This window comes from Streptomyces sp. NBRC 109706, from assembly GCF_000974485.1.
Lineage (GTDB): Bacteria > Actinomycetota > Actinomycetes > Streptomycetales > Streptomycetaceae > Streptomyces.
Genome location: NZ_BBOM01000007.1, coordinates 226,533 through 339,549, shown reverse-complemented (window position 1 = coordinate 339,549; position 113,017 = coordinate 226,533). Strand labels below are relative to the sequence as shown.

Here is a 113,017-nt window from a genome sequence, read left to right as displayed (position 1 = left end):
TGCCCGTTCACGGTTGGCCGTTGGCCGTTGTCCGTGCGCGGCACGCCTCCCCGCCGGGCCGAGCGTTCCCGCGACTGCCGCCTGGGTGTCCGGCCGCAGCGCGGCCGGACACCCAGGCGGCGAGCGGGTGGCTCAGCGACGCGCAGCGTACAGCGCTTCGATTTCGGGGGCGTAGTCGCGGGCCACGGCGTTGCGTTTGAGTTTGAGGGAGGGCGTGAGGTGGCCGGACTCCTCCGTGAAGTGGCCGGGGAGGACGCGGAAGGCGCGGACGGATTCGGCGCGGGAGACGGCCTCGTTGCCCTGGGCGACCGCCTCGTCGAGGGCGGCCTGGAGGCGGGGATGCGCCAGCAGCTCCGCGCGGTCCAGGTCGCCGAGGCCCTGCTGGTCGGCCCAGCGGGGCAGGAAGTCGTCGTCGACGGTGAGCAGCGCGCCGACGAAGGGGCGGCCCTCGCCGACCACCATGCACTCGGCGACCAGGGCGTGTGCCCTGATCCGGTCCTCCAGCACGGCGGGGGCGACGTTCTTCCCGCCGGCGGTGACCAGGATCTCCTTCTTGCGGCCGGTGACCCGGAGGTAGCCGTCCTGGTCGAGGGTGCCCAGGTCCCCGGTGTGGAACCAGCCGTCGATCAGCACCTCGTCGGTGGCCGCCTGGTTGTTCCAGTAGCCGGTGAAGAGGTGGTCGCCCTGGAGCAGCACCTCGCCGTCGTCGGCGATCCTGATGGTGGTGCCGGGCACCGGGCGGCCGACCGTGCCGATCCGGGGCGCGTCCCAGGGGTTGAACGAGGTGGGCGCGCAGGACTCGGTGAGCCCGTAGCCCTCCAGCACGGTGAAGCCGATGCCCCGGAAGAAGTGGCCGAGGCGTTCGCCCAGCGGGGCGCCGCCGGAGATGGCGTGGGTGGCCCGGCCGCCGAGGACCGCGCGGAGCTTGCGGTAGACCAGCCGGTCGAAGACGCGGTGCCGCAGGCGCAGCGCCAGGCCCGGGCCGCCCGGGGTGTCCAGGGCGCGGCTGTAGGCGATCGCGGTGTCGGCGGCGCGGTCGAAGATCGCGCCCTTGCCGCTCTGCGCGGCGGTGGCGCGGGCGCCGTTGTAGACCTTCTCGAAGACGCGGGGGACGCCGAGCATGATCGTGGGCCGGAACGAGGCGAGATCGTCCGTCAGTTGGGCGACGCTGGGGACCAGGCCGAGCCTGATGGGCGCCAGCAGCGCGCCGACCTGCACGATCCGCGCGAGGACATGGGCCAGCGGCAGGAACAGCAGCACGGAGCTCTCGCCGGTGCGGAAGAGCGGGCCGAGGGCGCCGACCACGTTGCCGCAGTCGGCGAGGAAGGCGCGGTGGCTGAGCACACAGCCCTTGGGCCGGCCCGTGGTGCCCGAGGTGTAGACGATGGTGGCGGGGGAGTCGGGGGAGACCGTGGCGGTGGCCTGGGCCAGCCGTTCGTCGCTGATCGCGGCGCCGGCGGCGGTGAGCAGCTCGATGGCACCGGGCCCGGAGGCGGGCTCAAGGCACCAGCGTCGGGTCAGCTCGGGCAGCTGGTCGACCAGGGACTCCACCTCGGCCAGCTGCTCCGCCGTCTCGACCAGCACGGCGACGGCGCCCGAGTCGCCGAGGTTCCAGGCGATCTGCTCGGCCGAACTGCTCTCGTAGATCGGGACGGTGACCGCGCCGGCCGTCCAGATGGCGAAGTCGAAGAGGGTCCACTCGTACCGGGTGCGGGAGAGGAGGCCCACCCGGTCGCCCGGCTGGACACCGGACCTGACCAGGCCCTTGGCGACGGCCTGGACCTCGGCGAGGAATTCGGTGGCGGTCAGATCGTGCCAGCCGCCGTCCCGCTGGCGGGCGATCACCGCCGTGTCCGGATGGCGTTCCGCGTTGGACCGCAGCAGATCCGGCAGACCGCCGTCCGTAGGCACCGTGTACAGGGCCGGCAGGCTGAACTCCCTCACCGCTCCTCCTCTTCTCCCCCGATACTTATTCTTATATGTATCCGTAAGCGCCCCCGGTACACGCAGCCTACTCCCCAGTAGGAACGAGGGGCGGGCCGGCGTCCTCCGGTGCGGTGTCAGGCGGTCCTGGGGCGGCCTGTCAGGCGCGATAGCCTTCCCCGGGACGGCACCGGGAGATAAGCGCGAGGAGCCAGATCCGATGGCCGAACACACCAGGTCGAGCATCACCATCGAGGCCACTCCGGCCGAGGTCATGGCGGTGATCTCCGACTTCGACCGCTACCCGGAGTGGACCGGGGAGGTCAAGGAGGCCGAGGTGCTGGCCAGGGACGAGCGCGGCAGGGCCGAGCAGGTGCGGCTGCTGCTCGACGCGGGAGCGATCAAGGACGAGCACACCCTGGCCTACCGGTGGGAGGACGCCGACGCGGTCAGCTGGTCGCTGGTGAGGTCGCGGATGCTGCGGTCCCTGGACGGCTCGTACCGGCTGGCGCCGGTCGCCGGCGGGAAGCACACCGAGGTCACCTACCAGCTCACGGTCGACGTGAAGATCCCCATGCTGGGCAGCATCAAGCGCAAGGCGGAGAAGGTCATCATCGACCGCGCGCTCGCCGGGTTGAAGACCCGGGTCGAGGGCGGCGCGGGCGCCCCGTGACGGATGCGTCCCGCACGCTGCTGGTCACCGGTCCCGGCGGCGACGGCGTCAGCGCTGTGGCCGCCGCGACGGCGCTGGCCGGGGCGCGTTCCGGCCGGTTGACGCTGCTGCTGAGCCGGGAGCCGGCGGACCGGCTCGCCGCGCTGTTCGGCGGCGTCCGACCGCGGCCCGGCGGGGCGCCGACCGAGGCGGCGCCCGGGCTCTGGGTGGCGCGGATCGATCCGGCCGCCGACTTCCGCGCGGCGGTGCTCGGCGCCCAGCGCGCGGCCCGTTCCACGCTGGCCACGCTGGGCTCGGCCACCCTGGAGGACGACGAGCTGACCGAGCTGCCGGGCGCCGAACCCCTCGCCGTGCTGGCCGCGTTGCGCGCGGCGCACGCCGCCGGGCGCTGGCCGCTGGTCGTGGTGGATCTGCCGCCGGCGCTGGACGCCGTCAGGCTGCTGGCGCTGCCCGAGCAGCTGCGCCGCTATCTGCGGCGGCTGCTGCCCAGGGAGCGCCGCACCGCCAGGGCGCTGCGCCCGCTGCTGGCGCAGCTGGCCAGCATCCCGATGCCGGCGGACGGCCTGTTCACGGCGTCGGAGGGCTGGGACGAGGCGCTTGCCGACGGGCAGCGGCTGATCGAGGCGCCGGGCACGTCGGCGCGGCTGGTGTTCGAGCCGAATGAACGGTCGGCCGCCACGCTGCGCACCGCACTCGCCGGGCTGGCGCTGCACGGCGTCGGCGTGGAGGAGATCATCGCCAACCGCCTGGTGCCCGGCGGTTCCGATCCCTGGCTGGCCGGCGTCGCCGCCCGACAGGCGGCCGTGCTGGCCGGGTTCACCGAGGCCGTGCGGCTGGCCCAGCCGCCCCGGCGGCTGCGCACGCTGGTCGCCGAGCCGGACGCGGCGACGCTGGCCGAGCTGCTGCCGCCCCCGCCCACGGCGGACCTGCCCCGTCCGATGCCGGTCTGGGAGGACCGGCTGGCGGACGAGGGGCTGCTGGTGTGGAGGCTGCCGCTGCCCGGCGCCGCCAAGGACGCCCTGGACCTGGTGCGCCAGGGCGACGAACTCGTGGTGACCGTCGGCCCGTTCCGCCGGGTGCTGGCGCTGCCGTCGGCGCCGCGTCGCTGCACGATAGCCGGCGCGGCCTTTACCGCGGGCGAACTGACCGTGCGGTTCGCCCCCGACCCGGCCCGCTGGCCGGCCCGGTCGCCCGGGTAGGGGGCGGGACCCGGTCGTCCGGGCGGCCGCCCCGGGGACGGCGTTCCGGTAACGTCGAAGGGGACGCTCACCCTTCAGGAGGCCGCGATGAGCGACGCACCCGAGCACCCCGAGCATCCCGAGCGCCCCGTCGACGAGCCGACCGACCGGCCGGCGGCCGGGGCGTCGGACGACGGCGATCCATGGGCGGCGGCCTGTGCCGAGGATCTGGCCGCCGAGCAGGCCAGGCGGCGCGCCCGCTACGGGCCGCAGCCCGGGGACGCAGCCGAGGAGTTGCGCAAGCTGGCGGACACGCTGGCCGACCGGCTGGGCGATCTCGGCGCCCGTCTCGGGCCCCAGGTCGGCCTGTTCGCCAAGCCGTTGGCGCGCCAGGCGCGGTCCGCGGTGGAGCCGGTGATCGAGCGCAACGCGCAGGCGTTCGAGCATCTGGCGTCCGCCGGGCAGGAGTTGCTGGCCGCGTACCGGGCCGCGGTGTTGGATCAGGAGGGCCGTTGGGCCCGCCCGTCGGCGAGCGCGGACGAGCCGGCCGAGCCGCCCCGGCCGGAGTCGGCCGCGGATCCCGGCAATCGTGACGACCCGGATGATTCGGCCGGAGCCGGCGGCGCCCACCGTATCGACCTCGACTGACTGTCGGGGGACGCCCCCGGCCACCTCCGGTAACGTGGACAGGAGGCGGGTACCACTGACATTCACTTGAGGGACAAATGGGACTGACGATCGGCGTCGACATCGGCGGTACGAAGATCGCGGCCGGTGTGGTCGACGAGGATGGTTCGATCCTCGACACTTCTCAGGTTCCGACCCCGCCCACCCCCGAGGGCGTGATCGAGGCCATCGCGGCCGCCATCAAGTCGGTGGGGGAGGGGACTTCGGCCGACGCGGTGGGCATCGGCGCCGCCGGCTATGTCGACGACAAGCGGGCCACCGTGCTCTTCGCCCCCAACATCCGCTGGCGGCACGAAGCCCTCAAGGACAAGATCGAGCAGCGGGTCGGCCTCTCCGTCGTGGTGGAGAACGACGCCAACGCCGCCGCCTGGGGCGAGTACCGCTTCGGCGCCGGCGCCGGCCATGACGATGTGGTGTGCATCACTTTGGGCACCGGCCTCGGCGGCGGCATCATCATCGGCGGCAAGCTGCACCGTGGACGCTTCGGCGTCGCCGGCGAGTTCGGCCATCTCCGGGTGGTGCCGGACGGCCTGCTGTGCGGCTGCGGCAGCCAGGGCTGCTGGGAGCAGTACGCGTCCGGGCGGGCCCTGGTCCGCTATGCCAGGCAGCGCGCCTCGGCCACCCCGGAGAACGCCGAACTGCTGCTGGGCATGGGCGACGGCACCCCGGAGGGCATCGAGGGCCGGCATGTCAGCGACGCCGCCCGGCAGGGCGACCGGGTCGCCGTGGACTCCTTCCGGGAGCTGGCCCGTTGGGCCGGCGCCGGGCTCGCCGATCTGGCGTCCCTCTTCGACCCGTCCGCCTTTATCGTCGGCGGCGGCGTCTCCGACGAGGGGGATCTCGTCCTCGATCCGATCCGTAAGTCGTTCCGCCGCTGGCTGGTCGGGGGTCGGCACCGTCCGCACGCCCAGGTGCTGGCCGCCCAACTCGGCGGCCGCGCAGGGCTGGTGGGCGCCGCCGACCTGGCCAGGCAGGGCTGACGAAGGCGGGCGCGGCGTTGTCCGTCACGGTCAGGGTGCTCAGCTACAACGTCAGGTCGCTGCGTGACGACCGGCACGCCGTGGCCCGGGTGATCCGGGCCACGGCGCCCGATGTGGTCTGCCTCCAGGAGGTGCCGCGCTTCTTCCGCTGGCGCAAGCACGCCGCCCGACTGGCCAGGGAGAGCGGCCTGGTCACGGTCACCGGCGGGGCGCCGTCCTGCGGCACCATGATCCTCTCCGGGCTGCGGGTCGCCGTCGAGCGCGCCGAGGACATCACCTTCCCGCTCACCAGGGGAGCCCACCGACGCGGGCTCGCCACGGCGGTGCTGCGCTTCGGCCGGGACACCAGGCTGGCGGTGATCAGCTGCCATCTGAGCCTGCTGAACGCCGAACGCCGGGCCCAGGGCGAGCTGTTGCTGCGCCGGCTGGCCGCGATGGGCGTCCCCGCCGGGGTGGTGGCCGGCGATATCAACGAGCCGGCCGGCGGTCCCACCTTCCGCCGGCTGGCGGGCACGCTCAAGGACGGCTGGGAACGGGCGCCCGCCGGCGGCGAGTTCACCTATCCGGCCGGGGCGGCGCGGCGCCGGATCGACGCCGTGCTCTGCACCGAGCCGGTCTCCGTGCGCTCCTGCGGGGTGCCGACGGAGCCGGCCGCCGGGGATCTCGTCCGCGCCTCCGACCATCTCCCGGTGCTGGCCGAGCTGACCGTCTGAACGCGCCCGGCGTCAGACCACCGCGCCGTTGCCCGGGTCCTGCCAGTCGTCCTCGCCGTCGCGCAGCCGGGAGACCAGGGTCGCGAAGCCGCCGAGAAAGCCGCCCACGCCCAGCGTGACGACCCACCAGGACATCCGCTGCTGCAGCAGCACCGTGACGATCAGCAGCAGCGGGCCGCCGAGCACCGCGATCCAGGCGACCTTGGTGGTCAGATCGGTCTCCGGCAGCGGTGGCGGCTCGGGCGGCTCGAAATGGCCCTCGTCCTCCTCGTCGGCCACCCAGTCGCGCGGCCCCGGATCGCGCGGGCCCGCCTCGCGCGGCGTGAGATCCTGCGGCAGCTCGTTCAACACCTCTTCCGGCAGGCGGTCCGAGCGTTCGATCGGCTCGACATCCTCCGCGCGGGGCCAGACGCCCGGCGGATCGGCGGGCTCCTCGCCGTAGCCGGCGACGATCTCCGCCCAGGCGGCTTCCTCGTCGATCGGATCGCGGCCGTCACCGCGCTCCTGGTCACGTTCCGTCACGGGCAGTCTTCCTTGTCACGAGGCGAGTGATGAAGGCGTCCGTCTCCTGCAAGATACGCTCCGCGTCGTGGTCCAGGGTGGCCACATGGAAACTGTCCGTCAGCAGCACCTCCCGGATATCGACGGAGGAGACCGAGGACAGCAGCAGCGCCGAGTCCGACGGCGGCACCACATGATCCACCGCGCTGTGCGTCAGCAGCAGGGGCTGGGTCACTTGCGCGAGTTCGGCGCGCACCAGGGAGAACAGCTCGCGCAGCGAGTACGCGGCGTGCGAAGGCACCCGGTCGTAGCCCACCTCACGCACCCCCGGCCTGGCGATATCGCCCACCAGCCCCGGCGTGCTGGGCAACAGATGCCGCAACACCCCCAAAGCCGCGCCCTTGACGGCGGGAAAGGTGAGCGCCGGGTTAACCAACGCGAGGCCGTGGACATTCCCCGGCTGGCGCGCGGCCAGCCGCAGCGCCAGCGCGCCGCCCATCGAGAGACCGCAGACCACCACGCGGGCACAGAGGTCGTTCAGCGCCAGCAGCTCCCGGTGCACGGCCGCGTACCAGTCCGGCCAGCCGGTGTGCCGCATGTCCTGCCAGCGCGTCCCGTGCCCGGGCAGCAGCGGCAGCGAGACGGCGAACCCCTGGGCGGCGAGATGCTCGGCCCAGGGCCGCAGCGACTGCGGGCTGCCGGTGAAGCCGTGGCACAGCAGCACCCCCACCTCGGCCCCTTCGTCGGGGATGTGGCGATACGGCTCGGCGCCGGGCAGAAGGCGCATCGGCGACGGCTCCCTTCGACTGGGTACCCGTCAGGGGTACAGGCGGGCCTGGCCAGCCTACGTGGGCCGTTCCGGGGCGCGCCACGGATGGGAAAGCCCAGTAGGGTCAGCACCGGTCAACACGGGAGGTACGTCTTGTTGTACGGAGCGATGAAGATGTCCGTGGGAGCGGGGCTGAAGGCGGCCTTCCGACCCTGGGTGGAGGGCAAGGAGCACGTGCCCGCGTCGGGGCCCGCGATCCTGGCCAGCAACCACCTCTCGTTCTCCGACTCCTTCTTCCTGCCCGCGGTGCTCGACCGGCGGGTCACCTTCATCGCCAAGGCGGAGTACTTCAACGCCCCCGGGGTCAAGGGGAAGTTGACGGCGGCCTTCTTCAAGGGCGTGGGTCAGCTGCCGGTGGACAGGTCCGGGGCGCGGGGCGCGGGGGAGGCCGCGATCAACAGCGCGATAGCGGTGCTGGAGCGCGGCGAGCTGTTCGGCATCTACCCGGAGGGCACCCGCTCGCCCGACGGCCGCCTCTACCGGGGCAAGCCCGGCGGTCTCGCCAGGGTGGCGCTGGCCACCGGGGCCCCCGTGCTGCCGGTCGCCATGATCGACACGGAGAAGATCCAGCCGCCGGGGAAGGTGGTCCCCAAGCTGATGCGGCCCGGCATCCGGATCGGCGCCCCGCTGGACTTCACCCGCTACCAGGGCATGGAGGGCGACCGTTTCATCCTGCGCTCGCTCACCGACGAGGTGATGTACGCGATCATGAAGCTCTCAGGCCAGGAGTACGTCGACATCTACGCCACCGTCGCCAAACGGGAGTTGGCCGACGCCGCCAAGGGCGGCGCCGGCACCGAGGAGGGCTGAGCCCCGCCCCGGGGTCAGCCCACCGGGCTGGGGTTGGCCGTCGCGTCGAGCAGGTCGGCGACGATCTCCGGGCCCCGCAGGGTCAGCACCGACTCCGGGTGGAACTGCACGCCGGCGAAGCCGGGGCCGCGCAGCGCGTGCACCTCGCCGCTGGCCGCGTCCACGCTCAGCCGCACCCCGCGCGCGGCCAGCCGCTCGGCCGCCGCCGCGTCGCAGCGGGCGGTATAGGAGTTGTAGAAGCCGACCACCCGTTCGGTGCCGAAGAGGTCGATCCGCTCCTGCGCCCCCTGGTACGGCACCCGCTTGCGGACCACCGGCAGGCCCAGCTCGGCGGCGATCAGCTCATGGCCCAGGCAGACCCCGACCAGACCGTGTCGATGGTGCGCCAGCAGATCGGCGGTGAGCGCCCGCAGCGTCCGCATCCTCGGGTCGTCCGCGTCCCCCGGATCGCCGGGCCCCGGGCCCAGCACCACCCGGCCCCGATGCGCCAGCGCGCGCTCCCGCACGCCCGGCTCGTCATAGCGCACCAGGGCCACCTCGGCGCCGGTCGAGCGCAGCAGATGGGCCAGCATCGAGGTGAACGTGTCCTCGCCGTCCACCACCAACACCCGGGCGTCCGCGGCCGGTTGACGGGCGGCCGGCTCCGCCTCCCGGAGGCGCAGCCAGAACGGGGAGAGCTGGGCGCGGCGACCGGCCAGGGCCGCCAGCACCTCGGGGTGCTCGGCCAGCCCGGGGCGCGCGCCGCTGGCGCGCGCCGGCGCGGGAGCCGCGGGGCGCACGCCCAGCGCGGCCAGCACCCCGGCGGCCTTGGCATGGGTCTCCGCGATCTCGCCCCCGGGGTCGGAGCCGCGCACCAGGGTGGCCCCGACCGGGACCCGCAGCCGGCCGCTCGCCGGATCGATGTCCGCGGTGCGGATCAGGATGGGGGAGTCCAGGGTCTGCGCGCCCCCCGCGTCCCGGCCCAGCAGCGCCAGCGCCCCCGCGTAGTAGCCGCGCCCGCCCGCCTCGTGCCGGGCGATCACCCGGCAGGCGTTCTCCACCGGGCTGCCGGTGACGGTGGGCGCGAACATCGTCTCCCGCAGCACCTCGTGCACCCCCCGGGAGCTGCGCCCGCGCAACTCGTACTCGGTGTGCGCCAGATGGGCCATCTCGCGCAGCCGGGGCCCGACCACCGTGCCGCCCTGGTCGCAGACCGCGCACATCATCTTCAGCTCCTCGTCCACCACCATGGACAGCTCCTCGATCTCCTTGCGGTCGCCGAGGAACGTCAGCAGGCCGGCCAGGGAGGGGCCTTCGGCGGGATAGCGGTAGGTGCCGCTGATCGGGTTCATCACCACCGTGCCGCCGGTCATCCGGACATGCGCCTCGGGGCTCGCGCCCACCAGCACCCGGTCCCCGGTGTGCACCAGGAAGGTCCAGTAGGCGCCGCGTTCGGCCGCCAGCAGGCGGCGGAAGAGCGCCAGCGCGTCGCCCCGGTCGAACCCTTCGAGCACCCCGGTGAAGGTCCGCCTGATCACGAAGTTGGCGCCCTGCCCGGAGCCGATCTCCTCGGCCAGCACCGCGCGCACGGTCGCGCCGTACTCCTCGTCCGAGACATCGAAGGCGCCGTCGCGCACCGTCACCCGGTGCGTCGGCAGCGCGGCCAGCGCCTCGGCCAGCGGCAGCTCACGCACCCGCTCGGGGCGCAGCACCGTCAACGGGGTGCCGTCGTCGGTCACCTCGAACCCGCGCTCGGCCAGCTGGCGGAAGGGCAGCAGCGCCAGGGCGGCCGGGCCCCTGACGTCCGCCGGCAGCGGGATCTCGTCGATCCGCCCGACGGTCGTCACCGGGCCGGTCAGCACCTCGACGAGGTCGGTGTCACGCCCGGGCGTGCGGCGCCTGAGCAGGGCGAACGGGCCGTCGCCGGCGCGGAGTTCGGCCAGCACTGCGGACGCTTCTGGGGTGTCCTGCGAACGGTTCACGATGGGCCTCTTCCAGGGTGGGACGAGGCGAGGACCCTCCTCGGGAGGGCCGGGTGTCCGCCGCCGCGAACGCCGAAGGCCGCCCCTCGGGCGGCCTTCGCGTCGGTTGCTGGGAACGCGCGGTCAGTGGGCCGCCGGAAGTGCGGTCCACCACCAGGTGGTGATCAGTCGCGCGTTCATGCCCCGCACTGTAGGGCACGGGCGCCGGCGTGCGCCAGGCCCGGGCGCCCTCTGTGGCTCCCGTCTCACAGGGCGAGCGGAGGGAAACTCCGCCGACCTCACCCCGTAATCTGGAGGGGTGACCGTGAACGCTGACAGCAGCTCCATCGAGTCCTGGCGAGACCTGCCCGCAGCACAACAGCCGGAGTATCCGGACCCGGCCGCTCTGCGCGCCGTGACGGAGGAGCTGGCCGGCTATCCGCCGTTGGTCTTCGCCGGCGAGTGCGACCAGCTGAGGGACCGGATAGCCGAGGTCGCCCAGGGCCGTGCGTTCGTCCTCCAGGGCGGGGACTGCGCGGAGGCGTTCGACCAGGTGGGCGCGGACCAGATCCGGGCCAAGCTCAAGACGCTGCTGCAGATGAGCGCGGTGCTCACGTACGCGGCCGCGGTGCCCGTGGTCAAGATCGGCCGTATCGCGGGACAGTACTCCAAGCCCAGGTCCAAGCCCACCGAGACCAGGGACGGCGTCACGCTGCCCACCTACCGGGGCGACTCGGTGAACGGCGCCGAGTTCTCCGAGGAGGCCCGCGTCCCCGATCCGCGCCGGCTGCTGCGGATGTACAACAGCTCGGCCGCCACCCTCAACCTGGTGCGCGGCTTCACCACCGGCGGTTACGCGGACCTGCACCAGGTGCACTCGTGGAACCAGGACTTCGTCCGCAACAGCGCCGCCGGCCAGCGCTACGAGGCGCTGGCCCGGGAGATCGACAACGCGCTGAACTTCATGAAGGCGTGCGGCGCCGAGCCGGCCGAGTTCCAGTCCGTGGAGTTCTACGCCTCCCACGAGGCGCTGCTCCTCGACTACGAGGCCGCGCTGACCAGGACGGACTCGCGCAGCGGCCGGCTGTACGACGTCTCGGGCCATATGGTGTGGATCGGCGAGCGCACCCGGCAGTTGGATGGCGCGCATCTGGAGTTCGCCTCCCGGATCGAGAACCCGATCGGCGTCAAGCTCGGGCCGACGACCACTCCGGAGGACGCGCTGACGCTGATCGACCGCCTCGACCCGGACCGCCGTCCCGGCCGACTCACCTTCATCACCCGGATGGGGGCCGACAAGATCCGTGACCGGCTGCCGGCCCTGGTCGAGAAGGTCACCTCCTCGGGCGCCCAGGTGGCGTGGATCTGCGATCCGATGCACGGCAACACCTTCGAGGCGGCCTCCGGGCACAAGACCCGCAGGTTCGACGACGTGCTGGACGAGGTGAAGGGCTTCTTCGAGGTCCACAAGGCGCTCGGCACCCACCCGGGCGGCATCCATGTGGAGCTGACCGGCGACGATGTCACCGAGTGCGTGGGCGGCGGCGACGAGATCTTCGTCGACGATCTCCACCAGCGGTACGAGACGGCCTGCGACCCCAGACTCAACCGCAGCCAGTCGTTGGACCTGGCCTTCCTGGTGGCGGAGATGTACCGCTCCTGATACGGCCGACCGGCGTGTGAAACCGCCCCGGGACGTGGTGCTGACCACATCCCGGGGCGCTTTTCCGCTCACCGGAAGGGAGAGTAAGGTTAGGTTTACCTCACTGATCCTGTTCGTCCGGCCGATCCGCTCCAGGGAGTAACGCGTGTACGTCTGCTCGTGCTTCGGCGTCACCGAGGAACAGGTGCGGAACCATGCGGCGGCCGGTGCCTGTACGCCCCGGCGGCTGGCGGCCGAGTGCCGGGCGGGCACGGACTGCGGCTCCTGCGTCCGCCGTATCCAGGGGCTGCTGGCCCGGAACTGCCCGCCGGCGGAGGCCACCGCCTCGACGGTCGCCCCGACGGCCGCTTCGACGGGCGCGGTGCCCCGGGCTCCCGTGGTGCCGGCCGTGCCGGCAGCGCCCGAGGTCGGGCCGATGAGGGTGCCGGCGGCGCTGGGCGTCTGACGGGCCGCCGGGCGGGGCGTGAGGGGGCGTCAGGCCTCGCTGGGCTGCTCGATCTGCTGGGCCAGATAAAGCGCCTCGCCAAGCTTCTCCACCAACTCCAACTGGGTGTCCAGATAGTCGATGTGGTGCTCCTCGTCCTTCAGGATCGACTCGAAGATCTTGGCCGAGGTGATGTCGCCCTTGGCCCGCATGACCTCCACCCCGCGCCGGAGCCGGTCGATCGCCTCGACCTCGATCTGCCGGTCGGCCTGGAACATCTCGGTGACGGACTGGCCCACCCGAACGTGGAAGAGACGCTGGTAGTTGGGGAGCCCTTCCAGGAAGATGATGCGGTCGGTGAGCACCTCCGCGTGGCGCATCTCGTCGAAGGACTCGGCCCTGGTGTACGCGGCGAGCTTGGTCCAGCCGTAGTTCTCCTGGAGTTTGGCGTGCAGGAAGTACTGGTTGATCGCCGTGAGTTCGGCGGTGAGCTGCTCGTTCAGAAACTCGATGACCTCGGGATCACCCTGCATGCTGGGCATACTCCTTCCTGGGGCCGCGCCTGGTTTCGCGGCTGTGTGTCGCCGCATCGTGGCATTGGTACGGCAGTTCGTCCAGTAAGCGAAGGCTTACCGAATTGACCTGATTCGGGCCGTCGGGGGTGGCGGTGCGAGCCCGTCGACGGGGTCTGTCACCATGGAGGCATGGGTCAGCCGGAGAACCGCGGGGACCGGCTGCCGCCGGGGCAGCGGCTGCAACGCGGCTGGCCCGTGACGCACTACGGCCCGGTGCCCCGGTTCCGCCCGGAACGCTGGGAGTTCCGCGTCTTCGGCGCCACCGCTGACGGGGACAAGCACTGCTGGAACCACGAGGACTTCTCGGCGCTTCCGTACCATACGGTGGTCGCCGATCTGCACTGTGTCACCAAGTTCAGCATGATGGACGTGGAGTGGGGCGGGGTGCCGGCGGCGGAGATCCTGCGGTTGGCGCCGCCGGCCGATGGGGTGACCCATGTGATGATCTGGGCCGAGTACGGCTACAGCGCCAACGTCCGGATGGCCGATTTCGCCGCCGACACCACGCTCTTCGCCACCCACAGGGACGGCGAACTGCTCACCGCCGAACACGGCTTCCCGGTGCGTCTGGTGGTGCCGGGGCTGTACGCCTGGAAGGGCCCCAAGTGGGTGCGCGGCGTGGAGTACATGACCGCCGACCGCCGGGGCTTCTGGGAGGAACGCGGCTACCACAACGTGGGCGACCCCTGGCAGGAACAGCGCTACTCCTACCAGGAGTCCCCCCAGGACGGCCCCGAGCCGTAACCGCTGCCGCTGGGGTCAGCCGTGATCGCGCAGGGCGATCAGGCGGGTGATGTCGGCGGTGTGGCCGTCCGGGCCGCCCGGGGTCTCGATGACCAGGGGCACGCCGGCGGTGCTCGGGTGGGCGAGCAGTTCGGCGAAGGCGGCCGCGCCGATCGCGCCGGCGCCGATGTTCTCGTGACGGTCCAGGCGGCTGCCGACGCCGGCCTTGGAATCGTTGGCGTGGATCAGTCCCAGCCGCCCGGGCCCTGCGACCCGCTCCAACTCGTCCAGCAGCGCGGTGGCCCCGCCGGGTGCCGCCAGATCGTGTCCGGCGGCGAACGCGTGGCAGGTGTCCAGGCAGATCCCCACCCGGGGATGGTGGTCGACGGCGGCCAGATAGGGGCCCAGATCGGCGGCCAGCGAGCAGAGCGAGAAGCCCTGACCGGCCGTCGGCTCCAACAGCAGCCGGGGGCCGGTCTCGGACAGTTCCTCCAGCAGCGGCGCCAACAGGCGGCGTATCTGGGCCAGGGCCGTCTCCCGGGTCCTGCCGCCGGTGGCCGACCCGGTGTGCACCACCACGCCCGAAGCGCCGATGGCCGCGGCCCGGCGCAGGGAGTGCCGCAGCGAGACCACCGAACGTTCGGCCGTGGTCTCGTTGTGCGAGCCCAGGTTGATCAGATACGGCGCGTGGACATAGGCGGGCAGCCCGTCGGTGGCACAGGCGGCGGCGAACCGTTCGTCCTGGGCCGGATCGCCCGGCGGGGTGGCCCAGCCGCGGGGGTTGGCGACGAACACCTGAAGCGCCTCGGCCCCGATGGACCGGGCGTAACGCACCCCGACGGCGGCCAGGCCCCCCGCCACGGGGACATGACCGCCGATCGGATTGCGACCTCGACCGGTCGCCGTTGCCGTGCCGGCCGCTCGCCGTGCCTCTGCTGCCACGGGCCAAGCCTGCCAGGTCCCGCCGTCCCGCCGGGAGCCGGCTCAGTAGGGGCCGTTCACATTGTCGATGGAACCGTAGCGGTCCCAGGCGTAGTTGGCGGCGGCAACGATGTTGGCGACCGGATCGTAAAGGTCGTACGGGGTACCGGGAACGTGATACGCGTCAAACGTCGGCTGAATCACCTGGAGCAGACCGATGGACGGAGTTCCGTTGATCGCGTTGATATCCCAGAGATTGATCGCGTTGGGATCACCGCTGGACTCCCGGATGATGTTCCGGTGAAGTCCCTCATAGGTGCCGGGAATTCCGTTCGCGGCCATGATGTCCAGGGCCTCGCGGATCCAGCCGTCGAGGTTGTCCGGGTACTGCGGGGCCACCGGTTCCGGGGCCGGCTCCGGCTCGGGCTCGGGGGCCGGCGCGGGCTCCGGCTCGGGTGCCGGGGCCGCCGCCGGCTCGGCGGCCGGCTTGGCGTCGGCCTTCGCCTCGGGGGCCGGCTTCCTGGCCCGCTCGGCGCTGCGGCTCGCGGCCTGTTCGGCCGCTCGCTCCTCGGCCGCCCGGCGCTCTATCTCCGCCTGTTCGGCGGCCTGGGTCTCGGCGAGTTCGGCGCTCTGCCGGCGGAGTTCGGCGACCTCGGCCAGCGCGGACGTCAGATCGGCCGGCTCCTCGGTCGAACCGGCGGTCTCCGGGGCGGGGTTGGCGGCCGCGGCCTGTCCCGGCACGTCGGCCGCCTTGATATCCCAGGAGACATCGTCGCCCTGGGCGCCGGAAGTTCGGTCGGGGGAGCCGGCGGCGACCGGTGCGACGCCGAGGGCCACGGCGGCCAGGCCCGTGGTGGCGAGCGCCGCGGTGGCCGTGCGCCGCCATCCCTTCGCGCTGCTTCTGCCGGACTTGCCGGTCGTGTTGCCGGTCGTCGAGTTGCTGGTCCCGGCGGGACCTGGGTGAGCGGGCATTCAGGGGTCCTCGTGTTCTCGCGTGTTTCTCGCGGATCGCGATGGCCCTTGTTAACAGCCCTTAAAAACGAAATGCAATAACCCTATGTACTAGATGGCGTAGTGTGGCGCCGCGCCAGGAACCCGATTGGCGGCGTTATGGCCGGCGCCTGGAACTCGAAAAGAGCACTAACCGCTTTCGTATAGGACCTTAGTCCTGTGATGCGCGTCACGATAACCGCTGCTATGCGGTGGCAAAGGGTCCGAGCGTGTGAATTGGCGGATTCTGCCGCTGATTGGCGGTGTTCAGCGCACCCAGATGGTGATCGTCGAACCGCGTGGCGCCTCGTCGTCCCTGATCGACTGGTTGAAGACCGTGCCGGTGAAGAAGAGCTGGTTGACGTTCACCCGGAAGCCAAGGCCCTCCAGGACATCCTTGGCCTCGCCCTCGCTCATTCCGCGCACATCGGGCACCAGGATCATCTCCGGGCCCTTGGAGATGGTGAGTTCGACCGTGTCGCCCTCGGCCGCGCTCTGCCCCGAGCCGGGGGACTGCTCGGCCACGGTGCCCGACTCCTCCTCGGAGTGCACGCGCTCCGGGGCCACCTCGACCTCGAAGCCCGCCTCCCTGAGGCGCTGCATCGCCGTTCCCTCGGGCTCGCCGACCACCCGGGGCACCGGGATCTCCTGGCCCCTGCTGACCACCAGATCGATGGCGGATCCCGGACGGCGCTCGGCGCCGGGCTCCGGATCCGTCTCGATCACCGCGCCCTGCGGCACCTCGGCGGAGAACCGCCAGTCCTCCTCGCCGGCCACCAACCCCGCCTCGGCCAGCTGCTCCTGGGCCTCCGCCAGCGGGACGCCCCGCAGGTTGGGCACCTCGGAGATCGGCGGGCCCTGCGAGACCACCAGCGTCACCGTGGCGTTCTTGCGCACCCGCTCGCCGCGCTCCGGATCGGTGGAGATGACATGCCCCGCCTCGACGCTGTCGGAGAAGTCCTCCGTCACCCGGACGCCGAGCCCGGCGTCCCGCAGCACCTGTTCGGCCTCGGCGCGCGGCAGGTCGTAGACCCCCGGAGTGCGCAGGAACTGGCCGGAGTTGATGTACCAGATGCCGAGGCCGCCGGCGAGCAGCAGCACGCCGGCGACCACCAGCGACAGCACCCCGCGCCGGGAGAGCCGACGCCGGCGGACGGGCGGCTCGTCGGCGGGCGGCGGCGGCGCGCCGGCCGGCAGCTCGATCCGGGTGGTGCGGTTCGTCTCCCCGACATCCCCCGCGGGCCGCGCGGCGGCCGGGACCGGCACCCGCCTGGTCGCGTCCTCCGAACCCGACTCCGCGTCGTCGCCCCGGCCTTCGCGTTCCAGCCAGGGCGGCGGCGGCGCGTCCAGCTGGGCGTCGGTCAGCGCGGCGCGGGCCCCCCGCGCCTGGGCCAGCATCGCCGCCGCGTCGGTGAGCCGACGGGCGGGAACGCGGGCGGTGGCGGCGGCCACCAGCAGGTCGAGTTGGCCGGGCAGCCCGGGAACCGCCTCGGACGGCGCCGGCACCTCGTGGTTCACATGGGCGAAGAGGACCTGGGCGGGCGAGTCCCCCGTATGGGGCTTGCCGCCGGTCAGCATCTCGTAGAGCAGGATCCCGCACGCGTACACATCGGTGCGGGCGTCCACCGCGCCGCTCTCGATCTGCTCGGGCGCCAGATAGGAGACCGTGCCCAGCAGCGATCCGGTATGCGCGGACGTCTGCGTGTCCACCGTCCTGACCAGGCCGAAGTCCGCCACCTTGACCCGGCCGTCGGCGCCGATCAGCACGTTCTCCGGCTTGATGTCCCGGTGCACCAGGCCCGCGCGGTGCGCGGCGGCGAGACCGGCCAGCATCGGTTCCAGGATGTCCAGCACCGCGCGCACCGGCAGCGCGCCCCGTTCGCGCAGCACATCGCGCAGCGTGCAGCCCGCGACATACTCCATCGCCAGATAGACATAGGCGCCGTCGGCGCCCTGGTCCAACACCCCGACGATATTGGGGTGGTCGAGGCGGGCCACCGACTTGGCCTCGCGGATGAACCGCGCCACGAACTCGCTGTCGCCGACCAGCGAGGGGTGCATCACCTTGAGGGCGAGCGTGCGATCCAGCCGGGTGTCCACGGCGCGGTACACCGTGGCCATGCCGCCCACGGCGATCCGCTCGACGACCTCGTACCGGCCGTCGAGCACGCGTCCGATCAACGGGTCATGCACGGTGGTGTCCACAGCGCCCGATTTTACGCCGGAGCGGTCGGCCACCCGGCCCCCGCCGACCGGTTGGCGGCACGACCGCTGCCGGACCGCAGCACGACCGCAGCGGAACGGTGACGGAAACCGTCCGATCCGGCCGGTCGTCGAAGCGGCCGTCCCCACGGCCGCTTCGACAGCGATCCCGACGCTCAGCCCAGGGCGAGGCCCAGGGCCGACCTGATCTCCATCTCGACCTCGATGCCCATCGCCGCGTACCCCTCGTCGACGGCGGCCCAGAAGTCGTCGCCCGTCGCCCCGGCCGCCGCGTTCCAGTGGGCGAGGCTGCCCTCCCTGGCCGCCAGCAGCGATTCGATCTCGTCGGCGACCAGCGGCCAGTCGGCGGCCGAGAGCGCGGCCATCTCCGTCTCCATCGTGTCGACCAGCCCGGTCGCCCACTCCTGCTGGGCCGCCGTGTCGTCATCCGCCAGCGGCTCGTTCCAGAAGACCAGCTCAAGCGGCATGGTGAGTTCGAGGTAGGTCAGCGCCTCCTCGTCCAGCTCCGCCGGGTCCCGCCACAGCGAGTCGTCGAGCGAACCGCCGTCGACATGGCCGAAGAAGCAGAGGATCTCGCGGTCGCCGAGCCGCCAACTGGTGACCTCGGGGTGGTAGTAGTACGGCTGGGCCTCGGCCGGCAGCGCCCAGGTGTCCAGCACATAGGGCTGGACCAGCTCGGGGCACCGCTGGTCGGCCAGGGCGGTCAGCTCGTCGGCGCCGGGGAACGCGTCGTACCCGGTCACCTCGAACCGCCCGTACGCCTCGGCCTCGTGCGGCTGGTCGCAGGGGACCACCGAGACCGTCTGCTCCAGCGCGCCCTCCTCCTCGTAGGCGCCGAGGCCACCGGGCGGATCGAAGCAGTCGCGCACGTCGAGGTCGAAGACGATGGTGTCCACGCCCCCGGCGCCCGGCTCGTCGTCGTCCGGTTCCGGCTCCTCCTCCGGCCCGGTCGGCTCGGCGGGCTCGGGGGACTCCTCCTCGGGCAGCCCCTCGGAACTCTCCCGGCTCTCCGACGACGTGTCGTCCGAGTCGTCCAGCGCCAGCGGAACGGCCACCGCGAGGGCCACGATCTGCGCCGACGCCAGGCAGATCGCCGCGACGGCCAGGCCCTTGCCGCGCTCACGGCCGGTGCCGACGCGTCCCAGCGCGATGATGCCCAGCACCAGCGCCACCGGGAACAGCAGCACCAGGGACAGCGCGAACGCCGTCACCGCCAGGGTGTTCAGCGGCGCCTTGGGCGGCGGCCCCCAGCCGCCCTGGCCATAGCCGGGACCGGGTGGCGGACCCGGCGGAGGGTAGCCGCCGGGCGGGCCGTAGCCGCCCCCGCCGGGACCCGCGGGCGGCTGCGGCGGGCCGAACCCGGCGCCCGGCGGCGCGGCCGGTCGGTCCGGCGGAACGCCGTCCTGTGATCCCCCCGGCTGTGACGGTGTGCTCAACTGATCTCCCAAGGTCAGATCGTGTTTTCCCCCCATCCCGGGGCGAGCAGCGGAATCGTATATCAGTATGAGAAAGCCGGGCGTTCGGGGTCGAGAGCGGCCAACCCGTCCATGGGGGACGAGGCTTCGGCGAAGTGCCGACGGGGGATCCGCCCCGCCAGCCGGGCCAGCCGTCCCGCCGTCACCGCGTCCCGCATCGCCGCCGCCATCACGGCGGGACGCCGCGCCCTGGTGACCGCGGAGGCCAGCATCACCCCGGCGCAGCCCAGCTCCATCGCGAGCGCCGCGTCCGAGGCGGTGCCGGCGCCCGCGTCCAGAACGACCGGAACGCCGGCCCGCTCGGTGATCAGTTGGAAGTTGTGCGGGTTGCGGATGCCGAGCCCCGAACCGATGGGCGAGCCCAGCGGCATCACCGCGGCGCAGCCCACCTCCTCCAGCTGACGGGCCACCACCGGATCGTCGTTGGTGTACGGCAGCACGGTGAACCCGTCGTCCACCAGCGTCTCGGCCGCCTCCAGGGTGGCCACCGGGTCGGGCAGCAGGGTGCGTTCGTCGGCGATCACCTCCAGCTTCACCAGCTCGGTGCCCAACGCCTCCCTGGCCAGCCGGGCGGTCAACACCGCCTCGCCCGCCGTATGGCAGCCGGCGGTGTTGGGCAGCACGGCGATCCCCAGCCTGGTCAGCAGGGAGAAGACCGAGCCCCGGGTGTCGGGGGCCACGCGGCGCATCGCCACCGTGGTCAGCTCGGTGCCCGAGGCGCGCAGCGCCTCCTCCAGCACGGACAGGCTGGGTGCGCCCCCGGTGCCCATGATCAGCCGCGAGGAGAGTCGCGTCGCGCCGAACACCAGGGGCTCGTCCGCCAGGGGTTCGTCCGCCAGGGGTTCGTCGACGGGCCCGTCCTGTGGGGTGCCCGGGTTCTCGTTCACGTCAGCCTCCCTGGACCGCGGTGAGCACCTCGACCCGGTCACCGTCCGCCAGTGTGGTCTCCGGCCAGCGGTCCCTGGGGACCACCGTCTCGTTCACCGCCACCGCGATCCCCGCCGTGGCGCCGGTCAACTCGCCGACCAGCGTTGCCAGTACGGTACCCCCGGGCAGCGCACGCGGCTCCCCGTTCACCCGGACCGCCATCCGTCGGCGGGTGCTTTCGGCGCGTTCGGCGCGTTCGGTGCTCTCGGTCATGAGGGGACCCTCGCTTCGGTGCTGCCGGCGAAGCGGCCGGCGTGGAACGGGCGTGCGTGGTCGGGGAGTTCGCCGCCGGTCAGGGCGTCGGCCAGCACCTCGCCGGTGATCGGCGCGAGCAGCACCCCGTTGCGGTGGTGGCCGGTGGCCAGCTGGAGCCCGGGGAGCGCGGTCGGGCCCAGCAGGGGCGCGTTGTCCGGCGTGGTGGGACGGAGCCCGGCGCGCGTCTCCAGCAGCGGGAGTTCGGCGATGCCGGGCACCAACTCGTGTGCGTCGCGCAGCAGTTGGTAGACGCCTCCGGCGGTGACCCGGGTGTCCCAGCCGCGTTCGTCGGAGGTGGCCCCGACCACCAGCTCGCCGCTGACCCGGGGCACCAGATAGACCTCGGTGCCGCGCACCACCGCCCGCACCGTGCGGCCGAGCAGCGGGGGCCGGCCCGGCAGATCGCGCAGCCGCAGGATCTCGCCCTGCACGGGCCGCACCGGGACCGCCACCTCGGGCGGCAGCCCGGCCAGCGTCCCGCTGTGCGCGCCGGCGGCCAACACGGTCTGCGCCGCGGTCAGTCGGTCGCCGCCGGACAGCGCGACGCCCACCGCGCGGCCGCCGGAGACCAGCAGTTCGGTGGCCGCCTCCCGCCGCCAGCCGACGCCGACGCTTCGGCAGGCCGTCCGCAGCGCCTCGACCAGCGGGCGGGGGTCGACCTGATGGTCGCCGTCGACCCGTAGCCCGCCCCGGACGCCGGGGTCCAGCATGGGTTCAAGCCGTCGGCACTCCCGGCCGGTCAACCAGGCGACGTCCAGGCCGCATCGGCGCATGAGCAGATGCGACTCCCGCAGCCGGGCGCGGTCGTCGGCGTCCCTGGCCACGGCGAGGGTGCCGCAGGCCCGGTAGCCGACGTCGACGCCGGTGGCCTCGGTCAACTCGGCGGCGAAGGCGGGGTAGCGGTCCGCCGAGGCCAGGTTGAGCGCGAGCAACGTCTCCTCGCCGTGGTGGAGTTCGGTGACCGCGGCGAGCATCCCGGCCGCCACCCCGGCGGCGCCACCGCCGGGACGCGGGTCGACCACGACCGTGGCGAGGCCGCGTTGCGCCGCCCGCCATGCGGTGGTCAGTCCGATCACCCCGCCGCCGACCACCACCACATCGGGTGCGGCCGGTCCCGTTCGTCCGGTGTCGCGCGTGGCCATCACGCCTCCTCCCTTCGCCGGCATGACCCGGATCAGGTGCGTACGGTCGGAGGCCGACCAGCCTCCCTCTCAGCCCGGTTCGCCGGGCTCCCGTGGGTTCGTTCCCTCGCCAGGGTAGTACCGGCGCCCTCCGCCGAGCCCGCCGGGTTTCCCGGCCCGGGTCCCGGGACCAAGATCAGAGAGCGCTCTCTGATCTTGGTCTCTCCGCACCTCACGGGCAGTCAGCGATGCCTGCGGGCGAATAGGCGTCGGTTCCGGGAATCTGCGGGACTCCTTGACGGTGCCTCCTGGCACTTCTATGTTCCGCTTCCAGAGAGCGCTCTCTGGCCTCTCGCTCGATCACCGGAGTGCGAGAGGCCCCCCACACCCCCATAAAGGAGAGCCGTGAAAAAAATCCCATCTCTCACGTCGTTGTGGAGCAGACCGCGACGCATCCTGCTGGCCTCCGTGGCCTTCACCGGACTGCTGGCCTCGCTGGTGGTCACGGGCACGGCGGGTGCGGCCGAGACGGAGCAGCCCGCCGCGGGCGAGGTCGGGGCGGAGGCCGTGTACGTCGCCGAGTTCCTCGCCGAGTGCGAGTTCAGCCACCGCGCGCCCGACGACCCGATCATCTTCCCCGGCCTGCCCGGGGCCTCGCACTCGCACAGCTTCTTCGGCAGCAGGGCGACCAACGCCCACACCAACCTGGGCGATCTGCTGAACTCGACGAGCACCTGCGACCCCAATATCGACCTCTCCTCCTACTGGGTCCCGACCCTGTTCGTGGACGGTCAGCCGGTCGAGCCCCAGAGCGCCACGTTCTACTACCTGGGTGAGGGCGTCAACGATGCGGTCGTGGCACAGACACAGCCGCTGCCGCAGGGCCTGAAGATCGTGGCCGGCGACGCCGTCGCCACCTCACCCGAGGGCACGATCGCTCGCTGGTCCTGTCTGCACGCGGGGCATGTGAACCCCTCGCAGGACTTCGTGAACTGCCCCGAAGGCACCGCTCTTGAGTCCTACCTGGACTTCCCGCAGTGCTGGGACGGCGTCAACCTGGACTCGCCCGACCACAAGAGCCACATGGCCTACCCGGTCGCCGGCGAATGCCCCTCCACCCACCCCGTGCCGGTGCCCAAGCTGCGCCAGGTGCTGCGTTACCCGGTGAACGGTGATCCCTCTCGCTTCGAGTTGGCATCAGGACCCGGATACACGATGCACGGTGACTTCTTCAACGCGTGGCCGGAGGACGAAATGCTCCGTCGCGTCGAGGACTGCATCCGCCCCGTGATCAAGTGCGGCGCGGACGGCATCCCCGGCTGAGCGATCCCCGGTCCATCCGGGAGCGACGCGGCCTGAAGCAGGGCCGAGCAGTGGAAAGCGACCAGACAACGAAGTGACAAGGCATCGGCTCGTCGTCTCATACGGGCCGATGCCGGACCAGGGAGACCGGATGACGGGCAAGGCGGCCACGCGAGTTGTCGGGGCACTGCTCGCCGCGCTGCTGCTCGGCGGCTGCGGCGGATCGTCGGACGGGCGGGCGGGCGGGGACCCGACGCCCACCGAGGACGCGCCTCGAACGCCGGACGGCCCCTCGTCGGAGGACGAACCAGCTGACGGCCAGGAGTCGGACGCCGCCCCGGAGGACCCGGAGGCCACCGGGGACGGCGACGGCGGGATCGGCGGCCTGAGCGCCACCGACCTGGCCTGGACCCAGTTGATGATCCCGGTCAACGAACGCCTGTTGCCGCTCCTCGAAACCGTCGGGGAACGCGGCGAGAACCCGGACCTGCGGGACCACGCCACCGGCCTGGTCCCCCGCGTCCAGGAGGAAATCACCGCCCTGCGCGCCCTGTTGGAGGAGGCCGGCGTGGTCTACGAGGACCTGCACCGGGGGCACAACATGCCCGGCATGGTCACCGAGGAGGAACTGTCCGCGCTGGACGCCTTGGACGGAGCGGCCTTCGACGAGGAGGCCGTCGCCCACCTGCGCGAGTTCCTGGAGGAGACCGCCTCGGTCTCCCGTTCGGAGACGGATGCCGGCAGCCACCCGGGAACGATCGCCCTCGCCGCCGACCTCGACCGCGTGCGCACCGAACAGATCGCCGAGTTGGAACGCGTCATCGGCTGAACCGACCGCGGCGGTGCCGACCACCGCCGCCCGTACCCCCGTCGACGCCGCTCGGCGCGACCCCACCGACACGGTGGTCGACCCGTCACCGTCCCCCCGGACGGCTCGTCGGCCGCCACCCCCCACCGGAAAGGATCAGGACGAGATCATGCACGTCAGAAAACCGAGGAAGTACAGGTCGATCATGGTCGCCTCGGCCGTGGCCGCCCTGGCCGCGGCCCTCGGCCTCGGCACCCTCACCTCGCCCGCCACCGCGGCCATCGACCCCGACGCGGTGCTGCTGTCGTACAACAAGCCCGCCGAGGCGTCCACCTCGCAGAACGACGGCAACTGTTGGGAGTGCTTCCCGGAGCGCGCCTTCGACTACGACCCGGCCAGCCGCTGGGCCACCTCGGAGGACGGCGGCTGGGTCGACGACGGCTGGATCTCCGTCGACCTCGGCGCCTCCGCCGACATCAGCCATGTGGTGCTCCAGTGGGACCCGGCGTACGCCACGGCGTACGAGCTCCAGGTGTCCGACGACAACCAGAACTGGCAGACGTTCTACTCGACCACTGCGGGCTCCGGCTTCAAGGAGACCATCGAGGCCGAGGGCAGCGGGCGCTACGTCCGGCTGGTCACCAGCCAGCGGTCCAGCCCCTACGGCTACTCGCTCTGGGAGTTCCAGGTGTACGGCACCGGCGGCGCCCCGGAGGCCCCGCCGGTCACGCCGGACCCGCAGGAGCCGCTGGAGCTGGTGTTCAGCGACGAGTTCGACGGGCCGGCGAACAGCACGGTCGACCCGAGCAAGTGGACGTCCGACCCGGGCACCGCGCAGAACAACGAGCTCCAGGTGTACACCGAGGACGCCAACACCCGGATGGACGGGGAAGGCAACCTGGTGATCGAGGCGCGCCGCGAGGAGACGCCGGGCACCACCTGCCCGGTCGACCCGCTGAGCGGCTCGACCACCTGCCAGTACACCTCGGGCCGGATCAACACCTACGGCAAGTTCGACTTCACCTACGGCCGGGTCGAGGCCAGGATCCAGGTGCCCGAAGGCCAGGGCATCTGGCCGGCGTTCTGGATGCTGGGCTCCTCGTTCTACGACGACGGGCGGCCCTGGCCCTACACCGGTGAGATCGACATCATGGAGTACGTCGGTCTTGAGCCGAACGCCACGCACTCCACGCTGCACGCCCCCGCGTACTGGGGTGCCGGTGGCTACGGCAACTCGCTCGACCTGGGCGAGCCGGTGGGCGCCCGGTTCCGGGTCTTCGCGCTGGACTGGGACAGCCAGGGCATGGTGTTCACCGTGGACGACCAGGTCGTGCACACCGTGGACCGGGAGGAGCTGGAGAGCACCGTCGGCCCCTGGGTCTTCGACAACAACCAGTTCCTGATCCTCAACACCGCGGTCGGCGGCGACTGGCCCGGTCCGCCGGACGGGTCGACCGTCTTCCCGCAGCAGATGAAGGTGGACTACGTCCGCGTTTACCAGTGACCGTCACCCCTGACGGCTGAACTCCCTGGCCCGGTGCGGCGCTCACCCTTCGAGCGCCGTGCCGGGCCCGGCATGCGCCGTGCTGCCCGCGCCGTGCGGTTCCCGGCCCCGGGGGTCACGCCGAGCCGCGGACCACCAGCGACGGGTGGAAGACCACGGAGGGCAGCGGACGGCCGCCCGTCTCCGTCTGGCGCAGCAGCAGCCGGGCCATCTCGGCGGCCATCTCCTCCACCGGCTGACGCACCGTGGTCAGCGGCGGATCGCAGGCCAACGCCGAGACGCTGTCGTCGAACCCGACCACCGCCACATCCTCCGGCACCGAGCGGCCCTCCCGGTACAGCGTGTTGACCGCGCCGAGGGCCATCAGATCCGAGGCGACGAACACCCCGTCCAGATCCGGGTGTTCGGCCAGCAGCCGCTTCATCGCCGCCGCCCCGCTGACCTGGGTGAAGTCCCCCTCGATCCACGGCACCTCGCGATGCCCGCGCGCCGCCATCGCCGCCCTGAACCCGGCCAACCGCTCCTGTGCCAACGGCATGTCCTGCGGCCCGGCGATGGTGACGACGCGCCGCCGTCCGATCGCCAGCAGCCGCTCGGCGGCCAGCGTCGCGCCCGCCCGCTGGTCCACGTCCACATAGGTGATCGGCGTGGGCGCCGCCGGCCGGGCGGCCAGCACCGCCGGCAGCGCGGTGCCCGACAGCAGCCCCGGCAGCGGATCCTCGGCATGCGAGGAGATCAACACCACCCCGTCCACATGCCCCTGCTGCAGATAGCCCAGCAGCTGACCGCGCGACGCCTCGTCGTCGGCCAGCGTCAACATCACCTGGATCCCGCGCGGGCGCAGCACCTCAAGCAGCCCGGTGAGCACCCGCCCGAAATAGGGGTCGGTGAAGATCCGGCCGACGAACGGGCCGGTCACATCGCGCAGTTCCTGCTCGGACACCACCAGCGCCACCGAATCGGTCCGCCGGGTGACCAGCGAACGCGCCGCCCGGTTGGGGACGTAACGGGTGCGGGCGATGGCCTCCTCCACCAGCTTGCGCAGCCGGGGATCGACGGTGGACTCGCCGTTGATCACCCGGGAGACCGTAGCCCTGGACACCCCGGCGGCGCGCGCCACGTGCTCAAGCGTCACGGGCCGGGAGGTCGAGGACGGCTCCATGGTCACCAGCCCTTTATACCCTTGTGCCCCTGCCCGGTGGACGGCCGGGCGCCGGTGGAGGGGAATCGGGACCGGAAGGAGCCCTCGTAGGCTGGCGACGTGACTCAGGGACATGTGGTGATCGTCGGGGCCGGACTGGCGGGGGCCACCACGGCCCTCGCCCTGCGCGAAGGGGGGTGGCGCGGCCGGGTGACGCTGCTCGGCGCCGAACCGCACCGCCCCTACGACCGGCCGCCGCTCTCCAAGGAGCTGCTCCTGGGCCGGCCGGCGCCGCTGGATCTCGCCATCGACTTCGAGGCGCTGGACATCACCCTGTCGCTGGGCCGCACCGCCACCCGACTCGACGCCGGGGAGAGGCGGTTGGAGACGGACGCGGGGGAACTCCCCTACGACGCCCTCGTCCTGGCCTGCGGGGCCCGCGCGCTGCGCCTCCCTGGGACCGAGGACCTCGAGCAGGTGTGGAGCCTGCGCACCAGGGACGACGCCGAACGCCTCAGGCCGGTGCTGGACGCCGGGGGCGCCCTGGTGATCGTCGGCGCCGGCTGGATCGGTGCCGAGGTGGCCGGCGCCGCGCGCGCCGCCGGCTGTCCGGTCACCGTGGTGGAGGCGGGCGACCACCCGCTGGCCGGGGCGCTGCCGGCCGAGGTCACCGCCCCGATGCGCCGCTGGTACGCGGAGGCGGGCGCCGAGCTGCGCACCGGCCGGCCGGTGACGGGGGTGCGGGACGGCGAGGTGGAGCTGGCCGACGGCACGGTGCTGCGCGCCGACGCGGTGCTGGTCGGCATCGGCTCCCGCGCCGACACCGACTGGCTGGCCGGCTCCGGCGTCCCCCTGGACCCGGACGGCTCGGTGCGCGCCGACGCCCGGCTGGCCACCGGGGTGCCCGACGTGTACGCGGTCGGCGACTGCGCCTCCTATCCCTCGGCCCGGTTCGGCCGCCGGCTGGCGGTGCACCACTGGGACAACGCGCTGGTCGGCCCGCGCACCGTCGCGGCCACCCTGCTGGGCGAACCGGCCGGACACGATCCGGTGCCGTACTTCTGGTCCACCCAGTTCGGCCGCCACCTCCAGTTCGTCGGCCGCCCGGACGCCGGGGACCGGCTCCGATGGCGGGGCGATCCCGCGTCCGACGCCACCTGGAGCGCCTGCTGGACCCGCGACGACCGGCTCACCGCCGTCCTCACCGTGGACCGTCCGCGCGATCTGGCGCAGGCCAGACGGCTGATCGGGCGCGGCGTCCCGGTCGACCCCGACCGGCTGGTCGATCCGGACATCCCTCTCAAGGCGGCCGCGCGCTGACGGCTGTCAGTGGGAGATGGCAGGCTTGAGGGGTGACCGAGATCGATGCGAAGACAGACGCGCTCATCCCCGCCTGGCTCACCCTCCCCGATATCGCCGAACAGCTGGATGTCGAGGTGACCCGGGTCCGCCAGCTGGTCAGGGAGGGGCAGGTGATCGCGGTGCGCCGCGGCGAGAACCGCGTCCTTCAGGTGCCCGCCGCCTTCATCGGCGAGGGGAAGGTCGTCCGTGGCCTCGCGGGCACCCTCACGCTGCTGCGGGACGACGGGTTCACCGACGAGGAGATGCTGGAATGGCTCTTCACCCCGGATGACAGCCTCCCCGGCACCCCGGCGCAGGCGTTGCGCGAGAATCGTGGCACCGAGGTGAAGCGCCGCGCCCAGGCGCTCGCCGTGTAAGCCACCAGCCGGTGGCGGTGGCCCGCCACCGCCACCGGCGCCACCCCCGGGGGGATCGTCATGCTCGCCGACGCGCGGCTCTATCTCTGCACGGACGCCCGCCGGCGGCAGGGGGACCTGCCCGCCTTTCTGGACGCCGTGCTGGCCGGCGGCGTGGACATCGTCCAGCTGCGCGACAAGGAGCTGGAGGCGGCCGAGGAGCTGGAGTACCTGCGGGTCTTCGCCGACGCCTGCCGGCGGCACGGCCGGCTGCTCGCGGTCAACGACCGGGCGGATGTGGCGCACGCCGCCGGCTCCGACGTGCTGCATCTGGGGCAGGGCGATCTGCCGGTGCCGGCCGCCCGCGCCGTCCTGGGCGCGGGGCCGCTCATCGGGCGCTCCACCCACGCCCCCGAGGAGGTGGACGCGGCGCTGGCCGACCCCGAGGTCGGATACTTCTGCGTCGGCCCCTGCTGGCCCACCCCCACCAAGCCGGGACGCCCGGCGCCCGGCCTCCCCCTGGTCCGCTATGCCGCCTCGCTCAACCCCGAGGTGCCCTGGTTCGCCATCGGCGGCATCGACGCCGCCCGACTGGACGCGGTGCTGGACGCCGGCGCCCGGCGGGTGGTGGTGGTCCGGGCGATCACCGAGGCCGACGATCCCGGGGCCGCCGCCGCCTCGTTCGCCCGCCGTCTGCGGGAGCGTCCGTCCCCTGGACGACCCCCATCCTGAGGCCGAACGCTGGGTAGCCTGCACGCATGGCTCTAGGGATTCCCAGTACCATCTCGGATCGCGCGGCGACCGTCCGCGATCTGCTTGCCGCCGGCGAGCGATCGTTCTCCTTCGAATTCTCCCCGCCCAAGACCGAGCGGGGCGAGCAGACGCTGTGGAACGCCATCAGGCGGGTGGAGGCCGTCGGCCCCACGTTCGTCTCCGTCACCTATGGCGCCGGCGGCGGCTCGCGGGAGCGGACGGTGCGCGCCACCGAGCGCATCGCCACCGACACCACGCTGACCCCGGTGGCACACCTCACCGCCGTCCAGCACTCGGTCTCCGAGCTGCGCAACATCATCGGCCAGTACGCCGACGCCGGCATCCGCAACATGCTGGCGCTGCGCGGCGATCCGCCCGGCGATCCGATGGGGGAGTGGATCAAGCACCCCGAGGGCATCAGCTACGCCGTCGAGCTGGTGCGGCTGATCAAGGAGTCCGGCGACTTCTGCGTGGGCGTGGCCGCGTTCCCCGAGATGCACCCCAGGTCCACCGACTGGGAGACCGACATCCGGCACTTCGTGGCCAAGTGCCGCGCCGGCGCCGACTTCGCGCTCACCCAGATGTTCTTCTACCCGGAGGACTACCTCCGACTGCGCGACCGGGTGGCCGCCGCCGGCTGTGACACACCGATCATCCCCGAGATCATGCCGATCACCAATGTGCGGCAGATCGAGCGGTTCCAGCAGCTCAGCAACACCGCGTTCCCCGCCGAGTTGAAAAGGCGCATCCTCGCGGTCAAGGACGACCCGATAGCTGTACGCTCGGTCGGGATCGAGTTCGCCACCGAGTTGTGTGCGCGGCTGATGGACGAGGACATCCCTGGCCTGCACTTCATCACGCTGAACACGTCGAGTCACTCCACGGCGACGCTGGACGTCTACAAGAACCTGGGGCTGCACACGCGGTCCTGACCGAAGTGCGGAGAGGGGCGTAATGGGCTGGACGGTCCTCTACATCGCGTTTGGCTTCGTCGCTCTGTGGCTGCTCGGTGAGGTCCTGCTCCAGTACAAGGCACGGCTGCGCTGGCGGTTGGTCGCCTTCTTCGGCTTTCTCGGCGTCGTCGTCGGGGTGTTGATCCCCTCCGTGCCGGTGATCGCCCTGGGCGCCGTGGCCTTCGCCACCGGTCAGACCTTTGTCACGCTCTCCTTCCGCCGGGGCTTCTCCACCGGCTGGGCGCTGGGCGGCAAGCCCGGCACCAGCCGGCGGCGCCGGGCGCCCAGGGAGGACGAGCAGCCGGTCGGCGACGAGCCGGCGGCCGAGCACGGCGCCCCGCCCTTCCCGCCCCCGCCGCCGCCCGCCCCCGCCGAGGCCCCCGACGGTGCCGAACCGGCGCACGCCGGCGCGGAGTTCGGCGGTTCGGAGTACGGCGGCTCGGAGTACGGGAGTTCGGAGTACGGGGGCTCGGAGGTGGGCGGCGAGATATACGGCGGCCAGCCCTATGCCCAGTCCTACCAGGAGAGTTACCAGGAGCCGGCGGCCGAGACCGGCTACGGCGAGCCCTACCCCGGCGCCTACCAGGAGAACTACGCGGCGGCCACCGGCTACGCCGACCAGGGGCAGTACCCGGCGGGCGGCACCGACGGCTACGGCTACCAGACCGGTTGGGACGGCTCGAACGAGTACGCCGCCCAGGCCGACCAGCTGGGCCAGCCCACCGGCTTCGGCGGCACCGAAACCCCCGGCTACCCCGGCGAGTCGGGCACCGGCGGCCAGTGGCCCCAGGGCACCCCCACCTACCAGGAGACCCCGCCCGGCGGCGTCTGGGTCCCCCAGCAGCGGGAGCCGGCACCCGAGGACGCCGACGGCTACGGCTGGGCCCAGCAGCCCGAGGGCTACCCCCAGCAGACGGGCTACGACTCCTCGGGGCAGGGCTACTACTACAACAACGACGGCCGCTACTGAACGGCGCCCGCTGAAGCGCTGACCGAAGTCGGACCGGTGCCCGCCGGCCGATCCGGCGCCTTTTCCGGCCATTCTCAACGGGACTCCGGGACTCCGGGACTCCGCGGCTTTGGTACTCCGGGCGCCCGGGGAACGTCGGCCGCTCAGTACGAGCCGCGCCAGTCCGGCCCCTCCACGATCAACCCGGCCGCCAACGCCCCCGACATCCCCGCGTGCGCGAGACCGCCGCCCGGGTGGGCCAGGCCGCCCACCCGGTAGGCCCCCGCCAGCCGCCCCGTGTTCGGCGCGGCCAGAAACGCCCCGTCCGCCCCGGCGAGCGCCGGCGGACGCACCACCCCACCGGGCACCCCGGTGTCCCGTGCCACGTCCGCCGGCGTGCGCGAGAGCCGCCACCGCACCCGCGCGCGCGGCACGAGCCCGGCCGCGTCGGCGGCGTCCAACAGCCGCCCCGCGTGCGCCTCGGCCACCCCGGGCGCCGTCCAGTCGACGCCGCCGGGGCCATGCGCCGGCACCAACCCGGAGACCACCGCCGTATGCCCGTCCCGGCCCGGCCACAGCGCGGCGTCGTCCGGGCGCAGCACGGAGACCGCCGGCCCCTCCCCGTGCAGCACCGCGCGGTGCGCCGCGCCCTCGGGGCGGGGGCCGTCCAGGGCCACGAAGAGGCTGAACCGGCCGAGCCCCACCGCCTCGTCCCCCGGGCGCGCCGCGCCCCACACCACCGCGTCCGCCGCGACCGTCCCGCCGTCCGCCAACCGCACCCCGGCGGCCCGTCCTTCGGCCGCCAGCACCTCGTCCACCCCGACCCCGAACTCGAACCGGACACCGCGCTCCCGACAGCGCCGGAAGAGCGCGTCCGCCAACGCCCGCATCCCGCCCGCCGGATACCAACTGCCGAAGGTCCCCTCGACATAGGCCAGTACGGCGGCACTCGCCGGCGCCCGCCGAGGGTCGAGCCCGTACTCCTGCACGAGCCCGGTCAGCACCGACGCCAGCCGCCCGTCGCGGAGTTCGGCCGCGGCCAACTCGGCCAACGTGGGCTCGCGCCGGCGCAACAGACCGCGTCGGCGCGCCGGAAACGGGTCCCGCGACAGCGCGCCGCGCTCGCCCGCCGAGGTCAGCGGCTCCTCCAACAACGGACGCCTGGTCGCCTCCCATGCCTCCCGCGCCCGCCCCAGCAGCGCCCCCCACCGCTCGCCCGACCCGGCGCCCAGCGTCTCGTCCAGGGCCCGCCGCACCCCACCCGGCGAGAACCCGGGCAGCCGCAGCACCGTGCCGTCCGCGAACCGGTGCTCGATCGCCGGATCGGCCAACCGGTCCAGACGCACACACTCCGCCAACTCCCCGGCGTTCCGCCGCCCCTTGACCCGGGGCGCGGTCTTCAGAAAGAGATCCCGCCAGACCGCCGGCAGATGCAACACCCCGGGGCCCGTGTCGAACGCGAACCCGTCCCGCTCCAGCCGCCCCACCGCGCCGCCGTAGGTGTCGCCGCGCTCGACCACCGTGACCCGGCGCCCGGCCGCCGCCAGCCGCGCCGAGGTGGCCAGGGCGCCCATCCCCGCGCCCACCACCACGACGTCGTTGCCGTGGTTCCCGTGGTTCCCCCCGGTCGGCTCGCTCATCGCGCGCCGCCCTCGACCGGGCCGCCCTCGCCCAACCGGCCCCGCACCACCGTCGAGAGCGCCAGCCCCACATCGTCCAGCTCCCGCTCCGGATGGAACGTCAGCCAGTCGAGTCCGCCCAGCACCACCATGCCGACCAGGGCGCCGGAGACCAGCTCGATATCCAGGTCGGACCGCAGCTCCCCGGACTTCACCCCGTCCGCCAGCACGTCCTCCACGACCCCCGCCACCTGCCGCCGCACCGCCAACAGGGTCGGATGCCAGGCCCGGTTGGTGCGCCACTGCTCGGCCACCAACAGTCGGGTGAAGTCGGCGTTCTCCGTGATGAAGCCCAGACCGGCGCGCGCCATCGCGTCCAACGCGTCCAGGGCGCCGCCGGGCGCCGCCGCGGCCGAGAGCCGCAGCGCGTCCTTCAGCGGCTCGACCCCGTCCCGCAGCAACGCCTCGAAGAACTCCGTCTTGCTGGAGAAGTTGTAGTAAACGGTGCCCTTGGCGACGCCGGCCCGTTCGGCGATCTGCTCGACCGTGGTGGCGGAGAGACCCTGCTCCGCGAAGAGAGTGACGGCGGCCCGGTAGAGCCGCTGTCGGGTCGCGCTGCGCCGAGGGCTCGAAGCTGTCATGCAGCGATTCTCTCTCCCCTGGCCAGAGGCCATGCCCCCGGGATTGTCAGTGCCATGCGCCACCATGTGCACAACTGCGCTGACCGCGCGGAACCGTCGGACCGTTGGACCGCTGAATGGCGACTGACTGGAGGCTCGTCATGACCGGATTCCCGACTGATGTGCACCCTGTGCCGCGCCGGGCCCCCGCGCCCCCCGCCGCGCTCGATCTACTGGCCCAGGCCGAACGCGGCCTGGCCGAGGCGGAGGTGGCGCCCGATCCTGGCGACGCGTTCGTCGCCGCCCACCTGGCGGCGCTGCGCGCCGCCGCCGCAGTCCTCGCGGTACGCGCCCGCCCCGAGGTCGGCCCTCGGGGCCGCCGCCGCATCCGCAGCGTCTGGGAGGTGCTGCCCGAGGTCGCCCCCGAGCTGGTGGAGTGGAGCGCCCTGTTCGCGGCCAGCGCAGAGCGGCGGGCGCGGATAGACGCCGGCATCCGAGGCGTGGCCACCCGGGCCGACGCCGACGAACTCCGCCGCGCCGCCGGGTTCTTCCTCCGCCTGGTGGAGGAGATGCTGCTGCGCCAGCCGGTGCTGCGCGCCGACCACGGCGCCGGGGGGTCGCCCGCGAAGTAGGCTGGGGGCATTCCTTCCCGTCACAGCGAGGAGCCCCGCGCCATGCCGTCACAGTCGAGCGCCCGACACGTGGGTGATCCGCTGTCCGGGCCGCACGCCACATCGCGCACCGGGGTGGTCTGGGACGTGCTGCGGCAGGCCCTGCTGGACCGCTCCCGGCGGACCGGCAGCGCCTCGCTGGACGTCCTCGACATGGGCGGCGGCAGCGGCAGCTTCGCCGTCCCGGTGGCCGGCCTCGGCCACCGGGTCACGGTGGTCGATCCCAGCCCCGACGCGCTCTTCGCCCTGGAGCGCCGAGCGGCGGAGCGGGGCGTCGCCCACGCGGTGCGCGGGGTGCAGGGTGACACCCACGACGTGCTGGAGGTCGCCGGGCGTGGCGCGTTCGACCTGGTGCTCTGCCACGGCGTGCTGGAGTACGTGGACGATCCGGCCGCCGGGCTGCTCGCCGTCGCCGGCGCGCTGCGCCCCTCCGGCGGCACGCTGAGCCTGCTGACGGCCGGCGTCGGCGGGGCGGTGCTCGCCCGGGCGCTCGCCGGCCGCTTCACGGAGGCCAGGACGGCCCTCGCCGCCCCCACCGGACGCTGGGGCACGGGGGATCCGGTGCCGTACCGCTTCACGGTGGCGCGGCTCACCACCCTGGTCACCGGCGCCGGCCTGGTCCCGGGGCAGGTGCACGGGGTGCGGATCTTCGCCGATCTGCTGCCCGGCACCCTGCTGGACGGCGCGTCGGACGGCGTGGAGGCGCTCGCCGGCCTGGAGGCGGAGGCCGCCGTACACCCCGCCTTTCAGGCGGTGGCGGGACAGCTCCATGTGTTGGCCGAGCTTCCGGGCGAAGCATAGCCAGACTCCTCGTATCATCGGGATCAGCCCTCCGGCATGACCGATGGCAACCAGGGGAAGAAGAGGACCATCCCCGGGGTGTCCCGCGTGCTGGTTGGTGGGCGAAATTGGCGTACAGGGGTGGGTTTCACAGGAACACTTACCTGCCTATCCTTGAAGGGTCGGAAACGGTCGCCACCGCGACCGACGAGTAGGAGGACTCCGTGCCGCTCTCGGACCACGAGCAGCGCATGCTCGAACAAATGGAGCGCGCGCTGTACGCCGAAGATCCCAAATTCGCGACAACGCTTGAGGGCACCGAGCTGCGCACCGTGACGCGCAAGCGGGTCTATCAGGCGATCGCCGGTTTTGTGCTGGGCATCGGCCTCCTCATGGGGGGCATGGTCGCCCAGCTCATCTGGCTGAGCGTGATCGGCTTTCTGATCATGCTGGGCTGCGCGGTGATCGCGGTCACCGGATGGCGCAAGGTGCCCGTGCAGCAGGGCGAGCCGCAGGGCCGCCAGGCAACGGGCGGTCGCCGCCAGCGCGGCACCAAGCGGCGGTCCATGATGACGCGGATCGAGGACCGCTGGCAGCGCCGCCGGGACGCGCGCGACGAGTGACGGCCGGACCAGCCGGCACTTCCCGAAGCGCACCACACCAGGGGCCGCCCTCCCAGGGGCGGTCCCTCACCATGTCCTCCCCCTCACTCCTTCGGAGTAGACCCACCAGACAAACCCCTGCGGGCAGCCCCGACCGGGCTTCGTACCACCTGCCCAGGGCCACGACAGCCCGCTGGCCACCGCCACCGTCGCCCGGCCCGGTGGTGGGCCACCGTTGCCGCCGCCCGCGCAGGGCTTCGCGCCTGCGCCGCCCACGCCGGGGCCGCCCGACGGCGTCCCGCCGTCCACCGCCGCCCGGCCCGACGGCGTCCCGCCGTCCACCGCCGCCCGGCCCGACGGCGGCCTGCCGTCCACCGCCGCCCGGCCCGACGGCGGCCTGCCGTCCACCGCCGCCCGGCCCGACGGCGGCCTGCCGTTCACCGCCGCCCGCGCAGGGCTTCGCGCTTGCGCCGCCCACGCTGGGGCCGCCCGACGGCGGCCTGCCGTCCACCGCCGCCCGCTCCGGCGCCACCTGACGGCGTCCCGCCGCTCGCGCTGCCCTGCCCGGGGGTGGCACCCCGTTACCGTCGCCCGCGCAGGGCCCCGCGTAGGGCCCCGCGCGGGCGGCCGCACGGTTGTCGTTGCCTAACGCTGCCCGCGCAGGGCTCCGGCGTCGCCGGTAGGCAGGGAGCGGGGGAGGAGGAGGGCGCGGAGGCGGGTGAGGAGGGGGATGTCGGTGGCGAGGCCGGTGCGGGCGGCGGTGATGTGGGGGGTGTAGCCGGACGGGGCCGGGGCGCGGGCCTCCGGGGGCGCGTACAGCTCGGCCTCGACCGCGGCGGCGAGCTGGCGGACGCCCGTCGCCGACTCGTACGGCAGTTTCGCGACCTGGATGATCCGTTCGGCCGTCTGCCGGGGCGTCTCGCTGGCCACCGGGGTGATGCCGTAGTCCCAGGCGCTGGCGGTCAGTTCCCGCCAGGCGCCCAGCGGTCCCGCCTCCGGCCGCAGCCGGCGGGCCCGTTGTTTGGCCCGCCACAGCAGGGGGCCGGCGAGGGCCAGGGCCAGCAGCAGTCCGCCGCCGCCCCCGACGACCGGCCAGATCGGGAAGCCGGCCTCGTCGCGGTCCTGTTCGGGCGTGACGGGCTCGTCGCCGCAGTTCCCGTCGACGGCCGGGTCGCAGCGGTCGGGGACGGTGGGCGACGGGGACGGGGAGGGTTCGGTCGGCTCGGGGCGCTCCGTGGGCTCCGGCTCGGGAACGGGCCTGTCGTCGGGCTCCTCCGGCTCCGGCAGGGTGTAGGAGGGAGCGTTGCCCTGTCCCGGTGTCGGCTCGAACCTGACCCAGCCGACGCCCTCGAAGTACAGCTCGGGCCAGGCGTGCGCGTTGTGCGCGCCGACCTTGTAGTGGCCGCCCGCCGTGGGCCGGCCGGGGGTGAAGCCCACCGCGACCTGGGACGGGATGCCGAGGGTCCGTGCCATCGACGCCATGGTGAAGGCGAAGTGGACACAGAAACCTTCCTTCTGGTTGAGGAAGTTGACGATGGCCTCGCTGCCGCTGCCCGACTCCACCGTGGTGTCGTAGCGGAAGCCGCCGCTCGATGTGAACCACTCCTGGAGCGCCACCGCCCGCTCGTAGTTGTTGGTCGCGCCCGCCGTGACCTCCTCGGCGGTGGTGGCGACCTCGCCCGGCAGCGTGTCGGGCACCCGGGTGTAGTACTCCAGGAAGTCGTCGCGCGGCGTGGGCGCCTGGGCCAGCTGTTCGCGGGTCGGCGTCACCACCAGGTGTTCCACCCGGTAGCTCAGCCCGCTGGTGGTCAGCGAGGAGTCGTCGGAGACCAGCGTCTGCGAGCCCCGGTCGAACGACCAGTCACCCTCGGCCCGTACCGAGATCGCCGGGTAGGGCACCGGGAGGGACCGCTGGGCGTAGGCGGGCGACGCCTCTATGTCGGTCACCACGCGCTCCGTCGCCACCTCGGGCGAGAGCCCCGGCACCGGCCAGGGCACCTCGGGCGGCCTGTCCTCGTGCCATTCGGACGAGGCCCATTCGGTCCCGTTGAACTGGTCGAGCGCCACCAGCCGCAGATAGAGCTGCGACGGCGTGGCGTAGTCCGTGCGGTGGCTCAACAGCTCGATGTTCTGCGGCTGGTTCAGCTGGTCCTGGAGCGCCACCACCGGGTTGACGGCGATGCCGGAGGTGTTGTCGGCGCCGGCCTCGCCGTTCAGGTCCAGCACGCCCTCGTCGAGGGTGGGCAGCAGCACCGGGGCCAGCAGCGCGATGCCCAGGGCCAACGCGCCGATGCGCCGGCCGCTGCGCAGCCGGGGCCCGGCGGCCTGGGCGTGGTCCCTGGCGGTCATCCACCGTCCGCCGCCGAGGCCGCCGAAGAAGAGGCCCCACTGGGTGACCCGTTGGCGGCCCTCGCTGAGCAGCAACAGCAGATAGCCGGCCGCCGCCAGGCCGAAGTAGCTCCAGCCGGCGGCGCCCTGGCCGACGCCGGCCGCCACCGAGTAGAGCGCCAGCAGCGGCAGCCCCGCCGCCGCGGCGTTGCGGAGCGCGCCGGAGAGCAGGTCGACCAGCAGGCCGATCAGCAGCACCCCGCCGATCACCATCAGCCGGATGCCGTCGGTGGCGGGCGCCGGGGTGGAGTAGCGGCCTATGTCGTCGGCGCCCGCGCTGATCAGCTGCCCGAACCGCTCGAACACCGATGGCGACGGCAGAAAGCCGGCCACCGCGTACTCGCTGGCCGTGACGGCCGTGATCAGCACCAGGCCCAGGAGGAGTTGGCAGAGCGAGACCAGCCCGCCGGAGAGCCGGGTCAGCCGCAGCAGGACGCCCGATCCCGACTGCACCGCCAGCAGCAGCGCGGCCTGGAGCAGCCAGTCGCCCTCGTCGACCAGGGGCAGCAGGGAGGCGGCGGCCAGCAGGGTGGCCAGCCACGCCGCGGCGGTCGTCCTGATGTCGCCGTATGCCGGGGTGCCGGTCACGCCCGCCCTCCGCCCGTGCTCGACAGTTCGTTGGCCGCCTGTTCCCAGAGGGAGGCGAGGGGGACGCCGGGGTGCTGGGACAGCGCGATCCAGCCGGCCTGTCGCAGGGCCGCCACGCGTTCCTGCTCGATCCTCGGGTCGAGCTGGCCGGCGGCGACAGAGGCCACGGCGCCGGCGGCGCGTTGCCGCAGGCCGCCCAGCAGCGCGGCCGAGCCGGCGTCCACCGAGCCGAGGAAGGCGAGCAGCAGCGCGGGATCGGCGTCGCGCGGTGCGGCGAGCGCCCGTTCGAAGCCGGGCTCGTCGGAGTGGTCCACCACGGCCAGGAAGTCCATCAGCCGTCCGGCCAGCTCCATCGCGTCCCCACCGCCGCCCGGCGGCGGCAGCTGGGCGCCGGTGTCGGTCAACAGCGTGATCTCGTAGCCCTGTTGCGCCAGATGGGAGACGACGGACGCGGCGGCCGAAACGGTCCGCTCGAACGGGGCCGGCATGCCGCCCAGCACATAGCCCGCACGTCTGGTGTCCAGCAGCACCGTGCACCGTGCCTGGTGCGGGGACTCCTCGCGGCGCACCATCAGGGCGCCACGGTGCGCGGTGGACCGCCAGTGCACCCGGCGCACATCGTCGCCGTGTCGGTAGGCGCGGGGGATCAGATCGTCCTCGCCGGCCAGGGCCAGCGCCCGCGGCCGTCCCGCGCCCGCCCCGCGCGAGCCGCCGCCGAACCGCACCGGTGGCAGCGGCTCGACGGCGGGCAGCACGGTCATGGTGTCGTGCGTCCGGAACGATCTGGTCAGCTCGACCATGCCGAACGGGTCGGCCAGTCGCAGCTGCAGCGGTCCCAGCGGGTAGACGCCCCGCAGTTGGGAGCGGACCCGGTAGCTGACCTCGCGCTGTCCGCCCGGCTCGATCCGGTCCAGCACGAAGCGCGGCCGTGGTCCCAGCACATAGGGCACCCGGTCCTGGAGGAGCAGCACCCCGCTGGGCACCCGGGTGGGGTTGTGCAGCCGCAGGTACACCCGGCACTCCTGGCCGGCCGGCACCCTGGCCGGCGCCAGCCAGCGCGACGCGGTCACCCGGCCCCTGGTGCGGTGCGTCGTCAGCACGGCGATCACCGGCAGCAGACACAGCAGCGCGCCGACCCGCAACAGATCGGGCTGGCCCAGGAGATAGGCGCAGGCGGCGGACGCCACCCCGGCGGCCAGGAACGAACGTCCGCGCGTGGTCAGCCCGGAGAACGCGGCCCGCAGCGGCCCCCGTTCCTCCGCGTCCTGGCTCACCGGCGTCCCGGCGGCGGCGCCGGGCCAGGAGGCGGCCATCAGTAGCCCCGGGGCCGCTGGCCGCCATAGGGATCGGGCATCGGGGTCGCCCGCAGGATGTCGGCCACCAGCACTTCCGTGGAACGTCGGTTGAACTGGGCCTGTGGGCTGGGCAGCAGCCGGTGGGCCAACACCGGGATGGCCAGTCGCTGTACATCGTCGGGGAGCACGAAGCCGCGCCCGGCCAGCGCGGCGGCCGACTTGGCGGCCTGGACCAGATGGAGCGTGGCCCGCGGCGAGGCGCCCAGCCGCAGCTCGGGGTGGTTGCGGGTGGCCACGGCCAGGTCCACGGCGTAGCGCCGCACCGCCTCCGAGACATGCACCTGCCGCACGGTCTCGATCAGCTTGACGATCGCGCCCGCGTCGGCGGCCGGGCGCAGCGCGTCGATCCTGGGGCCGCTCGCCTGGTGCTCCAGCATCCGCATCTCGGCGTCGGGGTCGGGATAGCCGACGGAGACCCGCGCCATGAACCGGTCCCGCTGCGCCTCGGGCAGCGGATAGGTGCCCTCCATCTCCACCGGGTTCTGGGTGGCGATCACCATGAACGGCTCGGGCAGTTCGTAGGTGTGGCCGTCGGCGGTGACCTGGCGCTCCTCCATGGACTCCAGCAGCGCCGACTGGGTCTTGGGCGAGGCGCGGTTGATCTCGTCGCCGATCACGATCTGGGCGAAGATGGCGCCCGGCTTGAACTCGAACTCCTTGCGCGTCTGGTCGAAGACGCTCACCCCGGTGATGTCCGACGGCAGCATGTCGGGGGTGAACTGGATGCGCTGCACCGAGCAGTCGATCGACCGGGCCAGCGCCTTCGCCAGCATGGTCTTGCCCACCCCCGGCACGTCCTCCAGCAGCAGGTGTCCTCCGGCGAGCAACACCGTGAGGGACAGCTGGACCACCTCCGGCTTGCCCTCGATCACGCTCTCCACGGCACGACGCACCTGCTCCGTCGTGGCGTTCAGATCCGTGACCTTCGAATGCTCCTCATAGGTCGTCAACCGGCCATCCTCCACCCTTGTCCTTGTCCCGGTCCGAGGCACCGGCGCCCCCGAAGGGGACCTGTCGTCCACCGCCGACCCCCGCCGACCCCGGTGACCAGCCGTGCGACCGCCGTTCCACCGCGGTCGCGCGTGTCACCGGCCGGGGGTGGCGGACGGGTCGATCTCCCGCAGGAGGCCGGTGGTCACATCGAACACGAAACCGCGTACGTCATCAGTGTGGAGGAGGAAAGGCGATGTCCGCACACGCGCCATCGACTGCCGTACATCCTGGTCGAGGTCGGTGAAGGATTCCACGGCCCAGCTGGGCTTCTGCCCGACCTCGTGCTCCAGCTGCTGCCGGAAGTCCTCCGTCAGCTCCTGGAGCCCGCAGTTGGTGTGGTGGATCAGCACCACGGAACTCGTGCCCAACGCCCGCTGACTGATCGTCAGGGATCGGATGATGTCATCCGTCACGACCCCGCCCGCGTTACGGATGGTATGACAGTCACCCAGGTCCAGGCCAAGCGCGGCGTGCAGATCGAGCCGGGCGTCCATGCATGCGACGATCGCGACCTTCCGGACGGGGCGGGCGTTCATCCCGGGGTCGGTGAAGTCCTGCGCATAACGCAGATTGGCGTTGATCAACTCGTCTGTGACTGTCTTCGACATACGCGCGACGGTAGTACGAGCTTCGCGGGCGCATGCCCGGAACAGGGGTGATGCGGCTCACAGCGCCCGTTCCCGTGGGACGTTCGTCGGCGTTACGGCGAAACGCGGTACCCGATCAACCTCAGTGATTGACCGGGGAAACAGGTGGGCTAGTGTGACGCGCACGGGGAGGCGTGCGAGCAGGCCGCCGTCATCGTCCGCCACATGCCGTACCTCCCTCGAAACCTCTTTTCGAACACGGCGCGTGATCCCCTCGGAAGGCGCATGACGACCAGCAACGACCGGCCGCCGGAAGTCCGGCACAGCCCCGTGATGCTCCACCGCTGTCTGGAGCTGCTGGGCCCGGCACTGGGCGCCCCCGGAGCCGTGGTGGTGGACTGCACCCTCGGCCTGGGCGGCCACAGCGAGGCGCTGTTGGAGAGCCACCCCGACGTCCGGCTGATCGGCCTGGACCGCGATCCCCAGGCGCTCCGGCTGGCCGGCGAGCGGCTGGCCAGGTTCGGCGACCGCGCCACCCTGGTGCCCGCCGTCTACGACGAACTGCCCGACGTGCTGGCCCGACTGGCGCTGCCGGGTGTCGCCGGCGTCCTCTTCGACCTCGGCGTCTCCTCGATGCAGTTGGACGAGGACGAGCGCGGGTTCTCCTACGCCAGGGACGCCCCGCTGGACATGCGGATGGACCAGACGGCCGGCCCCAGCGCCGCCGATGTGCTCAACACCTATCCACCGGGCGAACTGGTGCGGGTGCTCCGCGCCTACGGCGAGGAGAAGTTCGCCCGCAAGATCGTCGAGGCGGTGGTACGACGCCGGACGAGCGCCCCGTTCACCACCAGCGCCGAGCTGGTCACCCTCATCAGGGAGGCGCTTCCGCAGGCGGCCAAGCGCACCGGCGGCAACCCGGCCAAGCGCACCTTCCAGGCGCTGCGCATCGAGGTCAACGGCGAGTTGACGGTGCTGGAGCGGGCCATGCCGGCGGCCGTGGACGCGCTCGCCGTGGGCGGCCGGATCGTCGTCCTCTCCTACCACTCGCTGGAGGACCGGCTGGTGAAGCGGGTCCTGGCGGCCGGCGCCGCGCATACGGCGCCCCCCGAACTGCCGGTGATCCCCGAGCGGTACCAGCCCAGGCTGCGGCTGCTCACCCGAGGCGCCGAACAGGCGTCCGAGGAGGAGGTCCAGGCCAACCGGCGCGCCGCGCCTGCGCGGCTGCGCGCCGCCGAGCGCGTCCGGGAGGGCCGATGAGCGGACGCCCCGGCCCCCAGACCCGGCTGGCCAGGATCGCCGGACTGGCCCCAGGACACGCCTCCACGGCCGCCCGCACCCCGTTCGTGCTGCTGGTCGTGGTGCTGCTGGGCGCCGGCATGCTGGCGCTGCTGATCCTCAACGCCTCGCTGAACCAGGGCTCGTTCGAGCTGAGCGAACTGCGCCGCGAGACGCAGGAGCTGACCGACGAACAGCAGCGGCTGCAGGCTGAGGTCGACGGCTACTCGGCGCCGGGCGCGCTGGCCGAGCGCGCCGAGGAGCTGGGCCTGGTCCCCGCAGGACCGCCCGCCTTCCTCGGCCCGGACGGGACCGTGCTGGGCGACGACTCCCCGGCGCCGGCCCCCGAGCCGGAGGAGGCCGAGGCGGAGGCCGCCGAGGAGAGCGCGGCGACCGAGCCGGGGGACGAACCGGCCGACCCCGCCGAGGAGACCCCGCGCGAGCCGATCGCCCCCCAGGCCGAACCGGACCGGAGCCAGGACCCGACCCAGGACCGGAGCCAGGAGCAGGCGCCGCCCGTCGAACAGCCCGTGCCGGATCCTCAGGACGCGCCCACCGACGCCGACGCCGCCACCGACGGTGCCGTCGACAACGCCCCACCGGCGGTCGAGCCGACGCCACCGGCCGCGCACCCGCCGGCCGTGAACCCGGCGGACGTGGCGGACGTACCCGGCGAAGGACAGACCCCGTGAACCACGCCCGTCCGCCGGCCCGTTCGGCCACACCGGCGGCGGCCGGCCGCGACCATCCAGCGAAGGGGAGGTGCCATGGGTTCCCCCAGACCACCACGGCCACGGCGGGGGCGCGTTGAGCGCGGCGGCTCCGGCGGGCTGCCGCTGGCCAACCCGCGCCCCCGGCTGCGGCTGGTCGGCCTCGGCCTGACCCTGGTCATGCTGGTCTTCGCGGTCCGGCTCTTCCAGGTGCAGGCCGTCGGCGCCGCCACCTATACGGAGCAGGCCGCGGTCAACCGCTATGTGACGGTGCCGCTGGCCGCCGAGCGCGGCGACATCACCGATCGTTCGGGCACCGCGCTGGCCACCACCGTGGACGCGTACGACATCACGGCCGATCCGCTGCTGTTCAGCGAGGAGAAGTCGGGCGTGCCCGACGCGCCCGAGCAGGCCGCCGCCCTGCTGGCGCCGATCCTGGACCGCGACGAGGCCGAACTCGTCGATCTGCTGGACGATCCCGGGACCCGCTACGTGGTGCTGGCCAGGGCGCAGACCCCGCAGACCTGGCGGCAGATCCGCGATCTGCGCGGCACCCTTGCCGAACAGGCCAGCAAGGGCACGGGCGATCAGGTGCTCTCCGGCGTCTTCGCCACCGAGACCGCCAAACGGGTCTATCCCAACGAGGATCTGGCCGCCGCCGTGCTCGGCTTCGTCAACAGCGAGGGCGTGGGCGCCGGCGGCCTTGAGGCGCAGCTCGACGCGCGGCTCGCGGGCGAGGACGGCCTCGTCACCTATGCGCAGTCGGGCGGCCGCCGGGTGCCCACGGCCGGCGAGCGGGAACAGCCCCCGGTGCCGGGCTCCGACATCGAGCTGACGCTGGACCGCGACATCCAGTGGGCCGCGCAGGACGCCATCTCCCGCCAGGTGGCGGCCTCCGAGGCGGACGGCGGCTATGTGGTCGTCCAGGAGACCACCACCGGCGAGATCCTGGCGCTGGCCAGCAGCCCCGGCTACGACCCCAACAACGTGGCCGCCGCCGACCCGGACGCGCTCGGCAACCCGGCGCTCCAGGACGCCTTCGAGCCCGGCTCGACCAGCAAGCTGATCACCATGGCCGCCGTGCTGGAGGAGCAGGCCGCCGCCACCGACACCCATGTCACGGTGCCCAACCGGCTGCCGCGCGCCGACCGCAGCTTCGCCGACCACGAGGAGCACGAGACGCTCTACCTCACCCTCGCCGGCGTGCTCGCCCACTCCAGCAACATCGGCACCATCCTGGCGGCCGAGGAGTTGGGCGAGACCCAGCCGGAGGCCAACGAGGTGCTGCACTCGTATCTGGACGCCTTCGGCTTCGGCCGCCCGACCGGGCTCGGCTTCCCCGGCGAGACCGCCGGCATCCTCGCGGCGCCCGAGGACTGGAACGCGTCACAGCAGTACACCGTCCCGTTCGGCCAGGGCCTCTCCGTCAACGCGGTGCAGGCCGCCTCGGTCTACTCCACGGTCGCCAACGGCGGCGAGCGGATCGCGCCCACCCTGGTGCGCGGCTGGACCGGCGAGGACGGCGAGTTCGAGCCGGCCCCCGAGCCGGAGCGGACCCGGGTGGTCGGCGAGGACACGGCCGAACAGCTGGCCCGGATGCTGGAGACCGTGGTGGCCAGCGAGGAGGGCACCGGCTCGGCCGCCCGCATCCCCGGCTACCGGGTGGCGGGAAAGACGGGTACGTCCAACCGGGTGGATCCGGCGACCGGCGCCTACTCCGGCTACACCTCCTCGTTCGCCGGTTTCGCGCCGGCCGACGCCCCCCGGGTCACCGTCTACTGCGCCGTCCAGAACCCCACCGAGGGCCCCTACACCGGCAGCGAGGTGTGCGGTCCGGTGTTCAACGAGGTCATGGCGTTCTCGCTGGCCGCGCTCCAGGTGCCGCCCACCGGAACGGAGTTCGGCGGTCTGCCCGTCACCTTCGAACCGGACGAGTAGTCCCGGGTACCCGGTGAACGACCACGGACCGACACGATGCGGACCAACCCGATCCTGGGACAGCACCCGGACGAACACGATGCGGATGAGACCAGACGAGTCCCGACCAGACACGAGACACACCCGTGGCCAAGGACACGCGGAGCACCCCATCCGACGAAAGCGGAGCACAGGCACGTGAGAACCACCACCGACCGGTCCACCTCGTTTCGCTCCACCCCCGGCCCGCCCGGTACGCTCACCGCCGTGGCACAAGCTGATCATTCCCCGGCGGCCCCACGTCCCCGGCAGCTGCGGCCGGTGCCCCTGGCGGCGCTGGCCCCGGCGCTGGGTGCCGAGCCGCCGGACGGACCCTCGGTCACCGGAATCACCCACGACTCCCGTGCGGTGCTCCCCGGCGACATCTACGCGGCGCTGCCAGGGGCCAGGTTCCACGGCGCTGACTTCGCCGCCCAGGCCGCGAGCCTGGGCGCGGTCGCCGTGCTCACCGACCCCAGCGGCACCGAACGCGCCGCGGCCACCGGCCTTCCGGTGCTGACCGTGCCCGAGCCGCGTGCCCGGATGGGCGCGCTGGCCGCCGCCATCTACCACGAGCCGGGCCGCGACCTGCTGCAGATCGGGGTCACCGGCACGGCCGGCAAGACCACCACCGCCTACCTGATCGAGGGCGGGCTGCGGGAGGCCGCCAAGGAGGGCGAGAACACCGGGCTGATCGGCACGGTGGAGACCCGGATCGGCGACGAACGGGTGAAGTCCACCAGGACCACGCCCGAGGCCACCGAACTCCAGGCGCTCTTCGCGGTGATGCGGGAGCGCGGGGTGCGGTCGGTGGCCATGGAGGTCTCCAGCCACGCGCTGACGATGGGCCGGGTGGACGGCTGCGTCTTCGACGTCGCGGTCTTCACCAACCTCAGCCCCGAACACCTGGACTTCCACCTGGACATGGAGGACTACTTCCAGGCCAAGGCGCAGCTCTTCACCAAGGCCAGGTCCCGGGCCGGCGTGGTCAACCTGGACGACGAGTGGGGCCGCCGGCTGGCCGCCGAGTCCGGGGTGCCCGTCACCACCTATTCGGCCGAGGGCCACCCGGACGCCGACTGGCGCGCCGACGACGTCGAACTGGGCCCGGTCGGCTCCACGTTCACCGTGCTCGGCCCCGGCGGCGTCCGGCTGTCGGCCACCGCGCCGCTGCCGGGCCCCTTCAACGTCTCCAACGCGCTGGGGGCCATCGCCGCGCTGGACGCCGCGGGCGTCGCCCCGGAGGTCGCCGCCCGTGGCGTGGCCGCCGTGCCCGGGGTGCCGGGCCGGCTGGAGCGGGTGCGGGCCGGCCAGCCCTATCTGGCCGTGGTCGACTACGCGCACAAGCCGGCCGCCGTGGAGTCCGTGCTGCAGGCGCTGCGCAAGGTCACCGAGGGACAGCTGCACGCGGTGCTCGGCTGCGGCGGCGACCGGGACCCGCACAAACGCCAGGCGATGGGCGCCGCCCTCGCCCGACTGGCCGACACCGCCGTGCTCACCTCGGACAACCCGCGCTCCGAGGACCCGCTCGCGATCCTCGCCACCATGCTGGCCGGCGCCGCCGAGGTGCCGGTGCACGAACGCGGCACCGTCCTCCTGGAGGAGGACAGGGCGGCCGCCATCGCCGCCGCCGTGGCCCGCGCCGAGCCGGGCGACACCGTGCTGGTGGCCGGCAAGGGACACGAGCAGGGCCAGGACATCGCCGGCGTGATCCGGCCGTTCGACGACCGGGTCGAGCTGCGCGCCGCCATCGAACGTGCCGTGGGGGAGCGGCACATCGGGCGGCCCACCCCAGACCACCGAGCGAAACCCCCGACCACCCATCCGACGCCAGGCGAGGCCCGCTGAAGTGATCCCCCTTTCCGTTGCTCAGCTCACCACGGTCGTGCGGGGAGAGCCGCACGACATACCTCAGGCGCCGCCCCGCGTGACAGGACCCGTGGTCATCGACTCCCGGCTGGTCGAGCCAGGTTCGCTCTTCGCCGCGCTGCCGGGCGACCGGGTGGACGGGCACGACTTCGCCGAGCGCGCGGTGGCCGACGGCGCCGCCCTGGTGCTGGCCAGCCGACCGGTCGGCGTGCCGGCCGTGGTGGTGGACGATGTGGTCGCCGCGCTCAGCGCGTTGGCCCGCCATGTGGTGCGGACCCTGGACCCCACGGTGGTCGCGCTCACCGGCTCCGCCGGCAAGACCAGCACCAAGGACCTGATCGCCCAGCTGCTGCGGCGCGTCGGGCCCACGGTCTGGACGCCGGGCTCCTTCAACAACGAGATCGGCCTGCCGCTGACCGTGCTCGGCGCCGACGAGACCACCCGCTTCCTGGTGCTGGAGATGGGCGCCAGGGGAGTCGGCCATATCCGTTCCCTCACCGAGCTGACCCCGCCGAAGGTCGGCGCGGTGCTCAACGTGGGCACCGCGCACATCGGCGAGTTCGGCGACCGGGAGACCATCGCCCGCGCCAAGGGCGAGCTGGTCGAGGCGCTGCCGCCGGCCGACGAGGGCGGTGTCGCGGTGCTCAACGCCGACGATCCGCTGGTGCGCGCGATGAGCGAGCGCACCGGGGCCCGGGTGGTCCTCTTCGGCGAGGCGGAGAACGCGGACATTCGTGCGGAGAACGCCCGCCTGACTCCTGAGGGATGCCCCACGTTCGCCCTCAGAACCCCCACCGGGTGCGCCGATGTGACGATGCGGTTGTACGGTGAGCACCATGTGTCGAACGCGCTTGCCGCGGCGGCCGTGGCGCATGAGGTAGGCATGTCGGCGTCGGACATCGCGGAAACGCTGGCCGAGGCCGGCCCGCTCTCGAAGTGGCGGATGGAGGTCACCGAGCGAGCGGACGGCGTGGTGATCGTCAACGACGCCTACAACGCCAACCCCGACTCCATGCGCGCCGCGCTGCGCACGCTGGTCCATATGGGCGGCGCCACCAAGGACGAGGGTGGCCGCACCTGGGCGGTGCTCGGCGAGATGGCCGAGCTCGGCGACGACGCGTTCGCCGAGCACGACGCCGTCGGACGGCTCGCCGTTCGGCTCAACGTCAACAGGCTTGTGTCCGTGGGCGGTCGCGAGGCCGCCTGGCTGGACATGGGCGCCAAGAACGAGGGTTCGTGGGGTGAGGAGTCGGTGCGTGTGTCCGACGCTCAGGCAGCCGTCGAGCTGCTGCGCGGTCAGCTGCGACCGGGGGACGTGGTGTTGGTGAAGGCGTCCAGATCGGTGGGGCTCGAACAGGTGGCCCTGACGCTGGCGGCCGACGCCGATGGTGAGGTCGCGGCCCGATGAGGCAGATCCTCTTCTCCGGAGCCATCGGGCTCTTCCTCACCCTGGTCGGCACCCCGCTGCTGATCAAGCTGCTCGCCCGCCGCGGCTACGGCCAGTACATCAGGGACGACGGGCCCAGGGACCACCACGCCAAACGCGGCACCCCGACCATGGGCGGCATCGCGTTCATCCTGGCCACCCTGATCGCCTACGCCGTCACCAAGGTCGTCACCAGCTCCCAGCCCACCATCTCCGGGCTGCTGGTGCTCTTCCTGATGGCCGGCATGGGCCTGGTCGGCTTCCTGGACGACTACATCAAGATCGTCCGAAGGCGCAGCCTGGGCCTGCGGGCCGGCGCCAAGATGCTCGGCCAGTTCATCGTGGGTGTCGCCTTCGCGATCCTCTCGCTGAACTTCGCCGACGCCCGGGGCCTCACCCCGGCCTCCACCCACCTCTCCTTCACCCAGGACTTCAGCTGGTCCATCGGCCCGGTGCTCTTCGTGCTGTGGGCGCTCTTCATGATCCTGGCGATGTCCAACGGGGTGAACCTCACCGACGGCCTGGACGGCCTGGCCACCGGCGCCGCCGTGATGGTCTTCGGCGCCTATGTCTTCATCGGCGTCTGGCAGTACGGCCAGACCTGCGCCGAGTTCGCCACCGCGGGCGCCAGCTGTTACGAGGTACGGGATCCGCTCGACGGGGCCGTGGTGGCGTCCGCGCTGATGGGCGCGCTCTTCGGCTTCCTGTGGTGGAACACCTCGCCGGCCAAGATCTTCATGGGCGACACCGGCTCGCTGGCCCTGGGCGGCGCGCTCGCCGGGCTGGCCATCGTCTCCCGCACCGAGCTGCTGGTCGCCGTCCTCGGCGGACTCTTCGTGCTGATCACCATGTCCGTGGTGATCCAGGTCGGCTCCTTCAAGCTCACCGGCAAACGCGTCTTCAAGATGGCCCCGCTCCAGCACCACTTCGAGCTGAAAGGCTGGAGCGAAGTGCTGGTGGTGGTCAGATTCTGGATCATCCAGGGCATGTGCGTGATCGTCGGCATCGGCATCTTCTACGGGACCTGGGTGGCCGACTGGTGAGCGGGACGGTGCGGGAGACCGAGTTCGAGGGCCGCCGGGTCACCGTCGCCGGGCTTGGCGTCAGCGGCGCCGGCGCGGCCCGCGCGCTCCTCGCCAGGGGCGCCGAGGTGACCCTGGTGGACGGCAACGACGGCGAACGGCAGCGCGCCCAGGCCGGCGAGCTGACCGCCGCCGGCGTCGAGGTACGCCTCGGCGACGGCGACACCCTGCCCAAGGGCGCCGAACTGGTCGTCACCTCGCCGGGCTGGCCCCCGGACCATCCGCTCTTCGCCGCCGCCGCCGAGGCCGGCGTGCCGGTCTGGGGCGACGTGGAGCTGGCCTGGCGGCTGCGCGGCCGGGACGCGGCGCCCTGGCTCGCGGTCACCGGCACCAACGGCAAGACCACAACGACCAGGATGCTCGCCGCGATCCTGGCCGCCGCCGGGCTGCGCACGGCCGCCGTCGGCAACATCGGCGTCCCGGTGGTGGACGCGGTGCTCGCCGACCCGCCGTACGACGTGCTCGCCGTCGAGCTGTCCAGCTACCAGCTGCACTGGGCGCCCTCGCTCCGCGCGCACTCGGGCGCGGTGCTCAACCTCGCGCCCGACCATCTGGACTGGCACGGCTCGATGGCCGCCTACGCCGCCGACAAGGGCCGGATCTACGCCGGCAACGAGGTGGCCTGCGTCTACAACGTCGCCGACCCGGCCACCGAGGAACTGGTGCGGGAGGCCGACGTGGTCGAGGGGTGCCGGGCCGTCGGCTTCACCCTCGGCCCGCCGGCCCCCTCCCAACTCGGTGTGGTCGAGGGCCTGTTGGTGGACCGCGCGTTTGTGGACCGGCCGGATCTGGCCGAGGAGCTGGCCCAGGTCTCCGATGTCGACCCGCCCGCCCCGCACAATGTCGCCAACGCGCTGGCCGCCGCCGCGCTGGCCCGCGCCTACGGCGTGCCGGCCGACGCGGTCCGCCGGGGCCTGGCCGCCTACCGTCCCGACCCGCACCGGATCTCCCATGTGGCCACGGTGGCCGGCGTCGGCTATGTGGACGACTCCAAGGCCACCAACACCCATGCCGCGCTGGCCTCGCTCGGCGCCTATCCGTCGATCGTCTGGATCGCCGGCGGTCTCGCCAAGGGCGCGACCTTCGACGAGCTGGCCGCCGCCTCGGCGGACCGGCTGCGCGGGGTGGTGCTGATCGGCGCCGACCGCCGGCTGATCGCCGAGGCGTTGACGCGACACGCGCCGGATGTGCCGGTCGTGGACCTCGACCGGACCGACACTGGGGCGATGGCGGCGGCGGTCTCCGAGGCGACCCGCCTGGCCGCCCCCGGGGACACCGTGCTGTTGGCGCCGGCCTGTGCGTCGATGGACATGTTCACCAACTACAACGTCCGCGGCGACGCGTTCGCCGCCGCCGTGCGTCAGCTGGCCGCGGACCCCGCGGACCAGGAACCGAACGAGCAGTAGCCCGCCGGCGGCCCGCGACCGCCGTCGCGGGCCCGAGGAGGGGACGACATGAGGTGGCCGCCGGCCGCGACGGCACACGTCCTCGGCCCCGGCGCCGTCGGCGCCCTGGCCCGCGCCGGAGCGCCGGCCGGCCGGGCCGGGCGCGGCGCCCAGCGCACGCGCCCGTCGCGCCCCGCGCCCCGGCGCCAGGCCCGGCGCACGCCGGCGCCGCGCCCCCCGCGCCGGCCGCGCTTCCTGGAGCGGCTCCGACAGGCCTGGGACCGCCCGCTGACGGCCTATTACGTGATCCTGGGCACCGCCCTGCTGATCACCCTGCTCGGCCTGGTGATGGTCTTCTCCGCCTCGCAGATCCAGGCGCTGCGCTACCAGCACCCGGCCACCTTCTACTTCCGCAAACAGCTGCTCGCCGCGCTGCTCGGCGGCGTGCTGCTGCTGGTCGCCTCCCGGATCCCGGTCCGGCTGCTGCGCGCGCTCACCTACCCGTTCCTGGCCTTCGCCGTACTGCTGTTGGTGCTGGTCCAGGTGCCCGGGATCGGTGTCGAGGTCAACGGCTCCACCAGCTGGATCGCCGTTGGCGGATCGTTCCAGCTGCAGCCCAGCGAGTTCGCCAAGCTCGGGCTGCTGCTGTGGGGCGCCGACCTGCTGGCCCGCAAGGGCGAACGCGGGCTGCTGACCCAGTGGCGGCATCTGCTGATCCCGCTGCTGCCCGGCGCGTTGCTCGTCTTCGGCCTGGTGATGGTCGGCGGCGACATGGGCACCGTGATGATCCTGGTGGCCGTGCTGTTCGCGCTGCTGTGGCTGGCCGGCGCCCCGACCCGGCTCTTCGTCGGCGTCCTGCTGGTGGCCGCCGTGCTGTTCACGCTCTTCATGGCCACCGCGCCGCACCGGATGGACCGGCTGGCCTGTCTCGGCGCCACCGATCCGGGCCCCAACGACCGCTGTTGGCAGGCGGTGCACGGCATCTACGCGCTGGCGTCGGGCGGCTGGTTCGGCTCGGGGCTCGGCGCCAGTGTGGAGAAATGGGGCGAACTGCCCGAGCCCCACACGGACTTCATCTTCGCCATCACCGGGGAGGAGCTCGGCCTTGCGGGCACGCTGTCCGTCCTCGGCCTCTTCGCGGCTCTAGGCTATGCGGGTATCCGCGTGGCCGGACGCACGGAGGACCCCTTCGTGAGGTATGCCGCGGGAGGGGTGACCGCGTGGCTGATGACCCAGACCGTGATCAACATCGGTGCGGTGCTGGGACTGCTGCCCATCGCCGGTGTACCCCTGCCGCTGTTCTCCTACGGGGGCTCCGCCCTGCTGCCCACCATGTTCGCCGTCGGACTGCTGATCGCCTTCGCGCGCGGCGAGCCGGCGGCCAGGGCCGCACTGGCCATGCGGGGACCCGGGCTGAGAAGAAAGACGATGAGACGGCGCGTGAAGTCGGCGCCGTCCGGAGAGCGGTGAAAATCGGTGCATGTAGTCCTCGCTGGCGGAGGGACCGCCGGCCACATCGAGCCCGCGCTCGCCCTCGCGGACGCCCTGCGCAGACATGATCCGACGGTGGGCATCACGGCGCTGGGCACGGAGCGCGGCCTGGAGACCCGTCTGGTGCCCGAGCGGGGATACGAGTTGGGGCTGATCCCCGCCGTGCCGCTGCCCCGTAAACCCACCCCCGAACTGATCACCGTCCCCGGCCGGTTGCGGGGCACCATCAAGGCGGCCGAGGAGATCATCGAACGCACCAAGGCGGACTGCGTGGTCGGCTTCGGCGGCTATGTGGCGCTGCCCGGCTATCTGGCGGCCAAGCGGCAACGGGTGCCGATCGTCGTGCACGAGGCCAACGCCCGTCCCGGGCTCGCCAACCGCATCGGCGCCCGCTACACCAAGTTCGTCGCCGTCTCCACACCCGACAGCAAGCTGCGGCACGCCCGCTATCTGGGCATCCCGCTGCGCCGTTCCATCGCCACGCTGCAGCGCGCCGCGATGCGGCAGCAGGCCCGTTCCTATTTCGGCCTGGACGCCAACCTGCCGACCCTGCTGGTCTCCGGCGGCTCGCAGGGCGCCCGCCGGCTGAACGAGGTGATCGCCTCGGCGGTGCCGGTGCTGCAGCGTTCCGGGGTGCAGGTGCTGCACGCGGTCGGCCCGAAGAACGAGCTGCCGCAGCTGGACACCATGCCGGGCATGCCGCCCTATATCCCGCTCTCCTACGTGGACCGGATGGATCTCGCCTACGCGGCGGCCGACATGATGCTCTGTCGGGCCGGCGCGATGACGGTCGCCGAGCTGTCGGCGGTCGGCCTCCCGGCGGCCTATGTGCCGCTGCCGGTGGGCAACGGCGAGCAGCGGCTCAACGCCCAGCCGGTGGTCAAGGCCGGTGGCGGCCTGCTGATCGACGACGCCGAGCTGACCCCGGAGTGGGTGCGGGACAACGTGCTCCCGGTGCTCACCGACCCGGGCCGGCTGATGGCGATGTCCAACGCCGCCGCCGAGTTCGGGCGCCGGGACGCGGATGATCTGCTGGTCGGCATGGTGCGCGAGGCGATCGCGGCGCGCAAGGCGTAGCGAGGGAGAGGGAGTTGGGGAGCGTGGCCGGAGTAACCACCGCCGAACGCGGCGGCGACCGCCGTCAGTCGGAGTCCGGTCCGCCCCCGGCGGATCCCACGGGGCGCCGTCCCCGCTGGCTGCCGAAGCCCTGGGTGCTGCTGCTCGGCGGCGCGCTGCTGCTCGGCCTCGGCGGCTTCGGCACCTGGGCGCTGTTCGGCTCCGACTGGCTGCGCGTCGAGCGGGTCTCGGTGAACTGGACGGAGGGACCGAGGGAGTTGACCGAGGAACAGATCCTCACCGCCGCGGCGGTCCCGGTGGGCTCCCCGATGGCCTCGCTGGACAAGGGGGCCGTCAGCGAGCGGCTGCTGGCCGCCCTGCCCCGTCTCGACACGGTGCGGGTGGTGCGGGCCTGGCCGGACGGCGTCTCGCTCAAGGTGGTCGAACGCGAGGCCGTCCTCCAGCAGCCCACGGACGACGGCTTCGCCGAAGTGGACGACGAAGGCGTCGCGTTCGCGGAGAACGCCGAGGCGCTGTCCGGGGTGCCGCTGCTGGAGCTTGAGGTGGGTGACAGCCCGAGCTGGCGTCGGTTCGGCGAGGACCGGATCAGGGCCGAGGCCGCCTCGGTGCTGCCCGCGTTGCCCGAGTCGGTCCGCTCGGACCTCGAGGTGCTGCGGGTCGCCTCCTATGACTCCATCACCCTGGAGTTGTCCGGCGACCGCACCGTGCGCTGGGGCAGCGCCGAGGACTCCGAGGCCAAGGCGACGGCGCTGGAGGCCGTCTTCAACGTGGCGGGAGACGCCCGGCACTTCGACGTCCAGGCCCCCAGCGTGCCCGCTGTGGCGGGTGGTTGACCGGGTGCCACATCGGCGCCGACCACACCCTGGTTGACTGACCGGCGGCGTGATCACATAGGGTGAAAAGAAAAACGGGAGGTTCGGCGTGTTCGTTGAACGCGCACCACTTATCGACTTAGTGTCCGTTCCTAGGAATCCAAGGAACGGCAAGCACAGGTAACCCTAAACTTGAGCGATAGGGTTCGGGGCGGCTTATCCATCCGTCCCATCGGCATCAGTCGGCGCGCTGCGGCTTCACGCGGAGCGGCGACACGTAAATCGAGGCGAGAGGCCTTCGACGTGGCAGCACCGCAGAACTACCTCGCAGTCATCAAGGTCGTCGGTATCGGCGGCGGTGGCGTCAACGCCATCAACCGGATGATCGAGGTCGGTCTCAAGGGCGTCGAGTTCATCGCGATCAACACCGATGCTCAGGCGCTGCTGATGAGCGACGCCGACGTCAAGCTGGACGTCGGGCGCGAGCTGACCAGGGGGTTGGGCGCCGGCGCCAACCCCGAGGTGGGACGCAAGGCTGCCGAGGACCACCGCGAGGAGATCGAGGAGGTCCTCAAGGGGGCCGACATGGTCTTCGTCACCGCGGGCGAGGGCGGCGGCACCGGCACCGGCGGCGCTCCGGTCGTGGCGAACATCGCGCGCTCGCTTGGCGCGCTGACCATCGGCGTGGTCACCCGTCCGTTCACCTTCGAGGGCCGCCGTCGTGCCAACCAGGCGGAGGACGGCATCGCCAGCCTCCGCGACGAGGTCGACACGCTGATCGTCATCCCCAACGACCGTTTGCTGTCCATTTCCGACCGTCAGGTGAGCGTCCTCGACGCCTTCAAGTCGGCGGACCAGGTGCTGCTCTCCGGTGTGCAGGGCATCACGGACCTGATCACCACCCCGGGCCTGATCAACCTCGACTTCGCCGACGTCAAGTCCGTTATGTCCGAGGCCGGTTCGGCGCTGATGGGGATCGGTTCCGCGCGCGGGGACGACCGCGCGGTGGCGGCGGCCGAGATGGCGATCTCGTCCCCGCTGCTCGAAGCCTCCATCGACGGCGCCAGGGGCGTGCTGCTCTCCATCTCCGGCGGTTCGGACCTCGGTCTCTTCGAGATCAACGAGGCGGCCCAACTGGTCAGCGAGGCGGCGCATCCCGAGGCCAACATCATCTTCGGCGCGGTGATCGACGACGCGCTGGGCGACGAGGTGCGGGTCACCGTGATCGCCGCCGGCTTCGACGGTGGCCAGCCGCCGTCCCGCAACCGCGACAAGGGGCTCGGCGCGTACGGCGGCAAGGACGAGTCCGCCGGGCTCGGCGCCGAGCGCGCGGTCGAGCCGGAGCCCGAGCGCCCCTCGTTCGGCAGCCTGGGCACCCTGTCCGGGCGGGAGCCGGCCTCGCTGGCCGACCGGGAGAGCGACGCGGGGCACGAGCCGTCCGTCGAGTCCACCCGCGACCAGGCGAAGACCCCTCCGCAGGTTCCCTCGGCCCGCCCCTACGAGGGTGGTCAGGTCGAAGAGCTCGATGTGCCCGACTTCCTGAAGTGATAACCCGACAGAGCCCCGCGAGCGGCGCGCACTACGCCTTCACCGATGTTCGAGGCGGGGTGAGCGCCGCTCCGTATGCCACCGCGAACTTGGGCGACGCGGTGGGGGACGATCCCGCCGCGGTCACCGTCAACCGGGAGCGCGCCGCCCACGCGCTGGGTCTCGCGCCGACCGATGTGCGATGGATGCGCCAGGTCCACGGGGGAGAGGTGGCGGTCGTCGACGAGTCGGCGCCCGAGGGGCCGTTGCCCGAGGTCGACGGTCTGGTCACCGCCCGCCGGGGGGTGGCGCTCGCCGTTCTGACCGCCGACTGCACGCCCGTGCTGCTGGCCGATCCGGTCGCCGGCGTCGCCGGCGCGGCGCACGCCGGGCGCCCGGGGCTGCTGGCCGGGGTGGTTCCGGCGACGGTCAAGGCGATGCTCGCGCTGGGCGCGCGCCCCGAGCGCATCGTGGCCCGCACCGGGCCGGCCATCTGCGGCCGTTGCTACGAGGTTCCCGAGGAGCTGCGGCGTCGGGCCGAGGAGTCGGTCCCCGGCAGCGGCGCGACCACCGGCTGGGGCACGCCGGCCATCGACATCCCGGCGGGGGTCGGCCGGCAGCTGGCGGAGGTGGGCGTGACCGATATCGCGAACTCCCCGGTCTGCACCCGGGAGTCCGCCGACCACTTCTCCTACCGCCGCGCGTCAACCACGGGACGCCAGGCCAGCTATGTGTGGGTGGCGCGATGACGGATTCGGGGGCGCGCGAGGCGGAGTTGGCCACCAATCTCGCCCATGTGGAGCAGCGCATCACCCGTGCGTGTGCGGCCGCGGGGCGCGCGCGGTCCGAGGTGACCCTGGTGGTGGTGAGCAAGACCTATCCGGCCGAGGACGTCAGGCTGCTCGCCGGTCTCGGGGTGCGGGAATTCGCCGAGAACCGTGACCAGGAGGCGGCGGAAAAAGCGGCCGCCTGCGCCGATCTCACGCTGAGTTGGCACTTTGTGGGGCAGTTGCAGACAAATAAGGCGCGTTCGGTCGTCGAGTATGCGGATTATGTGCATTCCATCGACCGGCTAAAGGTGGTCAACGCCCTCTCGGCGGCGGTGGGGCGCCGCTCCCGCCCCTCGCTGAACTGTCTGATTCAGGTGGCTTTGGAAAAGGATTCCGGGTTGGGCGAGGGGCGCGGCGGCGCCGCCCCCGACGAGGTCGGCGCGTTGGCGGCGGCCGTCGCCGAGGCGCCGGGGCTGCGCCTGGCCGGGCTGATGACGGTGGCTCCGCTGAGCGGTCGGTACGCCAACTCCCCTTCGGCGGCCTTTGCTCGGCTGATAGAAATCTCCAGGGACCTGCGCTTGACGGCTCCTGCTGCCACCATGGTCTCTGCCGGTATGAGCGCCGATCTGGAGGAGGCGATCGGCGCGGGAGCGACACACGTACGCGTCGGCAGCGCGGTGCTCGGTGTCCGACCCACCCTCGGGTAACGTCGCCAAACGAGGGGCCACAGTCGAAAATATGGTCATTCCCGATCAATTCGGGCGGATTGCGGATTAATGTGGATCTCCCCGGCCCAATTGGCCGAAGCCGATCCACCACAGAGCGGAGGACGCAGCGATGGCTGGCGCGATGCGCAAGATGGCGGTCTACCTCGGCCTCGTGGAGGACGACGGCTACGACCGACCGGGGTACGGCCCCGATGACGAGTTCGAACCCGAGCCGGAGCCGGAGCGGAATCGGCGTCAACCGACGCACGAACCACCCGCCAGGGAGCGCGCGGAGGAGCCGGCGCGGGTGATGCACCCACCGGCGCAGCGGGAGACGGAGCCGACACCCGCTCCCGTGCTGACGGACAGCAGACGGCCCGGGAGGATCGCTCCCGTGTCTTCCATCACACCAGAACGCCAGAACGTGGAGAAGAGCGCGCCGGTGATCATGCCCAAGGTCGTGTCCGAGCGGGAGCCGTACCGGATCACGACACTCCACCCCAGGACCTACAACGAGGCCCGTACCATCGGGGAACACTTCCGCGAGGGTACCCCGGTGATCATGAACCTGACCGAGATGGACGACACCGACGCGAAGCGACTTGTCGATTTTGCGGCTGGTCTCGTCTTCGGTCTGCATGGCAGCATCGAGCGGGTGACACAGAAGGTGTTCCTGCTGTCGCCTGCTAACGTCGATGTAACGGCGGAGGACAAGGCCCGTATCGCTGAGGGCGGGTTCTTCAACCAGAGCTGACAGCAGGCGCTTCGGAAGAGCAGAGTTGTGCCCCGGCCGACCGGCCGGGCATGGACCAGGGGAGAGGTACCAGCGGGATGGGCATCGTTCAACAAGTGCTGTTGATCGCCTTGTACTGCTTCCTGGCGCTGCTGCTCTTCCGCTTGGTGATGGACTGGGTGCAGATGTTCGCGCGCTCATGGCATCCCGGCAAGCCCATGATTGTCGCCCTGGAAGCCACCTACACTGTCACGGATCCGCCACTGAAGACGCTGCGGAAGGTCATCCCTCCGCTGCGCTTCGGGGGTGTGGCGCTTGATCTGTCCTTCTTCGTGTTGATGATCATCGTCTACATCCTGATCAACGTCGTGGCCAGCCTGTGAACCAGTACGGTCTTGCCGATATGCCGACGAACAATGCTGAGGTGAAGAGATGCCGCTGAGCCCCGAGGACGTGCGGAACAAGCAGTTCACAACCGTCCGTCTGCGAGAAGGCTACGACGAGGACGAGGTCGATGCCTTCCTCGACGAGGTCGAGGCGGAGCTGACCCGGCTGCTGCGCGAGAACGAGGATCTGCGCGCCAAGTTGGCCGCGGCCACGCGAGCCGCCGCACAGAACCAACAGAACATGCGGAAACCCGAGCCGCAGGAGCGGCCCGGCGGGCCGATGCCGGCCATATCGGGACCGCCACAGCCGCAGCAGCCCCAGCAGATGGGCGGTCCGCCGCAGTTGCCGGCCGGTCCCGGTGGCCCCGGGCCCATGGGCGGCCCAGGCCCGATGGGTGGCCCCGGTGGTCCGGGTCCGATGGGTGGTCCGGGCCCGATGGGCGGCCCCGGCGGCCCGGGTCAGCAGCAACACCCGGGCGCCCCGGTCCCCATGGGCGGCCCAGGGCCGATGGGTGGCCCCGGTGGTCCGGGCCCGATGGGCGGGCACGGTCCGATGGGCGGCCCCGGCGGCCCGGGACAGATGCCCCAGCCGAGCGGTGGCAACGAAAGCGCCGCGCGCGTGCTGTCGTTGGCCCAGCAGACCGCCGACCAGGCGATCGCGGAGGCCCGTTCCGAGGCCAACAAGATCGTCGGCGAGGCGCGTAGCCGGGCCGAGGGCCTGGAGCGGGACGCCCGCGCCAAGGCCGACGCGCTGGAGCGGGACGCGCAGGAGAAGCACCGCGTGGCGATGGGCTCGTTGGAGTCGGCCCGCGCGACGCTGGAGCGCAAGGTCGAGGACCTGCGCGGCTTCGAGCGCGAGTACCGCACCCGGCTGAAGTCGTATCTGGAGAGCCAGCTGCGCCAGTTGGAGAGCCAGTCGGACGATTCGCTCGCGCCGCCGCGCTCGCCCGCCGCTCCCGCGCCCTCCCTGCCGCCGTCCCCGCAGCCCTCGTTGGCCTCGGCGGGTGCGCCGACGGGCGGTCCCGGCAACGGCACCCTCGGCGGGCACCAGTCGCTCGGCGGGAACCAGATGGCGTCGCACGGCGGTGGACACGGTTCGCACGGCGGCCCCGGTGGCCCCGGCGGTCCCCCGTCCTACGGCGGTCAGCAGCAGATGTCCCCGGCGATGACCCAGCCGATGGCTCCGGTCAGGCCGCAGGGCCCGCAGCCGATGCAGCAGGCGCCGTCGCCGATGCGTGGCTTCCTGATCGACGAGGACGACAACTGACGGCGGAGCACGCCGGCGGTAGCAGCGGTAAAGGGGCGGGGCCCGGACTTTCCAGTCCGGGCCCCGCCCCTTTGTGGTCCTTCACGGTCCTTTGTGGTCCGCGCGGTCAGACCCGACGCAGCCGGAAGGTGGCGCCCAACGCCTCGTCGCCGAACGGGGCGAGGAACGTGTCGTCCCCCTGGCCCTCGGCGAAGTCGGGCGCCAGCACCTCGCTGCTGATCAGCGCCTGATGGTCGACCAGCGCCCGCGCCAGCTCCTGGTCCTCGGCCTGCCAGCGCACCGCGATCCGGTCGGCGACCTCAAGACCGCTGTTCTTGCGCGCCTCCTGGACGAGCCGGATCACATCCCGCGCCAGACCGGCCCGCCGCAGCTCGGGGGTGACCTCCAGATCAAGCGCCACCGTGGCGCCGGTGTCGGACGCCACCGACCAGCCCTCGCGCGGGGTCTCCGTGATGATCACCTCTTCCGGCGTCAACGCCACCGTCTCCCCGTTCACCTCCACGGTGGCAGAACCGGCGCGCAGGGCGGCGGAGAGCTTGGCGGCGTCGGCCTCGGCGATGGCCTTGGCGACCGGCTGGGTGCCCTTGCCGAACCGACGGCCCAGCGCACGGAAGTTGGCCTTGGCCGAGGTGTCGACGAGCGAACCGCCCATCTCGGCCAGGCCGCCGAGGGCGACCACGTTCAGCTCCTCGGCGATCTGCTCCCGCAGATCGTCGCCGAGCAGTTCGAAGCCCTGGGCCGCGACCAGCGCGCGGGACAGCGGCTGCCGGGTCTTCACGCCCGATTCGGCGCGGGTGGCCCGACCCAGCTCCACCAGCCTGCGCACCAGCAGCATGTCGCTGGAGAGGTCGGGGTCGACCAGCGAGAGGTCCGCCTCCGGCCAGGACGTCAGATGCACCGAATCGGCCGCCCCCGGGGTGACCGGGACCACCAGGTCCTGCCAGACGCGTTCGGTGATGAACGGGACCAGCGGGGCCATCAGCCGGGTGACCGTCTCCAGCACCTCGTGCAGGGTGCGCAGCGCCGCCGGGTCCGCCTGCCAGAAGCGGCGCCGGGAGCGGCGCACGTACCAGTTGGAGAGATCGTCGACAAAGGTGGAGATCAGCTTGCCCGTGCGCTGGGTGTCGAAGTTCTCCATGGCCTCGGTGACCATCTTGACCAGCGCGTTCAACTCGCTGAGCACCCAACGGTCCAGCAACGGCCGGTCCGCCGGCAGCGGATCGCCGGGGCTCGGCGACCAGCCTGCGGTGCGGGCGTAGAGGGCCTGGAAGGCGACCGTGTTCCAGTAGGTGAGCAGCGTCTTGCGCACCACCTCCTGGATGGTGCCGTGCCCCACCCGGCGCGCGGCCCACGGGGAGCCGCCGGCCGCCATGAACCAGCGCACCGCGTCCGCGCCGTGCCGTTCCATCAGCGGGATGGGCTCCAGGATGTTGCCCAGGTGCTTGGACATCTTCCGGCCGTCCTCGGCCAGGATCAGCCCCAGGCAGACCACCGACTCGTAGGGCGACCGGTCGAAGACCAGGGTGCCGACGGCCATCAGCGTGTAGAACCAGCCACGCGTCTGGTCGATGCCCTCGGAGATGTACTGCGCCGGGTAGTGCCGGTCGAACTGCTCGCGGTTGTGGTACGGATACCCCCACTGCGCGAACGGCATCGCGCCGGAGTCGTACCAGCCGTCGATCACCTCCGGCACCCGCCGCGCCGTCTGCCCGCAGCCCTCGTGCCGGCAGTCGAAGGTGATCGCGTCGACGAACGGCCGGTGCGGATCGAGCCCCGACTGGTCGGCGCCGGTCAGCTCGGTCAGCTCGGCGAGCGACCCCACGCAGGTGAGATGGCCGTCCGGGCAGGTCCAGATGGGCAGCGGGGTGCCCCAGTAGCGGTTGCGGGAGAGCGCCCAGTCCACGTTGTTGCTGAGCCAGTCGCCGTAGCGACCGTGCTTGACCGACTCCGGATACCAGTTGGTGCGCTCGTTCTCGCGCAGCAGCTGCTCCCTGATCCGGGTGGTGCGGATGTACCAGGACGGCTGTGCGTAGTAGAGCAGCGGGGTGTGGCAGCGCCAGCAGTGCGGATAGCTGTGCTCGTACGCCACGTGCGCGAAGAGCAGGCCGCGCGCCGCCAGATCGGCGGTCAGCGCCTCGTCGGCCTTCTTGAAGAACGCGCCGCCGACCAGGTCAAGACCCTCCTCGAAGGTCCCGTCGGAGCGGACCGGGTTGAGCACCGGAAGGCCGTAGCGGCGGCAGGTGCGCAGGTCGTCCTCGCCGAAGGCCGGGGACTGGTGCACCAGGCCCGTGCCGTCCTCGGTGGTGACATAGTCGGCCGTCACCACGTAGTGCGCCTCGGCGCCGCCGAAGTCCAGCAGCTCGAACGGGCGTTGGTAGGCCCAGCGCTCCATCTCGGCGCCGCTGAAGGACTCGCCGGTCGGCTCCCAGCCCTCGCCGAGCGCCTTGCCGACCAGCGCCTCGGCGACCACCAGCCGCTCCCGGCCGTCCGTCGCCACCACATAGGTCACCTCGGGGTGCGCGGCGACGGCCGTGTTGGAGACCAGCGTCCACGGCGTGGTGGTCCACACCAGCAGCGACGCCCCGCCGGCCAGCGGGCCCGAGGTGAGCGGGAGGCGGACGAAGACGGAGGGGTCGACGACCGTCTCGTAGCCCTGGGCCAGCTCGTGGTCCGAGAGGCCCGTCTCACAGCGCGGGCACCAGGGCGCCACCCGGTGGTCCTGGACCAGCAGCCCCTTCTCGAAGATCTGCTTGAGCGACCACCACACCGACTCGATGTACTGGGGGTCCATGGTGCGGTAGGCACCCGGCAGGTCCACCCAGTACCCCATGCGGGTGGTGAGCTCCTGGAAGACGTCGGTGTGGCGGGTCACCGACTCGCGGCAGCGGGCGTTGAACTCCGCGATGCCGTACGCCTCGATGTCCTGCTTGCCGGTGAAGCCCAGCTCCTTCTCCACGGCCAGCTCGACCGGCAGGCCGTGGCAGTCCCAGCCGGCCTTGCGGGTGACATGGAAGCCCCGCATCGTCCGGTAGCGGGGGAAGACGTCCTTGAAGACCCGGGCCTCGATGTGATGGGTGCCGGGTCGGCCGTTGGCGGTGGGCGGCCCCTCGTAGAACACCCACTCGGGGCGCCCCTCGGACTGCTCCAGGCTGCGGGCGAAGGTCTTGTCCCGCTCCCAGAGGTCGAGCACCTCGTGTTCGAGCGCTGGCAACTCCACCTGGGGTGGTACAGGGCGGTACTGCGTCATCGAGATCGTCCTCCGGCGGGACACACTGCGTTCTCCGTCCGGAGGGACGAGAGCGTCATCGCTCCCGCGGTACCACCCTCCTTGGCCGGACGATGGCTCGCCTCGACCCTCTCGTTGGCCGCGATGCCGGATCTACTCGCCCGGGTCCGGGCTTTCCGCCGGCGGCTCCGGGGTGATCTTCGCGCCGCGCTGACCCCCGGGCTCGCACCGTCCCCGGGTCGCTCCTGGCCGCTCGACGACGCTACTCGTCCCCATCCGCGCCTTTCGCTGTCGCCCAGTGTACGGGCCCCGAAGGAGCGCCGCCGACCCGGTTATCCGGAGGGCCGGGCGGGGCACAACGGTGATGCGGAACGGCGTGCCCCCGTCGCCGCACGCCGTGGTCGACTTATCGTTCCGGTCACGCTGTGCCAGCAAGATCACACTATGTGACGGGGATGCGTCCTGGACGCTGGGCCCCCGGCAGACAGGAGCCAAGAAGGTGGCAACCAAGAAGAGCAGTACGGAAGAGCCGGACGCCGGGACACAGCCGACGGGCACCATGGCCCCGGCGCCCCCCGGCGATCTCGCCGTCCGGGCGGGCGAGGACCCCTGGACCCCGGAGGAGGTGGCCGAGGCCCGCGCCGGCCTGACCGCCGAGGCGGACCGGCTCCGCGAGGAGATCAGCGCCGCCGAGGAGGCGCTGACCGGACTGATGCGGGACTCGGGCGACGGCGCCGGCGACGACCAGGCCGACACCGGCTCCAAGAACGCCACCCGCGAGCACGAGATGGCGCTGGCCACCAACAACCGCGAGATGCTCTACCAGACCGAACGTGCCCTCCGCCGCATCGAGGCCGGCACCTACGGCCTCTGCGAGAACTGCGGCAGCCCCATCGGCAAGGCCAGGATGCAGGTCTTCCCCCGTGCGACGCTCTGCGTCGACTGCAAGCAACGACAGGAGCGCCGTTTCTGACGGGTTTCCGACGCTCGCACGACCGTGTCGTACCCTCGTTCCGTGACCGAGGCGGAGCGAACCATCGAGACACCCGACGAGCCGGAGAAACTTTCCGACGAACCCGGAGGCGTTGTGCCGGACGACGGTGAGAAGCCCGCCGCTCCCCGGGGCAGGCGGCGGGTGGGGGTGCTGGCCGGCGTCGCCGTGGTCGCCTATCTACTCGATCTGGTCACCAAGATCTGGACCGTCGAGTATCTGGAGAACCCCAACCCCAACCGCACCGTCGAGGTCTTCGGGGAGTGGCTGCGGTTCGACGCGGTGCGCAACTCGGGCGCCGCCTTCGGGATCGGCGAGGCGTACACCGTCGTCTTCACCTGTGTCGCCGCCACCGTCATCGTGGTGATCATCCGGCTGGCCCGCAAGCTGTACAGCGCCCCCTGGGCGGTCGCCCTCGGCCTGCTGCTCGGCGGCGCGCTGGGCAACCTCACCGACCGGATGCTGCGTTCCCCGGGCGTCTTCGAGGGGCATGTGGTCGACTTCATCGCCCCCAAGCACTTCGCGGTGTTCAATCTGGCCGATTCCGCGGTCGTCTGTGGCGGCATTCTGATCGTCATCCTCTCCTTCCGGGGCCTGGACCCCGACGGCACCGTGCACCGGGACTGACCCCGTTTCGGGCATACTCGATCGGGTGAGCACCCTTCCCGAAACCCGAACCCTGCCCGTACCGGACGGACTGGAGGGGGAGCGGGTCGACGCGGCCCTCGCCAGAATGCTGGGTTTCTCCCGCACCAAGGCGGCCGAGCTGGCCGCCGCGGGGAAGGTCAGGCTGGACGGTGCCGAGGTCGGCAAGTCCGAGCGGGTGACCGGGGGTTCCTGGCTGGAGGTGGAGATGCCCGCGCCGCCGGCCCCGGTGCGCGTGGTCGCCGAGCCGGTCCCCGGCATGGCCATCGTCCACGACGACGAGGACATCGTCGTCGTCAGCAAGCCCGTCGGCGTGGCCGCTCACCCCAGTCCCGGCTGGAAGGGGCCCACCGTCATCGGCGGCCTGGCCGCCGCCGGCTTCCGCGTCGCCACCTCGGGAGCGGCCGAACGCCAGGGCATCGTGCACCGCCTCGACGTGGGCACCTCGGGGCTGATGGCGGTCGCCAAGTCCGAGCGCGCCTACAGCGATCTGAAGCGGCAGTTCAGGGAGCGGGTCGTGGACAAGCGCTACCACGCCGTCGCCCAGGGCCACCCCGACCCGCTCAGCGGCACCATCGACGCCCCCATCGGCCGGCATCCGACGGCCGACTACAAATGGGCCGTCGTCGCCGACGGCAAGCACGCCGTGACCCACTACGACCTGGTCGAGGCGTTCCGTTCGGCCAGCCTGCTGGACATCAAGCTGGAGACCGGCCGCACCCACCAGATCCGGGTGCACATGGCCGCCCACCGGCACCCCTGCGTCGGCGATCTCACCTATGGCGCCGACCCCACCATCGCCAAGCGCCTGGGCCTGACCCGGCAGTGGCTGCACGCGGTGCGCCTCGGCTTCGAGCACCCGGCGGACGGCGGCTGGGTGGAGTTCGTCAGCGACTATCCGGACGATCTGCGGCACGCCCTGGACACTTTGCGGGCCGAGAGCGCGTAGGAAGAGGCGTGGACCAGCTGACCCTGCTCCTCGCCCTTCTCCTCGGCGCCGTCGTGCTGGTGCCGCTGGCGGAGCGGTTGAGCGTGCCCCCGCCCGTGCTGATGACCGTCTTCGGTGGACTGCTGGCGGTGCTGCCGGTGGTCCCCCGGGTGCAGATCCCACCCGAGTACATCCTCCCGCTGGTGCTGCCGCCGGTGCTCTACGCGGCCGTGCAACGCACCTCCTGGCGGCAGTTCGCCGCCAACATCCGGCCCATCCTGCTGCTCGCGGTGGCCCTGGTCTTCGTCACCACGGCCGCGGTGGCGGTGGTCGCCCAGTCCGTGGTGCCCGGCATGCCGCTGGCGCCGGCCATCGCGCTGGGCGCGCTGGTGGCGCCGCCCGACCCGGTGGCCGCCACCGCGGTAGCCGGGAAACTGGGCCTGCCCCGACGGATGGTGTCGATCCTGGAGGGCGAGGGCCTTTTCAACGACGTCACCGCCATCACGCTCTACCACGTGGCCATCGCCGCCGCCGTGACCGGCTCCTTCTCCGCGCTCGGCGCCGGCGGCGAGCTGGTGCTCTCCGCCGTGGTCGCCATCCTGCTCGGCCTGGTCCTCGGCTGGGTGACCACCCGGGTGCTGGCGCTGCTCGGCGACGCCAGCCTGCGCACCGGGCTGACCCTGCTCGCGCCGTTCGCCGCCTACATCCTGGCGGAGGAGCTGCACGGCTCGGGCGTGCTCGCCGTCCTGGTCTCCGCGCTCTACCTGGGCGAACGGGCGGCCGACCCGGACGACGTCGCCGGCCGGCTCACCGGCCAGAGCTTCTGGGGCGTGATAGACCTCCTGGTCACCGGCGTCGCCTTCGGCCTGATCGGCCTGGAACTGAACGAGGTGCTGAGCGCCGCCACCGGCCGCTGGGGCGAACTGCTCCCGGCCGCCGGTCTGGTGCTGGTGTGCGTGGTCGTCGTCCGGCTGCTCTGGCTGCTGCCGGCGGCCTGGCTCGCCAAACGGCTGCACCACCGGGGCGATGTCGAGGACATCCCGCTCAGCTGGCGGGAGACCGTCATCATGTGGTGGTCGGGGATGCGCGGCCTGGCCTCCGTCGCGCTGGCGCTGGCCGTGCCGCTCACGGTGGACGACGGCGGGGCGTTCCCGGAACGCGAGGCCATCATCTTCATCGCCTTCGCCGTGGTCCTCGGCACCCTGCTGATCCAGGGCATCAGCCTGCCCTGGCTGGCCACCCGCCTCGGCGTGCGCGGGGACACCAGCGAGGAGGAGACCCTGGAGCACGATCTCGCGGTGCGCGCGGCGAAGGCCGCGAAGGCCCGACTGCGGGAGATCACCGCCGAACGGGACCTCCCCGAGGACGTCGCCGAGGCGCTGCTGCGCCGGGCCTACGACATCGGGCTGCGGATCTCCCCGAGGGTGGCCGAGGAGGACCGGCGCGAGCACGTCACCCAACGGGCCGAGCGGGTGCGGGAGATGCAACGCCTGCACGACGAACTGCTCTCCGCCGCCCGCAGGGCGGTGCTGAGCGCCCGCACCGAGCCGGGCACCGACCCCGAGGTCGTCGACCGCGTCCTCAACGGCCTGGATCGCCGCAGCCTCTAGCCTCCGGCGGTCAGCCGTTGTGGTTACAGCGGGTGGCCCACTCCTCGGGCAGTCACGTGGCCGGGGCGCGGTGGCCTGCGGCCGGCGCTTCTGGCCTTGGGCGGTCGGGGTGGTGTGCGTGCGGTGGGTGGCCCGCTCGTCGGGGAGTCACGTGGCCGGGGCGCGGTGGCCTGCGGCCGGCTGTGTGTGGTCGCCTGCGGCTGGGCTTCTGGCTTTTGGCGGTTGGCTGTTGTGGCTGCGGTGGGTGGCCCGCTCGTCGGGGAGTCTCGTGGCGGGGGCGCGGTGGCCTGCGGCTGGCTGTGGGGGGTGTTTTGGGATTGCCCCGATTCGGTGGGGCTGTCGGGGGCCTGTAGTCCGGCGGACGGCCTGGCGCGGTGGATGGTTCGGCTCGGCTGGTCCTCAAGTGGGCTTGGGCGGAGGGGGGGTGTCGGCTGTCGGCCGCTTGGTGGGGTGGGCGCTGTGGTCTCGCTGGCCGGCGCGGTCCTGGCTCTTGGACGGTTTCCCCGTCCGACGGCTGGGAGGTGACCCATGGGGGCACCCCGGCCTCGGCCGGGGGCCGGTTCGTTTGTGGGGTCGGTGCTTGTGGAAGCCGGCGTCGTGGCGTGCCGGGCAGTGGTGTTGCCGGGTGCCGGGGAGGGCTAAGGGGTGGTGGGGCGGGGGGCCGCCGGGGTGGTGGCGATGTGGGGGAGGGCGTAGGGGTGGTTGTCCCTGAGCCAGGCGATCAGTTCCTCGCGGACGGCGCAGCGCAACGTCCAGACGTCGCCCGCGTCGCGCGCGGACATCGCGGCGCGGACCTCGATCGTCGAGGCGGTGGTGTCCGTGATCACCAGGCTCCAGGTGCGGCCGTCCCAGTCCTTCCGGCCGAGCAGGAACCGCTGGAGGTGCTTGCGCAGTTCGGGGATGGGCGTGCTGTGGTCCAGCTGGAGGAAGACGGTGCCGGTGATCTCGGGGCCGCCGCGTGACCAGTTCTCGTAGGGGCGGCTGTTGAAGTAGGAGACCGGCATGGTCAGCCGGCGGTCGTCCCAGATGCGGATGGTGAGGAAGGCCAGCGAGATCTCCTCCACCGTGCCCCATTCGCCCTCGACGACGACCGTGTCGCCGATCTTGACGGAGTCGCCGAAGGCCACCTGCAACCCGGCGAACAGATTGCCCAGCATGGACTGCGCGGCGACACCGGCGATGATGCCGATGACGCCGGCCGAGGCCAGCATCGAGGTGCCCAGGGCCCGCAGGCTGGGGAAGACCAGCAGGATGGCCACCGCCGCCGCGACCACCGCCAGGATCGAGGTGACCACCCGGCGGAGCATCGCCAGCTGGGTGTGGAACTGGCGCACCCTCGCCTCGTCGTCGGTGCGGGCCGCGTAGCGGGAGAGGACGTTCTCGGCGAACGCGCCCGCCGCCCGGATGGCCAGCCAGGCCGCCGACGCGATGGTGACCGTGGCCAGCACGCTGTGCAGCACGTCGTTGCGGCGCAGCTCCAGATCGAACACGTCATAGGTGATCTGCATGGCCGCGGAGGCGAGCAGCACCTGGAGCGGCAGCTGGCAGCGGCGCAGCAGGCCCCAGATGCGGGTGTCGCTGTCCCTGGCGTCGGCCATCCGCAGCATGCGGTCGATCAGCCAGCCTATGAGCAGGGTGAGCGTGATGGTGCCGCTGATGACCAGCAGCGGTCGCAACACGTCATCCATGTCCTGTGTCAGCTCCTCGGGTCGGCAGGTGGCCAGGTCGTCGCCCGCAAGGCTAACTGGCAGGATGGGGCCCTTCCGTTCCATGTGTCTGTTCCATGAGTACCGCAGCCCCAGGAAGGCGACCTCAGACCGTGACCGATGTCATGCTCTTCCACTCCGCGTACGGCCTCAGGCCGGCCGTGCGTGAAGCGGCCCAGCGGCTGCGTGCCGCCGGCCATCAGGTGTGGACGCCCGATCTGTTCGACGGTCGAACGGCCGAGACGGTCGAGGCCGGGATGGAGATCAAGGAGGAGATCGGGCGGGACGAGCTGCTGCGGCGGGCCATCGCGGCCACCGCGCCGCATTCGGACGGTGGCCTGGTCTACGCCGGCTTCTCGATGGGCGGTTCGCTGGCGCAGACGGTGGCGCTCGGCGACGCCAAGGCGCGTGGGCTGTTGCTGCTGCACGGGACGGCCGATATCGCGGAGGACGCGGTCGCCGACGATCTGCCGGTGCAGCTGCATGTGGCGGACCCCGATCCGTTCGAGCCGCACGACTGGGTGAGCGCCTGGTATCTGCGGATGCGGCGCACCGGCGCCGATGTGGAGGTGTTCCGCTATCGCGGCGCGGGCCATCTCTACACCGACCCGGGGACGCCGGACTTCGACGCCGGGGCGGCGGACGCGACCTGGCGGACCGCGCTGGCGTTTCTGCGGGAGCTGGCCTGAGGCCCGGGCGCGGTCAGTCCTCCTTGACGCAGCCGCCGCTGCCGTCGGGGGCGCAGATCAGGGCGATGTCCGCCGGGTCCTGGCTGAGGTAGCGGCCGACGCACGCGTTGCGGGTGGTGAGGCCCAGCTCGGCGCATCGGCCGATCGCCTGGTGGCCGTCGGCGAAGGGGCCCGGTGAGTAGATCACCCAGTACCCCGGGTTGAGCGAGGCGTAGTCGTCGCTGCGCAGCACCTGCGCCTCGGGCGCGTCGGCGCGGACGGCGGCGAGCCGTTGGTCGCGGGTGGCGGTGCCGGTGCTGACCGGTTCGGAGAACAGCTGGGTCACCCAGCGGCCCGTCGGCCGGGTGGGCTCGGGGTCCGGGTCGGGGGCGGGATCCTCGGACGGTTCCGGCTCGGGATCGGGCTCCGGGTCCTGCTCCTGCTCGGACGGTTCCGGGTCGGGATCCGGCTCGGGTTCGGGGTCGGTCTCGGACTCGATGGGGGAGGGCGGCGGCTCGGGGGTCTCCGGTTCGGGCTCGGGCTCGTCCTTGTCCGGCTCGGCCGGCGGCGCGGTCGGGGTGCCGCCATCGGCTCGGGGCGAGGGATCGTCGTCGGGCAGCAGCAGCCAGGTGGTCAGGAGGGCGATCACCAGCGCGGCGGCGATCAGCGCCACGATCAGCGGGCCGCGCCTGCGGGCGGCGGCGGGCCGCTGGTCGGCCGTGGTCGCTGGGGCCTGCGGGGTGGCGGCGGGCGTCGGCGTCGGCGGCGACGGTGGTGGGGTGGCGGGCGGGGGTGGTGACCAGGGGATGTCGGGCTGGGTGGCGGGAGCCGCGGGTGTGGGGGTGGGGGCAGGGGCCATCGGGGCGCCGGCGAGGCGGGCGGCCTCCAGCAGCATCGCGTCCAGCGTGGCGGCGTCGGGGCGGGCCGCCGGGTCCCGGTCGAGCAGCGCGCGGAGCACCCCGGCGAGCGGGCCCGAGCGGACCGGCGGGGGTATCGGGTCCTCCAGCACGGCGGTCAGCGTGGTGAGGGTGTCCGCGCGGCGCAGCGGGCTGTGGCCCTCGGTCAGCACATAGAGCGTGATGCCCAGCGACCAGAAGTCGGCCGACGGGTGGTCGGGCGCGCTCCTGACGCGTTCGGGCGCCAGGAACTCGGGGGAGCCGATCACCCCGCCGGTCGCGGTGAGCGATGTGGTGTCGGCGACGGCGGCGATGCCGAAGTCGGTCAGGACGGCCGAATCGTCCTCGCGCAGCAGCACGTTGGCGGGTTTGACGTCCCGGTGGTGGATGCCGGCGGCGTGTGCGGCGCGGAGCGCGGCCAGGATGTCGCGCCCCCAGCGGACGGCGTCGGCCACCGGCACCGGGCCGCGTCGGGCGCGGGCGTGCAGGGTCTGGCCGGGGAGCATCTCCATCACCAGCCAGGGGTGCGGCGCCACGTCCACGATGTGGTAGATCCTGACCACCTGGGGGTGGTTGAGCCGGGCCAGGGCGCGTGCCTCGCGCAGCACCCGCTCCCTGAGCACCTCGGGCGGCGGAACGTGTTCGGCGCCCTCGGGCGGGCGGACCTCCTTGAGCGCGACCTCGCGGTGCAGCGCCAGATCCCTCGCGCACCAGACGGTGCCCATCCCGCCGCGGCCGAGCCGCCGCAGCAGCTCGAAGCGACCGTCCACGATCTGTCCGCGTTCCGCCCCTGCCATGGGGCCCAAGGGTATGGCACGCCAACGGGCGGGCGACCAGGGGTGGTTCGCCCGCCCGTCGGCGGTGCCGGGGTTCGTCCGGTGGCCGCGCCTCGGCTACTCGGTCTCCTCCTCGGTGTCCGCCCCCTCCTCGGCGTCGGCGTCCGCGTCCGCGTCGGCCTCCGCGTCGGGCTCGCCCTCGACCAGCGTGGTGGCCAGCATCGCGTCCCATGCCTCGGGGGTGCGGGGCGCCTCCACGACGGTGCCGTTGACCTTGATGGTCGGGGTGCCCTCCACCTCGGGGTCGGCCTGGAACTTGTCCGACATCTGCAGGGCCCAGGCGGCGAAGGTGCTGTCGTTGACGGCCGCCTCGAAGTCGGCGTTGCCCTTCAGGTCCGGCACGTTCTGCGCCAGCTCGATCAGCCGGGCGTCGTCGCCGAACTCGTCGGTCTGCTCGCTCGGGTGGTTCTCCGCCATGTACAGCTGCTGGTGGAGGCCCTGGAACGCCTCGGGGCTCACATCGAGCGCGGCGCCCAGCGCGGCGACCGCGTTGCGGGAGCCGCTGCCGCCGAGGCGGTCGTCCAGGAAGGTGCCGAAGACGAACTCGACGTTGTAGAGACCCTCCTCGATGTCCTCGTGGATGGTCTCGCCCACGCCCTGCTCGAAGTTGGCGCAGGACGGGCAGCGGGGGTCCTCGTAGAGGGTGATGGTGTTGACCGCGTCCGGGTCGCCGATCAGCACGGTGAGGCCGTCCTCGCCGCTGGCGTTGGCGGGCGCGTCGGTCGGGTACTCGACCTTGCCCTCCTCGGCCTCGCCCGACCCGTCGTCGTCCAGCTGGCTGCGGACCGCGCCCCAGTCGGTGGTGTCCTCGCCGCTGCTGCTGTCCATGTTGGCGACGGCCACGCCTATGCCGGCGGCTATCGCGAGAATGGCCACCACCGATCCGGCGACGGTCAGTTGCCGACGGACCTTGTCCTTCTTCTTCTGCTTCTGGCGCTCGGCGAGGAGCCGCTCACGCGCGGCGCGCTTGGCCTCTTGGGAGTTGCGCTTGCTCATGGGGTGTTGGTCTCCGTGTCTGGGTGGGGGCCTGGGGCGGCCGTCCCACGGGGATGGTGCCGAAACGATCGGGCGGGGCCGGTCCGCTCAGGACAGGCCGGGGGCCGGGATCGGCGGCCCGCGACGGAGCACCGAGTGGGTCAGCGGCGGGCTGGTCGGCCGGGCCGGCTGACGGCGGACGGCCGCGGGGGCCGCCGGCTCGTCCACGGTCACCCGGTGCGCGGCGACGGCGATCAGCAGCGGGCGGAAGGTCGCGGCGCCGGCCGCGCGCAGCAGCCTGGCGACCGCGCGCTCCCCGCCGCGCAGCCAGCCGGCGGCGATCAGGCCGACGGCGATATGCGCGGCCAGCAGCAGCCACGGTCCTGCGGCGTGGCCGGCCGGCTCGGCCAGCGGTTCCTGGCCGGCGACCAGCCGGGCCAGCGGGGTGCCGAAGTCGCCCCCTGCGCAGATCAGATCGACGCCGAAGAGCCGCAGCGGACCGACGGGGGCTCCCGATCCCGGCCCGTAACAGGCGTTCTGGCCGACGGTGAAGACGGCGTCGGCCGCCAGTTGCAGCGGGATCAGCAGGGCGGCGATGGCGGCGAAGCCACGTTCCCGTTCGCCGGCGAGGGTCCAGGCGAGGACGAACACGCCCAGCGTGACCATGATCACGGCCGGGACCGGCAGAGGTTGGCCGGAGAGCAGCACATGGGCGCCGGCGGAGAGCGTGACACAGAGCGCGGCGAAGACCGCCGCGCGCAGCACACGTATACCGGAAGTGGAGTCACCCATCGAGCCGAGTGTGCCACGAGCGACCGGGGAGAGGGTACGGGCCGGTACGAACCCGGAACGTGGGGATGTGGTGGCCGTCGGTGTCCGGCGGCGTCGTCGGTGGGTTCCGCCGTGGGTTCCGCGGTGGTTTTCAGTCGGTTCGGAGCCGGATCCGGGGACCGTGGCTGACCTCGGGAGTTACCCGATGCACCTAGTGTGACCTGCGGAAACACCCGGGCGGTTGGAGCGGGGGAGGGCGGGGGCAAGCCGTGGGACCAGAGGTAGGGTCGGTGTCCTGGCGGGCGCCCTCTCGTGGCGCGGTCCGCCCCTTCGACCCTGCCCCTGCTGCGGAAGGCCCGTGGAGTGACCCAGCCCTTCACCCACCTGCACGTTCACACCCAGTACTCGCTGCTGGACGGTGCGGCGCGGCTCAAGGACATGTTCCGGGCCTGCCAGGAGATGGGCATGTCGCATATCGCCGTGACCGACCACGGCAACCTGCATGGCGCGTACGACTTCTTCCAGCAGGCCAGGGCCGCCGACATCACGCCGATCATCGGCATCGAGGCCTATGTGGCGCCGGAGTCGCGGCGACACAAGCGGCGGGTGCAGTGGGGCCAGCCGCACCAGAAACGGGACGATGTCTCCGGCTCCGGCGGTTACACCCACAAGACCATCTGGGCGGCCAACGCCACCGGTCTGCACAACCTCTTCCGGCTCTCCTCGGACGCCTACACCGAGGGCTACTTCGTGAAATGGCCCCGGATGGACCGGGAGACGATCTCGCAGTACTCGGAGGGCCTGATCGCCTCCACCGGCTGCCCCTCGGGCGAGGTGCAGACCAGGCTGCGGCTGGGGCAGTACGAGGAGGCGCGCAGGGCGGCGGGCGAGTGCCAGGAGATCTTCGGCAAGGGGCGGTACTTCCTGGAGCTGATGGACCACGGCCTGTCGATCGAGAGCCGGGTGCGCGAGGACCTGCTGCGGATCGGCAAGGAGGTGGGCATCCCGCCGCTGGTCACCAACGACTCGCACTACACCTACGCCCATGAGTCGGACGCGCATGACGCGCTGCTCTGCGTCCAGACCGGCAAGAACCTCTCCGATCCCGACCGGTTCCGTTTCGACGGGTCCGGTTACTACCTGAAGTCGCCCGCCGAGATGTATGCGATCGACTCCTCGGACGCCTGGCAGGAGGGCTGCGCCAACACCCGGCTGGTCGCCGAACAGGTCGACATCACCGGCTGGTTCGAGTCCCGGGACCTGATGCCCAAGTTCGATGTGCCCGAGGGCTACACCGAGGTGACCTGGTTCCAGGAGGAGGTCAAGCGCGGCATGGCCCGCCGCTACCCGGGCGGGGTGCCGGAGGACCGGGAGCGGCAGGCCGAGTACGAGATGGGCGTCATCATCCAGATGGGGTTCCCCGGCTACTTCCTGGTGGTCGCCGACTTCATCATGTGGGCCAAGGAGCAGGGCATCGCCGTGGGCCCCGGACGGGGCTCGGCGGCCGGCTCGCTGGTCTCCTACGCCATGGGCATCACCGACCTCGACCCGCTGGAACACGGCCTGATCTTCGAGCGGTTCCTCAACCCCGAGCGCGTCTCGATGCCCGATGTCGACATCGACTTCGACGAGCGTCGGCGCGGTGAGGTGATCCGCTATGTCACCGAGAAGTACGGGGCCGACAAGGTCTCGATGATCGGCACCTACGGCACGATCAAGGCGAAGGCCGCCATCAAGGACGCCTCCCGGGTGCTGGGCTATCCGTACGCGATGGGCGACCGGATCACCAAGGCGATGCCGGCCGACGTGCTGGGCAAGGGCATCCCGCTCTCCGGCATCACCGACAAGGACCACCCCCGCTACAGCGAGGCGGGCGAGGTCAGGTCGATGTACGAGAACGAGGCGGACGTCAAGAAGGTCATCGACACCGCCAAGGGCCTTGAGGGCCTGGTCCGGCAGATGGGCATGCACGCCGCCGGCGTGATCATGTCCAGCGAACGGCTGGTCGACCATGTCCCGCTGTTCGCGCCGAAGAACGACGGTGTGGTCGTCACCCAGTGGGACTATCCGACCTGTGAGTCGCTGGGCCTGCTGAAGATGGACTTCCTGGGCCTGCGCAACCTGACGATCATGGATGACGCGGTCAAGCTCATCAAGCAGAACAAGGGCGTCGAGATCAAGCTGCTCGACCTCACGCTGGACGACCCCAAGACCTTCGAACTCCTGGGCAGGGGCGACACCCTGGGCGTCTTCCAGTTCGACGGCGGTCCGATGCGTTCGCTGCTGCGGATGATGAAGCCGACCGACTTCGAGGACATCTCCGCCGTCGGTGCCCTGTACCGCCCGGGGCCGATGGGCATGAACTCGCATATCAACTACGCGCTGCGGAAGAACGGCCAGCAGGAGATCACCCCGATCCACAAGGAGCTGGAGGAGCCGCTGCGCGAGGTGCTGGACGTCACCTACGGCCTGATCGTCTACCAGGAGCAGGTGCAGAAGGCCGCGCAGGTGCTCGCCGGCTACTCGCTCGGACAGGCGGACCTGCTCCGCCGGGCCATGGGCAAGAAGAAGAAGGAGATCCTGGACAAGGAGTTCGTCCCCTTCCAGAGCGGCATGCGGGAGAACGGGTACTCCGACGAGGCGATCCAGTCCGTGTGGGACGTGCTGGTGCCGTTCTCCGGCTACGCGTTCAACAAGGCGCACTCCTCGGCGTACGGCCTGGTCACCTACTGGACGGCCTATCTCAAGGCCAACTATCCGGCCGAGTACATGGCCGCCGTGCTCACCTCGGTGCGGGACGACAAGGACAAGTCCGCGGTCTATCTCAACGAGTGCCGCCGGATGGGCATCCGGGTGCTGCCGCCGGATGTCAATGAGTCCGAGGCGCACTTCACCCCTCGGGGTGACGATGTGATCGTCTTCGGCCTCACCGCCGTGCGCAACGTCGGGCAGAACGTGGTGGATTCTGTGGTGGCCACCCGGAAGTCCAAGGGAAAGTACAGCTCTTTTCCGGACTTCCTGGACAAGGTGGAAGCCGTGGTCTGCAACAAGCGGACGGTGGAGTCCCTGATCAAGGCGGGCGCCTTCGACGCGCTGCAGCACACCCGCAAGGGGCTCACCCAGCACTTCGAGTCGATGATCGACAATGTGGTGCAGGTCAAGCGCAAGGAGGCCGAGGGCCAGTTCGACCTCTTCGGCGGCATGGGCGAAGCCGAGGAGGAGCGGGACGGTCCCGGGTTCGGCATGGATGTGGTCTTCTCCGAGGAGGAATGGGAGAAGACCTATCTGCTGGCCCAGGAACGGGAAATGCTCGGTCTTTATGTCTCCGATCATCCGTTGTTCGGTATCGAGCATGTGCTGGACGAGAAAGCCGATGCGGCCATCTCCGCGCTGACCGGCGGGGATTACTCGGACGGCTCGATCGTGACCATCGGCGGCATCATCTCGGGGCTGCAGCGGAAGATGACCAAGCAGGGGAACGCCTGGGCCATCGCCACCGTCGAGGATCTGGCCGGATCCATCGACTGCATGTTCTTCCCCGCCTCCTACCAGCTGGTCTCCACCCAGCTCGTCGAGGACGCCGTGGTGTTCGTCAAGGGCCGGCTCGACAAGCGCGAGGACGTGCCGAGGCTGGTCGCGATGGAGCTGATGGTGCCGGATCTGAGCGAGGCGTCGGCCAACGCCCCGGTCACCATCACCATCCCCACCGTCAAGGTCACCCCGCCGCTGGTGGAGCGGCTGGGCGAGGTGCTGGGCCAGCACCGGGGCGCCACCGAGGTGCGGGTCAGGCTCCAGGGCAGCCGCACCACCACGGTGCTCCGCCTCGACCGGCACCGGGTGCAGGCGGATCCCGCGCTCTTCGGCGATCTGAAGGCGCTGCTCGGGCCCTCCTGCCTGGCCGGCTGAGGTACCGTCCGCCTGTTGGGCGGAAGATGGCGGCGGCTTTACCGATACGGGAACATTCGAGGTCTACCTTCGAAAGCGGAGAGAGAAAACCACGGAATCCGGTGACGGGATTCCGTGGGAACTCTTGGGAGAACCGTGGAAAAGGTGGGGCCCTGTGGAATCCCAGATGATCGAGAAAGCCGTGTTCCTGTTGCGGGAGGTGCACACGTCGGGGGAGGAGACGGTGCACGCCCTGGAGCGGTACTTCCCGGGATCGGCCTACGAGGACCGGCTGCGCTGCACGCACGAGGCCGGTGACATCGTGCACCGGGGCAGGCCGCCGGTGGAACGGGTGCCGTCCGAGGTGGCCGACGCCCGTTACTTCGCGGCGGCGCACGAACGACACGCCTTCGGCGACTGAACCCCCGCGCGAGCGCGCTGTCCGGAACGCGCCGGTGGGCCCCGCCGACCTCCTCCTGTGACTGCATGTAACGCTTTCCCCCTCGCCGCCCAAGTACGGGTGTAAGGCAGGACGAGGACGGGAGAGCGCGCGTGCGCATCGTCACCCGAAGTCGCGGCGGTCCCGGGGCCGCCGCGCGTGATCCGGAGCTGTTCGAGGAGTTCTACCGCCGTCATGTGGACGCGGTGACACGCTTCGTGGCCCGCCGGGTCGAGGACCCCCATACCGCCGCCGATCTGACCGCCGAGGTCTTCCTCGCGGTCATCGACTCCGGGCACACCTACCGCCCGCGCCTGGGCGACGAACGCGCCTGGCTCTTCGGGGTGGCCCGCAACGTCACCTCGGCGGAGCGCCGCCGCGTCGCCCGACAGCACGCCCTCACGGGCCGGATCGCCGGGCGCCGGCTGCTGGAGCCGGACGACATCACGCGCCTTGAGGAGCGGCTTGCCGCCGAGCGCCCGGGGCGCCGGCTGCTCGCCGCCATGGCCGATCTGCCGGACGGCGAGCGTGCCGTCCTCGAGCTGGTCGCGGTGGATCAGCTGTCCGTGCCCGAGGCCGCCAGGGCCCTCGGCATCAGCCAGGTGGCCGCCAGGGTGCGGCTGCACCGGGCCAGGGGGAAGCTGCGGGCGCAGGTCGGCCCGCCAGAGGAAGTCCCGCGGCGCCGCGTCGATTTCGCGAGGAGTGAGGCATGAGCAACTTCGAGGACCGTCTGTTGACCGAGCTGAAGCGGGAGGTCGCGCACGCCGCCGAGCATGCCTCGGCAGTGGCCGAGCCGGAGCCGGCGCGGCCCCGGGCCCGCACCGCGCGGCGGGCGGGTTGGGGGCTGGCCATGGCCGGCGCCGTGGCCGCCGCCCTGGTGCTGCTGCCCGGCGGCGGCGCCTCGCCCGCCTATGCGGTGGCGTCCGACGGCGCGGGCGGGATAGAGGTGCGGCTCTCCGACTGGCCGGACGGGGAGGAGGAAATCGAGTCGTTCCTCGCCGAGTTGGCGGCGGCCGGGGTCACCTCGGTGTACAACCCGCCGGCCGACTACCAGTGCCGGCCGTTCCCCGACGGCGTGTTCTTCCGCTCCTGGCTCGGCAGTCATGACGAGACGACGGGGTGGACGGACGCGGACATGATCCAGGTCGGCGAGGCGTTGGGCGGGGCCATACTCGTGGAGCCCGAGGGGCCCCACACGGGCAGTGCGAGCACCGCCTACTCCCGGAGCCCGGGCCGGGAGTTCCCCGAGGAAGCCATCTACCGGCTGTCGCCGGGGGACACCGTGGTGCTGGTGGATCAGCCCCACCTCGGTGCCATCGCCTTCGTGGAGGGAGCCTGCGCGCCCCTGCCCGGCGCCGAGGAGTGAGGTCGGCGTCGCCCCGGCCGGTGGGCCGGGGCGACGACTCCGGGAGCCGCGCGGTCAGTTGTGGCCGAACTTCCGCTCCCGTTGCTTGCGGCCCCGGGATTCCTCGCTGGGCGCCTCGGCCCTGGCGGACTCCTGGGGGCGCTCCGAACGGCCGGACTCGTTCGAGCGGTCGCGCTTCTTCTCCTTGGCCATGATCGCCTCCTGGCTGGGTGATCCCCCACGGAAGTTGGCGCCGTCACCAGACTCACATGTGGCGCGAAAGTTCGCATTCCGATCATGGGAAGGCGGTTTGCCACGCCGAAGATCGCGTAGGACAGATAACGGCCGCCTCGTCGGGCAGACTCAGTGAAACGTCCGGCGAAGGGAAGGTGCCACGTGGACCGCTGCGTCGTGCTGGTTGATGCGGGCTACCTCTTGGGTGCCGCCGCCAGCCTGCTCGCCGGAGAGCCCGCGCGTCCCCGTATCACCGTGGACCACGCCAGACTCATCCAGGGCCTCCGCGACCGCGCCGAGGAGGACACCGGCTGCAGCCTGTTGCGGATCTACTGGTTCGACGGCGCCCCCGACCGCGTGCCCCAGCCGGAACACCGCAGGCTCCGGGTGATGCCCCGAGTCACCGTCAGGCTCGGCGCGTTGACCCGCAGTGACGGTCGCTGGGCGCAGAAGGGCGTGGACGCCGCGATGCACGCCGAGCTGACCGAGCTGGCCCGCAACCGCGCCTGTGCCGACATCGTGTTGATCACCGGGGACGGCGATCTGCTGCCAGGGCTGATGTCGGCCAAGGAGCACGGGGTCGCCGTCCATCTGTGGGCCGTGCAGGCCGCCGACGGCGACTACAACCAGTCCGAGGACCTGGTCGCCGAGGCCGACGAGCGCCGCGTGCTGGACCGCGCCTGGATCACCCGCGCGATGCGGGTCAGCGAGCCGCAGTCCGCCGGCGGCATGGCCCGCCCCGATATCGCGGCCATCCTCTCCGCGCCGCTGCCCGAGAAGTCCACCGGCGGCGACGCCCAGCCCGCCGGCTGCGAGCAGCCGGCCGCGCAGCCGCTGTCGGCCGGTTCCGCCGGGCCCGCCGGGCCGGTCAACGGCTCGGCCGCCGCCACCGCCTCGGTGCCCTACCAGCCGTCCCAGGAGGAGGAGCCCGCCGCGCCGGCGGCCAAGGGCGTGCCGACGCCCAAGGATCTGGCCTCCCTGGGCCGCCCCGTCCCGCCGCCCCCCACCGCCACGCTGCGCTGGTCGTCCGACCGCGGCTGGGTGGAGCGCGGCCCCTCGGACGAGACGGCCGAGACGGCGGCGCTGCCCACGCTCGCCCAGCTGACCAGCGCCGAACAGCGCTGGGCCGACCGTGAGGAGGACATCACGGCCGTCAGCGGGGACCCGTTCGAGGTGGGGCAGGTCTTCGCCCGCCGCTGGACGGAGCGCCTGGCCGGCGAGTCCCCGCTGCGCCAGCTGTCCACCGAGTACCCGCGGATCCCGCACCGGATCGACGGCGAACTGCTCCGCTACGCGGCCAGGTTCGGCCTGCTCGCGCACAAGGACGACCAGATCGACGAGCAGGACAGATATGCCATCAGAGCCGGCTTCTGGCGCGAGGTGGACAGCCGCACCGGCGCCGAGCGCGCCCCGTCCTGACGCGGCCGGCCCGGCGCAGGCAGGGCCCGCCGTTCCGCGCGCCGACCGCGCCACGTAGGCTCGTGGCCGTGGCCTCCTCCATCGGCCGGGCCGGGCCCCAGACCACGATGGCACCGCGCACTCCGGACTCTCCAGCGACCCCGCTCGCCGCGGTGACGGTGCACGGCCTCACCAAGACCTATCGCTCCGCCCGCCGCAGAGGCACGGCCGGCACCGCCCACCCCGCCAACGACGACATCACCCTGCGGGTGGCGCGCGGCGAGATCTTCGGGCTGCTGGGCCCGAACGGCGCCGGCAAGACCACCCTGGTCAAACAGCTCACCGGGCTGCTGCGCCCCGACGCCGGCGGCATCTCGCTCTTCGGCCACGACCTCGTCCGGCATCCCGAGCGGGCCGCCAGGCTGGTGGCCTACCTCGGCCAGGAGGCCACCGCGCTCGACGAGTTGACCGTGTCGCTCGCCGTCGAGACCACCGCCAGGCTGCGCGGCCTGAGCGCGTCGGCGGCCGGCGCCGAGCGGGACGCCGTGCTGGACGAGCTCGCCCTCGGCGAGCTGGCCGACCGGCCGCTCAAGCGGCTCTCCGGCGGTCAGCGTCGGCTGGCCTGCCTGGCCGCCGCGCTGGTCGGCGGCCGACCGCTGCTGGTGCTGGACGAGCCGACCGGCAACATGGACCCGATGGCCCGCCGCGCGGTCTGGGCGGCGCTCGACCGCCGCCGCGCCGAACAGGGCACCACGGTGCTGCTGGTCACCCACAACGTGCTGGAGGCCGAGACCGTGCTGGACCGGGTCGCCGTGCTGGACGCCGGCCGGGTGATCGCCTGCGACACCCCCGAGGGCCTGAAGACGCTGATCGACGTCCAGGTGCGGCTCGACCTCGTCTGGCGTGGCGACCCGCCCCTCACCGTGCCCCGGATCGCCGAGCTGTGCGCCGAGGCCGCCGTCACCGGCCGCCGTTGGACGCTGCGGCTGCCGCCGGAGCGGGCCAGAGCCGTGGTCGCCGCCGTCACCCAGGGCGAGGCGTTCGCCGCCCTGGACGACTTCACGCTCGCGACGCCCAGCCTGGAGGACGTCTATCTGGCCCTCGGCGGCAGGGGCGAGGGGCTGGTCCGACAGTGACCCTGATCGAACAGGTGCGTGACCGCACGATGACCGAGGCCCCCGGGGAAGTACCCCTCGCGCCGGCCGCCCGTTTCCTCCCCTCGCTGGCCGCCGTCTACCGGGCCCAGCTCTCCAGGACGCGGGTGGCGAGGGTGCCGCTGCTGTTCGTCGCCACCTTCCAGTCCATCGGGATCATGATCCTGATGCGCGGCGTGGTCGACGGGGGAGCGGGGGACGAGGCCACGGCCGTGGTCGCCGGCTCGGCGGTGCTGGTGGTCGCGTTTGTCGCGCTCAACCAGCTCGCCCAGTACTTCGGCCAGTTGCGGGCCACCGGGCTCGACCACTACGCGACGCTCCCGGTGCCGGCCGGCGCCGTGGTGCTCGGGGTCGCCGCCGCCTATGCCTCGTTCACGGTGCCGGGGGTGGTGGTGACGGCGGTCACCGGGGCGCTGCTCTACCAGCTGCCGATGGGCGGGCTGTGGCTGCTGATCGCCGTGGTGCCGCTCACCGGGGCGGCGCTGGCCGGGCTCGGCGCGGCCCTGGGGCTGCTCGCGCCCCGCCCCGAGCTGGCCACCCTCTGTGGCCAGCTGGGCATGTCGGCGGCCCTGCTCCTCGGCGTGCTGCCGGCCGGCCGGCTGCCCGAACCGCTGCGTTGGACACGCGAGTTGCTGCCGTCCAGCTATGGCGTCGACGCGCTGGCCGAGATGTTCGGGCCGCGCCCCGACGCGGCGTTGATCATCGGCCACCTCGCCGTCTGCGCCGCCGTCGGCGTGGTCACCCTGGCCCTGGCCACCTGGGCCTATCGGCGCGCCGCGACCCGCTGACCAGCCGCCCCGATGAGCTGATCAGCCAAACGGTCGTCCCCACGGCCGAACAGGTGCCCGCACCTGGCAGGATGACGGGGTGGACTCTCCCCAGCCAGCACCGGATTTCCGCTCCGTCGCTTCGCCCCGGCCGGCCCACGACCCGTGGTCCCGGCCCGCCGCCCCGCCCGGGCCGGCCGGCGGCCCCGACTGGGGGCGCGAGATACGTGAGGGGCTGCTGGTCGCCGCGCCGGTGGCGCTGCTGACCGGGGTGCTGCTCGGCGCGCTGTGGGCCTGGCGGGCGCCCAAGATCCCGCTGGTCCTCCGCGGCCAGGACGTGCTGCTGGCCAACTCCGAGGGACAGCAGGCGATCGCCGCCGACGGCGTCTTCCTGCTGCTGGCCCTGGGCGTGGGCGCGGTCGCCGGGCTGGTCACCTTCCTGCTGCGCCGACGCGGCGGGGTCGCGGTCGTCCTCGGCCTCGCGGTGGGGGCCGGGATCGGTGCCTGGCTGGCCTGGCAGCTGGGCATGTGGCTGGGCCCGACCGACGACATAGCGGGGCGGGTCGCCGAGCTGGAGCAGAACGAGATCTTCGACGCGCCCCTCGACCTCGGCGCCAGGAGCGTGCTGTTCGGGCTGCCCTTCGGCGCGCTGCTCGTCCATCTGCTCTGCGTCGCCGGCTTCGGCCCCCGGGACCCCGCGCCCCGGCCGGCCCAGGCCCCACCGCGCTGGGACACCCCGGCGGGCCCGGCCAACCCCTGAACACGCGCGACGCCCCCGTGCGACGCCCCCAAGCGGCTCAGCAGGGTCAGCGGGCTCAGCGGGCGATGGGCGCCACCCGGGCCGCCGTGAGGGTCGCCAGGTCGGCGGGCGCCAGCTCGATCTCAAGACCGCGGCGCCCGGCGGACACCAGCACCGTGGCGTGCTCGTGCGCCGAGGCGTCCAACACCGTGGGCAGCCGGCGGCGTTGGCCCAACGGCGAGATGCCGCCCACCACATAGCCGGTGGCGCGCTCGGCCACCGCCGGCTCCGCCAGCGCGGCCCGTTTGCCGCCGACCGCCGCCGCCAGCGCCTTCAACGACAGCGACCCGGAGACCGGCACCAGCGCCACCGTGAGCGCCCCGTCCACCACGGCCACCAGCGTCTTGAGCACCCGCGCCGGATCGCTGCCCAGCGCCTCCGCCGCCTCGACGCCGAACGAGGGTGCCGCCGGATCGTGCGGGTAACGGTGCAGCGTGAACGGCACGCCGGCCCGGCCGGCCGCCAGGGTCGCCGGGGTGGAGCCGTCCGACCCGCTTCTTCGAGCCATCGCGCGTCGCTCCCTCCGCCCGGCCGGTTCGCCGCCGGGCGCCGTCAGTTGAGGCTGGTCGGCCGGATCGTGTACTCGGCGCCGGGCACCGAGGGCAGCTTGCTGATCAGCGCCGTCTCCTGCCGCAGCAGCCGCAGCTCGTCGGCCAGCCGGGTCGCGGTGTCGGCGGCCTGGAGCAGCCGCTGCTTGTCTGCGGTGTGCAGCATGGTCGCCGCGGCCACCAGATAGGACACCACCGAGGGGTCGTCGGGCAGCTCCTGCGCCGGGGCCAGGGTGCGCTCGTTGGCACCGGCGAGGGCCTTCTGGTACTTGCGGAAGGCCCGGAGCACCCCCGAGGCCAACGCCCCGGCGCCCTCGCCCGCCTCCTCGTCCAACTGCTCGATCTCGCCGACCAGATAGGGGCCGCCGGCGTCGACCGACAACAGCCGGAACCGGGAGGTGCCGGTGGCCAGCACCTCGTAGCCCGTCACCTCCTCGTCGGCGGCCGTGGAGTCCTCCGCCTCGCCGGGCACCTGTCTGGCCCTGATGGTGGAGGCGTCGGCGACACAGCCCACCTCGAAGAAGGAACGCATCGGATCGTCGGCGAAGCCGGCGCCGGCGCCGGCCGGCGGCTCCGCGTCGTCCGGCAGCCCGAGGCCGCTGGGCGCCACCTCGTGTCCGTCCCTGATCGCGATCACGCCGAACGGCCTGGGCTCGCCCTCCGGCAGGTCGAGAAGATCGCGGAACATGGCGCGATATCTGGCCTCGAAGACGTTGAGCGGCAACACCAGCCCGGGAAACAGCACGGTATTGAGGGGAAACAGCGGCAGGCGGGTGGTCGTCACGACCGGCCAGCCTATCGGCTGGTAAGCCCCCTCGGGACCGCATGGTGAAACGCGTCCCTGGCCTGTCGGACCCGTCTGCGACACTGACCCCGTGCTGAACCGAATCGATCTGCGCGCCGCCGCCTCCTCCGCCGAGGCCGTCGACCGCGCCCTGTTGCCCCGCGCCGAGTTGGACGTCGAGGCCGCCCTGGAGAAGGTGCGGCCCATCTGCGAAGACGTGCATCATCGCGGCACGGCGGCACTGATCGACTACGCGCAGCGGTTCGAGGGCGTTCGCCTGGAACGCACCCGGGTGCCGGCCGAGGCCCTGGAGCGGGCCCTGGCCGAGCTGGATCCCGCGGTGCGCTCGGCGCTTGAGGAGTCCATCCGCAGGGCCCGTCTGGTCCACCGCGCCCAGCGCCGCGAGGACCACACGGTGCGCGTGGTGCCCGGCGGCACGGTCACGGAGCGCTGGCTGCCCGTCCAACGCGTCGGCCTCTATGTCCCCGGCGGCCAGGCGGTCTATCCGTCGTCCGTCGTGATGAACGTGGTGCCGGCCCAGGAGGCCGGCGTCGAGTCGCTGGCCGTCAGCTCCCCGCCGCAGCGCACCCCGGGCCAGGAGTGGAGCGACGGGCTGCCGCACCCCACGATCCTCGCCGCCTGCGCGCTGCTCGGCGTCGACGAGGTGCACGCGGCCGGCGGCGCCCAGGCGATCGCGATGTTCGCCCACGGCACCGAGGAGTGCCGCCCGGTCAAGCTGGTCACCGGCCCGGGCAACATCTATGTGGCCGCCGCCAAGCGCCTGCTCAAGGGCATCATCGGCATCGACGCCGAGGCCGGCCCCACCGAGATCGCCGTGCTGGCCGACGACACGGCCGATCCGGCCCTGGTCGCCGCCGACCTGATCAGCCAGGCCGAGCACGACGAGCTGGCCGCCGCCGTCCTGGTCACCCCCTCGGTCGCGCTGGCCGACGCGGTGGACGCCGAGCTGCGCACCCAGGTCGCCGCCGCCAAGCACCACCAGCGGATCACCGAGGCGCTCACCGGGCGCCAGTCCTACACGGTGCTGGTCGCCGATCTGGAGCAGGGCCTGGCGGTGGTCGACGAGTACGCCGCCGAGCACCTTGAGGTGCAGACGGAGCGCGCCGCCGAGGTCGCCGCCCGGGTGCGGAACGCCGGGGCCGTCTTCGTCGGACCGCACGCCCCCGTCTCCCTGGGCGACTACTGCGCCGGCTCCAACCATGTGCTGCCCACCGGCGGCTGCGCCTGCCACTCCTCCGGCCTGTCGGTGCAGTCCTTCCTGCGCGGCGTCCATGTGGTGGAGTACGACCGCGCGGCCCTGGCCGAGGTCGCCCCGCAGGTGGTGACCCTGGCCGAGGCGGAGGATCTGCCGGCCCACGGCTCGGCGGTCAAGGCACGTTTCGCATGGAAGGTCCCGGACACCAAGTGACCCGCATCGACGAACTTCCCATCAGGGACGAACTGCGCGGCAAGACCCCCTACGGCGCCCCCCAGCTGGAGGTGCCCGTCCGGCTGAACACCAACGAGAACCCGCATCCGCTGCCCGAGGCGCTGGTCCAGCGCATCGCCGAGCGGGTCGCCGAGGCCGCGCGCACCCTCAACCGCTATCCCGACCGGGACGCGGTGGGCCTGCGCACCCAGCTGGCCGGGTATCTCACCCGCACCACCGGGCACGCCCTGGAGCCCACCCAGGTGTGGGCGGCCAACGGCTCCAACGAGGTGCTGCAGCAGCTGCTCCAGACCTTCGGCGGCCCGGGCCGCACCGCGCTCGGCTTCGATCCCTCGTACTCCATGCACGCGCTGATCGCCCGGGGCACGGGCACCGGCTGGATCTCCGGGCCGCGCACGCCGGAGTTCGACATCGACACCGAGGCGGCCGTCACCGTCATCGACGAGCACCGGCCCGATGTGGTGTTCCTCTGCTCGCCCAACAACCCGACGGGCACCGCCCTCGCGGCGGAGAGCATCCTGGCGCTGTACGACGCGGCGCAGCGGGCCAAGGGGGGCCGTGGCGCGCTGGTGGTGGTCGACGAGGCATACGCCGAGTTCAGTCACCGCCCCTCGACGCTGCCGTTGATCGAGGGACGGCCTAACCTGGTGTTCACCCGCACCATGTCCAAGGCGTTCGGCGCGGCCGGGCTTCGGCTCGGCTATCTCGCGGCCGACCGGGCCGTCGTCGACGCCGTGCAGCTGGTGCGGCTGCCCTACCACCTGTCGGCGGTCACCCAGGCCACCGCCCTCGCGGCGCTGGAGTTCGCCGACACCCTGCTCGGCTATGTCGAGGAGCTGAAGGCCGAGCGGGATCGGATGGTCACCGAGCTGACGGCGCTCGGCGTCGAGGTCACCGCCTCGGACGCCAACTTCGTCCAGTTCGGCCGGTTCGCCGACGCCCACGCCGTGTGGGGTCGGCTGCTCGACCACGGGGTGCTCGTCCGGGACAACGGCGTGCCGGGCCGGTTGCGGGTCACCACGGGCACCAGGGCGGAGAACGACGCGTTCCTCGACGCGGTACGCGCAGTCACGAAGGAGATCAACGAATGAGCCGCGTGGGTCGGGTGGAACGCACCACCAAGGAGACCTCGGTCACCGTCGAGATCGATCTGGACGGCACCGGCCGGGTCGACGTGTCCACCGGGGTCGGGTTCTTCGACCACATGCTGGACCAGCTCGGCCGGCACGGTCTGTTCGATCTGGCCGTCAAGACCGAGGGCGATCTGCACATCGACAGCCACCACACCATCGAGGACAGCGCGCTGGCGCTGGGCGCCGCGTTCCGGCAGGCGCTCGGCGACAAGCGCGGCATCGTCCGCTTCGCCAACGCCTCGGTGCCGCTGGACGAGTCCCTGGCCCGGGTCACGGTCGACCTCTCGGGTCGGCCCTATCTGGTGCACCAGGAGCCGGCGGGCATGGCGCCCATGATCGGCGCCTACGACACCACGATGACCCGGCACATCCTGGAGTCCTTCGTCGCCCAGGCGCAGGTCGCGCTGCATGTCGAGGTGCCCTACGGGCGCAACGCGCACCACATCGTGGAGTGCCAGTTCAAGGCGCTGGCCAGGGCGCTGCGCTACGCCAGCGAGATAGACCCCCGGCAGACCGGCATCCCGTCCACCAAGGGCGCCCTGTGAACACGACGTCCACGCTGTTGATCGCCGCCGGGCTCTTCCTCGGCACCGGCGTCTACTCGTTCGCCAAGCAGGGCCTGCCCCGGGGCGTCATCGTGCTGCTGGCCGTCGCCAGCGCGCTCTGCCTGGTCGCCGGCGTGCTGCGGCTGGAGGTGTGAGCGGCATGGCACCACGCAAGTCCGTGGTGGTCTTCGACTACGGCTTCGGCAACGTCCGCTCCGCCGAGCGCGCGGTGGCCAGGGCCGGCGCCGAGGTGGAGATCACCCGCGACCTGGACGCCGCACTGGACGCCGACGGCCTGCTGGTCCCCGGGGTCGGCGCGTTCGCCGCCTGCATGGCGGGGCTGCGCGAGGCCAGGGGCGACTGGGCGGTCGAGCGCCGACTCGCCGGCGGGCGCCCGGTGTTGGGCATCTGCGTCGGGATGCAGATCCTTTTCGCCCAGGGCATCGAACACGGCGTGCGGTCCGAAGGGCTCGACGAGTGGCCCGGCACGGTCGGCCCGCTCAAGGCCGAGGTCGTCCCGCACATGGGGTGGAACACGGTGGACGTCGCCGAGGGTTCGGCGCTCTTCGCCGGCCTGTCGCCCGAGGAGCGCTACTACTTCGTGCACTCCTACGCCGTCCACGACTGGGAGCTGCCGCCCTCGGCGAGCGAGGCCATCGCGCCGCCGCTGGTCAGCTGGGCGACGCATGGTCAGCCCTTTGTCGCCGCCGTGGAGAACGGCCCGCTCTGGGCCACGCAGTTCCACCCGGAGAAGTCCGGCGACGCCGGCGCCCGCCTCCTCACCAACTGGATTGAGAGCCTGTGACCTCCGCAACTCCGTCCCCGCGCCGCACTCTCGAACTGCTGCCGGCCGTCGATGTCCGAGACGGCCAGGCGGTCCGGCTGGTCCATGGCGAGTCGGGCAGCGAGACGTCCTACGGCGATCCGCTGGCCGCCGCGCTGGCCTGGCAGCGGGCGGGCGCCGAATGGCTGCATCTGGTCGATCTGGACGCGGCCTTCGGCACCGGCGACAACCGCGCCCGGATCGCCGAGGTGGCCGCCGCGATGAACCTCAAGGTGGAGCTGTCCGGCGGCATCCGCGACGACGACACGCTGGCCGCCGCCCTGGCCACCGGCTGCACCCGGGTCAATCTCGGCACCGCCGCGCTGGAGACCCCCGAGTGGGTCGCCAAGGCCATCGCCGAGCACGGCGACCGGATCGCCGTCGGCCTCGATGTGCGGGGCACCACGCTGCGCGGCCGGGGCTGGACGCGGGACGGCGGCGATCTCTACGAGACGCTGGCCCGGCTCGACTCCGAGGGCTGCGCCCGCTATGTGGTCACCGACATCAACAAGGACGGCACCCTCCAGGGCCCCAACCTGGAGCTGCTGCGCGATGTCTGCGCCGCCACCGACCGGCCCGTGGTGGCCTCCGGCGGGGTCTCCTCGCTGCACGATCTGACGGCGATCGCCGCCCTGGTCCCGCAGGGGGTGGAGGGCGCCATCGTCGGAAAGGCGCTCTACGCGGGGGCGTTCACCCTGGAGGAGGCGCTGGAGACGGTGGCCTCGGCATGACCGGCGGCGAGCCGGGGCGCGAGGGCGTCGCCGGGGAGTGGGAGCGCACGCTGGGCAGTGCGCGGGCGGTCGCCGCCGGCGAGCTGGTGCTGGTCGGCGGCACGCTGCCACCGGCGGCCGGCGCCTCGGCGCTGGGCGATCCCTACGAGCAGACCAGGTCGGCGCTGACGGACGCGGTGGCCGCGCTGGAGCCCTTCGGGCTCGACGCGGGCGCCGTGGTGCGCACCCGCCTCTATCTCGCGCACGCCCGCGACGGCGAGGACGTGGCGCGGGCCCATCGGGAGTTCTTCGGGGAGATCCGCCCGGTCAGCACGGTGCTGGTGGTCGGCTTCCCCGACTCCCGGGTGCTGGTGCAGGTCGAGTTGGAGGCGTACGCCGGAGCGACACACGCGGGAGGTGCGTGAGATGAGCGTGGCGGTCAGGGTCATTCCCTGTCTGGACGTGGATGCCGGCCGGGTGGTCAAGGGCGTCAACTTCGAGAATCTGCGGGACGCCGGCGATCCGGTGGAGATGGCCAGGGTCTATGACGCCGAGGGCGCCGACGAGTTGACGTTCCTGGACATCACCGCCTCGTCCGGCGATCGGGAGACCACCTACGACGTGGTGCGCCGCACCGCCGAGCAGGTCTTCATCCCGCTCACGGTGGGCGGCGGCGTGCGCACCACGGAGGATGTGGACCGGCTGCTGCGGGCCGGCGCCGACAAGGTCGGCGTCAACACGGCGGCGGTGGCCCGTCCGGAGCTGATCAGGGAGATCGCCGAGCGTTTCGGCCGACAGGTGCTGGTGCTCTCCGTCGACGCGCGCCGGGTGCGGCCCGGCACGGAGACGGAGTCCGGCTTCGAGGTCACCACGCACGGCGGCCGGCGCGGCACCGGGATCGACGCGGTCGAGTGGGCGCACCGGGCGGCCGAGTTGGGCGCCGGCGAGATCCTGCTCAACTCCATGGACGCCGACGGCACCAAGGACGGCTATGACACCGAGCTGACGGCCGCTGTGCGGGCGCGGGTCGCCGTCCCGGTGATCGCCTCCGGCGGCGCCGGCCGGCTGGCGGACTTCGCGCCGGCGATCGAGGCGGGCGCGGACGCGGTGTTGGCGGCGTCCGTCTTCCACTTCGGGGATCTGCGGATCGGCCAGGTCAAGGAGACGCTGCGGGAGGCGGGGCACCCCGTCCGGTGAGCCCGCGCCCGGTCAGGCGGGCGCGGGCGCCTCGGCGCGCTCCCGGTAGCCGCTGGGGCTGACCCCGTGGAACCGCTTGAACGCGGTGCTGAACCCGAACGCGTCGGCATAGCCGACCCGGCGGGCCACGGCGGCGACGGTCGCCTCGGTGTCGGTCAGCAGCTCGGCGGCCAGCGACATCCGCCAGTCGGTGAGATAGGCCAGCGGCGGCTCGCCGACCAGCCGGCTGAAGCGTCCGGCCAGCGTGGAGCGGGACACGCCCGCCTCGCCGGCCAGCGCGGCCAGCGTCCAGGGCCGTTCGGGCGCGGCGTGCATGGCGCGCAGCGCGGGGCCCACCGTCTCGTCGCCGAGGGCCCGCAGCAGACCGCCGGAGACGGCCTCCGGCTGGTCGAACCAGCCGCGCAGGGTGCAGACCAACAGCCAGTCCAGCAGCCGGTCGAGCACCACCTGCTGCCCTGGTGGGGAGTCCGAGACCTGCGCGCCCAACAGCTCCATGAGCGGCCCGCATTCGTCGTCGCCCTCGTCCGGCACCACGAGCAGCGGCGGCAGCGCCGCCAGCAGCCGACGCGCCACCCGGCCCCACACCCGGTAGCCGCCGACCAGCAGCACCGTGCCGTCGGCCGGCGCACCGTCTTCCGGGCGCCCGGGGCGGTCGGTCAGCAGCACCGGCCCCTGGCCGCGCACGATGGCGACGTCGTTGCCGCCGAGCCGGCGCGGCGCCTCGCCCTCCACGGAGATCCAGCTCTCGCCGCGCAGCGGCGCGTACAGCGTCAGGGGCGCCGCCCCGTCCGGGCGCAGCGTCCACGGGGGTGACAGCTCCACGCGGCGGAAGGCGACGACATCCGTGCGGACGCCGCGGAGCAGATCGTCGTAGGCGTGCATGGTGCTCACGTTAACCGTCGGACGATCGGACATGTTCCGCGTACGGTCGTCCATGTCGTCGGCGGTCTCCGGGCAGTTGACTCGGTGCCATGACAACGAACAGCAAGGACATCCTGGTACTGGCGGCGACCGGCAAGACTGGGCGGCGGCTGGTGCCCACGCTGCGCGCGGCGGGCCACCGGGTCCGGGCGGCCTCCCGTTCCGGCGAGGTGCGCTTCGACTGGGACGACCGGGACAGCTGGCCGGCCGTGGTGAGGGGCGCGAAGGCCGTCTATCTGGTGCCGCCGGCCGACCCCGCGCTGGCGGAGGTCTTCGTCGAACTGGCCGTCGAGGCCGGGGTGCGCCGCCTTGTCGCGCTCTCCGGACGCGGCATGGACCGCTACGACCCCGAACTGTTCCCGAGCGTCGCGGCTGGGGAGCGGGCGGTGCGCGGCTCGGGCGTTGAGTGGACGATCATCCGTGCCAACAACTTCGACCAGAACTTCGACGAGGACCTGTGGCACGCCCCGTTGCGGGCCGGCCGGCTGGCCCTGCCGACCGGCGGGGTGCCCGAGCCCTTTGTCGACGTCCGGGACGTGGCCGACGTCGCCGCCGCGCTGCTGACCTCGGACGGTCACCACGGCCGGGCGTACGACATCTCGGGGCCCCGGGCCCTCACCTTCGCCGAGGCGGTGGCCGTCATGGCCGAGGCGGCCGGGCGGAAGATCCGTTTCGAGGAGCTTTCGCCGGCGGACTACGCGGCGGAACAGCTGGCGGACGGGCTGTCGGAGGAGGCGGTGGCCGAGGTCGGCAGCATCTTCGACGTGATGCGCGCCGGCCATCTCGCCGACCCGGCCGACGGGGTGCGGCGGATCCTGGGCCGCGATCCCGTCCGCTTCGAGGACTACGCGGCCAGGGCGGCCGCCGCCGGGGCCTGGTCCTGACCGGACGGATGGTCCCGATCTGACGAGTGCCCGAGGGGCGGGCCGGGCCGTTGCGTTGGGGACGTCGGCCCGGCTCCGCCGGTCTCGGAGTCGGTCTCAGATGCCCTTGCGCATGGCCCGCAGATACTCGCGGTTCATGGTGGAGATCGACGACAGCGGAATGCCCTTGGGGCAGACCGAGGTGCACATGCCGGTGTTGGTGCAGCCGCCGAAGCCCTCGGTGTCCATGGTCTCCACCATGTCCAGCACCCGGCTCTCCCGCTCGGGCGCGCCCTGCGGCAGCACGTTGAGATGCACCACCTTCGCGGACGTGAAGAGCATCGCCGAGCCGTTGGGGCAGGCCGCCACACAGGCGCCGCAGCCGATGCACTCGGCGTGCTCGAACGCCGTGTCGGCGTCCGCCTTGGGCACCGGCGTGGCATGCGCCTCCGGGGCGCTGCCGGTCGGCGCCGACACGAAACCACCGGCACCGATCACCCGGTCGAAGGCGGAACGGTCCACCACCAGGTCCTTCACGACCGGGAACGCCGACGCCCGCCAGGGCTCGATGTCAACGGTGTCGCCGTCCTTGAAGTGCCGCATGTGCAGCTGGCAGGTGGTGGTGCGGTCGGGCCCGTGGGCCTCCCCGTTGATCACCATCCCGCAGGCGCCGCAGATGCCCTCCCGGCAGTCGTGGTCGAAGGCGACCGGCTCGTCGCCGCCGAGGATCAGCTCCTCGTTGAGGGTGTCCAGCATTTCGAGGAAGGACATCTCGGGAGCGATGCCGTCGACCTCGTAACTCCTCATGGAGCCGGGCTCGTCGGGTCCGGACTGGCGCCAGATGCGCAGGGTGAGTCTCACGCGTAGCTCCGCTGGGTGGGGTGGACGTAGGAGAAGTCCAGCTGTTCCTTGTGCAGCACCGGTGGGCGGCCCGGCTCGGTGAACTCCCAGGCGGCGGCGTAGGTGAACTCGTCGTCGCGCCGCTCCGCCTCGCCGTCCGGGGTCTGGCTCTCCTGCCGGAAGTGACCGCCGCAGGACTCCGCCCGGTGCAGCGCGTCCAGGCACATCAGCTCGGCCAGCTCCAGATAGTCGACGATCCGGTTGGCCTTCTCCAGGGACTGGTTGAGGTCCTGGCCCTTGCCCGGCACCTTGACCCGCTGCCAGAACTCCTCGCGCAGCGCCGGAATGCGTTCCAGGGCCTTGCGCAGCCCCTGCTCGTTGCGCGACATCCCACACTCGTCCCAGAGGAGTTCGCCCAGCTCGCGGTGGAACGAGTCGGGCGTGCGGTCCCCGTCGTTGGCGAGCAGCCGCTCCAGCCGGTCGGTCACCTCGGTGACCGTCTCCGTGACCGCCGGATGGTCGGCGGCGACATCGTCGTGCGGGTGCCGGGCCAGGAAGTCGGCCAGGGTGGCGGGCAGCACGAAGTAGCCGTCGGCCAGGCCCTGCATCAGCGCCGAGGCGCCGAGCCGGTTGGCGCCGTGGTCGGAGAAGTTGGCCTCGCCGACCGCGAACAGACCCGGCACGGTGGTGGCCAGGTCGTAGTCCACCCACAGGCCGCCCATCGTGTAGTGGATGGCCGGATAGATCCGCATCGGCACCTGGTACGGATCCTCGTCGGTGATCCGCTGGTACATCTCGAAGAGGTTCCCGTAGCGGGCCTCAACCGTGTCCCGGCCCATCCGGGCGATGGCGTCCGCGAAGTCCAGATAGACGCCCTGCCCGCCGGGCCCGACGCCCCGCCCCTCGTCGCAGACGTTCTTGGCGGCGCGGGACGCGATGTCCCTGGGCACCAGGTTGCCGAACGACGGGTACTGCCGCTCCAGGTAGTAGTCCCGCTCGTCCTCGGGGATCTCGCCCGGCGGGCGGGTGTCGCCCCGCTCCTTGGGCACCCAGATCCGGCCGTCGTTGCGCAGCGACTCGCTCATCAGGGTGAGCTTGGACTGGTGGTCGCCCGAGCGCGGGATGCAGGTCGGGTGGATCTGCGTGAAACACGGGTTGGCGAAGTGCGCGCCGCGTCGGTGCGCCCGCCAGACGGCCGTCGCGTTGGAATTCTTGGCGTTGGTGGACAGATAGAAGACGTTGCCGTACCCGCCGCTGGCCAGCACCACCGCGTCGGCCATGTACACGTCGATCTTGCCGGTGACCAGATCCCTGGCGACGATGCCGCGCGCCCGACCGTCGATCACGATCAGGTCCAGCATCTCGGTGCGGGCGTGCATCTCCACATTGCCGGCGGCGATCTGCCGGGAGAGCGCCTGGTAGGCGCCGAGCAGCAGCTGCTGCCCCGTCTGCCCCCTGGCGTAGAAGGTCCGCGACACCTGGACGCCGCCGAACGAACGGGTGTCGAGCAGCCCGCCGTACTCGCGGGCGAACGGCACGCCCTGCGCCACGCACTGGTCGATGATCTCCACCGAGACCTCGGCCAGCCGATGGACGTTGGACTCCCGCGCGCGGAAGTCGCCGCCCTTCACCGTGTCGTAGAACAGCCGGCGCACCGAGTCGCCGTCGTTGCGGTAGTTCTTGGCCGCGTTGATGCCGCCCTGGGCGGCGATGGAGTGCGCCCGGCGCGGGGAGTCCTGATAGCAGAACTGGACGACGTGGTAGCCCTGTTCGGCCAGCGTCGCGCCCGCCGCGCCGCCGGCGAGGCCGGTGCCGACCACGATCACCGAGTACTTGCGCCGGTTGGCCGGGTTGACCAGCTTGGCCTCGAACCGGCGCCTGGCCCACCGCTCCTCGATCGGGCCTTCGGGCGCCTTGGTGTCCACCAGCGGTTCGCCCACCCGGTAGTTGAGATAACCGAGGCCGTCCCCTGGTGCGTCGGGCTGACGGGCTGTGCCCTGGGAGGGCTCGCTGGGCTCGATGGGGGAGGTCATGGGTTACTCCACAATTCCGGTCATCACACCGATGGGTACCGAGAGGAAGCCGAGGGTCAGCACCAGGGCCAGGCCGTTGGCGACCAGCCGCAGGGAACGGTCCCGGGTGGCGCTGCCGGCGCCGAGGGTCTGGGCGGCGCTGAAGAAGCCGTGCCGGATGTGCAGACCGACCGCGATCATCGCGACCCCGTAGATCGTGTTCCCGTACCAGGTGCTGAACGTGGCCACGATGTTCTCGTACGGCTTGCCCGCCTCACCGTTGGGGTTGACCGTGTGCGTGGTCAGGTCCAGCAGGTGCCAGACGATGAACAGGGCCAGGATCACCCCGCCCCAGCGCATGGTGCGGGTCGCGTAGCTGGTGCGGGCCAGCTTGTGCTTGTACCCCACCGGACGGGCGGCCAGGTCCCGGCGGCTCAGCTGGTAGGCGGCGACCCCGTGGGCCACCACGGCGGCGAGCAGCACCACCCGGATGATCCAGAGCAGCCACTCGTAGTGGAGGATCGGATCGCCGATCGTCCGCAGCCAGTGCGCGTAGTGGTTCATCTCGTCGGCGCCGAAGAAGACCTTGAGGTTCCCCACCATGTGGGCGACCAGGTACAGCAGCATCACCGCGCCGCTGACGGCCATGACCGTCTTCTTGCCGATGGTGGAACGCCACAACCTGACCACGGTCGGGGTTCGGCGCTCGGTGCGCGTCGCCAGTGCCATGAGACCCGAAGGTAGGGGGCGATGCGGAATCGGTCCAAGACATAGATCGAGTGATTTCGATAGCGTTAGCCTATCGATACGGAGTCGGCCGCCATCGCGGGAGGTGGGAACGGGTGCAGCTGCAACAGTTGAGGTACTTCGTGGCGGTTGCCGACACCCGCCACTTCACCCGCGCGGCGCGTCGCGAACATGTGGCCCAGCCGTCACTCTCCCAGCAGATCAAGGCGCTGGAGCGCGAGTTGGGCGCCGAGCTGTTCCACCGGGCGCGCGGCCATATCTCCCTCACCGACGCCGGCGTCGCGCTGCTGCCCCTGGCCCGCCGCATCCTCGCCGACACCGAGACCGCCCGCCGCGAGGTGCAGGAGGTCGCCCGGCTGCGCCGGGGGCGCGTGCGCCTGGGCGCGCCGCCCAGCCTCTGCGCCAGCCTGGTGCCCGATGTGCTCCGCGACTTCCGCGACAGCTATCCCGGCGTCGAACTCCTCGTCCACGAGGACGGCTCCCAGGACCTGGTCCGCGCGCTGGCCGCCGGCCAGCTCGACCTGGCGCTGGTGATCACCCCGCTCAGCGGGCAGGCCCCCGCCCTCACCACCGACGAACTGCTCCGCGAGGAGCTGGTGGTGATCTCGTCCCCGACGGAACGGGACCCGCTGCCGGCCGGCCCGATCCGCATCCAGGACCTCCGCGACCGCCCGCTGGTGATGTTCCGGCACGGCTACGACCTGCGGGAACTCACCCTCGCCGCGTGCCAGGCCGCCGGCTTCGAGCCCACCTTCAGCGTGGCGGGCGGCGAGATGGACGCGGTGCTCAGCTTTGTCCGCGCCGGCCTCGGCGTGGCCGTCGTCCCCAGCATGGTCGCGGCCCGGTCCGGCCTCCGCACCGCGCGCTTCGCGCGGCCAGGGCTGTACCGCACCATCTCCCTGGCCCACCGCGGCGACGTCTCCCCGACCCGCGCGGCCAGAGAGCTTCAGCGCATCATCCTCACGACGGCGGCTGCGTAGCGCCTGCGCGGCGCGGCGCAGGCCAGGCCGCGCCGGCCTGGCGGCCGGCGACGGCCGGGGGCGTTCCCACCGACGCGGAGCCGGGCCGGCCCGGCGGCCACCTGGCGACGGCGAACGGCCCACGCCGCAGGGGGCGTGGGCCGGGTGTGGTGGGTTGCCGCTACTGCTGGAACGCGCCGGCCTTGACGCTCGCCAGGAAGGTGGCGAACTGGGCGCGGGTGTAGCGCTGGGGGGTGCGGCCGGGGGCCTTGGAGTCCCCGACGGCGACCCCGCCGTCGATGGGCATCAGCTGCACGCAGTCACCGCTGCTGCCGTTGCTGTAGGAGGACTTGACCCACACCCCGTCCAGGGGGGCGGAGCGCAGTCGTTCCTTCTCGTCGTTCATCGGCATTCTTTCTCAATTGTTCGCAGGAGCTGAAGCGTCTCGTCCGGGCTCAGCGCATAGTCCGCGAGACCGGTGAACCTGCGCCGGGCGCGCCGAACTTCGACAGGGTCATCGTGCAGCATCTCACCGGTGAGCTTTTCCTGGGAGACCACGCTCCGGTTGTCCGTTCCGGGGAAGTCCACGATGGTGAACAGCGTGCTGACGATGCCCGGCGCTCCGGCCGAGTAGGGGATCAGCCGGAAGGTGACATTCGGCAGTTCCATCATCGCGACCAGATGCTTCAGTTGGGCCCGCATGGCGTCGGGGCCGCCGACCGCCGCCCGCACCGCCGACTCCAGGCAGATCAGATCGACCTCGGTTGGGTTCTTCCGGGTCAGGATGGCCTGGCGGCGCTCCCGGGACTCGACAAAGGACTCCCGCCGCTCCGCGCTGTCCTGCTGCATCTCGAAGTCGGCGATGGCCTCGGCGTACTCCCGGGTCTGGAGCAACCCCGGGACATAGGTGCCCGAGTGACTTGCCAGGTGCTGGGCCGCGTCCTCGACATGGAAGTAGCGGTACGAGTCGCCCTTGAACAGATCCCGGAAGCGCTGCTCCTCCCACCAGGCGCGGCCGTATGACCGTCCCTGGTCAACCGTCACCTGCAACTTCGCCCGCTCCTCCGGGCTCATCGAATACAGCTTGAAGAAGACCTTCAGCTGAGAAGGCGTCGGAAACGCCTGCCCGCGCTCCAACTTGCTGACCGTGAACCGCGTGACGCCCAGCTTCGCGGCCACATCGTCCTGCCGCAGGCCGGAGCGGTCGCGCAGCGCCTGCAACTGCTCGCCGACGTCCCGCATGGCGAAGATCGCGTTGGTGTTGAGGTTGATGGACATGGGCCCCTCCCGGTGCTGCCCCGATGACGTGTGGGCAGCGTATCTCCGGGTTGCACGGGGCGTGCAACCCCAGGTCACCCGTTGGTGAAACGTGTTCGAATCCCGGTTAGAACACGGGAGTTGCGCTCCCCAGGTCACGTGACCCACACTGCCGTATGTGCACAGCGGTGTCGAACCACTCCGCTGTGTGTGCAGATTTCTGCTGCCCACGCCCGCGTTGTCGCGGCTGGAGGTGTTCCATGAACGTCCTGAGGAGTCCGAGGAGTTCAAGGCTCGCGCCCCCGGTGTTCGCCCGGGGGTTACTCGCCGAGGCTCGCCGGATGGAGGGCCTGCGCCGCTCGGCCGGACGTCGGATGGCCGACTGGGGCGCCTCGGCGGATGCCGTGGACCTCGTCCGGCTCGGCGTCACCGAACTGCTCACCAACGTCTGCCGCCATGTGCCCGATCCACGTTGCTGCCTCCGCATCAGCCGCGGGGGCGGGGCCGTGTTGGTGGAGGTGTGGGACCGGTCCGCCCAGCCGCCGGTGATCGGCGAGGCCCCGGACTGGACGGGCGAATGCGGGCGCGGGCTGTGGCTGCTGCGTCAACTGGCCGACGATCTCGGCTATATGCCGACCCCGTACGCCTCCCCGGACGGCCCCCTGATGGGGAAAACGGTCTGGTTCACCTGCCGTTCGGCGTTCCCCGACGAGTCGGGAACATGATCAAGGAGGGGGGCTCGTCATGAGCGAACACGAGATCGTCAAGGGCGCCGACTGGGTGCTGGTGGAGGAGCGGGGGCCGGGGGTGCCGGAGGGCATCCATGGTGCGGAGTGCATGACCTGCGACGCCAGGTCCCCGCTCTTCGACAACGATTCGCTCCCGGTCGCGGTCTGGTCGATCCATCATTCGCAGGACCATCCGGGGCACACGCTCTTTCTCGCCCGCACGGAACGGCACTGGCGGGTCATCGCCCGCGAGGACCTGCCGCCCGCGCCGCCGCCGGGAGACGGCGGGGGCGGGGTGGTGGGGCCGGTGTTCGTCGGGCTGATGTGCCTGCTCACCGCGCTGTCGGGGCTGCTGCCGGCCCTCGGCTAGCCGGCCCTCGACGCGAACCAACTGTCCAACCGAACCAGGGGAATTCATGCCACGCACGACGATCGTTCGTTCCAGCCTGTCCATCACCTTCCATGTGTTGGCGACCACGCGGACCAACCATGTGCTGATGGTGCGCGGCAGCTACGGGGGACGGGAGGACGGCTGGGTACTGCCGAACGGGCGGGTGCCGAACGGGCGTTGCCTGATCCTGACCGCCCGCGAGACGCTGATGGAGACGACGGGGTGCGACCGGGCGTTGTCCGACGTCTACGCCGTCAGCCCGGTGACCGACGAGGAGGGGGAGCTGACCGGCCTGGCCTATGTGCTGGACGGCGGACATCTGCCGGACCTGCCGTCCAACAAGCCCAAGGACGGCGCGAGTTGGGTGCCGCTGCGGGAGCTGCACGAGCCCCCGGCCCTCTATCAGTACGCCATCATCGCGGCGGGCCAACGCCGCAAGCTGCCCGTTCTCGTCAACGGAGACCGTCCCGAGGCGACGTTCTGCTGAGCGAACCCTGAGCCCCGAGGGGGGCGGCAGGGCCGTAGGGGCCCGCGGACGGCTCCCGGCACCAGACGACCTGGCGCCCCTCACGTTCGACGGTCATGCCGAAGTCGTAGACATCGGGCATCCCCGCCTCCGTCCACTGCGTCCAGGCGCGGTCGAGTTCGGCGGCGAGGTCGCGCGGTCCGCCGGTGTGGGCCACGGCCTTGGAGCCGTCGAGCGCCGCCCAGGAGGAGTCTCCGTCATGCAGCCAGGCCGTCACCGCTCCGTGTTCGGCCCGGGTGATGACCTGCACGGTGGGCAGGGCGATCCGCAGGGCGAACAGCAGATGCGCGTTGTGGTGCAGGGGGGCGAGATCGCGGCCGAGGGGACGTTCGTGTTCGGCGGGCATCCCCTCGCGAACCTGCGCCAGGGTCAGGGAGCCGGCGGTGCCCCGGGTCGGCATGAACTGGGCCAGGCCCTGGAACCAGCCGGACGCCGCGTTGCCGTCGGCGGCGACCGTCAGCGCGACATGACCCATCCGCCCCCAGGGGGTGACGATCCGGCCGCCGGGAGACGTCTGTTCCACCCACGCCCAGGGGACCGTCTCGACGGCGAAGGTGGAGATCAGCCGGTCGAAGGGCGCCCCGCCGGGCCAGCCGGCCGTGCCGTCGCCGACCTCGACCGCGGCCTTCACCCCCGCGCGCGCCAGTCGGCCCCGGGCGGCGACGGCGAGATCCCCGTCCACCTCCACGGAGGTGACCAGGCCGGGACCGACCCGATGGGCCAGCAGCGCGGCGTTCCATCCGGTGCCGGCGCCCAGTTCGAGGACGCGGTGCCCGGGCTCGACCAGCAGGGAGTCCAGCATGTCCGCCACCACGGCGGGGGCGGACAGGCTGGACGACGGGCGGCCGTCCGTGAGTTGGGTGATCGCGGCATCGTGCGGCCCGGCGTGGACCTGATCCGCCCAGCCGTCGGGATCGGTCGCGCGATCCACGGACCGGTACGCGTACCCGTCCCAGAACCACAGCCGGTCGGCGGCGAAGTCATGACGAGGCAGACGCTGCATGGCCTCCCTGATCCAGGGCGAACGCTCCGGCCAGTACCCCGACTCCACCATGACGGCGTCCAGTTCACCCCACCGCGCTGCGATTACCGACACGCTGGTCCTTCTTCCCCTCGCCGTCGTCCGACTCATGGTGACACGTTGACTACCCGTCGGAACGGGGGGCTCGGTGCCGGGTTAGACAACCGGGGGGCGGCCGAGGCGGGTCATCTGCCAGACGGTGCGCCATCGCATGGGATGCCGTGGCCCTCCGTTGACCCGGCATCCCTCGGCGAAGCCACCCGCCCAGGCCCGCAAGCCCGTTGACGACCGGGTGCGGGCCAGGGTGAGCAGCACCCATGTCCCTAGGTACAGCGGCACAAGGGGGGCCGGGAGGCGCCGCCGGGCGAGCCAGACCCGGTTCCGCGCGGTCAACCGGTAGTAGACGGCGTGCCGCGCCGGCGAGGCCCGATGCCCACGTGCCAGCGGGCGTCTCCGTCACGTCCGTCGGCGCGACGGGGTTTTCGTGGCCGGGACACGCTCTTGACGGCGCTGCACCTGACCTCAGTGTTCGTGGAACGACGTAGAACGCACGGCGATCTGGGGGCAGTCATGACGTTAAGGTTTGTCGCGAAGGACCCCGGCACGGACGGCGCGAACTGCCCGACGGTATGGGTGGACGAAGCCCGGCAGGAGTTGGTGTTCCAGGGTTGGAAGGCGGAAGCCGATATGCGTGCTGACTGCCTGACGACCGGCCCGATTCCGGACAGCGAAGAGATCGTGCGGCTACCCATGCGGATGGTGGCAGCAATTCGGGAGGCTTGTGATGTGGCGGACCGCTCCACCGTTCAGTGAACTGCTTGCAGGGTGCCGGCGGTCCGCGCTTCATCTTGAGATGCGTGACCACTATGACGATCCGGACGAGGCGCCGCGCGTTGCCGCCTGGGAATCCGGGTTCCGTCCTGACCCTGCCGACCGCAGTTCCTGGTGGCGGCCGTGGCTCGACATGGTTTCGGAGACAGTCGCTCGCGGCGTTGAAATTCGCCGCGCGCGAATTGTGTCCGAGCCGGTCAGCCGGTACACCCGCTATCTCTACGACGGGACATTTGCCAACATCCTGGCCGGGGAACAGATCCGTTGGCTTCCTCGCAAAAAGGCGTCAGCGATTGCCTTGCCCGGAAACGATTTCTGGCTCTTTGACGAAACTCTCGTTCGTTTCGGGTACTTCTCGGGTGAGGGCGCCTACCTGGGGGACGAGATGACTGATCAGCCCGATGTAGCGCAGCTTTGCACCGCGGCTTTCGAGGCTGTGTGGAACGTGGCAACGCCGCACGACGACTACCGGATCTGACGGCCGCAGAGAAACATGACGGCTTCCCCCTCGTCGAGCGTTCAAGCTGCACGCAAGGCCGTTGCGGATCGCTTGAAAGAGATCCGTCGCGACGCGAACTTGACGGCCAAGAGCGTTGCCGAGCGGACGGGCTGGTATAAGTCGAAGGTCTCGCGGCTGGAGAACGCCGTCACGCCGCCGTCTGACGATGACATTCGTGCATGGTGCGCAGCTTGTGAAGCGGACGGGATGGTCGCTGACCTCATCGCGGCATCCCGCTCGGCCGATAACGCTTATATCGACTGGCGCAGACTCCAACGCACGGGATTGCGGAGACTGCAAGAGTCGTATATTCCGCTGTTCGAGCGAACTCAATCGTTCCATATCTATTGCTCCAATGTCGTGCCTGGACTCCTTCAAACGGAAGGCTACGCCACCGCACTGCTGGGGTCGATCGCTGCGTTTCGCGGCACGCCAGATGATGTTTCCGCTGCTGTGGCGGCCCGCCTGCGGCGTTCTCGTGTTGTTTATGGGGGAAACTGTAGGTTTGCCTTGTTGGTTGAGGAGTCCGTTCTCCGGCATCGCGTCGGTGGTGCGGAAGTAATGGCCGGACAGCTAGGTCATTTGCTGTCTGTGATGGCTACTCCTTCTGTGTCGCTCGGAGTTATTCCCTTCACCGCCGATCGCGAAATGTGGATGGTTGAGACATTTAGTATTTATGATCGAAGGCAAGCGCAGGTGGAAACGTTGACAGCGCAGGTGAATGTCACTGCCCCCTCTGAGGTGGAGCAATATGTCAAGGCGTTCGGGAATTTTGCGAAGCTCGCTGTCTACGGCTCCCCCGCTCGCGCCCTGATCACCTCCGCCATTGATGCGCTTGCCTAACTGACGTGGAACTGCATAGAACTGGGTGGCTTGCGGTATTCAGCGCTCTCTAGCCTGGCCCCATGTCCATGTTCATGGGCCAGGGCAGCGCGGTGGGAGAGCCGAGACCCTGACCTCGCCACCGCCTGTGCGAACTCGCCCTTGTCGTGGCCGACGTGCCCGGCAAGGCCGTCTCTGACCGGTGATCACAAGATGTCGAGTCGCGGACGTGACGCAAGCCCTGCCGACAAGGTTGAGCAGCGTCACGGGACCGTGTTCTACGGTCCGCCGCAAGGAACGAAAGGTACCCGATGAACCCTGCCAAGCGCGCCGTTGCCGGAGCCTGGCGGCTCATCCGTGGCCCCCTGCAGTGGCGGGCGCTGTGGGTGGCGCACTCAAAGTTCATGGTGGGCGTCACCGGGGTTGTCCGGGACGACGCGGGGCGGGTTCTGCTGCTCCGACACCGGATGTGGCCCCCGGAGACCCCGTGGGGGCTTCCCACCGGCTACGCCGTGGCGGGTGAGGAGTTCACCGCGACCATCGTCCGAGAGGTCAAGGAGGAAACCGGGCTCGATGTGAAGCCCGGTGTTCTGGTCCGACTGCGGAGCGGGTTCAAGCTCCGCGTGGAAGTCGCCTACGAGGCGCTTCACGTGGGCGGAACTCTCAAGATCGACTCTTTCGAGATTCTGGAGGCACAGTGGTTTCACCCCAACTCGCTGCCGCCGGGGACGCAGGAAACGCACCGGGAGCTCATCGTGGGCAACACTCCTTCCTGACCCCGAACGAAACCGTCGTCGGCAGCGCCGTAGCGGCTTCCCTCGCCGCCTTGCGCGCCGACACGGCGCCCCTCACCCGCCGCCACCCTCACCACGTCTTCCGTACAGCCGGTGAACGGCTGGCACGTTGGAGCGCGTCCGGCGTGGATACCGAGTTGTTCCGTAACGGGCGCGAGTCCGTGCGAGAGCGGTTCGCCGAACTTGGCTTGACGCGGCCCCTGCCGCTCTCGCGGACGCTGCTCGGGGCCGAGTCCACCAGGGCCGGAGCGTTCGGTGGCTTCCACCACCCGGACCAGGGGTACCGGCACCTGCAAGCGGTGTCCGTGCTCACGACCTACGGGCCGATGGAAGGCGATACCCCCGCGCACCCCGAACTCGCGATGCTGGACCTGCTGCGTGCGTGGGCGCACGACTCGTTGCACTACGGGTCACGGCGTCGGTACCTGGATGTGGCCGGTGTTCCGACGCGCGTTCAGTACGGGATCAACTTCCGTCGCACGAACGGCGCTTCGTACTCGACCGCCGATACCGCCGACACACTTCACACGCGGAACCTCGGCGTTGTCATGGAAGGGGCGTGCGACCGCGAGGCCCGCCGACTCACCCGTGAAGCGGCGGTGCACGCCGGGGTGACGGAGCCGGACGACCCCGCCCGCCGGCTCGCCTTCCGCGACTTCACCGGGGGCCTGACACTCGCGGACGTGGAGACCGAACCCGGGGAAGGGGAAGGGGAAGAAGCAACGTACCTGGTCTCACTCGCTCGGTACGAGCGAGGCGTGAACCGGCGCTACGCCACCTTTCTCCGGGAGTTCGCCCCGGGCGAGGAAGACGAGTTGCATGGACTCATCCTCCGCGCGGTGATCAGCGGACGGACGGCGCGGCTCAGTGAGTGGCTGGACGAACGCCACGGGCCGGGAACCTTCTCCGGTGCGTTCCTGGCAGCCGACTACTTCGCCCCCGCGCCCGCCCCGTAACCGGACTGGTGTCCCTCCCGGAAGTCCCCGCTCGCCGCTACGCGTTCGTGCGCCGCCGGGTCTCGATGGCCAGGGCGGCGAGGGAGAGGAGGCCGCCGGTCAGGAGGAGGAGCGGGGGGAGCATCCAGACGAAGACGGTGCACATCAGCCAGGCGAAGGCCAGCAGCGTGGAGCCGCCCGGATCGCGGACCGCCCGTTCGGCCGTCGTCCGGAGCAGCGCGCGTGGCTCGGCGCCGGGGCGCCAGTCGGCCGCGGCGCGCAGGAGGAGAACCGCGAGGGCCAGCAGCAGGAGCCAGGTCAGCGTCCGCAGCCCGGACGAGCCTGGCACCACACCGGCCTGGGCCAGGGAGAGGTTCCACAGCAGCACCAGCGCGGCGCCCACCGCGCCGAGGGCCAGCGGCCACAGCTCGCGCACGGCCGTGGTGAAGTCGCGCCAGAGGTCGGCCATCCGGACGCTCTCGCCGGCGAGTTGACGTCGCAGATGGGCGGTGCCGGCGGTGAGCGCGGGCAGCGCGGTGACCAGGGGGGCGGCCAGCGCCGCCACCACGACGCCGGTGATCACCATCTCGCCGAACAGCGCGAGCGGGCCGCCCCACCGTCGTCCGTTGGTCCCGTCCGTGGCGCTCATCGCCGTTGACACCTCAGCCCTTCAGTCCCTGTGTGGCCACGCCCTCGACGATATAGCGCTGGAAAAGGACAAAGAAGATCAGCACCGGAACGAGAGCGAGCACGGCGGCGGCCATCTGTGCGCCATAGTCGGACACCGTCGTCTGGTCGGTGTACTGGCGCAGCATCAGCGGCAGCGGATAGCTGTCCGGGCTGCGCAGATAGATCAACGGGGCCAGGAAGTCGTTCCAGCTCCAGATGAAGGCGAAGATCGACGCCGTCGCCAACACGGGCCGCATCAGCGGCAACACGATGGAGAAGAAGATCCGGGGATGCCCCGCGCCGTCGATCCGCGCGGACTCGTCCAACTCCTTGGGCAGGTTCCGCATGAACTGCACCATCAGAAAGACAAAGAACGCCTCGGTCGCCAGGAACTTACCGATCAGCAACGGACCGTAGGAGTCCGTCCAGCCGATCTCGTTGAACATGATGAACTGCGGGATGATCACCACATGGAACGGCAACAGCAGGGTGCCGATCATCAAAGCGAAGAAGATCCGTCGCCCGGGGAAGTCGATCCTGGCAAAGGCATAGGCCGAAACCGAACAGGAAAGGCAGATTCCCACCACCGAACCGACGGCAAGAATCATGGAGTTGCCGAAGAACGTCCAGAACGAAATGCCGCCGATCCCCTTCAGCGCCTTGCTGAAGTTGTCCAACGTGGTCTCGTCCGGGATCAGTCCGGTCTGCCCGATGATCTGGTTGCTCGGTCGGAACGCCGAGAGCAGCATCCACACGCCGGGGTAGAGGACCACCACCGCCAGGCCCCAGGACAGCACATGGAAGAGGACGGTCCGCGCCCGCCGACGGCGCCTGGCCCGGCGCAGCAGATCCGCGTGGACCGGGGAGGGCGGCGGCACCGAGGGCTCGGTGGCCCCGGCCGCCGGCTCGGTGTGACTGACAGTGCTCATCGGCCGTCCCCCGAGTAGTGGACCCAGTACTTGGAGGTCTTGAAGAAGACCAGGGTGATGACGCCGACCACGATCACCAGCAGCCAGGCCATCGCCGCCGCGTAGCCGAGCTGCCCCTGACCGAAACCGCGCTGGTAGAGATAGAGGGTGTAGAAGAGCGTGGAGTTGGCCGGACCGCCGGTGCCACCGGAGATGATGAACGCCGAGGCGAACACCTGGAAGGAGTTGATCGTCTCCAGCACCAGGTTGAAGAACAGCACCGGCGAGAGCATCGGCAGCGTGATCCGGGTGAACCGGCGCCACGGCCCCGCGCCGTCCACCTGCGCCGCCTCGTACAGCTCGTTGGGGATCTGCTTGAGCCCGGCCAGGAAGATCACCATCGGCGCGCCGAACTGCCAGACCGCCAGCAGGATCATCATCGGCAGGGTGAGGTCGGGGTTCCCGACCCAGCCGCCGGCCGGCATCCCGAAGAACTGCCCGATGTCGTCGACGATGCCCTGGTCGTTGAAGACCGCCTTCCAGACGATCGCGACCGAGACGCTGGCCCCGATCAACGAGGGCGTGTAGAACAGCGAACGGTAGGTGCCCTGTCCCCGGCGCTTCGAGTTCAGCAGCATCGCCACCCCGAGTGCGGCGATCAGCTTGATGGGCGTGCCCACCACCGCGTAGATCGCCGTGACCTGGGCGGAGTCCAGGAAACGGGAGTCGTCGAAGAGTCTGCTGAAGTTGTCGAGCCCGATCCAACTACCGCCGCGGATCGGGTGGTAGTTGGTGAAGGCCAGATAGAGGGAGGCCAACATGGGGCCGGCGGTCAGCGCGATGAAGCCCAGCAGCCAGGGCGCGAGAAAGGCGTAACCGGCCCGGGTCTCGGCCGCCCGGCGCCGCGCGCCCGGGGGCTTCGGCCGGCGGGTGGGCCCGCCCCCCGGAGCATCCGGAGACGCCTGTTGCGTCAGGGACATGGACAGTTTCCGTTCACAGGGGTCGTCGTCAGCGATCGTCGTCAGGGCTGGTCAGGGAGGGGATGGCAGGGGAGGGGACGGCATCCCCTGGAGCGCGCGCCGCGACCGACGGGGGGCGGTCGCGGCGCACGCGGTCACCAGGCGGCCAGCAGGTTCTCGGCCTCGGAGAACCAGCGGCTGACGAAGTCGTCGACGCTGATCTGCCCGTATCCGAACTCGCTGCCCAGCACGTCGACATACTCGGCCTCGACCGAGCCGAAGCCGTCCGGGTGGAACGGGGCGGCCTCGGTCATATGGCCCTCGTCCCGCATCCGCTGCTCGAACTCCACGATCCGCTCGTCCGGGCTGCCCGGCTCGACCTGCAGCGAGTCAAGACGCTCCTGCGAGGCGGGGATGCCCAGCTCGGTGCCGATGATGTCGCCGGCCTCGGGGTCGTTGATCAGGAAGTCGATCAGCAGGGCGGCCTCCTCGGGATGCGAGGAGTTGGCGCCGACGGACAGCTGCATGGTCGGCTTGAAGAACGCGTGCTTCTCCCCGTCGGGGCCCGAGGGCAGCGGCATGAGCTGGAGGTTGTCATGGTCGGCGTCGTGCGACGCCTGGCTCAGCATGTTGTCCCAGTTGACCTCGGCCGCCGCCTCGCCGGCGGTGAACCCGCTCTTCGGCGCCAGCTGCTCGGTGCGGTCGGCGGGGAACGTCACGTTCTCCGGCTCCCGGAGCGAGTCCGCGCTGGAGATGAACTCCCGCATGTCGTCCTCGGTGAAGTTCATCTCGCCGGTCTCCGAGAACGGGTCGATGTCCCGCTGGATCAGATGGGTCATGAACATCCACCAGACCATCGTGTAGTCGGTGGAGCCGTAGACCCGGGGCTCGTGCTCGGCGCCGGCGGCGCTGACCTCCTGGATGAACGCGTGGAAGTCGTCCCAGGTGTAGTCCCAGTCGGGAGCCTCGACGCCCAACTCGTCCAGCAGGTCCGGGTTGTAGTGCAGCGACATCACATTGGTGCCGGTGGGCACGGCGACCAGCTGGTCGTTGGCCCGGCCGGAGGCCAGCAGGTTCTCCTCGATGGTGGAGGTGTCCAGCTGCTCGCCCTCGAACTCGCCGAGATCGTAGAGGAGTCCGCCGTTGCCGTATTCGAGAAGCCGGGAAAGATCCATCTGCAGCACGTCCGGCAACTCGCCAGAGGTGGCGTCGGTGTTGCGCTGGGTCCAGTAGTCGCCGAACTCGGCGAAGCTGGTCTGCACCGTGATATCGGGGTTCTGGTCCTCGAAGAGGTCGACGGCCGCCTGATAGCGGTCGGCCCGTCCCTCGGTGCCCCACCAGGTGAACTGGAGAGTGACCTTTCCATCGCCGCCCCCGCTGTCACCGCCGCACGCGGACAAAGTGAGCGCGCCGACCAGGGCCAAGGCGACACCACCCAGTGTGGTTTTCCTGATGGGCATCCCTAGAGCCTCCTTGCTCTGTCGTGTGATAACTCGCCGAAAGGCCGTGAATCGATTCATTTAGAAGGTGAAAAAATGCACGGCGCGGCGTGACCGGGTCGTGGGGGAAGAGGCGCTTGCCTCGTGCAGGAACGCAAGCGCTTTCGGTTCCCGGAGTCTGACAACGCCCCATTGGTCACGTCAAGAGCTGCGCGCCCACGGGTTCAACGAAGTTGCGCCACCGTGCTCTTCGTTCGACATATCGCACAAAATGCGGTTCCCCGCTGGTTGGGGGCTTCGGTGCACTCGCCATGGGGGCTGTCCCACCTGTACGTACACCCTGTGCGAAGGTGGGGAGCCACCCTAGGGAAGAGAGGATCTCGATGGCTGCGACCGCCAGGGGGATCGCCGACCGATTGCGGGAACGCATCGTCTCGGGCGAGCTGGCTCCGGGGGATCGGCTGCCGGGCGAGCCGGCGCTGGTGCGCGAGCACGGTGTGGCCAAGGAGACGGCGCGGCGCGCGTTGACGCTGCTTGTCACCGAGGGGCTTGCGGTGCGCCGCCAGGGCAGCGGCACCTATGTCCGGGAGTTCCGCCCGATCCGCCGAGTGGCCAACCGGCGGCTGGCCAGGGACGGTTGGGGTGCTGGTCGGTCCATCTGGGCCGCTGACCTGGGGGAACGGGAGCTGTCCGTCACCGACGTGCGGGTGGCGGAGGCGGCGGCGCCGGAGTGGGTGTCGCGTGGGCTGAACCTGGACGAGGGTGCGGTGGTGTTGGTCCGGGAGCGGGTGTTCGTGGTCGAGGGGGAGCCCGTCCAGGTGGCCACCTCCTATCTGCCCGCCGAGCTGGTGCGGGGCTCGGCGATCACCCGCGCCGACACCGGTCCCGGCGGGGTCTTCGCCCGGCTGGCCGAACTCGGCCTCGAACCGGTTCGTTTCACCGAGGAGTTGCGGGCGCGCATGCCGAGTCGTGAGGAGTCGGAGCGGCTACGGCTGGGCGAGGCGACGCCCGTGGTGGAGATCTGCCGCACCGCGTTCACGGCGGACGGCCGCGCCGTCGACCTCACCCGCATGGTGCTCGACGCCGGCGTCTACGTGCTGGAGTACCACCTGGACGGGTAGCCGAACGGTCCACGCCGCATCGAGGGGAGTCCGCATATCGCGGACTCCCCTTCTCGTGCTGCCTGAAGAGGACCTTGACATCCCTAGGGAGATTTCCTTAGATATCCCTAGGGATGTGACGTCGCGTCAGTAGGCGATCGTGATGAACTGGCGCGTTTCGGCGTGCACTGGTCCCGCGGCAGGTTCTCGCTCAGGAGAGGTGCACCCTCATGTCCGATACCGATACCGATACCGACACCGCGCCTGGTGGCGTCTCCGGGCGACCGCTCCCGCCCATGCGGTGGGGGCCACGTCAGCTGCCTATTCCGTATGCCGCCCGCTGGAGCGGCGAAGCCGCCGACCTGGGCATGCTCGCGCCTCGTCCGGACGGCCGGGGGATCTGCTATCGCGATGAGCGGCGGACGGATCGCGATGACAACGGTGTGCTGTGGTGCCGCTTGGACGACGCCCCGGGGCGGGGGCGGCCCAACTTCGGGCAGATGCATCCGAGGCGGCAACGAGAGGCCCAGCTGGGGCGGTTGTGCCAGGTATGCGGCGGGCCGGCGAGCCGGACCTCGCGTGGATGGCTCTTTCTGATGCCGCTGCCCGACCCTTCCGTGTGGCGGAACCAACCCGGCTGGCCGGAGGGGGCTCACTCCACCAAACCGCCGCTGTGTGTGCGGTGCGCGGTCGACTCGGTGCGGTTGTGTCCCCACCTCGGGCGTCCCTTCGCCGTCCGGGTGCGGAAGGTCGCCCGGTACGGCGTGTTCGGAGGGTTCCTGTTGCCTGAGGCGGGAGGTGGTCTGAGGCCGCTACCCGGGGAGGAGTACCTGCCGTACGGGCATGCGGACGCACCGTTCTTCCTGGCGCAGCAACTCGTGGTGGAGCTGCGGCGTTGCACGCCGGTTGATCTCGGTGGCGAGGGGTGAGCCGGGCTCATCGGGTGACTCGGCCTCGGTCGGGTGTGGGGTCTCGCGGTGGGGGATGGTCAGTCGGCCGTTGTTCGGCCGCGGGCCAGGGTGTCGGTGAGGCGGGTCAGGAGGATGGGTTCGGGGGGTGGGGCGAGGCCCAACGCCCGCCCTGCGGCGTGGAGTCGGGTGGGGGCGACGGGCGTGGGGGCGGGGTGGCCCAGGCGTTCCGGCCAGTGGGGGGCGCCCAGCATCAGTTCCAGCGCCTCGCCCAGCGTGTCGGCGATCAGCGTGCTCTCGCCCTCGGCCGAGATATGGAGGACGGCGCCGTCGACCAGATGGTAGGTGCCGCCGGCGGCGGAGCCGGCGATGGCGGTGGGTGGCGCGTCGGGGGCGGTGCGGTCGATGTCGAAGTCGCACCCGCTGGCCAGCAGTTGGGCCAGGCCGGCGTCCCCCGCGATCCGGGCGAGCAGCGTCGCGTCGTCGGGTGGGCGCGGTGCGCCGAGGGCCCGGGCGGCGACCCGGAAGACCAGCTGGTCGGCCGAGCGCTTGTTGTCCTTGAGCAGGTGGAGCCGTTCGGGCCCGAACCAGTCGTAGGTCGGATGCTTGGCCCACTCAAGACGGGGGCGGGACAGATCGCCCGTCACCTCCACCACGAAGTCGGCCTCGTGGCGGTGGCCGAGGTCGTCGTCGCCGACCCAGGTCTCGACGCCGAGGAAACGGGCCACCCGCCGCACCCGCCAGCCGGTCTCCTCGGCGACCTCCCGGACCAGGGCGGTCAGCAGGGTCTCGCCCGGCTCCACATGGCCGCCGACCAGATCCCAGGTGTCGGGGAACAACCGCCGTTCGGGGGACCGGCGTTGGGCGAAGACGCGACCGCGTCCGTCCAGGATGGCGGCGCCGACCACCCAGCGCTCGCCGGCGGCCTGGGTGGGGAACCGCACCCCGGGGGCGATCTCCACGGCGTCGGCCGGGGAACGTTCCTTCACGGGGACTCCTTCTTGGCCAGGGACTCCTCGGCCAGGGAGTCCTCGGCCGCCTCGGCCGGGGTGCGCCCGGCGCCCGCCGCGTGCTCCCGCGCGAACGCCGCGGCGCCCAGCGCCGCCAGCGCCGCCTCGGCCGCGCGGTCGACATCCCACCGCTCGGCCGGCGGCAGCGGCGCGCCGACCGCCCGGCGCGCGGCGTCGGCCGCGCCGAGCAGCCGGGCCGCGCGGGCGGCCCGGCCGAGCCCGGCCTCGGCGCCGGCCAGCCCCTCCAGGGCCAGCGCCAGGGCGCGCGGATCGGCCACCGCCCGGGCCGCCAGATAGCCGGCGCGGTGCAGCCGCAGCGCCTCGGCGTACTGCCCGCGCAGCTCGGCGACATAGCCCAACTGCGCCTGGATGAAGGCCGTTCCGGCGGTGCCTTCCACCCGGCCCAGCCAGCGCAGCCAGGTGGTGAGCAGCTGCTCCGCCGCGTCCAGCCGGCCCTCCCGGCGGGCGACCAGGGCAAGGCCCGTCTCGGCGAACTCCTGCCCGGTCCGGTCGGAGCTCTCGATGGCCAGCCGTCTGGCCCGCTCCAACAGCCGTTCGGCGCCCGGGAGATCGCCGGTGAGCAGCGCCATCCGGCCGAGCCCGGAGAGCCGGGACGCCACCTCCGTCCACAGCCCCAGGCCCTCGGCGGCGGCGACATCCTCGCGCAGCCGGCGGGCCACCGCCGCGTAGTCGCCCCTGATCTCGTCCACCACCCACAGCGAGTAGCCCGCCTCAAGCCGCCCCCAGGCGTCGCCCAACGCGTCGAAGAGGGCCAGCGAACGACGCGCGTCGCGTTCCATCGCGGCCCGGTCGGCGTCCCCGATGGCGAGCCTGGCGCGCAGGCCGAGCGCCGCCGCCTCCCCCCAACGGTCGCCCAGCGTACGGAAGGTCGTCAGGGCCTGCCCGATCCGCTCGCGGTGCACGGCGGGATCGCCATAGGCCCAGGTCAGCAGCGAGAGGAACCACTGGGCATAGGCCCGGCCGGCCGGATCGTCCACCGCCGTCCAGCGCCGCAGCACCTCGTCGCCGCGCTCCACCGGGCCGGCGCCGGCCTCCGCGCCGAGGCCGCCGGAGAGCGCGACATACCAGGCCAGCGCGGTGTTGCGGGCCGTCTCCCCGGCCTCGCCCCGGACGGCCAGGGCCCGTTCCAGGGAACGTCTGGCCTCGCCGTGCCGGCCGCGCAGAAACCACCACCACGCCAGGGAGTCGACCAGCCGCAGCGCCTGGTCGGCCGCGCCGGCGCCGGCGGCCCAGTCCAGCGCGCCGCGCAGATTCGCCGTCTCGGCGTCCAACACCTCCATCCAGCGCCGCTGTTCCGGCCCGCGCAGCAGCGGCGCCGCGCGTTCGGCCAACGCCACGTAGTACGCGGCGTGTCGACGCCTGGCCTCCTCCACCTCGCCGGCCTCGCGCAGCCGCGCCAGGCCGTAGGCCGCCACCGACTCCAGCAGCCGGTAACGGCCGAGCGCCGGATCGGCGACCACCAGGGAACGGTCCACCAGCCGCGTCAGCACCTCCAGCACCGACCACTCGCCGGCCGCCACCTCCTCGGCGGCGGCCAGGCGCCAGCCGTCCTCGTGCACCGCGAGCCGGCGCAGCACGGTGCGCTCGGGCCCGGTCAGCGGCTCCCAACTCCAGTCCAGCACCGCGCGCAGCGTCCGCTGCCGGGCCGGCGCGTCCCTCGGGCCCGAGGCCAGCAGCGTGAACCTGTCGTCCAGCCGGGCCGCCAACTCCCCGATCTCCAGGGCCCGCACCCGGGTCGCCGCCAACTCCAGGGCCAGTGGCAGGCCGTCGAGCCGGCGGCAGATCGCGGCCACCGTCTCGACATTGCCCGGATGCACGGCGAAGCCGGGGGCCGCCGAGGCGGCGCGGGCCGCGAACAGCCGCACCGCGCTGTACTCGGCCGACGCCGCGCCGCCGGCCGGCGGCAGCTGCAGCGGCGGCACCGCGCGCAGCGTCTCGCCGCCGACGGACAGCGGCTCGCGGCTGGTCGCCAACACCCGTAGCCCGGGGGCCGCCGCCAGCAGCCGGGACACCAGGGCGGCCACCGGATCCAGCAGATGCTCGCAGTTGTCCAGCACCAGCAGCGCCCGGCGGGCGG

108 protein-coding genes, 1 pseudogene and 1 riboswitch (1 of these 110 running past the window's edge) are annotated in these 113,017 nt (G+C 71.9%); of the genes and pseudogenes, 68 read left to right on the top strand and 41 right to left on the bottom strand.

The window, feature by feature from the left end:
* Window positions 1-132: 132 nt before the first annotated feature.
* On the bottom strand, window positions 133-1,944 hold the full coding sequence (locus AOM46_RS15745) for a long-chain fatty acid--CoA ligase (RefSeq protein ID WP_062211663.1): 1,812 nt from the start codon (window positions 1,942-1,944) through the stop codon (window positions 133-135).
* Between the two features lie 199 nt (window positions 1,945-2,143).
* On the opposite strand from AOM46_RS15745, the gene AOM46_RS15740 reads away from it, so the two are divergent.
* From AOM46_RS15740 to AOM46_RS15720, 5 genes are all read left to right on the top strand, one after another.
* The gene (locus tag AOM46_RS15740) at window positions 2,144-2,596 is read left to right on the top strand and encodes an SRPBCC family protein (protein ID WP_062211660.1); all 453 of its coding nucleotides are present in this window, start codon (window positions 2,144-2,146) and stop codon (window positions 2,594-2,596) included.
* Window positions 2,593-3,795 (top strand): ArsA family ATPase, encoded by a 1,203-nt coding sequence (locus AOM46_RS15735; protein WP_062211657.1) that lies wholly within the window; start codon window positions 2,593-2,595, stop codon window positions 3,793-3,795. The genes AOM46_RS15740 and AOM46_RS15735 overlap by 4 nt, the downstream gene beginning before the upstream one ends.
* Window positions 3,796-3,882: 87 nt before the next feature.
* Window positions 3,883-4,422 (top strand): DUF5304 family protein, encoded by a 540-nt coding sequence (locus tag AOM46_RS15730; protein WP_062211654.1) that lies wholly within the window; start codon window positions 3,883-3,885, stop codon window positions 4,420-4,422.
* A 77-nt stretch (window positions 4,423-4,499) separates the two neighbouring features.
* A complete protein-coding gene (locus AOM46_RS15725; protein ID WP_062211651.1) occupies window positions 4,500-5,441 on the top strand; it encodes an ROK family glucokinase in 942 nt (313 codons plus the stop codon).
* Between the two features lie 17 nt (window positions 5,442-5,458).
* Window positions 5,459-6,154 carry an endonuclease/exonuclease/phosphatase family protein gene (locus tag AOM46_RS15720; RefSeq protein WP_370592724.1) on the top strand — a complete coding sequence of 232 codons (696 nt, stop codon included), beginning with the start codon at window positions 5,459-5,461 and terminating at the stop codon, window positions 6,152-6,154.
* 12 nt (window positions 6,155-6,166) lie between these two features.
* Here AOM46_RS15720 and AOM46_RS15715 read toward each other — a convergent pair whose 3' ends face one another.
* Window positions 6,167-6,676, bottom strand: coding sequence for a hypothetical protein (locus AOM46_RS15715; protein ID WP_062211645.1), 510 nt, complete (start codon window positions 6,674-6,676; stop codon window positions 6,167-6,169).
* Window positions 6,663-7,442 (bottom strand): carboxylesterase, encoded by a 780-nt coding sequence (locus tag AOM46_RS15710; protein ID WP_062211642.1) that lies wholly within the window; start codon window positions 7,440-7,442, stop codon window positions 6,663-6,665. The genes AOM46_RS15715 and AOM46_RS15710 overlap by 14 nt, the downstream gene beginning before the upstream one ends.
* Before the next feature lie 135 nt (window positions 7,443-7,577).
* Here AOM46_RS15710 and AOM46_RS15705 point away from each other — a divergent pair, with 135 nt between their 5' ends.
* Window positions 7,578-8,294, top strand: a complete 717-nt coding sequence (locus AOM46_RS15705) for a 1-acyl-sn-glycerol-3-phosphate acyltransferase (RefSeq protein ID WP_078856858.1) — start codon at window positions 7,578-7,580, stop codon at window positions 8,292-8,294.
* 14 nt (window positions 8,295-8,308) lie between these two features.
* On the opposite strand, the gene AOM46_RS15700 is transcribed toward AOM46_RS15705, so the two are convergent.
* Window positions 8,309-10,255: an anthranilate synthase family protein gene (locus AOM46_RS15700; protein WP_234313797.1), complete on the bottom strand. Its 1,947-nt coding sequence runs from the start codon at window positions 10,253-10,255 to the stop codon at window positions 8,309-8,311.
* A 298-nt stretch (window positions 10,256-10,553) separates the two neighbouring features.
* Here AOM46_RS15700 and AOM46_RS15695 point away from each other — a divergent pair, with 298 nt between their 5' ends.
* Window positions 10,554-11,897: a class II 3-deoxy-7-phosphoheptulonate synthase gene (locus AOM46_RS15695; protein ID WP_062211634.1), complete on the top strand. Its 1,344-nt coding sequence runs from the start codon at window positions 10,554-10,556 to the stop codon at window positions 11,895-11,897.
* A 145-nt stretch (window positions 11,898-12,042) separates the two neighbouring features.
* Entirely contained in the window at window positions 12,043-12,342 is a 300-nt protein-coding gene (locus AOM46_RS15690) for a bacterioferritin-associated ferredoxin (RefSeq protein ID WP_062211631.1), read from the top strand.
* A gap of 29 nt (window positions 12,343-12,371) precedes the next feature.
* On the opposite strand, the gene bfr is transcribed toward AOM46_RS15690, so the two are convergent.
* Entirely contained in the window at window positions 12,372-12,854 is a 483-nt protein-coding gene (gene bfr / locus AOM46_RS15685) for a bacterioferritin (RefSeq protein WP_062211628.1), read from the bottom strand.
* Window positions 12,855-13,025: 171 nt separating this feature from the next.
* On the opposite strand from bfr, the gene AOM46_RS15680 reads away from it, so the two are divergent.
* On the top strand, window positions 13,026-13,640 hold the full coding sequence (locus AOM46_RS15680; RefSeq protein WP_062211625.1) for a sulfite oxidase-like oxidoreductase: 615 nt from the start codon (window positions 13,026-13,028) through the stop codon (window positions 13,638-13,640).
* 15 nt (window positions 13,641-13,655) lie between these two features.
* On the opposite strand, the gene AOM46_RS15675 is transcribed toward AOM46_RS15680, so the two are convergent.
* The 7 genes from AOM46_RS15675 to thiO all read right to left on the bottom strand — a co-directional run bounded on the left by AOM46_RS15675 (window position 13,656) and on the right by thiO (window position 21,552).
* Window positions 13,656-14,561: a deoxyribonuclease IV gene (locus AOM46_RS15675; protein WP_062211622.1), complete on the bottom strand. Its 906-nt coding sequence runs from the start codon at window positions 14,559-14,561 to the stop codon at window positions 13,656-13,658.
* Window positions 14,562-14,603: 42 nt separating this feature from the next.
* Entirely contained in the window at window positions 14,604-15,512 is a 909-nt protein-coding gene (locus tag AOM46_RS15670) for a transglycosylase SLT domain-containing protein (RefSeq protein ID WP_078856856.1), read from the bottom strand.
* Window positions 15,513-15,797: 285 nt separating this feature from the next.
* The gene (gene pknB / locus AOM46_RS15665) at window positions 15,798-17,735 is read right to left on the bottom strand and encodes a Stk1 family PASTA domain-containing Ser/Thr kinase (RefSeq protein ID WP_062211619.1); all 1,938 of its coding nucleotides are present in this window, start codon (window positions 17,733-17,735) and stop codon (window positions 15,798-15,800) included.
* Window positions 17,736-17,908: 173 nt separating this feature from the next.
* Window positions 17,909-19,189: a DUF4190 domain-containing protein gene (locus tag AOM46_RS15660; RefSeq protein WP_107080080.1), complete on the bottom strand. Its 1,281-nt coding sequence runs from the start codon at window positions 19,187-19,189 to the stop codon at window positions 17,909-17,911.
* Between the two features lie 62 nt (window positions 19,190-19,251).
* Window positions 19,252-20,052, bottom strand: a complete 801-nt coding sequence (locus AOM46_RS15655; RefSeq protein ID WP_062212667.1) for a thiazole synthase — start codon at window positions 20,050-20,052, stop codon at window positions 19,252-19,254.
* Between the two features lie 64 nt (window positions 20,053-20,116).
* On the bottom strand, window positions 20,117-20,368 hold the full coding sequence (gene thiS, locus AOM46_RS15650) for a sulfur carrier protein ThiS (RefSeq protein ID WP_234313796.1): 252 nt from the start codon (window positions 20,366-20,368) through the stop codon (window positions 20,117-20,119).
* On the bottom strand, window positions 20,365-21,552 hold the full coding sequence (gene thiO / locus AOM46_RS15645; protein ID WP_062211614.1) for a glycine oxidase ThiO: 1,188 nt from the start codon (window positions 21,550-21,552) through the stop codon (window positions 20,365-20,367). Before thiO ends, thiS begins: the two co-directional genes overlap by 4 nt.
* Window positions 21,545-21,656: riboswitch (TPP riboswitch) on the bottom strand. (Overlaps the previous gene by 8 nt.)
* A 280-nt stretch (window positions 21,657-21,936) precedes the next feature.
* Between thiO and AOM46_RS15640 the strand changes: the two genes are divergently transcribed.
* From AOM46_RS15640 to AOM46_RS15630, 3 genes are all read left to right on the top strand, one after another.
* Window positions 21,937-22,854, top strand: a complete 918-nt coding sequence (locus tag AOM46_RS15640) for a DUF1996 domain-containing protein (RefSeq protein ID WP_062211611.1) — start codon at window positions 21,937-21,939, stop codon at window positions 22,852-22,854.
* A 130-nt stretch (window positions 22,855-22,984) separates the two neighbouring features.
* On the top strand, window positions 22,985-23,662 hold the full coding sequence (locus AOM46_RS15635; protein ID WP_062211608.1) for a DUF305 domain-containing protein: 678 nt from the start codon (window positions 22,985-22,987) through the stop codon (window positions 23,660-23,662).
* A 148-nt stretch (window positions 23,663-23,810) separates the two neighbouring features.
* Window positions 23,811-25,145, top strand: a complete 1,335-nt coding sequence (locus AOM46_RS15630; RefSeq protein WP_234313795.1) for a family 16 glycosylhydrolase — start codon at window positions 23,811-23,813, stop codon at window positions 25,143-25,145.
* Window positions 25,146-25,260: 115 nt separating this feature from the next.
* Here the strand turns inward: AOM46_RS15630 and AOM46_RS15625 are convergent, their stop codons facing one another.
* The gene (locus AOM46_RS15625; RefSeq protein WP_062212660.1) at window positions 25,261-26,307 is read right to left on the bottom strand and encodes a LacI family DNA-binding transcriptional regulator; all 1,047 of its coding nucleotides are present in this window, start codon (window positions 26,305-26,307) and stop codon (window positions 25,261-25,263) included.
* A 99-nt stretch (window positions 26,308-26,406) separates the two neighbouring features.
* Between AOM46_RS15625 and AOM46_RS15620 the strand changes: the two genes are divergently transcribed.
* Genes AOM46_RS15620 through AOM46_RS31385 form a run of 5 tightly spaced genes read left to right on the top strand, consistent with a single transcriptional unit; the run spans window position 26,407 to window position 30,659 of the window.
* Window positions 26,407-27,606, top strand: coding sequence for an NAD(P)/FAD-dependent oxidoreductase (locus AOM46_RS15620; protein WP_062211604.1), 1,200 nt, complete (start codon window positions 26,407-26,409; stop codon window positions 27,604-27,606).
* A 32-nt stretch (window positions 27,607-27,638) separates the two neighbouring features.
* Window positions 27,639-28,004 (top strand): Rv2175c family DNA-binding protein, encoded by a 366-nt coding sequence (locus tag AOM46_RS15615; RefSeq protein ID WP_062211601.1) that lies wholly within the window; start codon window positions 27,639-27,641, stop codon window positions 28,002-28,004.
* A 60-nt stretch (window positions 28,005-28,064) separates the two neighbouring features.
* Complete coding sequence (gene thiE / locus AOM46_RS15610) at window positions 28,065-28,715, top strand: thiamine phosphate synthase (protein WP_062211599.1); 651 nt, start codon at window positions 28,065-28,067, stop codon at window positions 28,713-28,715.
* A 26-nt stretch (window positions 28,716-28,741) separates the two neighbouring features.
* The gene (gene metF / locus AOM46_RS15605; protein WP_062211596.1) at window positions 28,742-29,668 is read left to right on the top strand and encodes a methylenetetrahydrofolate reductase [NAD(P)H]; all 927 of its coding nucleotides are present in this window, start codon (window positions 28,742-28,744) and stop codon (window positions 29,666-29,668) included.
* A gap of 22 nt (window positions 29,669-29,690) precedes the next feature.
* Window positions 29,691-30,659 (top strand): hypothetical protein, encoded by a 969-nt coding sequence (locus tag AOM46_RS31385; RefSeq protein WP_067226277.1) that lies wholly within the window; start codon window positions 29,691-29,693, stop codon window positions 30,657-30,659.
* A 143-nt stretch (window positions 30,660-30,802) separates the two neighbouring features.
* On the opposite strand, the gene AOM46_RS15595 is transcribed toward AOM46_RS31385, so the two are convergent.
* On the bottom strand, window positions 30,803-32,278 hold the full coding sequence (locus tag AOM46_RS15595; protein WP_062211593.1) for an NAD(P)/FAD-dependent oxidoreductase: 1,476 nt from the start codon (window positions 32,276-32,278) through the stop codon (window positions 30,803-30,805).
* Window positions 32,275-32,898, bottom strand: coding sequence for a TetR/AcrR family transcriptional regulator (locus AOM46_RS15590; RefSeq protein ID WP_062211590.1), 624 nt, complete (start codon window positions 32,896-32,898; stop codon window positions 32,275-32,277). The genes AOM46_RS15595 and AOM46_RS15590 overlap by 4 nt, the downstream gene beginning before the upstream one ends.
* 140 nt (window positions 32,899-33,038) lie before the next feature.
* Between AOM46_RS15590 and AOM46_RS15585 the strand changes: the two genes are divergently transcribed.
* From AOM46_RS15585 to AOM46_RS15575, 3 genes are all read left to right on the top strand, one after another.
* Window positions 33,039-33,509, top strand: a complete 471-nt coding sequence (locus AOM46_RS15585) for an SAV_6107 family HEPN domain-containing protein (protein WP_062211587.1) — start codon at window positions 33,039-33,041, stop codon at window positions 33,507-33,509.
* A gap of 42 nt (window positions 33,510-33,551) precedes the next feature.
* Window positions 33,552-34,349, top strand: a complete 798-nt coding sequence (locus AOM46_RS15580; protein ID WP_078856851.1) for a bifunctional 2-polyprenyl-6-hydroxyphenol methylase/3-demethylubiquinol 3-O-methyltransferase UbiG — start codon at window positions 33,552-33,554, stop codon at window positions 34,347-34,349.
* A 203-nt stretch (window positions 34,350-34,552) separates the two neighbouring features.
* Window positions 34,553-34,951, top strand: coding sequence for a DUF3040 domain-containing protein (locus tag AOM46_RS15575; protein WP_062211584.1), 399 nt, complete (start codon window positions 34,553-34,555; stop codon window positions 34,949-34,951).
* 624 nt (window positions 34,952-35,575) lie between these two features.
* Here AOM46_RS15575 and AOM46_RS15570 read toward each other — a convergent pair.
* The 4 genes from AOM46_RS15570 to AOM46_RS15555 form a co-directional block, all read right to left on the bottom strand.
* Window positions 35,576-37,906, bottom strand: a complete 2,331-nt coding sequence (locus AOM46_RS15570; RefSeq protein ID WP_067226255.1) for a DUF3488 and DUF4129 domain-containing transglutaminase family protein — start codon at window positions 37,904-37,906, stop codon at window positions 35,576-35,578.
* Entirely contained in the window at window positions 37,903-39,219 is a 1,317-nt protein-coding gene (locus AOM46_RS15565; RefSeq protein WP_062211582.1) for a DUF58 domain-containing protein, read from the bottom strand. Before AOM46_RS15565 ends, AOM46_RS15570 begins: the two co-directional genes overlap by 4 nt.
* Entirely contained in the window at window positions 39,219-40,211 is a 993-nt protein-coding gene (locus AOM46_RS15560; protein ID WP_062212654.1) for a MoxR family ATPase, read from the bottom strand. The genes AOM46_RS15565 and AOM46_RS15560 overlap by 1 nt, the downstream gene beginning before the upstream one ends.
* 135 nt (window positions 40,212-40,346) lie before the next feature.
* Window positions 40,347-40,862 (bottom strand): carbonic anhydrase, encoded by a 516-nt coding sequence (locus AOM46_RS15555; RefSeq protein ID WP_062211579.1) that lies wholly within the window; start codon window positions 40,860-40,862, stop codon window positions 40,347-40,349.
* Between the two features lie 264 nt (window positions 40,863-41,126).
* Here AOM46_RS15555 and rsmH point away from each other — a divergent pair, with 264 nt between their 5' ends.
* From rsmH to AOM46_RS15475, 16 genes are all read left to right on the top strand, one after another.
* The gene (gene rsmH / locus AOM46_RS15550; protein ID WP_062211576.1) at window positions 41,127-42,101 is read left to right on the top strand and encodes a 16S rRNA (cytosine(1402)-N(4))-methyltransferase RsmH; all 975 of its coding nucleotides are present in this window, start codon (window positions 41,127-41,129) and stop codon (window positions 42,099-42,101) included.
* On the top strand, window positions 42,098-42,811 hold the full coding sequence (locus tag AOM46_RS33200) for a septum formation initiator family protein (RefSeq protein WP_199823978.1): 714 nt from the start codon (window positions 42,098-42,100) through the stop codon (window positions 42,809-42,811). The genes rsmH and AOM46_RS33200 overlap by 4 nt, the downstream gene beginning before the upstream one ends.
* Window positions 42,812-42,886: 75 nt before the next feature.
* Window positions 42,887-44,767, top strand: a complete 1,881-nt coding sequence (locus AOM46_RS15540; RefSeq protein ID WP_062211573.1) for a penicillin-binding protein 2 — start codon at window positions 42,887-42,889, stop codon at window positions 44,765-44,767.
* 246 nt (window positions 44,768-45,013) lie between these two features.
* Window positions 45,014-46,633 carry a UDP-N-acetylmuramoyl-L-alanyl-D-glutamate--2,6-diaminopimelate ligase gene (locus AOM46_RS15535; protein ID WP_234313794.1) on the top strand — a complete coding sequence of 540 codons (1,620 nt, stop codon included), beginning with the start codon at window positions 45,014-45,016 and terminating at the stop codon, window positions 46,631-46,633.
* Between the two features lies 1 nt (window position 46,634).
* Window positions 46,635-48,062, top strand: coding sequence for a UDP-N-acetylmuramoyl-tripeptide--D-alanyl-D-alanine ligase (gene murF / locus AOM46_RS15530; protein WP_062211567.1), 1,428 nt, complete (start codon window positions 46,635-46,637; stop codon window positions 48,060-48,062).
* Window positions 48,059-49,123, top strand: coding sequence for a phospho-N-acetylmuramoyl-pentapeptide-transferase (gene mraY / locus AOM46_RS15525; RefSeq protein WP_062211564.1), 1,065 nt, complete (start codon window positions 48,059-48,061; stop codon window positions 49,121-49,123). The genes murF and mraY overlap by 4 nt, the downstream gene beginning before the upstream one ends.
* Window positions 49,120-50,568 carry a UDP-N-acetylmuramoyl-L-alanine--D-glutamate ligase gene (murD, locus tag AOM46_RS15520; protein ID WP_078856850.1) on the top strand — a complete coding sequence of 483 codons (1,449 nt, stop codon included), beginning with the start codon at window positions 49,120-49,122 and terminating at the stop codon, window positions 50,566-50,568. The genes mraY and murD overlap by 4 nt, the downstream gene beginning before the upstream one ends.
* 48 nt (window positions 50,569-50,616) lie before the next feature.
* Window positions 50,617-52,017, top strand: coding sequence for a putative lipid II flippase FtsW (gene ftsW, locus AOM46_RS15515; protein ID WP_078856849.1), 1,401 nt, complete (start codon window positions 50,617-50,619; stop codon window positions 52,015-52,017).
* Window positions 52,018-52,023: 6 nt separating this feature from the next.
* Window positions 52,024-53,115, top strand: a complete 1,092-nt coding sequence (murG, locus tag AOM46_RS15510) for an undecaprenyldiphospho-muramoylpentapeptide beta-N-acetylglucosaminyltransferase (protein WP_062211561.1) — start codon at window positions 52,024-52,026, stop codon at window positions 53,113-53,115.
* A 23-nt stretch (window positions 53,116-53,138) separates the two neighbouring features.
* Window positions 53,139-53,948 (top strand): cell division protein FtsQ/DivIB, encoded by an 810-nt coding sequence (locus tag AOM46_RS15505; protein WP_062211558.1) that lies wholly within the window; start codon window positions 53,139-53,141, stop codon window positions 53,946-53,948.
* Window positions 53,949-54,230: 282 nt separating this feature from the next.
* Entirely contained in the window at window positions 54,231-55,475 is a 1,245-nt protein-coding gene (gene ftsZ, locus AOM46_RS15500; RefSeq protein WP_062211556.1) for a cell division protein FtsZ, read from the top strand.
* Entirely contained in the window at window positions 55,472-56,203 is a 732-nt protein-coding gene (gene pgeF / locus AOM46_RS15495) for a peptidoglycan editing factor PgeF (RefSeq protein ID WP_067226246.1), read from the top strand. The genes ftsZ and pgeF overlap by 4 nt, the downstream gene beginning before the upstream one ends.
* Window positions 56,200-56,931, top strand: coding sequence for a YggS family pyridoxal phosphate-dependent enzyme (locus AOM46_RS15490; RefSeq protein WP_062212645.1), 732 nt, complete (start codon window positions 56,200-56,202; stop codon window positions 56,929-56,931). Before pgeF ends, AOM46_RS15490 begins: the two co-directional genes overlap by 4 nt.
* Before the next feature lie 130 nt (window positions 56,932-57,061).
* Window positions 57,062-57,685 (top strand): cell division protein SepF, encoded by a 624-nt coding sequence (locus tag AOM46_RS15485; protein ID WP_062211550.1) that lies wholly within the window; start codon window positions 57,062-57,064, stop codon window positions 57,683-57,685.
* Window positions 57,686-57,762: 77 nt separating this feature from the next.
* Window positions 57,763-58,047 carry a YggT family protein gene (locus AOM46_RS15480; RefSeq protein WP_062211545.1) on the top strand — a complete coding sequence of 95 codons (285 nt, stop codon included), beginning with the start codon at window positions 57,763-57,765 and terminating at the stop codon, window positions 58,045-58,047.
* A gap of 49 nt (window positions 58,048-58,096) precedes the next feature.
* Window positions 58,097-59,317, top strand: coding sequence for a DivIVA domain-containing protein (locus AOM46_RS15475; RefSeq protein ID WP_062211543.1), 1,221 nt, complete (start codon window positions 58,097-58,099; stop codon window positions 59,315-59,317).
* Window positions 59,318-59,423: 106 nt separating this feature from the next.
* On the opposite strand, the gene ileS is transcribed toward AOM46_RS15475, so the two are convergent.
* Entirely contained in the window at window positions 59,424-62,564 is a 3,141-nt protein-coding gene (gene ileS / locus AOM46_RS15470; protein ID WP_062211540.1) for an isoleucine--tRNA ligase, read from the bottom strand.
* Between the two features lie 277 nt (window positions 62,565-62,841).
* Between ileS and AOM46_RS36075 the strand changes: the two genes are divergently transcribed.
* The 4 genes from AOM46_RS36075 to AOM46_RS15450 are packed head-to-tail and all read left to right on the top strand — an operon-like array spanning window position 62,842 to window position 66,717.
* The gene (locus tag AOM46_RS36075) at window positions 62,842-63,516 is read left to right on the top strand and encodes a TraR/DksA family transcriptional regulator (RefSeq protein ID WP_370592720.1); all 675 of its coding nucleotides are present in this window, start codon (window positions 62,842-62,844) and stop codon (window positions 63,514-63,516) included.
* Between the two features lie 42 nt (window positions 63,517-63,558).
* Window positions 63,559-64,161, top strand: coding sequence for a signal peptidase II (gene lspA, locus AOM46_RS15460; protein WP_062211534.1), 603 nt, complete (start codon window positions 63,559-63,561; stop codon window positions 64,159-64,161).
* 25 nt (window positions 64,162-64,186) lie between these two features.
* A complete protein-coding gene (locus AOM46_RS15455; RefSeq protein ID WP_062211531.1) occupies window positions 64,187-65,128 on the top strand; it encodes an RluA family pseudouridine synthase in 942 nt (313 codons plus the stop codon).
* A gap of 8 nt (window positions 65,129-65,136) precedes the next feature.
* On the top strand, window positions 65,137-66,717 hold the full coding sequence (locus AOM46_RS15450; protein ID WP_062211529.1) for a Na+/H+ antiporter: 1,581 nt from the start codon (window positions 65,137-65,139) through the stop codon (window positions 66,715-66,717).
* 638 nt (window positions 66,718-67,355) lie between these two features.
* On the opposite strand, the gene AOM46_RS15445 is transcribed toward AOM46_RS15450, so the two are convergent.
* Complete coding sequence (locus AOM46_RS15445) at window positions 67,356-68,489, bottom strand: mechanosensitive ion channel family protein (protein WP_234313793.1); 1,134 nt, start codon at window positions 68,487-68,489, stop codon at window positions 67,356-67,358.
* A gap of 11 nt (window positions 68,490-68,500) precedes the next feature.
* On the opposite strand from AOM46_RS15445, the gene AOM46_RS15440 reads away from it, so the two are divergent.
* Window positions 68,501-69,112, top strand: coding sequence for a dienelactone hydrolase family protein (locus AOM46_RS15440; RefSeq protein WP_062211525.1), 612 nt, complete (start codon window positions 68,501-68,503; stop codon window positions 69,110-69,112).
* Between the two features lie 13 nt (window positions 69,113-69,125).
* On the opposite strand, the gene AOM46_RS15435 is transcribed toward AOM46_RS15440, so the two are convergent.
* From AOM46_RS15435 to AOM46_RS15425, 3 genes are all read right to left on the bottom strand, one after another.
* Window positions 69,126-70,784, bottom strand: a complete 1,659-nt coding sequence (locus AOM46_RS15435) for a serine/threonine-protein kinase (protein WP_062211524.1) — start codon at window positions 70,782-70,784, stop codon at window positions 69,126-69,128.
* A 96-nt stretch (window positions 70,785-70,880) separates the two neighbouring features.
* Complete coding sequence (locus AOM46_RS15430; RefSeq protein ID WP_067226244.1) at window positions 70,881-71,819, bottom strand: thioredoxin domain-containing protein; 939 nt, start codon at window positions 71,817-71,819, stop codon at window positions 70,881-70,883.
* 87 nt (window positions 71,820-71,906) lie between these two features.
* On the bottom strand, window positions 71,907-72,590 hold the full coding sequence (locus AOM46_RS15425) for a hypothetical protein (RefSeq protein ID WP_199823977.1): 684 nt from the start codon (window positions 72,588-72,590) through the stop codon (window positions 71,907-71,909).
* A 342-nt stretch (window positions 72,591-72,932) separates the two neighbouring features.
* Between AOM46_RS15425 and dnaE the strand changes: the two genes are divergently transcribed.
* The 4 genes from dnaE to AOM46_RS15405 all read left to right on the top strand — a co-directional run bounded on the left by dnaE (window position 72,933) and on the right by AOM46_RS15405 (window position 78,259).
* A complete protein-coding gene (gene dnaE, locus AOM46_RS15420) occupies window positions 72,933-76,475 on the top strand; it encodes a DNA polymerase III subunit alpha (protein WP_062211521.1) in 3,543 nt (1,180 codons plus the stop codon).
* 166 nt (window positions 76,476-76,641) lie between these two features.
* The gene (locus AOM46_RS15415) at window positions 76,642-76,875 is read left to right on the top strand and encodes a hypothetical protein (RefSeq protein ID WP_062211518.1); all 234 of its coding nucleotides are present in this window, start codon (window positions 76,642-76,644) and stop codon (window positions 76,873-76,875) included.
* 131 nt (window positions 76,876-77,006) lie between these two features.
* Window positions 77,007-77,606, top strand: coding sequence for an RNA polymerase sigma factor (locus AOM46_RS15410; protein ID WP_062211515.1), 600 nt, complete (start codon window positions 77,007-77,009; stop codon window positions 77,604-77,606).
* Entirely contained in the window at window positions 77,603-78,259 is a 657-nt protein-coding gene (locus tag AOM46_RS15405; protein ID WP_062211512.1) for a hypothetical protein, read from the top strand. Before AOM46_RS15410 ends, AOM46_RS15405 begins: the two co-directional genes overlap by 4 nt.
* Before the next feature lie 54 nt (window positions 78,260-78,313).
* Here the strand turns inward: AOM46_RS15405 and AOM46_RS34050 are convergent, their stop codons facing one another.
* Window positions 78,314-78,451 carry a hypothetical protein gene (locus AOM46_RS34050; RefSeq protein ID WP_158920440.1) on the bottom strand — a complete coding sequence of 46 codons (138 nt, stop codon included), beginning with the start codon at window positions 78,449-78,451 and terminating at the stop codon, window positions 78,314-78,316.
* 183 nt (window positions 78,452-78,634) lie between these two features.
* Between AOM46_RS34050 and AOM46_RS15400 the strand changes: the two genes are divergently transcribed.
* The 4 genes from AOM46_RS15400 to AOM46_RS15385 all read left to right on the top strand — a co-directional run bounded on the left by AOM46_RS15400 (window position 78,635) and on the right by AOM46_RS15385 (window position 82,551).
* Window positions 78,635-79,891 (top strand): NYN domain-containing protein, encoded by a 1,257-nt coding sequence (locus tag AOM46_RS15400; protein WP_062211509.1) that lies wholly within the window; start codon window positions 78,635-78,637, stop codon window positions 79,889-79,891.
* A gap of 107 nt (window positions 79,892-79,998) precedes the next feature.
* Complete coding sequence (locus AOM46_RS15395; RefSeq protein WP_062212638.1) at window positions 79,999-81,006, top strand: ABC transporter ATP-binding protein; 1,008 nt, start codon at window positions 79,999-80,001, stop codon at window positions 81,004-81,006.
* 29 nt (window positions 81,007-81,035) lie between these two features.
* Window positions 81,036-81,812 carry an ABC transporter permease gene (locus AOM46_RS15390; RefSeq protein WP_078856915.1) on the top strand — a complete coding sequence of 259 codons (777 nt, stop codon included), beginning with the start codon at window positions 81,036-81,038 and terminating at the stop codon, window positions 81,810-81,812.
* Window positions 81,813-81,891: 79 nt separating this feature from the next.
* A complete protein-coding gene (locus AOM46_RS15385; RefSeq protein WP_062211504.1) occupies window positions 81,892-82,551 on the top strand; it encodes an ABC transporter permease in 660 nt (219 codons plus the stop codon).
* 55 nt (window positions 82,552-82,606) lie between these two features.
* Here AOM46_RS15385 and ybaK read toward each other — a convergent pair whose 3' ends face one another.
* On the bottom strand, window positions 82,607-83,098 hold the full coding sequence (gene ybaK, locus AOM46_RS15380; protein ID WP_062211501.1) for a Cys-tRNA(Pro) deacylase: 492 nt from the start codon (window positions 83,096-83,098) through the stop codon (window positions 82,607-82,609).
* Window positions 83,099-83,142: 44 nt separating this feature from the next.
* A complete protein-coding gene (locus AOM46_RS15375) occupies window positions 83,143-83,922 on the bottom strand; it encodes an LON peptidase substrate-binding domain-containing protein (protein ID WP_062211498.1) in 780 nt (259 codons plus the stop codon).
* 91 nt (window positions 83,923-84,013) lie between these two features.
* Here AOM46_RS15375 and hisD point away from each other — a divergent pair, with 91 nt between their 5' ends.
* The 8 genes from hisD to hisF are packed head-to-tail and all read left to right on the top strand — an operon-like array spanning window position 84,014 to window position 89,780.
* Complete coding sequence (hisD, locus tag AOM46_RS15370) at window positions 84,014-85,351, top strand: histidinol dehydrogenase (protein WP_062211495.1); 1,338 nt, start codon at window positions 84,014-84,016, stop codon at window positions 85,349-85,351.
* A complete protein-coding gene (locus AOM46_RS15365; protein WP_062211493.1) occupies window positions 85,348-86,463 on the top strand; it encodes a histidinol-phosphate transaminase in 1,116 nt (371 codons plus the stop codon). Before hisD ends, AOM46_RS15365 begins: the two co-directional genes overlap by 4 nt.
* Window positions 86,460-87,050 (top strand): imidazoleglycerol-phosphate dehydratase HisB, encoded by a 591-nt coding sequence (gene hisB / locus AOM46_RS15360; RefSeq protein ID WP_062211490.1) that lies wholly within the window; start codon window positions 86,460-86,462, stop codon window positions 87,048-87,050. Before AOM46_RS15365 ends, hisB begins: the two co-directional genes overlap by 4 nt.
* Complete coding sequence (locus tag AOM46_RS34600) at window positions 87,047-87,205, top strand: hypothetical protein (protein ID WP_062211486.1); 159 nt, start codon at window positions 87,047-87,049, stop codon at window positions 87,203-87,205. Before hisB ends, AOM46_RS34600 begins: the two co-directional genes overlap by 4 nt.
* Before the next feature lie 5 nt (window positions 87,206-87,210).
* Window positions 87,211-87,855: an imidazole glycerol phosphate synthase subunit HisH gene (gene hisH / locus AOM46_RS15350; protein ID WP_062211483.1), complete on the top strand. Its 645-nt coding sequence runs from the start codon at window positions 87,211-87,213 to the stop codon at window positions 87,853-87,855.
* A complete protein-coding gene (priA, locus tag AOM46_RS15345) occupies window positions 87,852-88,604 on the top strand; it encodes a bifunctional 1-(5-phosphoribosyl)-5-((5-phosphoribosylamino)methylideneamino)imidazole-4-carboxamide isomerase/phosphoribosylanthranilate isomerase PriA (RefSeq protein WP_062211480.1) in 753 nt (250 codons plus the stop codon). Before hisH ends, priA begins: the two co-directional genes overlap by 4 nt.
* Window positions 88,601-89,008, top strand: a complete 408-nt coding sequence (locus AOM46_RS15340) for a Rid family hydrolase (RefSeq protein WP_062211477.1) — start codon at window positions 88,601-88,603, stop codon at window positions 89,006-89,008. The genes priA and AOM46_RS15340 overlap by 4 nt, the downstream gene beginning before the upstream one ends.
* Window position 89,009: 1 nt before the next feature.
* Window positions 89,010-89,780 (top strand): imidazole glycerol phosphate synthase subunit HisF, encoded by a 771-nt coding sequence (gene hisF, locus AOM46_RS15335; protein ID WP_062211472.1) that lies wholly within the window; start codon window positions 89,010-89,012, stop codon window positions 89,778-89,780.
* A 12-nt stretch (window positions 89,781-89,792) separates the two neighbouring features.
* Here hisF and AOM46_RS15330 read toward each other — a convergent pair whose 3' ends face one another.
* A complete protein-coding gene (locus tag AOM46_RS15330; protein WP_062211470.1) occupies window positions 89,793-90,662 on the bottom strand; it encodes an AraC family transcriptional regulator in 870 nt (289 codons plus the stop codon).
* An 89-nt stretch (window positions 90,663-90,751) separates the two neighbouring features.
* Between AOM46_RS15330 and AOM46_RS15325 the strand changes: the two genes are divergently transcribed.
* Entirely contained in the window at window positions 90,752-91,585 is an 834-nt protein-coding gene (locus tag AOM46_RS15325; protein ID WP_062211467.1) for an NAD(P)H-binding protein, read from the top strand.
* A 96-nt stretch (window positions 91,586-91,681) separates the two neighbouring features.
* On the opposite strand, the gene AOM46_RS15320 is transcribed toward AOM46_RS15325, so the two are convergent.
* Genes AOM46_RS15320 through AOM46_RS15310 form a run of 3 tightly spaced genes read right to left on the bottom strand, consistent with a single transcriptional unit; the run spans window position 91,682 to window position 95,145 of the window.
* Entirely contained in the window at window positions 91,682-92,425 is a 744-nt protein-coding gene (locus tag AOM46_RS15320) for a succinate dehydrogenase/fumarate reductase iron-sulfur subunit (protein WP_062211463.1), read from the bottom strand.
* The gene (locus tag AOM46_RS15315) at window positions 92,422-94,437 is read right to left on the bottom strand and encodes a fumarate reductase/succinate dehydrogenase flavoprotein subunit (protein WP_078856847.1); all 2,016 of its coding nucleotides are present in this window, start codon (window positions 94,435-94,437) and stop codon (window positions 92,422-92,424) included. The genes AOM46_RS15320 and AOM46_RS15315 overlap by 4 nt, the downstream gene beginning before the upstream one ends.
* Before the next feature lie 3 nt (window positions 94,438-94,440).
* Window positions 94,441-95,145: a succinate dehydrogenase cytochrome b subunit gene (locus tag AOM46_RS15310; RefSeq protein WP_062211462.1), complete on the bottom strand. Its 705-nt coding sequence runs from the start codon at window positions 95,143-95,145 to the stop codon at window positions 94,441-94,443.
* 113 nt (window positions 95,146-95,258) lie between these two features.
* Here AOM46_RS15310 and AOM46_RS15305 point away from each other — a divergent pair, with 113 nt between their 5' ends.
* Window positions 95,259-96,143, top strand: coding sequence for a LysR family transcriptional regulator (locus AOM46_RS15305; protein ID WP_062211460.1), 885 nt, complete (start codon window positions 95,259-95,261; stop codon window positions 96,141-96,143).
* A 160-nt stretch (window positions 96,144-96,303) separates the two neighbouring features.
* Here the strand turns inward: AOM46_RS15305 and AOM46_RS15300 are convergent, their stop codons facing one another.
* Entirely contained in the window at window positions 96,304-96,528 is a 225-nt protein-coding gene (locus AOM46_RS15300) for a DUF397 domain-containing protein (protein ID WP_062212632.1), read from the bottom strand.
* Window positions 96,525-97,400 carry a helix-turn-helix transcriptional regulator gene (locus tag AOM46_RS15295; protein WP_062211457.1) on the bottom strand — a complete coding sequence of 292 codons (876 nt, stop codon included), beginning with the start codon at window positions 97,398-97,400 and terminating at the stop codon, window positions 96,525-96,527. The genes AOM46_RS15300 and AOM46_RS15295 overlap by 4 nt, the downstream gene beginning before the upstream one ends.
* Before the next feature lie 239 nt (window positions 97,401-97,639).
* Between AOM46_RS15295 and AOM46_RS15290 the strand changes: the two genes are divergently transcribed.
* Genes AOM46_RS15290 through AOM46_RS15280 form a run of 3 tightly spaced genes read left to right on the top strand, consistent with a single transcriptional unit; the run spans window position 97,640 to window position 98,985 of the window.
* Window positions 97,640-98,104 (top strand): ATP-binding protein, encoded by a 465-nt coding sequence (locus AOM46_RS15290; RefSeq protein ID WP_267887805.1) that lies wholly within the window; start codon window positions 97,640-97,642, stop codon window positions 98,102-98,104.
* Between the two features lie 19 nt (window positions 98,105-98,123).
* Window positions 98,124-98,477, top strand: a complete 354-nt coding sequence (locus AOM46_RS15285) for a hypothetical protein (protein WP_062211453.1) — start codon at window positions 98,124-98,126, stop codon at window positions 98,475-98,477.
* A 46-nt stretch (window positions 98,478-98,523) separates the two neighbouring features.
* Window positions 98,524-98,985 (top strand): NUDIX domain-containing protein, encoded by a 462-nt coding sequence (locus tag AOM46_RS15280; RefSeq protein WP_062211448.1) that lies wholly within the window; start codon window positions 98,524-98,526, stop codon window positions 98,983-98,985.
* Here AOM46_RS15280 and AOM46_RS15275 read toward each other — a convergent pair.
* Entirely contained in the window at window positions 98,951-100,120 is a 1,170-nt protein-coding gene (locus tag AOM46_RS15275) for a methyltransferase domain-containing protein (RefSeq protein ID WP_234313792.1), read from the bottom strand. The two genes, AOM46_RS15280 and AOM46_RS15275, sit on opposite strands and share 35 nt — an antisense overlap.
* Before the next feature lie 81 nt (window positions 100,121-100,201).
* Window positions 100,202-100,474 (bottom strand): annotated as a pseudogene (locus AOM46_RS35365) (glycosyltransferase family 2 protein); the annotation flags it as partial.
* Between the two features lie 72 nt (window positions 100,475-100,546).
* Between AOM46_RS35365 and AOM46_RS15270 the strand changes: the two are divergent.
* The 5 genes from AOM46_RS15270 (at window position 100,547) to AOM46_RS15250 (ending at window position 103,947) form a co-directional block, all read left to right on the top strand.
* Window positions 100,547-100,858, top strand: a complete 312-nt coding sequence (locus AOM46_RS15270; protein ID WP_370592718.1) for a hypothetical protein — start codon at window positions 100,547-100,549, stop codon at window positions 100,856-100,858.
* Window positions 100,830-101,354: a DUF6879 family protein gene (locus AOM46_RS15265; RefSeq protein ID WP_062211439.1), complete on the top strand. Its 525-nt coding sequence runs from the start codon at window positions 100,830-100,832 to the stop codon at window positions 101,352-101,354. Before AOM46_RS15270 ends, AOM46_RS15265 begins: the two co-directional genes overlap by 29 nt.
* 15 nt (window positions 101,355-101,369) lie before the next feature.
* Entirely contained in the window at window positions 101,370-102,218 is an 849-nt protein-coding gene (locus tag AOM46_RS15260; protein WP_062211436.1) for a helix-turn-helix transcriptional regulator, read from the top strand.
* A gap of 290 nt (window positions 102,219-102,508) precedes the next feature.
* Window positions 102,509-102,973: an NUDIX domain-containing protein gene (locus AOM46_RS15255; RefSeq protein ID WP_062211433.1), complete on the top strand. Its 465-nt coding sequence runs from the start codon at window positions 102,509-102,511 to the stop codon at window positions 102,971-102,973.
* A gap of 143 nt (window positions 102,974-103,116) precedes the next feature.
* On the top strand, window positions 103,117-103,947 hold the full coding sequence (locus AOM46_RS15250) for a hypothetical protein (RefSeq protein WP_234313791.1): 831 nt from the start codon (window positions 103,117-103,119) through the stop codon (window positions 103,945-103,947).
* A 37-nt stretch (window positions 103,948-103,984) separates the two neighbouring features.
* Here AOM46_RS15250 and AOM46_RS15245 read toward each other — a convergent pair whose 3' ends face one another.
* The 4 genes from AOM46_RS15245 to AOM46_RS15230 form a co-directional block, all read right to left on the bottom strand.
* Window positions 103,985-104,575 carry a hypothetical protein gene (locus AOM46_RS15245; protein WP_062211430.1) on the bottom strand — a complete coding sequence of 197 codons (591 nt, stop codon included), beginning with the start codon at window positions 104,573-104,575 and terminating at the stop codon, window positions 103,985-103,987.
* Between the two features lie 13 nt (window positions 104,576-104,588).
* Complete coding sequence (locus AOM46_RS15240) at window positions 104,589-105,524, bottom strand: carbohydrate ABC transporter permease (protein ID WP_062211427.1); 936 nt, start codon at window positions 105,522-105,524, stop codon at window positions 104,589-104,591.
* Window positions 105,521-106,483, bottom strand: a complete 963-nt coding sequence (locus AOM46_RS15235; protein ID WP_062211424.1) for a carbohydrate ABC transporter permease — start codon at window positions 106,481-106,483, stop codon at window positions 105,521-105,523. The genes AOM46_RS15240 and AOM46_RS15235 overlap by 4 nt, the downstream gene beginning before the upstream one ends.
* A 134-nt stretch (window positions 106,484-106,617) precedes the next feature.
* The gene (locus AOM46_RS15230) at window positions 106,618-107,922 is read right to left on the bottom strand and encodes an ABC transporter substrate-binding protein (protein ID WP_062211421.1); all 1,305 of its coding nucleotides are present in this window, start codon (window positions 107,920-107,922) and stop codon (window positions 106,618-106,620) included.
* A 362-nt stretch (window positions 107,923-108,284) separates the two neighbouring features.
* On the opposite strand from AOM46_RS15230, the gene AOM46_RS15225 reads away from it, so the two are divergent.
* Window positions 108,285-109,022: a GntR family transcriptional regulator gene (locus tag AOM46_RS15225; RefSeq protein WP_062211418.1), complete on the top strand. Its 738-nt coding sequence runs from the start codon at window positions 108,285-108,287 to the stop codon at window positions 109,020-109,022.
* Between the two features lie 967 nt (window positions 109,023-109,989).
* Here the strand turns inward: AOM46_RS15225 and AOM46_RS33190 are convergent.
* Both AOM46_RS33190 and AOM46_RS15210 read right to left on the bottom strand, forming a co-directional pair.
* Complete coding sequence (locus AOM46_RS33190; RefSeq protein ID WP_234313790.1) at window positions 109,990-110,898, bottom strand: NUDIX hydrolase; 909 nt, start codon at window positions 110,896-110,898, stop codon at window positions 109,990-109,992.
* A protein-coding gene (locus tag AOM46_RS15210; protein WP_062211411.1) for a BTAD domain-containing putative transcriptional regulator crosses the window boundary here: on the bottom strand, window positions 110,895-113,017 show its 3' portion. 1,072 nt of this gene lie beyond the right edge of the window; only the last 2,123 of its 3,195 coding nucleotides appear in the window; its start codon lies off the right edge, out of view; the stop codon is at window positions 110,895-110,897. The genes AOM46_RS33190 and AOM46_RS15210 overlap by 4 nt, the downstream gene beginning before the upstream one ends.

Excerpts from the sequence above, each read along its gene's own strand:
- thiE (WP_062211599.1), top strand. The coding sequence starts at position 28,065 with ATGCTCGCCGACGCGCGGCTCTATCTCTGCACGGACGCCCGCCGGCGG.
- AOM46_RS15340 (WP_062211477.1), top strand. The coding sequence starts at position 88,601 with ATGACCGGCGGCGAGCCGGGGCGCGAGGGCGTCGCCGGGGAGTGGGAG.
- AOM46_RS15325 (WP_062211467.1), top strand. The coding sequence starts at position 90,752 with ATGACAACGAACAGCAAGGACATCCTGGTACTGGCGGCGACCGGCAAG.
- thiS (WP_234313796.1), bottom strand. The coding sequence starts at position 20,368 with ATGACCGAGAGCACCGAACGCGCCGAACGCGCCGAAAGCACCCGCCGA.
- metF (WP_062211596.1), top strand. The coding sequence starts at position 28,742 with ATGGCTCTAGGGATTCCCAGTACCATCTCGGATCGCGCGGCGACCGTC.
- AOM46_RS15440 (WP_062211525.1), top strand. The coding sequence starts at position 68,501 with ATGAGTACCGCAGCCCCAGGAAGGCGACCTCAGACCGTGACCGATGTC.
- AOM46_RS15485 (WP_062211550.1), top strand. The coding sequence starts at position 57,062 with ATGGCTGGCGCGATGCGCAAGATGGCGGTCTACCTCGGCCTCGTGGAG.
- AOM46_RS15395 (WP_062212638.1), top strand. The coding sequence starts at position 79,999 with ATGGCACCGCGCACTCCGGACTCTCCAGCGACCCCGCTCGCCGCGGTG.
- AOM46_RS15425 (WP_199823977.1), bottom strand. The coding sequence starts at position 72,590 with ATGGGTGACTCCACTTCCGGTATACGTGTGCTGCGCGCGGCGGTCTTC.
- AOM46_RS15540 (WP_062211573.1), top strand. The coding sequence starts at position 42,887 with ATGGGTTCCCCCAGACCACCACGGCCACGGCGGGGGCGCGTTGAGCGC.
- AOM46_RS15710 (WP_062211642.1), bottom strand. The coding sequence starts at position 7,442 with ATGCGCCTTCTGCCCGGCGCCGAGCCGTATCGCCACATCCCCGACGAA.
- AOM46_RS15245 (WP_062211430.1), bottom strand. The coding sequence starts at position 104,575 with ATGAGCGCCACGGACGGGACCAACGGACGACGGTGGGGCGGCCCGCTC.
- AOM46_RS15290 (WP_267887805.1), top strand. The coding sequence starts at position 97,640 with ATGAACGTCCTGAGGAGTCCGAGGAGTTCAAGGCTCGCGCCCCCGGTG.
- AOM46_RS15230 (WP_062211421.1), bottom strand. The coding sequence starts at position 107,922 with ATGCCCATCAGGAAAACCACACTGGGTGGTGTCGCCTTGGCCCTGGTC.
- AOM46_RS15670 (WP_078856856.1), bottom strand. The coding sequence starts at position 15,512 with ATGCCCGCTCACCCAGGTCCCGCCGGGACCAGCAACTCGACGACCGGC.
- AOM46_RS15725 (WP_062211651.1), top strand. The coding sequence starts at position 4,500 with ATGGGACTGACGATCGGCGTCGACATCGGCGGTACGAAGATCGCGGCC.
- AOM46_RS31385 (WP_067226277.1), top strand. The coding sequence starts at position 29,691 with ATGGGCTGGACGGTCCTCTACATCGCGTTTGGCTTCGTCGCTCTGTGG.
- AOM46_RS15625 (WP_062212660.1), bottom strand. The coding sequence starts at position 26,307 with ATGGAGCCGTCCTCGACCTCCCGGCCCGTGACGCTTGAGCACGTGGCG.
- AOM46_RS15260 (WP_062211436.1), top strand. The coding sequence starts at position 101,370 with ATGACGGCTTCCCCCTCGTCGAGCGTTCAAGCTGCACGCAAGGCCGTT.
- AOM46_RS15490 (WP_062212645.1), top strand. The coding sequence starts at position 56,200 with ATGACGGATTCGGGGGCGCGCGAGGCGGAGTTGGCCACCAATCTCGCC.
- hisB (WP_062211490.1), top strand. The coding sequence starts at position 86,460 with ATGAGCCGCGTGGGTCGGGTGGAACGCACCACCAAGGAGACCTCGGTC.
- AOM46_RS15445 (WP_234313793.1), bottom strand. The coding sequence starts at position 68,489 with ATGGAACGGAAGGGCCCCATCCTGCCAGTTAGCCTTGCGGGCGACGAC.
- ybaK (WP_062211501.1), bottom strand. The coding sequence starts at position 83,098 with ATGGCTCGAAGAAGCGGGTCGGACGGCTCCACCCCGGCGACCCTGGCG.
- AOM46_RS15585 (WP_062211587.1), top strand. The coding sequence starts at position 33,039 with ATGACCGGATTCCCGACTGATGTGCACCCTGTGCCGCGCCGGGCCCCC.
- AOM46_RS15630 (WP_234313795.1), top strand. The coding sequence starts at position 23,811 with ATGCACGTCAGAAAACCGAGGAAGTACAGGTCGATCATGGTCGCCTCG.
- AOM46_RS15435 (WP_062211524.1), bottom strand. The coding sequence starts at position 70,784 with ATGGCAGGGGCGGAACGCGGACAGATCGTGGACGGTCGCTTCGAGCTG.
- AOM46_RS15295 (WP_062211457.1), bottom strand. The coding sequence starts at position 97,400 with ATGTCCATCAACCTCAACACCAACGCGATCTTCGCCATGCGGGACGTC.
- AOM46_RS15595 (WP_062211593.1), bottom strand. The coding sequence starts at position 32,278 with ATGAGCGAGCCGACCGGGGGGAACCACGGGAACCACGGCAACGACGTC.
- AOM46_RS15390 (WP_078856915.1), top strand. The coding sequence starts at position 81,036 with ATGACCGAGGCCCCCGGGGAAGTACCCCTCGCGCCGGCCGCCCGTTTC.
- AOM46_RS15580 (WP_078856851.1), top strand. The coding sequence starts at position 33,552 with ATGCCGTCACAGTCGAGCGCCCGACACGTGGGTGATCCGCTGTCCGGG.
- AOM46_RS33200 (WP_199823978.1), top strand. The coding sequence starts at position 42,098 with ATGAGCGGACGCCCCGGCCCCCAGACCCGGCTGGCCAGGATCGCCGGA.
- AOM46_RS15730 (WP_062211654.1), top strand. The coding sequence starts at position 3,883 with ATGAGCGACGCACCCGAGCACCCCGAGCATCCCGAGCGCCCCGTCGAC.
- AOM46_RS15405 (WP_062211512.1), top strand. The coding sequence starts at position 77,603 with ATGAGCAACTTCGAGGACCGTCTGTTGACCGAGCTGAAGCGGGAGGTC.
- AOM46_RS34050 (WP_158920440.1), bottom strand. The coding sequence starts at position 78,451 with ATGGCCAAGGAGAAGAAGCGCGACCGCTCGAACGAGTCCGGCCGTTCG.
- AOM46_RS15280 (WP_062211448.1), top strand. The coding sequence starts at position 98,524 with ATGCCACGCACGACGATCGTTCGTTCCAGCCTGTCCATCACCTTCCAT.
- AOM46_RS15480 (WP_062211545.1), top strand. The coding sequence starts at position 57,763 with ATGGGCATCGTTCAACAAGTGCTGTTGATCGCCTTGTACTGCTTCCTG.
- ileS (WP_062211540.1), bottom strand. The coding sequence starts at position 62,564 with ATGACGCAGTACCGCCCTGTACCACCCCAGGTGGAGTTGCCAGCGCTC.
- AOM46_RS15430 (WP_067226244.1), bottom strand. The coding sequence starts at position 71,819 with ATGAGCAAGCGCAACTCCCAAGAGGCCAAGCGCGCCGCGCGTGAGCGG.
- AOM46_RS15225 (WP_062211418.1), top strand. The coding sequence starts at position 108,285 with ATGGCTGCGACCGCCAGGGGGATCGCCGACCGATTGCGGGAACGCATC.
- AOM46_RS15565 (WP_062211582.1), bottom strand. The coding sequence starts at position 39,219 with ATGGCCGCCTCCTGGCCCGGCGCCGCCGCCGGGACGCCGGTGAGCCAG.
- rsmH (WP_062211576.1), top strand. The coding sequence starts at position 41,127 with ATGACGACCAGCAACGACCGGCCGCCGGAAGTCCGGCACAGCCCCGTG.
- AOM46_RS15590 (WP_062211590.1), bottom strand. The coding sequence starts at position 32,898 with ATGACAGCTTCGAGCCCTCGGCGCAGCGCGACCCGACAGCGGCTCTAC.
- AOM46_RS15240 (WP_062211427.1), bottom strand. The coding sequence starts at position 105,524 with ATGAGCACTGTCAGTCACACCGAGCCGGCGGCCGGGGCCACCGAGCCC.
- bfr (WP_062211628.1), bottom strand. The coding sequence starts at position 12,854 with ATGCAGGGTGATCCCGAGGTCATCGAGTTTCTGAACGAGCAGCTCACC.
- AOM46_RS15475 (WP_062211543.1), top strand. The coding sequence starts at position 58,097 with ATGCCGCTGAGCCCCGAGGACGTGCGGAACAAGCAGTTCACAACCGTC.
- hisH (WP_062211483.1), top strand. The coding sequence starts at position 87,211 with ATGGCACCACGCAAGTCCGTGGTGGTCTTCGACTACGGCTTCGGCAAC.
- AOM46_RS15315 (WP_078856847.1), bottom strand. The coding sequence starts at position 94,437 with ATGACCTCCCCCATCGAGCCCAGCGAGCCCTCCCAGGGCACAGCCCGT.
- AOM46_RS15300 (WP_062212632.1), bottom strand. The coding sequence starts at position 96,528 with ATGAACGACGAGAAGGAACGACTGCGCTCCGCCCCCCTGGACGGGGTG.
- AOM46_RS15235 (WP_062211424.1), bottom strand. The coding sequence starts at position 106,483 with ATGTCCCTGACGCAACAGGCGTCTCCGGATGCTCCGGGGGGCGGGCCC.
- AOM46_RS15555 (WP_062211579.1), bottom strand. The coding sequence starts at position 40,862 with ATGTCGAAGACAGTCACAGACGAGTTGATCAACGCCAATCTGCGTTAT.
- thiO (WP_062211614.1), bottom strand. The coding sequence starts at position 21,552 with ATGGCCACGCGCGACACCGGACGAACGGGACCGGCCGCACCCGATGTG.
- hisF (WP_062211472.1), top strand. The coding sequence starts at position 89,010 with ATGAGCGTGGCGGTCAGGGTCATTCCCTGTCTGGACGTGGATGCCGGC.
- AOM46_RS15740 (WP_062211660.1), top strand. The coding sequence starts at position 2,144 with ATGGCCGAACACACCAGGTCGAGCATCACCATCGAGGCCACTCCGGCC.
- AOM46_RS15255 (WP_062211433.1), top strand. The coding sequence starts at position 102,509 with ATGAACCCTGCCAAGCGCGCCGTTGCCGGAGCCTGGCGGCTCATCCGT.
- AOM46_RS15285 (WP_062211453.1), top strand. The coding sequence starts at position 98,124 with ATGAGCGAACACGAGATCGTCAAGGGCGCCGACTGGGTGCTGGTGGAG.
- AOM46_RS15265 (WP_062211439.1), top strand. The coding sequence starts at position 100,830 with ATGTGGCGGACCGCTCCACCGTTCAGTGAACTGCTTGCAGGGTGCCGG.
- mraY (WP_062211564.1), top strand. The coding sequence starts at position 48,059 with ATGAGGCAGATCCTCTTCTCCGGAGCCATCGGGCTCTTCCTCACCCTG.
- AOM46_RS15680 (WP_062211625.1), top strand. The coding sequence starts at position 13,026 with ATGGGTCAGCCGGAGAACCGCGGGGACCGGCTGCCGCCGGGGCAGCGG.
- ftsW (WP_078856849.1), top strand. The coding sequence starts at position 50,617 with ATGAGGTGGCCGCCGGCCGCGACGGCACACGTCCTCGGCCCCGGCGCC.
- AOM46_RS15330 (WP_062211470.1), bottom strand. The coding sequence starts at position 90,662 with ATGCACGCCTACGACGATCTGCTCCGCGGCGTCCGCACGGATGTCGTC.
- AOM46_RS15635 (WP_062211608.1), top strand. The coding sequence starts at position 22,985 with ATGACGGGCAAGGCGGCCACGCGAGTTGTCGGGGCACTGCTCGCCGCG.
- AOM46_RS15310 (WP_062211462.1), bottom strand. The coding sequence starts at position 95,145 with ATGGCACTGGCGACGCGCACCGAGCGCCGAACCCCGACCGTGGTCAGG.
- AOM46_RS15415 (WP_062211518.1), top strand. The coding sequence starts at position 76,642 with ATGATCGAGAAAGCCGTGTTCCTGTTGCGGGAGGTGCACACGTCGGGG.